A 113,969-nucleotide genomic window follows, 5' to 3' on the forward strand; every position below is an offset into this window, starting at 1 on the left:
CGGAAGGAAAAGACGCGCTCCTTGGCGCGGGACTTTTCCTCGTCCCGGCGCGCACCGCCGAAGGCCGCGTCAAAGCCGTATTTGTCGAGCGCCTGCTTCAGCGCTTCGGTCTTCATGATGTGCGTGTGAACGGACGACCCGTGATCAAACGGATTGATGTTCTTCTGAACACCTTCCGGATTGGTGTAGACGAGCAGGTCCAGTCCGAGACGCTTCGCGGTCTCATCGCGAAACCGTATCATGTCCTGAAACTTCCAGGTCGTATCCACATGAAGCAATGGAAACGGTGGCTTGGAGGGATAAAAGGCCTTCATCGCAAGGTGCAGCATGACGCCGGAGTCCTTGCCGATGGAATACAGCATCACCGGGTTCGAAAACTCCGCTGCCACTTCCCGGATAATGTGGATGCTTTCCGCTTCAAGGCGCTTCAGATTGCTCAGGCGCTCCGGCGTGATCCCGTGAGATTGCATGTTCATGTTCGCTTTTCCGTTCTGACCGGCGAACCGGCTTTATCTGGATATGTCCTGTCTTTTTTGTGGCAGAAAGTCTTCAGGCCGCGGTCGGTTCCGGCAAAAGTTCCCTGGAAGTCACGGCGATGAAGTGGGGATTGCGCAAATCGTCCTTGGTGGCATTTTCCGGCACCGAATACACGAAGTCGGTCCCGTCCGCGGCAAGGACCACGGCACCGCCTGCGGCGCGCACAACAGCGTCCCCGGCGGCGATATCCCACTGCATGGTCGGGGCAAGACGCGGATAGAGGTCCGCCCTCCCGGCAGCAACCCAGCACAGTTTCAGCGACGACCCCACCGATAGACGTTCTGCAACATTCAGCCGATCGATAAGCGCCGATGTTTCTTCCGAAAGATGAGAGCGGCTTGCGAGCACGCTCAATCCGCCAGCCGGCGGCGTTCTGACCTTGACGGACTCAATCTGCGCAATACTCCCGTCCGCGATGCTTGCCTTGAAGGCGCGTTGTCCACCGGCTTGCGCAGCCGAACCGGGGTTTCCCCAGTAGATTTCGCCAAGTGCAGGCGCGGACACGACGCCAAATACAGGAACACCCTTTTCGATCAGCGCGATGTTGACGGTAAATTCACCGTTCTTCTTGAGGAACTCTTTCGTTCCATCAAGCGGGTCTACCAGAAAGTAGATATCGCCGACGTCCGGCAGATTGCCGGCTTCGACGGATTCCTCGGCGACCACAGGTATATCCGGGAAAGCCTCTTTCAGTCCCGCCAGGATGATCCGTTCGGCGGCAGCATCCGCCTTGGTTACCGGCGACCCGTCCGCCTTGTTCTCCACCTCGAACGGCTCTGCATAAATTTTCAGGATCTCCTCGCCGGCCCGCACGGCCAACTGACACAATAAGGATATCTGCTCTTCTGTCATCAACGCCTCGAATAGACCAAAACCAGTCTGTTTCGGTCGGGTTTCACCGGTCTTCCCGTCCGGTAGATAAAGGAAACACATGCATCAATTCAAGAAATGGCGTTCCACGGATTCACCCGTTGGAGGAATGCCTCAACCTGCCATTCGTGACTTGTGGGTGTTTATTGCGCGCACGGTATCCGCTTTCCAATTCGCCCTGAAACCCGCCTGATATGTCCGTTGTTCAGGCCCGCCTCAAGTTGATTGATGATCGGTCCCAAGATTGTCGCACTGCAAAACACTCTGCGCCGGCACTGTAAATTCGCCGCATCCATTGCGCAACAAATCTCTTCAATAAATTGCAACGGGACACGCCAATTCAACTGAAAATTACAATCAATTTAAATACATTTTTATGTTTTTACGTTAATTTCGCATTCTTTTCGCATTCTTTACATCCAAGAATTGCAGCAACTTATTATTTGAACTTAAAAAATACCGATTTTGGTCGTTTTGTTTTGTTTATCTGTTCAAATTCACTTCTTGGAAACAGCTTTAAACTAGGCTTAAAATTCAATAGGGGCTGACCCTTTGCGAGCCTATGCGAGATGACCATGTCGAATGTCAATCCTGCACCGCAGCAAGACGCGGACAACAATGAGACCGAAGACTTCACGCCGCGTGCGCGCCGAGCGCGCGTTTACAAGAAAGGCAAGATGGTCTTTCAGAACGGCCTGAGGTCCATTCCCTGCGTCGTCCGGAACATCTCGGACGGCGGCGCGATGCTCGAATTCGACCAGCCCTACATCCTGCCCAAGGACTTCGAACTCTATATCGACCTGGAAGATTACGAGGTTTCCTGCGAGCGAAGGTGGGAGACCGGATTGAAATGCGGCGTGATGTTCACAAGCGATAGACGCCACGTGCCGCAGAAACGCTATCAGACCCTGAGCCCGTCCGACGCTGTCCTGCAAAGCGGATTCGATGCCTTCCACACGGATCCGGACGCATCCGAAGAGGAAGCCGAAAGCGAAGACCAGGCCGGATCGGCAAATGCCTCGGACAACGTCCCGAACGGCGGCAAACCTTCCTTCGGCCGGCGGCGTTGACATTCGCGCTCCGATTCACGGAATGACAAGGACTTTCTGGTAAAACGGGCATGTTTCAGGGTGTTTTGCACACCCTTCCGAACACGAGAAGCGAAGAAACATGCCCGACACCGAAAACGCAGCCCAATCGCCCTCCGACGACATTGACACCGAGCAGAACGAGCGTGCCCGCAGGGCACGTGCCCTCAAGAAGGGAAAGCTGATTTTCAACAGGGGCCTGCGATCGGTTCCGTGTATCGTGCGCAATCTGTCGGAAACCGGCGCAAAGCTGGAATTCGAACAGGCGTATCTTCTGCCCCAGGAATTCGTGCTTCAGATCGATCTGGAGGACTTCGAGGTGACCTGCCAAAGACGGTGGGAAGACGGGCTGCGCTGCGGCGTTGAATTCATTTCCGGGAAGCGCCCGGTCGGCCAGTTGCGTTCCCAGACGCTGAAATCATCGGACGACGCACTGACGGAAGAAATCGACGAACTCCGGGATTCACCGGACAATTTCTTTTCGCGCAAACGGGTCCAGGACGACAAGCGCCGGAATGAGCCTGAACAACCGTCACGAAGCGCGCGTCAATCGGCAGACGCTGCCAAGGGTTTCGGCCGCCGCCGCTGACACAACAAGTCGTCGTGGTTCTTGCCGGCTTTCGATGCTGACTGCAGTTTTGGAAAACTGGCTGGGGTGGCTGGATTCGAACCAGCGCATGGCGGTACCAAAAACCGCTGCCTTACCGCTTGGCTACACCCCAAGGCCGTGGGAACGCTGTATAGCGAGGAGATTTCGGAAGCGCAAGCCTCCCGGCCGCCTATCTTTCCCGTCCGGGACCGGGTTTTCCCCAAGCTCTTGAATTCAGGTCCCTTCCCGACGAAAGAACGCCTGATCCGGAGCCTGGACCGCTGTCACCGGATACCCGTATTCTTTGTTTCGCCCGCACCGGTCCAAGGCCCGACGCTACAGCGACAAAAAAAGCATCCGAACCTATGCAAATCGCTTGCGGGATCAGCCGAGCTTTGCTAAACGACCCTCCACGCAGCGGGACCTTGTCTCGCTGTTCCCGACGGGTTTATCCTGAACCCGAAAAAGTGTCGGAGTGTAGCGCAGCCTGGTAGCGCACCTCGTTCGGGACGAGGGGGTCGGAGGTTCGAATCCTCTCACTCCGACCATTTTTTCTCTTGATCAGCCGATTTTAACTCACTTTCCGGGTGGCCGGATTTGCAGCGGATGACCGATGCCGTCGGGCAAACGTTTGGAGGTGCTTAGGTGCCTACAGGCGATGACCTGTTGCCCGGGCTCTATCTGCCCTGTCACCGCGTCGCCTTCATTCCGGTTGTTCGCGGAATTACGGTTTCATCTCCAATGCGGCCCGTTTGCTGCGGCCACAAGAGACGCCGACGAGGCAGCCATCGAAAACCGAAAGACCGATGGCCACAACACTCAAAGTGCCCGAATCCGATTGTTTCTTGCGTTGTGTTCGAGCTCTGCCAGCCCCAATAACTCCAACGTCGGGCCGACATAGTTGGCGAAGCGTCCCCTGTACCCCTTGCGCAGGCCGTAATACCCGCCGACCGGGTTTCCTTCCGATCGCGCCCAGTCCTCCAGTGTACCCGGCTTCGTCGGTTTGCCCTCGTCTGCATTGCCAAGCGGCATCCAGTCGCCATGGGCCTTCAGCATTGCGTGGGCATCCTCTATGGCGCGCAGTTGGTAGGACAATCGTGTCTTGCCCACTTGAACAACCAATGCAGGTGGGTCATTTGCAACGTCCTTCCAAACTTGAAACTCAGAGGTCAGCGGCGGGGTCTTCAAAAGCCAGGGATCTTCTTCAATGCCAGAGCCATAGACAACATCATTCATTTCCTTCCGCCCTTTCTTTCAATGCATTTGCAAACTTTTCAAAACTTGGTGTCAGGTCGGGGATAGTCTTCACGATCAAGTTTGACAGGACACCGCTATAGACCTCTTCCATATCAAACGCAGTCTTGTCGCCGATCGCAGAAAGCGAGAATGTCCGCGTACCTGTAAACAACCCCAATGGCATTCCACCTTGCCAGATCATCTTTCCAGGTGCTTGAAACGCCTTAACGCGCAGTATGAAGGCCCGTTTGGGATCGACCTCCGACCAAAGCTTGATCCGGCTGTTCAACGAAAGCGTGCCCTCAATCTTCAAAATGCCAAATGGGACAGGATCGTGTTGCAAATCCCGGGTCAAAGCGGACCAAACCTTGTCGGCCGTGGCCGAGATTTCGATGGATGTGCTGCAGATCTTCATTTCCGTCCCTTCCTTGTACAGGTAGGGATAAATCAAGTAACATGACATCTTCTGTCATGTTTGGTTGAGCCTTATGCGTGCAGCGCGCCTGCTTCAAATTCTCCTTCTTCTACAAAATCGCGGCCGCCAGACCTCTGTCCAGCTCTCTCAAGAACTGGAGGTTTCAACCCGTACAATCCTTCGCGATGTCGACGCCATGACGGAGGCCGGGCTGCCGATCATTGTTCATCAGGGAAACGGTGGCGGGATTGAGCTGGGGTTCAACTACCGGACACGGTTGACCGGCCTTGCGCGAGACGAGGCTGCTGCTCTAGCGCTCATCCTTTCGGCAGATAACCCGATGGTGTCTGCTCTGGGTCTGGAGAACGCCGCCAAACGCGCGCAGGCAAAGCTGATTGAAAGTCTTCCAGACAAGACGAGACTGGAGACGAAAACAACGGCAGCAAGGTTCATTCTGAATGAACGTGAACCTGTCCATGACAAACGGATCCGCGCAATGGCGCGGGCGGTTCAAGCAGAAACGATCGTGCGCGTTCGTTTCGCAACAAAGACCGAACAATTGATCTATCCAATCCGCTTGGAAAAGGACGCTATGACGTGGCGCGTGCATGACAGCTTCTCCGAAACCACCCTGCCGATTGAGAATTGGGGAAGATTGAACGTTTCGTCGATGCGTATTCCCGCGGCCAAAAGAGGCGGATACCCCGTAATCGAAGAAAAATAGCGCACAGGCGGGCAAACGGCGGCATTGGGACATTTGAACGCGTTTCCGTCGTTCTCGTGGCGCTATTGCGATCCCCAAGTTTGTCCACGAGCAAGCTCTCGGCTGCTTTGCGAACACAACAATGGCGCCCGGCAAATGCGGCCTTCTACCTGACCTCGATTGCCTCCAGTATCAGCGGCAGACGCTGGCCCTGCAGCATCATGTGGTCCCGCATCAGCTGGTCAGCGTGAAGTCCGTCATTGGCGATAATCGCCTCCAGAATCCGGGTGTGCTCCTCGGTCGATTTTTCCAGGCGGCCGCGCATGCTGTACGGCAGGGCACGATATGGGTTGATGTGCCCGGAAAGCTGTTCAATCTGTTCGATGAGACGATTGTTGCCCGCGGCCTGATGGATGGCGTCGTGGAATGCCAGGTTTGCTCTCGCGTAGGCGTTCGGATCGTTCGCTTTGGCCGCTTCTTCGCATTCGGCCAGTCTGTCCTGCATCGTGTCCGCCTTTTGCGACGTCAGGCGATCGGCAGCCAGTCTGCAGGCCATGCCCTCCAACTCCGCTGCGACTTCAAACAGGTCAATGATTTCCTTGGCGGTTAGCGTGCGAACCAATGCCCCCTTGCGCGGCCGTGTCTCCAGGAGACCGCTGTCGACAAGTGAACGAACGGCCTCCCGAACAGGGGTGCGCGACACGCCGAACCGCTCCGCCAGGGCCGCTTCTTCCAGCTGGTCGCCGGGACGCAAGGCACCGGACCGAATGTCGTTTCGCAAAGTCTCGATCAGTTGGTCAGCAACACGAGCCATCTTCAATCCCCTGATTTGACACTTCTTTTACTCCGCAACACGGGCTTTGTCGATACACATGTTGACAAATGTAAATTTTTATAACTCTTATATGTATACATATAGATTGCATATGTACCCACTGGAGGAAACCGACATGAAAAACACTCTGCTGACATTCGCGGCCGCAGCCGCTCTGCTATCGGCGCAAGCAGCCCAGGCCACCGAGCTGCGGTTGTCGCATCAATGGTCCACAAAAGATGTCAGACACGCAGTCGCCGAGATTGTCGCCAACGAGGTCGCAGCCGCTGACGTCGACCTGAACATCAAGATTTTTCCGTCAAAGTCGCTGTTCAAGCCGCGCGAACAATACCGCCCGTTGAGTCGCGGCCAGCTCGACATGACCGTGTTTCCGCTCAGCTATGCCGGTGGACAGCAACCGGCCTTCAACCTCACCTTGATGCCTGGACTTGTGAAGAACCATGACCATGCGTCGCGGCTCTCCAAATCGCCGTTCATGGACGCGCTGGAAGCCAAGATGGCCGAGGATGACGTCATGGTGCTTGTCCACGGCTACCTGGCAGGCGGCTTTGTCGGCAAGAACAAGTGCATCACCAAGCCGGCGGACGTGGAAGGTCTGCAGACGCGGGCAGCCGGCAAGTCCTTTGAAGAAATGCTCGTTGGTGCCGGGGCCTCCATTGCGTCCATGGCCTCGTCGGAGATCTATAGCGCGATGCAAACCGGCGTGCTCGACGCGGCGAACACCTCGTCATCGTCCTTCGTCTCCTACCGCATCTTCGAACAGGTCGCGTGCTACACGCCTGCCGGCGACGTTGCGCTCTGGTTCCTGTACCAGCCACTGCTGATGAACAAGACCACCTTCGAACGCCTGTCGGAGACACAACAGTCGGCACTGCTGGCGGCGGCTGCCAAGGCTGAAGCTTTTTATCTGGAAGAAGCGAAGAAGCAGGACGCGCTTTCCGTCAATGTCTTCAAGGAAGCCGGCGTCGAAATTGCCGAGATGTCGCCCGAAGACTTCGCCGCCTGGCAGGCCCTTGCAAAGGAAACCTCCTACAAGTCCTTCGTCGACAGCGTTCCAAACGGACAGGACCTCCTCGATATGGCGCTCTCCGTGGAGTGATGACCAGTGCGGGCGCGCGTCCTGCACCGCGCCCGCATCACATTCGAAACTATCGGAGACAAAACCAATGGAAACCACCATGCCCGCCCACCCGGACAAGCCGCGCGTCTTCCAGCAAGCAGTCGGCTGGGTCTCGGAAGTCTCAGGCTGGGTCGCGGCCGCAATGATCCTCGGCGCCGTGCTCCTGACGTGCCAGATGATCTTTGTCAGGTTTGTGCTTAACGCTTCAACCGTCTGGCAAACCGAGGTCGTTGTTTACCTGATGGTTGGTGCCACACTTGTCGGACTGGCCTTCGTGCAGAAACACAAGGGACACGTCAATGTGGACCTGCTGAAGCTGTGGTTGAGCCCGAATGCCGGCCGGACGCTCGAGATTGTCACCCATTCGGCTGCGATCATCGTGATCGGTGTCTGCCTTTTCTACGGCTACGAGTTCTGGCATCTGGCGCAGTCGCGCGGCTGGACATCCGACACCGTTACCGCCGTCCCTCTCTGGATCCCGTATCTGGCGCTGCCTGTCGGACTGGGACTCATGCTGCTGCAGCTGATTGCAGATCTTTTGGACGTTCTGTCCACCTCACATACCAGGGAGGACGCGTGATGGATCCGCTTGTTCTTGGCATGATCATCGGGCTAGCAACGATCTTCGTTCTTTTTTCGGGAATATCCGTCGCCGTCGGCCTGCTGCTGGTGTCTGCCGTGTTTCTTCTCACATTCGACGGCCTGCGCTCGCTGGAGCTCATGCCCGAGATCTTATTTGGAAAGCTCGACAGTTTCGCACTTCTTTCCATTCCCATGTTCATCATCATGGGGGCATCGATCGCCTCGACCCGGGCGGGTGCCGATCTCTACGAAGCGCTCGAGCGATGGCTGACCCGGGTGCCCGGCGGTCTGGTGGTCTCCAATCTTGGAGCCTGCGCCCTGTTCTCGGCGATGTCCGGATCGAGCCCCGCTACCTGTGCGGCCATCGGCAAGATGGGCATTCCGGAAATGCGCAAACGCGGCTATTCGGAGGAAATCGCCACGGGTTCCATTGCTGCCGGCGGAACCCTCGGGATCCTGATCCCGCCATCCATAACCATGATCGTTTATGGCATCTCCACCGAGACCTCGATCGGCCGCCTGTTCCTGGCGGGCGTCGTACCCGGGTTGCTGCTGGTCGGGCTCTTCATGGCCTGGTCGATCTACGCCACATGGGCTTCCGGGGAGCGTGCGAGCCTCGGCCGCGTGACCTATAGCTGGCGCCAGCGGTTTGAAATCATGCCGAGGGTTCTGCCCTTCATCGCGATCATCGTCGGCGTGCTCTATGCCATGTATGGCGGTGTCGCAACGCCATCGGAAACCGCGGCCGTCGGCGCTCTGCTCTGCCTTGTCGTTGCAATGATCGTCTACAAGCTTGTTCGGCCCTCGGCACTCTGGTCGGTCCTGCGCGACAGCACCAAGGAAAGCGTGATGATCCTGTTCATCATCGCGGCGGCCGGTGTGTTTTCCTACATGCTGTCGAGCCTGTTCATCACCCAGGCGATCGCCGCGTGGATCAGCGAACTGGACGTCAACCGCTGGGTCCTGCTCGGCGCAATCAACGTGTTCCTGATCGTTGCAGGCTTTTTTCTTCCGCCCGTCGCCGTGATCCTGATGACGGCACCAATCCTGCTACCGGTCATCACCGGTGCCGGGTTCGACCCGATCTGGTTCGCGGTTGTCCTGACCATCAACATGGAGATCGGCCTGATCTCTCCACCGGTGGGCCTCAATCTTTACGTGATCAACGGCATCGCGCCGGACATCTCGCTTCGCAAGATCCTGCTGGGCTCCCTGCCTTTCGTCGGATGCATGCTGATCGCCATCCTGATTTTGTGTCTGTTTCCCGGTCTGGCCACCTGGTTACCCAACTTCGTAATGGGGCTCGCGCTCTGAGCGCCGGCTCCCGAAACAGGAGATAACTTATGTCCCAAGCTTCCCGTTTTCGCCGTATCGGCCTTATCGTCCCGAGTTCCAACGTCACAATGGAAACGGAAATCCCCGCGCTCTTGAAAGCGAGAGAGTCGATCCTGCCCGACCGGTTCACATTCCACTCCTCACGTATGCGCATGAAGGCCGTGGTAAAGGAAGAGCTGGAGGCGATGGATGCCGACAGCCTCCGCTGCGCGACCGAACTCTCCGACGCGGCCGTCGAGGTCCAGGCCTATGCTTGCCTTGTTGCGATCATGTCCATGGGTCTTGGCTACCACCGCACATCGTCAGAAAAACTCCATCAGGCAACCGCAGAAAACGGCTGTCCGACCCCGGTTCTGAACTCCGCCGGGGCCCTGGTGGACAGCCTGAAGGAAATGGGTGTCAAGAAGGTCTCAATCATATGCCCCTACATGAAGCCGTTGACGAAGCTGGTTGTCGATTACATCGAGCACGAAGGCGTCGAGGTTCAGGATTTTCTCGCCCTCGAGATACCGGACAATCTGGATGTCGCTTCCCAGGACCCGTCGGCTCCGGCTGAGTTGTGGCGCAAACTGGACGTGAAAGGCGTTGACGCCATCGTCGCGTCCGCCTGCGTTCAAATGCCGTCGCTTCCGGCGATTGAAATGATTGAGCGAGCCTCAGGCTTGCCGACGGTCTCTGCGGCTGTCGCAACGACCCGCAAGATCCTTCAAAGTCTCGGCCTGACCGAAGTTGCGCCGGGTGGAGGTGCTCTTTTGTCGGGTGGCCAGCTTGCAAGATTGCCAAAGGTTGCCTGATAGTTTCCCAATGGCAGCAACACCTTCAGAACCGGACAGGGTCGCGATCTACCAGATCACGCAGGCAACGACCGCGACCTTCACCGACCTCTATCTCCGTCAGACGTTCCTGTTCTTTGTCGAAAGCGGGTCGAAACGTGTCGTCACCCCCACACAGGATGTGGTTGGGAACGAGGGTGATCTGCTGGTTTTTCCTGCTGGCTCCGTCGTCACCATGGAAAACCGGCCGGTGCTGGACCGCACCTACCGCGCTTTGGGTGTCGCGTTTCCGGACACAGCGATTGCGCGTGTATTCGACCGCCAGTCGGCGGCAAGAGGCGATGATCGCGTCCAGGTCCTGAAGGCTGATCCGTTTCGCCCGCTGGATCTCTTGCCGATCCTTCGTGAAACGCTCGGTCACCCCTCCTTGCCGAGCGGTATCCGAGAACACAGGCTGCTGGAACCGCTCATATGGCTGCGGGAAAACGGTGTCCGGCTCGCTCCGGGGCAGGAGGAGACGCCAATGGGCAAGGTCCGCCGCTTGATCGAACAGGACCTCAGCCATCCCTGGCGGGCTGCCGAAGCAGCCCGGCATCTGGCAATGAGCGAGGCCACATTGCGGCGATGGCTCGGCTCGTCCGGTCAGGGGTTCTCCAAAATTCTGATGAACACGAGGCTGGAGCACGGCCTGAGCCTGCTTCAGACCACGGATCGCCCGATCTCGACCATCGCGCTTGAATGCGGTTTCAAAACGCCGTCACACTTCTCCGACGCCTTCCGCAGACGCTTCGCCATCAGTCCCAAACAGATCCGTGTTTCAACGACGGAGTGAGCGGTAGCCGACAGTCTTTGAGCGACATCCGGAAGCAGACTCACCTGCGCACCGATATGTTCAGAGCATCAAGGTTACACACGAAAGGAATGCCAGATGCTTCTGAAAACGCTCACCTCTTCAGCGCTTGTCCTCGGCGTGCTCGCATCGCCTGTTGCTGCTGAAACTTTCCGGCTGACAAGCACATCGATCGCGGAAGGGCAACAAATGGAGTCAACGCACGTCTTCCAGGGCTTTGGCTGCGAAGGCGGCAATCAAGCACCGGACTTGGCCTGGTCAGGCGCTCCTGACGGCACCCGGAGTTTTGCCGTAACTGTCTACGATCCAGATGCGCCGACCGGTTCCGGCTGGTGGCACTGGTTTGCCTTTAATATTCCTTCAGACGTCACCGAACTGCCCTCAAACGAGACCGTTCCGCATGGCGCCGTGGAGCTCAAGAACGATTACGGATCAATCGGCTTTGGTGGCGCCTGCCCCCCTCCCGGTGAAGTGCACCGCTATCAGTTCACGGTTCACGCACTCGGAACAGTATTGGAAATAGACGACAGCGTCAGCAATGCCCTGGCTGGTTACATGGTCAATGCAAACAGCCTTGCCAGCGCGTCTATCACCGCAGTTTACACGCGGTAACGCGCCAAGTCCCCGGACAATCCCTGTCCTTGCGGTCCCGGTCGCCCGAAAAGCACGAAAGCAAACGGCGACCGGACCTGATCGTGACAGACCTATGAGGTCGCAAACAGGGCCGCTGCCAGAGATGGCACAGCAAAGCCGGACCCTGCTGTTTCACCCTCACCTACTGATTGCTCATGGCCTTGAGCGGCGGAGATACGTCGTCCGGGATCGGGCAGGCATATGGGTCTCGTCCAAGCTTTGCGTTGTGGGCATCAATGGCACTTTGAAGGACGTCCTGATCCTCGAAAAGATCGATGGCCGTGCCGGCCATGATTTTCGCGGCGTGGGTCATGCCCTTGTGCGCGGCAGGCGCCTTGCCCTGGGCCGTCAGCTGCCAGGTGTGAAACGGCGTTCCCACGGCACAGGTTGCAACACGTGCCTGAACGGTCGGCACCGCCCAGCTGACATCGCCGACATCGGTGGACCCTTCGCCGCCCTCGCTGTGCCTGTCGAGCGGTGCCACGAAATCACACAAAGGCAGATCCGGATTGACCTCCGCGCCGATTCGGCGGAACGAGACGGTGATGTTGTCCTTGCTGAGGGTGGCGCGGATCTTCTCGGCGAATTCGCGGTCCTGTTCGTCAAAGTCGGGCGCGCCGAGCCGGTCCATGTTCCGCTGCATGGTCTCTTCCAGCGGCCGGTTGCCGATCAGGTTGGATACTCCGCTGACGACGCTGGCCTCGACCCGGGTTTCCGTCATGAGGGCAGCGCCCTCGGCGATCTTGCGCACGCGCTCGATCAGACCGCGCAGTTCCGACAGATCGCGCGCCCTGACAAGCTGACGCACAGTCGCCTTGGACTGCACGACGTTCGGGGCGATACCGCCTGCATCCAGATAGGCGTAGTGTACCCGCGCCTCGTCCGGCATGTGTTCGCGCATATAGTTGACGCCCACGTTCATCAGTTCGATCGCATCGAGAGCGCTGCGGCCAAGTTCGGGCGCTCCCGCGGCGTGTGCAGCCCGGCCGTGAAACGTGAAATCGATGCGCGTATTGGCCAGGGACCGGGCTTCGTTCACGGCAGTGAAGGTTGCCGGATGCCAGGAGATCGCAGCGTCGACATCGTCAAACAGACCTTCGCGAACCATGAAGGTCTTGGCGGCGCCGCCCTCTTCCGCCGGACAGCCATAGTAACGCACACGTCCCTTGATGCCGCGCTCGTCGAGGTAGTCCTTGACGGCCGATGCGGCCATCAGCGCCGCCGAACCGAGCAGGTTGTGGCCGCATCCGTGTCCCGGTCCACCGGTTTCCACCGGCTGATGTTCCGCAACACCGGCCACCTGTCCAAGCTCGGGCAGCGCATCGAACTCGCCCAGAATGGCGATGACGGGTCCCTCGTCGCCCGCCTCCCCGACAATGGCGGTTGGTATACCGGCAATGCCCTCGGTAATCCGGAAGCCTTCCTGTTCCAGCATTTTCCTGTGTTCGGCGACCGACTTGAACTCGGTATAGGCTATCTCCGGCTGATCGAAGACACGGTCGGACAACCCGACATAGTCATCGCGGCGCGCATCAACCAAATCCCAGACCCGATCCGTGTTTTTCATTCTTTCCTCCAAAACATGCCGATGCCGGCTGTACCGGTCTCAGGCGGTTCGAACGCCTCAATGCCAGGCGGTTCGAACGCCGTTCATTCGTTTTTCTAGCGTTGTTCAAACGCAAAACAGGACTGATGCCCGGTCGCAAAAGCAGACGCGCTGCCCGGCGTGCTCATGTGTCTTGCCAGTAGTGGCAAGCGACCGTATGACCCGGACCGATGGTTTCAAGTTTCGGCTGATCGGCACGACAAAGGTCTTGCGCATGCGGGCAGCGCGGGTTGAAGAAGCATCCGTCCGGCGGGTTCAGCGGTGACGGGATCTCCCCCTCGATGGGAGCAAAGTCCCGCTTGCGCTGATCGAGGCGCGGCGCTTCGGCAAGGAGCGCCTTTGTGTAAGGGTGCCTGGGCGCGCTGAAGATCTCCTCGGTCGAGGCACTTTCCACGATGCGGCCGAGATACATGATCGCCACCCGGTCGGCGATGTGCTCCACCACGCTCAGATCGTGGCTGATGAAGAGATAGGTGAGACCAAATTCCTCGCGAAGATCCATGAAGAGGTTGATGACTTGCGCCTGGATCGAGACGTCCAGTGCGGCAATCGCCTCGTCGCACACGAGAAACTTCGGCTTCACGGCAAGCGCCCTGGCAATCCCGATACGCTGCCGCTGCCCGCCGGAAAACTGGTGCGCATAGCGGCGCTTCAGCGATGGATCCAGCCCGACCTTGCGCATGATGTCGTCGACATAATCCGAGGCTTCAGACCTGGAGACGATGCCATGCACCCGTGGGGCTTCACCGATAATGTCCTCCACGCGCATCCTCGGGTTCAGGCTCGCAAACGGATCCTGGAAGATCATCTGAATGGCAAGGGTTGCGGCCCGGCGGTCGGTGCCCGACATGGACGCCACATCATTCCCCTGGAAAAGCAGTTGCCCGGACGTCGGCGCGTGAATCCCAGCCACGACGCGCCCGAGCGTGGACTTGCCGCAACCGGATTCCCCCACGAGGCCAAGAACCTCACCCTCGTTGACTTCCAGATTGACTTCGTCAACCGCGTGGACCACTTCCTCGCGCGCACCTGCACCGAGTTTCTGGGCAATCTTGCCGGCAACATCGAGCCGCTTTGCAAAACGTTTGGAGACGTCGCGGATTTCTACCAAAGGCGCTGTCATTCAGCTGCCACCTGTGACTGGGGGTGATAACAACGAAGCTCCCGGTTCGCCACGTGCTCGACGGCGGGCGGGACCTGACAGGCCTCGCTGGCGAACCCGCAGCGTGGTGAGAAAGCGCATCCTTCTGGCAAGGACAGCATGTTCGGTGTCATGCCCTCGATCTGGAACAGGCGCTCTCCCCGCTTGTTGGCGGTCGGAACGGACCCGAGCAATCCGACGGTATAGGGATGCAGCGGGTGATCGATCACATCATCGGTCAGGCCCTGCTCGACGATACGGCCGGCATACATCACAGAAATCCGGTCGGCGAGACCGGCGACAACCGCGAGATCGTGGGTAATCCAGATCATGGCGGTGCCGGTTTGACTGGTCAGCTTCTGGGCCTCATGGATGATCTGCGCCTGAATGGTCACATCAAGCGCCGTTGTCGGTTCGTCAGCGATGATCAGGTCCGGCTTGTTCAAGAACGCGATGGCGATGGAAACGCGCTGCCGCATGCCCCCGGACAACTGGTGCGGATAAGCCTGCAGGCGTTCCTCCGGAGACGGGATACCGACAAGACCAAGCGCGTCCCGGCACCTTTCCCAGGCTTGCCTTTTGGGCACTGCTTCATGGGCAAGGATCGCTTCCATCATCTGGGAATCGATGCGCAAAACCGGGTTCAGCGTCATCATCGGGTCCTGGAAGATCATGGAGATCCGGTTTCCGCGGATCGACTTGAGCGTTTCCTCGGACGCATTGGCGATGTTTTCGCCGTTGAACCGGATTTCGCCTTCAACAATACGCCCGGGCGGATCGATCAGTCCCAGGATGGAAAAGCCGGTAATGGACTTGCCCGAGCCCGATTCCCCGACAAGGCCCATGACCTCGCCCTTGTTCACGGCGAAGTCGACCCCGTCCACAGCCTTGACGACACCGGCATGCGTGAAGAAATGCGTTTTCAGTCCGCTGACTTCCAGAACGGGGCTCATTTTTTCAGCCTCGGATTGAGCACGTCGCGCAGCTGGTCGCCGACCAGATTGATCGAGGCGACGGTCAGGAGCAGCGCAATCCCGGGAAAAACCGAGATCCAGTATCTGCCGGAGAGCATGTATTCAAAGCCGTTGGCAATCAGAACGCCGAGAGACGGTTCGGTTTGCGGCAAGCCGACCCCGAGGAACGACAAGGTCGCTTCGAGGGACACCGCGTGCGCCGTCTGCACGGTGCCGACGACTATCAGCGGCGCCAGGCAATTGGGCAGAATGTGCCGGAAAACCACCCGGGAACGTGACAAGCCAAGACATTGCGCCGCCTCGACATATTCCTTGCCGCGTTCCACGAGCGCGGTCGCGCGGACGGTGCGCGCATAATAGGCCCATTGCGCAACCACGAGTGCCAGGATGATCTTGTCGACCCCCTTGCCCAGTGCAGCGACCAGCATGAGGGCCACGAGCGATGCCGGGAAGGACAGTTGCAGGTCGACGACGCGCATGATAATCGCCTCGGTGCGGCCGCCCGCATAGGCAGCGATCAGACCGACCGTCATGCCGATGATAAGCGCAATGACGCCCGACGCGAGCCCGACCGAAATTGAGATCCTGAGACCGTAGAGAATGGCTGAATAGAGATCGCGCCCCGCGCCGTCGGAACCGAGCCACATGGTGTAACCCGCAAAAGCTTCCGACCCAGGCGGCAATCGGCCATCCAGGACATCGACCTGCGCCAGATCATAGGGGTTCTGCGGCGTGATCCACGGGGCAAGGATTGCCAGAAGGACAATGATGACCAGCACCACGAAGGCGGTCGCGGCGATGCGGCTTTCGAAAAACTCGGCGCGAAAACGCTGGAAAGGCGTTTCGACCTTGGCAGCGGCAGGCGCCGAAGACGGGAGTGCTGTGTCGGTCATGCGCCCTGGTCCTGAATGCGGACCCGCGGGTCCAGAATGGAATAGAGAATGTCGACGATCAGATTGATCAGGACAAAGAACAGCACCATGATCATCAGGTAGGCCACCACGACGGGGCGGTCGAGCTGCAGGATCGCGTCGATCAGAAGCTTGCCCATACCCGGCCAGGCAAAGATCGTTTCCGTAACCACCGAGAACCCGATAAGGCTGCCGAACTCCAGACCCATCACGGTGATCACCGGGATCATGATGTTCTTCATGACGTGGACAAAAATGATGCGTCTGGTCGAAATACCCTTGGCACGTGCATATTTGACGTAGTCCTGCCCCATGGCTTCACGCACGCCCGCACGCGTCAGGCGGATTGCAAGCGATATCTTCAGTAGCGACAGGTTCAGCGCCGGCAGGAAGATGTGCCGGATGCCGTCCCAGGTCGCCAGACTGGTCTCAATACCGAATATGGTCGCCGTATCCCCGCGCCCCGTGGACGGCAGCCAGCCAAGTTCGACTGCAAACAGCAGGATCAGCATCAGACCAACCCAGAAGGTCGGCAGCGAAAAGCCCAGAATGGACCCTGCCATGATGCCTTTCGACACCGGGTTGTCAGGATAAAGGCCGGAAAACAGACCCAGGGGAATACCGAGAACGACCGACAGGAACAACGCACTGAATGCGAGTTCGAGCGTTGCTGGCATGTGATGCAGGATCAGCTTCAACGCGGGTTCACCGAAAACGAAGCTGTCGCCCAGATTGCCCTGAGCTGCGCCCTTCAGAAACAGCAGATACTGTTCCCATATGGGCCGGTCGAGCCCGAGGCGGCGGATGGCGGCTTCGATATCGGCCTGATCGGCATCGGGGCTGACCAGCATGTAGACCGGATCGCCGACGATGTTTACGCCGAAGAAGACAATCACCGACATCAGAAAGACGACAAAGAATGCCTGCATCAGCCGCCGGATGACGAAAACAGTCATGGGGTTTTCTCGACTTGAAGAAGAACCGGGCCGCCGATGACGGCGACCCGGCAGGGAGGGATCATTCCTTCACGACACCCATGGCGAGGGTGTATTCGTCAGTCCTTGGGGTGTATTTCAGGCCTTTCTTGGCCGCCCAAGTATTGACCTGGAAGTGCGTCGGGATAATCGCGACGTTCTCGATCGCCATCTCCGTCGATTGCGCAAGCAGATCCTGGCGTTTCTCATCGTCGACGGTCCGCAGCGCTTCCTCGATCAGGGCGTCGATCTCGGCATTGGAGTGACGGCCACGGTTCGAGGACCCGAAACCCTTGTCCTTGTCATAGGTGTGGATCAGGGATTTCAGCGGAGACGATGCCTCGCCGGACCCGGCACCCCAGCCGACCAGGATGAAGCTGAACTCGGGAAGGCCGTCGGCACCGCCACGCGACGCACGTCCGAAATAGACCGATCTCGGCATTGTCTCGACCGCGGTTTTGATGCCGATGCGGGTCAGCATCTGACCGATTGCCTCGGCAATCTTGGCATCGTTGATGTAACGGTCATTCGGGCCGTGAATGGTCATCTGGAAGCCGTCCGGGTAGCCGGCTTCGGCAAGCAGTGCCTTGGCAGCTTCCGGGTCGTAGCCCTCAGGCTGCAACTTGTCGGATACACCGAAGAAACCTTCCGGCAGAAGCTGACCGGCCGGGATCGCAACACCCTCCATGACACGCTCGACGATGGCATCGCGATTGATGGCCTTGGAGATCGCCAGCCGGACACGCTGATCCATCAGCGGGTTCTTGATGTCGCTGCCGTCATTGCCTTTGACAAATGGCGAATTCTCGCGGAACTGGTCCATGTGAAGGTAGATGACACGGTTCGACACGCCCTGGCTGAGCTGGATGTCATCCTTGCCTTCAAGCGTGGAAATATCGGTTGTCGGAACGCCGGCGATCATGTCGACATCACCGGCCAGCAGCGCAGCAACACGGCTCGGGCCGGACTTGATCGGACGGAATTCGACTTCGCTCCAGGTTGGTGCATCGCCCCAGTAGTCGTCGTTGCGCACGAACGTGATGCTCTCGCCGGGCTTGTAGCTGGAAAACTTGAACGGACCCGTTCCGACGGCGGCCGTTCCGGCGTTGAAATCCTCCGTCGCAGCGCCACACCCGGCACTGTCGGAAATGACCGGGATCGTGGAAATATCGTTCGCCATCAGCGGGTAAGGCGCTTCGGTGATCGCATGCACAGTGTAGTCATCGATCTTCTTGAAGGTCTTGCCCTTCAGATAGGTGCCGTAGCCTGACGGGGAGTTGGGGACGTCGGGTGCGCGCTCCATCGTGCAGATGACATCGTCCGCGTTGAAATCGCTGCCGTCGTGAAACTTCACGCCTTCGCGCAACTTGAATTCCCAGGTCAGATCGTCGATCGGCTTCCAGGAAACGGCAAGTCCGGGCGACAGACGTTGTTTTTCATCCTGGGCGATCAGCCGATCAAACATGTGGACCGACATGGCATTGTTCGGCCCGAGATTATGAAAGTGGGGGTCCATCGACGTCGGCTCCGAGGCCAGGCCGATGGTCAGTTTCTCTGCATGGGCTGCTCCGGTCACGAGCGCCAGAGCGCTTACCGTAGCGGCAGCTAAAATCTTGAATCTTCTCATGATTTCCTAACTCCCTCGGAAAGTGCGGTGTCCTTTTCCGGATGTTATGCCGCACAATGAAAAAGATGTTATCTTGCGAAAAACTCATTGCCAATATTAAAATATATCCATTTTTGCATAGGGTAATTCAACTTTAGGACCTCCAGCATCCGGAACAGCAATTCATGGCAGGACATCGTCACAGACTGCGCGAAATGGAAGCCTTGCGCGCCCTGGTAACGACAGGCACCACACTTGCCGCCGCTCGCAGGCTTGGCGTCTCTCAATCCTCCGTCAGCCGCGCACTCGGCCAGCTGGAACAGCGGGTCGGCCGAAAACTGTTCCTGCGTACCTCCGGGCGGATTGAACCCCTGGCGGCGGCTCTCCGGCTGAATGCACAACTCGATCCTCTCTTTGAGACGCTTGCGCGGATCGAGGGCGCTGAATGGGCAGCCGCAGACGAAGAACCGCTGCGATTGATCGTCCCGCCGACGCTTGCCCACAACTTCGTCATTCAAAGGGTGGCTGCCTTCCTCAAGCAGAACCCGGGCAAGAGCCTGCAACTCGATATTCAGGCCACCGACGTGCTGGTCTCGGGCATTCTCGACCTGCGCTACGATCTTGGTCTTACCAGCGCGATGATCCAGCGCTCCGGTGTGACGCTCGTGCCCTGGCGTCGTTCGCATGTCGTCTGCGCGATGCCGAGCGGGCACCCCCTTGCCAAGAAGGACATCATCAGACCGTCGGATCTTGAGGATGTGGAACTGATCGAGTTCCTGCGCCGCCTGGGCACCCGGGCGATCACCGAGCAGGTTTTTGCGCGCGCCGGCGTGCGCCCGCGCACTGTCGCGGAAACCGCGACCAACATGGCGGCGATCGAACTCGTCCGCGAAGGTCTCGGCGTCACCCTTCTGAACCCGTTTCCGGTTCTGTCGGGCGGCATGCCCAACATCACCGTCAGGCCCTTCGACGCCCCGATCACGTACAACACCAGCTTCGTGCTGCCTTCGGGCCGTCAGCCATCCGAACTCGCGCGGCAATTCATGGAATATGTCAAGGTCACCACGCCTCCGGATGAATATTCGGAGATCGTTTAGTGTACGTATTCATTCATACGGCCGGAGCCTAGCCTTGGCCGGTATCCTTCCACAGCGCATCAGGATCCAGCGGAAAGCTCGGCCGGGGTATGAATTCAAAGGTCCAGCGCTCCAGCACGGGGCTCGTCAGTCCCCCCGTGTCGATTTCGAAGACCTGCTCTGGTGCGAACCACCGGGAAAAACCTGCGCGAAAGTGTCCACGGGACTTCACGACGACACACCGGGCGCTCTCGATTTGAAGACCCAGCATATGGAAGAAAACCGGGTCGGCCGTCTGCGCCCGGTCGGAAATCACAACAACGCGAATGCCGTTGAGCTCAAGCGCCGCACAAGGCCCGAGCTGCATCTGCCGCCCGCTGGTCATGCCGCGTTCGCCGACAACATCGCCGTCATGCAGCGCGAGAACCCTGGCTGGTGCGTCGAACTTCCTGTCCCAGTTTTCCCAGGCAGCGCTACCTTTGTGGCGGTTGAAAACCGCCGTGAATTCGGCCCCCACACCCAGGCGATGAGCTTCTGCCGCAAGGTCCGGATCGAAGAACGATCCGTAGAGGACATCTTGAGCTCCGGACGCATGCAGGGCTGCGAGCAATTCGGTGGTCTTGCCCGACCCTCCTCCCCCCGGATTGTCGCCTGCGTCCGAATAAATGACCGGAGGGCCGGCCGGATCGCGTGCCATCGCAACGGCCTGATCCACAGTGCTCAAGGTGCGGACGAAGCTTTCGCGCTCGGACCAGGCGCGCTGCGCGATCTCGGCAGCCAGCTGTTGCGCTGTCTCCAGATCGCTCCGCGCCGTCACGACCACGCTCACGCCGTTGTCGGGCGTGTCGGAGAAAATGAAATTGCCGAACACGGAGACATTCAAGATGGCTCCCCCAAGCTCGGCCTGACGTCGCTGACCGTAATCGATCAGTTCGCCATAGGGTGCTTCGGCCGTCAGAAGGGAAACAGACGCCGGCACGATCGGCGGCTTTGCGAGCGCGAGCTGCGGGCGCGTGCCGGACGCAAGGCAACGCCTCAGGCAAAACGCGGCCTCTTCGCCGCGCTCGATCATGTCGACGTGGGGGTTTGTCCGGTAACCGACAATCAGGTCACACGCATCGACCATCTTCGGCGAGATGTTGCCGTGGAGATCCAGCGTGCTGACGATCAGGGCCTCTGGGCCAACGGCGGCCCGAACCCGCGCCATCAGATCGCCGTCGGGATCATGCGTGTGCTCGGCCACCATGGCCCCATGATTGCAGATATAGACCGCGTCGAGAGGTCCGGCAGCGGCAAGCTGGTTTTCGATGGTGCCCGCAATCGTCTCAAAGACACTCCGCTCGACAGGCCCTGCCGGGTGGCTCGCCGCCAGGGTACAGGGAACCGGGTGCCACGGACCGGTGGCGTCCATCGCGCGAACGAATGCGGCGAACTCCGTGGCGAGAGACGGCGTTGCGGCGCGGGCTTCGTCGAGAAGCGCTTCTTTCTCAAGCCAGGTCAGGGACCGGAAATCATTCTCATCTGCCGGGCGCGAGAACCTGTTCGATTCCAGTATCATGCCCAACAGCGCAACCTTGGGTTCCCTCACCGAAACTCCTCCGTACCTAGATAGTCCTGCAACAGGAGCACGATCTCATGGCCGAAATCAACATTCCGAACGAATACCAGGTTGAACTGACACCGCCGGACCTGTCGGCTTACCGGACAGGCAATACCGGTATCCCCTATGTCTGGCGTTTCGACAGTGGCGAACCCGGCCCGAATGTCATGCTCAGCGCGATCGTCCACGGCAACGAACCTTGTGGTGCGATCGCACTCGACTGGTTGCTTCAGCGGGACACCCGGCCCGCTATGGGGTCCCTGACGATTGCCTTCATGAATATTGCCGCCTACGAAGCGTTCGATCCGGCTGACCCGAATGCCACGCGGTGGATCGACGAGGATTTCAACCGGGTATGGGACATCGACGTGCTTGAAGGGGACCGTGACAGCGTCGAACTAAGCCGTGCCAGAGAGGTCCGCCCGGCCCTTGAGGGAATGGATTACCTGTTGGACATCCACAGCATGCAGCATCTTGCGCCTCCCCTGATGATGTCGGGGCGGCATGCACGCGCCAAGGCACTGGCGGCATCGGTCGGTGTTCCGGAGCGGGTCGTCGGCGATGCCGGGCATGCAGCAGGACGCCGAATGCGCGACTACGGCGCTTTCGATGATCCAAATGCGCCGAACACCGCCCTGCTCATCGAATGCGGTCAGCACTGGGAAGCCGAGGCCGGGCTTCTTGCCAGAGAATCGGCTGCCCGGTTCCTGGTGGCGACCGGCACGCTTTCCAAGGACATTCTGGCTGAATTTACCGAGACACCAAAACCGCAAGAGGCCTTTACGGTGATCGAAGCCGTTACCATCAGGAACGAGGCATTTGTGTTTGAAAAACCCTTCACGGGCGGTGAAATCATAGCCGAGAAAGGAACTCTTCTTGGCCACGACGGCGAGGAACCCGTGTTGACGAAAGAAGACAATCTCATGCTGATCATGCCTTCGAAGCGTCTCTGGCGCGGACAGACGGCGGTCAGACTTGCGCGGCGCGACCCGTGATTCCATAGTCTCACGGACTTCAGATTCACCTCCCCTTCGATACCTGCCCGCAGGACCATTCCGACACACACGACACCACAAGGGATCAGACGATGTCTACGCGCGAGACCGCGATCAAAGCAGCGGCGACCTATTTCAACGACGGCCGCTTTCTCAGCGATCTGGCCGAGCAGGTCGCGATCCGGACTTCAAGCCGCGAAGAAGAGTACGAGGACGATCTGAAAAACTACCTGGATCACCTGATGCGCGCGCGGTTCGAGTCCATGGGATTCGAGATCGAGATCCATCCCAACAAGATGCTTGAACGCGCGCCGTTTCTGGTGGCAAAGCGCATTGAAGACCCGTCGCTGCCGACCCTTTTCAGCTACGGCCACGGCGACACCGTGCCCGGGGAAGAAGGCCGCTGGCGCGACGGATTTGATCCCTGGTCGCTGGAGACGGTGCAGTTGCCTTCCGGCGAACGCTGGTACGGACGCGGAACCGCGGATAACAAATCCCAGCACGCCATCAACATGGAAGCGATGCGCCATGTCATCGAGACACGCGGACATCTTGGATACAACGTCACCTTCCTGATCGAAATGGCTGAGGAAATGGGATCACCCGGGCTGGCCGAGTTCTGCCGGACAAACCGGGACATGCTGGCGGCCGATCTCCTGATTGCCTCCGACGGCCCCCGGTTTTCAACGGACGGGCCCGACATCAAGCTAGGCACGCGCGGTGCCTTGAATATCCGGTTCCGCCTGGACTATCGCGACGGCGGCCACCATTCCGGCAACTGGGGCGGCCTGCTCGCCAACCCGGCGATCGTGCTCATGCATGCTCTCACCACCCTGGTCAGCCGGACCGGCGAAGTGCGGCATCCCGGCCTGAAACCGGAGCGTATCAAGAATTCGGTGCGCGATGCGCTCGGCAAGATAACGGTCACCTCCGGTCCCGGGGATCCTCAAATCGATCCCTGGTGGGGAGAAGCCGGGCTCACCAGCGCGGAGAAGGTCTTCGGCTGGAATACGTTCGAGGTCCTCTCCTTCATCACCGGCGATCCGGAAAAGCCGCAAAACGCCGTGCCGCCCTTTGCGGAAGCCATCTGCCAGATACGTTTTGTCGTCGATACCGATCCCGATACGTTCATACCGCTGATCCGCAAGCACCTTGCGGATGAAGGTTTCGAAGGCATCACGGTCGAGCCGGCACGAATGTCGATGCTGCGTGCCTCGCGCCTTGACCCGGAACACCCGGCCGTGGACTGGGCGGTGCAGTCGATCGAACGGACGACCGGAAAAACAGTGACCGTGATCCCGAATGCCGGCGGTTCTCTTCCGAACGACATCTTTCTCAACATCATCGGCATGCCGACGCTCTGGGTGCCGCACAGCTATACCGGATGCTCCCAGCATGCCCCGGACGAGCATGTCCTGCCGCCCCTTTTGAAAGAAGGCCTGGAGATGATGACCGGCCTGTTCTGGGATCTTGGCGACGGTTTTCCCTGACCGCGCGGTGACACGAACAGCCTGCGCTCAGGCTTTTTCCTGTGTTCTTTTCAAACGGAGCGGCAAAAGCCTGAGGTCGGCAACAACCTTGAGGAATGCGATCACGGCGACACCGCACAGGACGACCTTGCTCGTGGTTTCCATGGTCCCCTCGATCAGCAGGGCGTGGATCACCGTGCCCGCAACAATCACGAGCGCAAATGCCGTGTGGGCAAGCCGCCATGTGCGCGGCCGCAACCTCAGTTTCCTGCGAAACAGCGCGAGCAACGCGCTCAGGAACACTGCCCACATCGCAAGCACCCCCCAAACGGAGAACGGTGTCGGCGAACGGAACAGCAGGGCGTCGATGACATCCGGCGGGCTGGTGACCCAAAGACCGGCGACATGGACAATCACAACGAGGACCAGAACGGTGCCCGTCCAACGGTGAAGGACGCGGCCGCGCATGGCAGAGAGCCCGGGCAGGTACCCGCCAGCCAGCAGCGGCTGGACCACAAGAAGAACCAGCGCGAGAATTCCGGCAAAACCGGCTGCTATGTAGACCGGCTGACGCCACTGGAGCAGCGGGCTTTGCGCCGCCGCCACAATCGGCACAAGCACAATAGCTGCCAGGGCAACCCAGATCAGGATCGCGCGCAACCGCATCGAAATTCGATATCCCCGGCGATCAGGCAGGCTGAAGCACGAAATGCGCTTCGAGGCTGGTGTCCTTTGCGCTCGGCATGACCGGCCTCAAAAAGACGGTCTCAAATTCGTCGCTGTCATAGGCCAGATGCGCATGCGGCTGTCCGAAAGCCGGAACGATCTGGGGCATTTCGAGACGGAAGACGCCGTTTTCGTCCGTCAGGGTCGCTCCGTGACTGCGCGCGTCGCGCTCATGCCCCTCGGTCGTGTGCGCCCAGATCTGGATGCGCTGACCGGCGAGCGGGACACCGTCACCGGCACGGCGCACGGTTCCGGACATCCAGAAGCCACCGCCACCAATCCGGTCGACAATGGGCGCGCCCGGCCGGTAGTTGTTGGACCCGCCGCGCATCGAGCGCGTCGGTGAGAGGCCCTGGGCGCGGGCGGGCACAATCAGGCCGGACATCCCGGTCACCGCAACAGCGCTCCCTGCGGCGAGCAGCTTCCGGCGGGTGAACAGGTCGTTGGTCATCTGCGGTCTCCTATCGGAAAGGGCGTGTGCCGCCCGGTCTTTCTCGGCGGCTCATTTCTGCCGAGATATAGGGCGATTGTGTCGATTTCCGAGACCGTGCGGCCAGGACCAGCTGCAAACAGGCTCACGGTTTCGTGAATGCGCTGCAAAAGCCCCCGCCACGACCCGGTTTTCCGACCCGGTCCTCGTGCCGGCAACCTGCACAGGCAAAGTTTCACGACGACAGAGACAGGTCCTTGATGACCGATTGAACCGCAAGCATGAGAATCTGCACTTCCGGCGATTGCGGTGCATTGGGCCGCGTCATCAACCCGACCGGCCCCTTCGTGATATCGCTGTCAAAAGGCAGGCGAACGAGCGAGCCGTCTTCGGTTTCTGTCTGGACCACGCCGGACGAGATGATCCAGACGGCATCTGTCTGGCGGGTATAAAGACGCCCGAATGCGCCCGAGACGCTCTCGATGCGGTGGGGAATTTCGCCCACCCCGTTCGCGATCATGAAGCGTTCGACCAGCGGGCGGATCGCAGCGCCTTCAGGCGGATAGATCACTGGCCAATCAACGATGCGCTTCACGTCGGGATTGGCGAGCAGCGGGTGACCCTTGCGCACGACCAGATCGACCCGCTCAGAGTAAAGCTGCGTGAAGGATACGCCTTCCATGGAGTCGGGGCGGCCCAGACGCCCGATCACGAGGTCCAGCTCACCGAGTTTCAGCCTCTCGATGAGAAAACCGTGGGGACCGTCCATGATCTTGACCAGAACGTTCGGTGCCAGGTCGGAGAATTCTCGGATAAGCGGCGGTATGAAACTCGCGGCAACGCTCGGCAACGCGCCCACCTTCAAGGTGGCACGCGCGTGTTCACCCTCCTTTTCCACGCCGTCCAGTCCCTGCTGCAGGCTCGCGAGCGAGATCTGGGCGAAATGCAGAAACACCTTGCCCTGCTTCGTAAGGGCAATACCCGCCCTGTTCCGCGTCATCAGGGATGCGCCGATGATTTCCTCAAGTTCCTTCAACGTCTTGGAAATCGCCGGTTGCGTGAGCGACAGCTTGTCGGCGGCCAGCTTCAGGCTGCGCTCATGTGCGATCTCCACAAAACACTGGATGTGACGGAACTTGATACGCCGGTCGATCATTTAGTTTCCAATTCCAGAAACAAAAAGGCTTGTTATCTCATTTTACTTCTCAATTTCGGACATTCAATATGGAGGCAACAGAGGAGGAATGCATGCGAACTCAGGTTGTCATTGTAGGCGGCGGACCCTCGGGTCTGCTGCTCGGACAGCTGCTCCACAAACACGGCATCGAGACGGTCATTCTCGAACGTAAGACGCGGGATTATGTCCTCGCGCGCATTCGGGCAGGCATCCTGGAAACCGGCCTTGTCAACATGATGCGCGAAGCCGGCGTGGCGGAGCGCATGGACCGCGAGTGTTTCGTGCACCACGGAACCTGCATTTCCTACGAAAACGAGATGTTCGACATCAACTTTCAGGAACTGATCGGACAGAACGTCATCGTGTATGGCCAGACGGAAGTCACGCACGACCTCTACGATGCGCGAGCCGCCGTCGGTGCGAAGACGATGTTCGAAGTTGAAAACGTCGAGATCCACGACGCGGACCGGGATGCGCCCTGCGTCACGTTTCATGCGGAAGGCAGCACTCAGCGGCTCGATTGCGACTTCGTCGCCGGTTGCGACGGCTTTCACGGGATCAGCCGCAAGACGATCCCGGAAACGGTGCGCAGGGAATATGAAAAGGTCTTCCCGTTCGGCTGGCTCGGCATCCTGTCCGAAACACCGCCGGTCCACGAGGAGCTGATTTACGCCAATTCGACCCGCGGATTTGCCCTGTGCTCGATGCGAAACGAGAACCTGTCGCGCTACTACGTGCAGTGCGACCTGTCCGACAAAGTCGGGAACTGGAGTGATGACGCCTTCTGGGACGAGTTGAAACGGCGTCTGCCGGACGCAATCGCTGAAAAGCTGGTCACCGGACCTTCCATTGAAAAATCGATCGCACCGTTGCGTTCCTTTGTTACCGAACCGATGCGCTGGGGCCGTCTGTTCCTGTGCGGCGATGCCGCCCATATCGTGCCGCCGACGGGTGCGAAGGGATTGAATACGGCAGCGTCGGACGTGCACTACCTTTACGAAGCCCTGGTTCAGCACTACCGGGACAATGACAGCGAAGGCATCGAGCGCTACTCGGAAAGAGCTCTCGCGCGGGTCTGGAAGGCGGAGCGCTTCAGTTGGTCAACGACCAATCTGCTACATCGCTTCCCGGATCAGACACCGTTTGACCTCAAGATGCAGAGGGCGGAAATCGAGTCTCTTCACTACAATGAAACCGCGCAGAGGTGGTTTGCGCAGAACTATGTGGGACTGCCCTACTGATGAGGATCGCACGGCTCAAATCTGTAGACCTGCACTGGCGGGAGGATGGTGATCCGGATGGAATTCCGGTCGTTTTTGCCAACTCGCTCGGCACGGATCTCCGCCTCTGGGACAAAGTGATCGCCCTGTTGCCCTCGTCTGGCGTTCGCCTGATCCGTTTCGACAAAAGAGGTCACGGTCTGTCCTCCTGCCCGAAACCGCCCTATTCGATGGAAGCACTTTGTGAAGATACTGAAGAGTTTCTGCAGGAGATCGGCGTAACCGGTTGTATTTTCGTCGGTCTTTCCATAGGCGGCTGTATCGGGCAACTCCTCGCCAGCCGCCGCCCCGGGCTGGTTAAGGGCCTCGTTCTTTCCAACAGCGCGGCCAAGATGGGAACCGCACAGATGTGGGAAGAGCGGATCGAGCGCATCCGGGCTGGCGGAATTGACTCGATGGCGGACGCAATTCTCGAACGCTGGTTCGGAGAAACGTTCCGCACCTCGGACGAAGCTGTCCTGTGGCGAAACATGCTGACCCGGACGCCCGCGGACGGTTACATCGGCTGCAGCGCCGCATTGGCGGCGAGCGACCTTACGGCCTCCACATCCGGCCTCGCTCTCCCGGTTCTCGGTATCGGCGGCGAACATGACCTCGCCAGCCCGTCCGGTGTCGTGAAGGCCACGACGGAACTCGTGCCGGGCAGCCGGTTCGTCGAGATTGCCACGGCAGGTCACCTGCCCTGCGTGGAGTGTCCCGAGATCTATGCGGGCCATCTCATGACTTTCCTGAAGGAGGATCTCCATGTCGGAACGGTATGAACGCGGCATGGACGTGCGCCGCGCTGTCCTCGGCGATGACCATGTCGACAAGGCGGAAAGCTGCAAGACGGATCTGGACCAGCCTTTCCAGACGCTGATTACCGAGGGGGCCTGGGGAACAGTGTGGTCGTCCGAAGGCATCAGCGCGCGTGAACGCTCCATGCTCACGCTTGCGCTGCTGGCCGCACTCGGTAACTTCGAGGAAATCCCGATGCACATCCGGGCGACGCAGCGCACGGGAGCAAGCAAGCAGGATGTTCTGGAGGCCTTTCAGCACGTGGCCATCTACGCCGGCGTGCCACGCGCCAACCAGGCCCTGAAACTTGCCAAACAGACATATGCCGAGATGGAAGCCGAATAAGGCTTTGGCGGCACCTTAGGAGAGGAACCGATGCTCAAACCGGGTGAATATCATCAGCGCGACCGCGACCGTCAGCCGCCTGCGCTGACGCCGGACTACAAGACGTCCGTTTCGCGTTCACCGCAATATGCCCTGATCAGCCTGGAGAACACGGTCTCGGAGATTACCGGCCCGGTATTCGGCCAGACCGACATCGACCCGCTCGATAAGGACCTTTTGCACAACTATGCCAAGCCCGGCGAAAGCGCGATCGGGGAACGCATCATCCTGCACGGCCGCGTGCTCGACGAGAATGCCAGACCGGTTCCCAATACGCTTATCGAAATCTGGCAGGCCAATGCCGGTGGTCGCTACCGGCACAGGAAGGACACTTACCTGGCTCCGATCGACCCGAATTTCGGCGGCTGTGGCCGGACACTGACCGACGAAGAGGGCTACTACCACTTCCGGACGGTGAAACCGGGGGCTTATCCCTGGCGGAACCGGGTGAACAATTGGAGGCCGGCGCATGTACACGTGTCGATTTTCGGCTCCGCTTTCTGTCAGCGGCTCATCACCCAGTGCTACTTCGAGGGCGATCCGCTAATACCGATCTGTCCGATCGTCAACACCATTCCCGACCCTGACGCGATCGCGCAGCTGACGGCGAAACTGGATCTCAACGCCACCATCCCGCTGGACACGATCGCCTACAGGTTCGACATCGTTCTGCGCGGACGCCGCTCGACCCTGTTCGAGAACCGGCTGGAAGGGAACTGAAACATGCCGCAGGAACTTTCCTATCTGAAGGAATCGGCCTCGCAAACGGCGGGGCCATACGTTCATATCGGCCTGGCCCCGGGCGCGGCCGGGTTCGATATCTATGAGCACGAACTCGGTTGGGACATTGCCGGGCCGAATGCCAAAGGCGAACGCATCCGCATCGAGGGTGCCGTGACCGACGGCATGGGATCACCGATCAAGGATGTGCTGCTGGAAGTCTGGCAGGCAAATGCGGACGGAAACTTCGCACATCCGGAAGGCGGCGGGCCGGTTGAAGACGGGTTCCGTGGCTGGGGGCGTGTCATTACCGATTTCGAGACCGGCGAATGGGGCTTCGACACAATCAAACCGGGCCCCTGCCCCGGCCGCAACGGAGGCGTCCAGGCGCCGCACCTGAGCCTTTGGCTGGTGTCCCGCGGCATCAATATCGGCCTGAACACGCGCATGTATTTCGACGACGAGACAGACGCAAACGCCAAGGACCCGGTGCTGAACCTCATCGAATGGGAACGCCGCCGGGCCACGCTGATTGCGAAAAGACGTGAACGGGACGGCAAAATCGTTTACCGGTTTGACATCAAACTCCAGGGAGAGGGCGAGACGGTCTTCTTCGACATCTGAGTTAAGAACAATGACAAAGCCCTGCATCATCTGTGTTGCCATCACCGGATCGGTGGCGAGAAAAGAAAACAATCCCGCCGTGCCGATCACGGTCGCCGAGCAGCTTGAAAGCACGCACGAGGCCTTCGAGGCCGGTGCCGCCATCGTTCACGCGCATGTGCGCAACGACGATCAGTCGCCGACCTCGGACCCGGAAAAGTTCGCCCGGCTGAAAGAAGGCCTGGAAAAGCACTGCCCCGGCATGATCATCCAGTTTTCGACCGGAGGCCGCTCAGGTGCGGGAGAAGCCCGTGGCGGCATGCTGCCTCTCAAACCGGACATGGCTTCGCTGTCGGTGGGGTCCAACAATTTTCCGACGCGCGTCTACGAGAACCCGCCGGATCTGGTTGACTGGCTAGCGAGCGAGATGCGGACCAACACGGTCAAACCCGAGATCGAGGCCTTCGACCTCAGCCATATCCACCAGGCGGCGGCCATGAACAAGGACGGCAGGATCCCCGGGCGGCTTTACGTGCAATTCGTGATGGGCGTGAAGAATGCCATGCCGGTCGACCGAGATGTCTTCGACTACTACATCAAGACTGTGGAACGTCTGGTTCCGGATGCGGACTGGTGCGCAGCGGGTATCGGGCGGAACCAGCTGACCGTCAATGAATGGAGCATTGCTGCCGGTGGACACACCCGGACCGGGCTTGAGGACAATGTCCGTTTCGACCGGGAAACACTCGCGCCGTCGAACGCCGCGCTGGTAAAACGGACAGCGGATCTTTGCGAAAAATACGAGCGCCCGGTCGCGACCTGGCAGCAGGCCCGCGAAATCCTGGACCTGCCGCCAAAGGCCGCGGCTTGACCTCGGGGTACGGACCCCGGTAGTTGAGAGCCATGCCCCTTTCCCTGTTTACCAGCCAAATCCATTCCGGGCTCTTTTCCGACGAGGACCTTGCACTCCTGTTTGGCGATGACGGCGACATCGCCCAGATGATCCGTTTCGAACAGGCTCTTGCCGTGGTTCAGGGGCGGCTTGGCCTCATTCCCTCTGACGCGGCCAAGGTGATCGACGACCGCCTTCGCAATGCCTCTCTTGATCCGGCCAGCTTGCGTGCTGGCACCATGGCTGCAGGCGTTCCAGTGCCCGCTCTCGTCACCGAATTGCGCGGGATCGCGGGCGAAGAAGCCGGGACCTGGCTGCACTGGGGCGCAACCAGTCAGGACGTCATGGACACGGCGCAGATGCTCCAGTTCAAGGCCGCACTCGATACATTGCAAGACCGGCTCGACCACCTTATCGACACCCTCGAAACCCAGAGCGACACCCACGCGGATCTGCTTCTGGCGGGGCGCACCCGCAGCCAGGTGTCAACGCCCGTGACATTGGGATACCGGATCGCGCAGTGGGCGCATCCGCTGATCGATGCCCGCAACGAAATGGCCGCACTCCGCCAGAATGCCCTCAAGGTCCAGTTCGGCGGCGCATCAGGCGTCAACAGCGCGATCGCGCCCGACGGAACCCGCGTCGCAGAGGCCCTGGCCTCGGAACTCGGGCTTTCGGATGCCCCCTCCTGGCACACAAACAGAACACCGATCCTGCTTCTGTCCGGCTGGCTGCAACGCATTTGCGCCGCGCTCTCCAAGCTGGCGAGCGACCTGATCATGATGGGCCGCTCGGATACCGGCGAACTTGCCAGCGGAACCGGTGGCGGGTCATCGACAATGCCGCAGAAATCGAACCCGGTTCAGGCAGAAACCATACAGGTGCTCACGCAAATCGCACATCATGCGCACAGCGCTCTTAGCGCCGCTGCCGATCCTCTGGAGGAGCGTGACGGCACGAAATGGCCTCTTGAATGGATGATGCTGCCACAGATGTTTCTGGCGACGGGCTCAGCGCTCAATCATGCGCAAGCACTCTGTGAAAGCCTGAGGCCAGACGAGGCGCAGTTGCGTGCGACACTCGCCGCCAACCCCGAAATCATGGCCGAGACGGCGAGCTTTGCGCTCGCCAAGGCAGGCGTTTCGCGGAACGAGGCGAAGAACCTGGTCGCACAGGCGGCAGCCGCCGATGGCCCCTTCCCTGCCGAACTGGCCAGGCTGTGTTCCGTCCAGATCGACTGGAGCGCGGTGCTTGATCCGGCCGCTGCCATTGCACCCTGCAGGGAAATGTCTCGCAGGATCTTTGCGAAACGTTCAGACGGCTAACGCGGTTATCTCAGGACCTGCGGCAGCCACAGGGTGATCGCAGGAAAACTGACCAGCAGGATAACCCGGACAACTTCTGCTCCGAAGAACGGCACGACGCCCTTGAAGGTCTCGATCATCGGCGTATCCCTCGCGAGCGAGGAAATCACGAAAACATTCATGCCGACCGGCGGCGTGATCAGGCCAAGTTCCACCACGATAAGGGCAAGGATACCGAACCAGATCTTCAGATCCTCTGTGCTCATGCCGAAGCCGGCACCGTCCGCTCCCTGATAGATGCCTCCGTTGATCTCGACCAGGACCGGCCAGAAGAACGGGATCACCAGAAGGATCATCGAGAGGCTGTCCATCAGGCAGCCGAGAACGATCAGGGCAACGAGCAGAATGATCAGGACCGTCATCGGTTCCAGCCCGGAACCGGCGATCCAGGCCGCCGTTTCCTGTGGAAGTCCAACGCGGGACATGAAGATCTTCAAGAGTTCCGCGCCGAGGATGATCAGGTAGATCATGCCCGAGGTTCCGGCCGTTTCCTTGAGTGCTGCAACAAAGTCCGGCCGGGACAGCTTTCGCTGCACGAGACCGAAGAAAAGAACGAGAAACACGCCGACCGCCGCCGCCGGAGTCGGATTGAAGAAACCGAAATAGATGCCGCCGATCACCAGCCCGAAAATCACCAGAACCGGGATCATGCCCACGGTTGCCTCGACAAACTCGGTGCTGCTGGCAACACCGCCCTTCGGGCCCGACGCCGGTTTGATGGCGACATAGACCGCGATTGTGAGCAAGAACAGAACAACGGCCAGAATGCCCGGCAGGAAGGCCGCCATGAACATGGTGACGATATTCGCCTCGACGATCACCGCGTAGATGATCAGAACCACGGACGGAGGAATGAGAATGCCGAGAACACCGCCGGCCGCCAGCGTTCCTGTCGCGAGCGCGCCGGAATAGTTGTAGCGGCGGAGTTCAGGCAGCGCGACCTTGCCCATGGTGGAGGCAGTTGCGAGCGAAGACCCGCAGACGGCCCCGAAACCGGCACATCCGGCAATCGCGGCCATCGCCGTGCCGCCGCGCATCCAGCCGAGCCAGGCATTCGCTCCCCTGAAAAGAGCCTGGCTCAGACCGATCTTCGAGGCGATCGCTCCCATCAGGACGAACATCGGCACAACCGACAGGTCGTAAATGGAGAACTGACCGTAGGCCAGGGTCTTGAGCTGACTGAGGACAAGAGCCGGACCGTTCAGCATCATTGTGCCGACGCCGCCAACCAGGATCATCGCGTAGGCGATCGGAATCCGGATCGCAATCAGGAAGACGAGTACGGCCAGCGCACCGAGGCCGAGGACAAGTGCGTCCGTCATGCTGTGATTATCCTTTCGCCAGAGCGCTGGCGTCGCGCAGCAACGTCACGATGGCCGCCACGGCCAACAACGTGAGGGAGACGAGGATTGGAATGAAAGCGATCCAGTGCGGGATCTGCAAAATGGTCGTCGTGTAGTCGTATTCCTTCTGGTCGAGCATGCCGAAATACATGCGCCAGATCAGCAGGCTTGCAAAGCCGAGCGCGACAAGTGATCCGAGCAGAGTGAAGAACGCGATTGTTCTTTTCGATGCCCCCGAGGTGAAGATATCCGCGGACACGTTTGCCCCGACGAGCTGGCAATAGGGCAAGAAAGCGAAGACCGCAACCGCCACCCCCATCTCGGTGAGTTCAAAGTCTCCGGGAAACGGCTTGCCGAAAACCGATCCGATAATCGAGACCATGTTCACGCCAACCACGGCCAGGAGCAGCAAACCACCCAGTAAGGCCCATGCCGTGATCAACCGGCTGGCAGCCCCGACAAGTCCGGAGCTGCCCTGTTGTGTGTCATCCGTCATCAGTTGGACGCGTTGTTGGCGACAGCCGCCCTGGCCTTTTCAACCAGCGCAGAACCATCGATTCCCTTCTCGCCGACTTCCGCCACCCAGCGGTCCACGACCGGCGCCAGAACCTCGTTGAAGGCAGCGGTTTCTTCCGGCGACAGGGTAATGTGCGTGTTGCCGGCCTTGGTTGCGAGCCCGATGCCGAAATCGTCAGCTCCGGCCCAGATGTCGCCGACTTCCTTGGCCCAGACCTCGTCGGAGGCATCGCGGAAGGCCTGTTTCACATCATCGGGCAGCGCGTCCCAGCGGGCCTTGTTCATGGATACCTGGAACACCGTCGTGCCGAAGCGCTCCTTGTCCGCACCCTCGATCTGATATTCCGTCTGCTCCTGAATCTTGAGCGGCGGAATGATCTCCCACGGGATCATCGCCCCGTCGATGACGCCTTTCTGAAGGGCTGTAGGCAATTCGGGCACCGGCATGGCGACCGGCGACGCGCCCAGCGCCTCGATCACCCAGGCCCCGGTGCGGGTCGGAATGCGGATTTTCTTGCCTTCCAGGTCCGACGGTTTGCGGACCTCGCTGTCGGTCATGTGAATGCCCTGGCCGGCATGGACATGCAGGAACATGACCTCAACACCCTTGTAGTCGTCCTTCAGATCACTTTCGAAGAGTTCCTTCAAGGCAAGGTTCGTCGCGGCCGTGTCGTTCTTGTGAACGCCAGGCAATTCGAACACTTCCGAGCGCGGAAACAAACCGGGCGTATAGCCGTTCACCGTCCAGACAAGATCAACGACCCCGTCACGGACCTGGTTGATCAGTTCAGGCGGACGTCCGCCAAGCGTCATGGCCGGGTAGATCTCGATCGAGACCTTGCCGCCGGAGTTCTCCTCCACACGCTTCGCCCATGGCACCAGCATCTGCGCGTGTGCGGGTGCCTTTTCGCCGATGAAGTGATGCAGCTTGAATTCGTGGTCCGCTGCCGCACCGGGCGTCGCGCCAAGTGCCAGCAGAGCGGCCCCCAGAACCAGGTTCTTCAGATGTCTCATGTTTCCTCCTCCATGCGGGACCCGCTTAAGGATCCGAAATCTCATTCCAGCGTGTTTCGTGCGGCAGACCCTCGCTTGACTCTGCCCCATCGTGCAACCGGACATCTTGTCCTTTTGTTCCGGTCCGCGCTTCCCATTCGCGGGTGTCACGTTTCCATTTGTGTGACGTATCAACCAGACGGGAAGCATCACGGTCGCCCCCGACCGCGTTCGCATTTCAGAGCATTCTCACTAATTGATTTCGGAATGTAAATTAAGATCTAAGCCCATATAGTTTCCGTTTTTGGAAACAAATGAGGGCAGTGAACTGATGACGCCTTGACTTGTTCAAACGATCGTTTGAGACGGCCACCGGCCTCTCCGATGACCATCTCAAAGATCGATCTTTCGGGACAAGACACCAGTCAGGACATGCGCCAGTGTCAGCTTGCGTTCGCGCCCCGGTCGACGACATCGTTTTCCAGCCACTTGTCGAAAATTTCGAGTGCTGTTTCGTTGAATGCGTCATCGTTGATGTGTGCATCGATCTCGACAACCCGAACCCGCTCCGGCAAGACGGTACGCGCTTCCTCGATGAAGGCTCCCAGCCCCTCAGGATCGTGGGCTTCCTGGCCGGGACGGTCCCATTCCTCGATACCGCCAAGTGGCAGAATAAACTGCGTTTCTCCGCTGGCATTGCCGAGCCGCTCAGCCAATTCATGAACCCAGCGGCGGCGCTCATCGGCATTGAAGACAGAACTCTTGATCAGCCGGTTGTGTTCGTGAAAAGGCCGATCCGAATAGTCCGGCGGGATCTCCTGCCAGCCGGCAAAGTCGACAAGATCGAGCGCGCCGGGCGCAACGATCTGGGGCGTGCCGCTCCGCCCCGCATTTGTCAGCCGGTCCGAGCCGCTGCTGACAAGCGACCCGGCCAGGAGATTGCCGAATTCCTGCAGGCAAAAATCCATCACGCAGCAGAAAGCACCTTCCTTCGCAAGCTTTTCGAACGCCATGCCACCCATGCCGGTTGAGTGAAACACCGCGACCTCAAAGCCTCTCTGCTCGAGCGCAGGTTTCAGCGTCTTCATGTATTTCAAACAGCTTGAGCCGAGTGAGGTCATGCCGACAAGCGGCCTGGAATTGTCCGGTGGCTGCGCTGCCTTCGCGGCTCCAAGAACAGCCCCTGCTGCCTGGGCGAGCGACGACTTGCAGATCGAGTTCAGACCGTAAAGCCCACCGGCCCAGAGGATCATCTGAATGTCGGGCGCGAGCCGATCCGGCGGGATCAGCGGCGAAAAGCTGACGGTTGAGACAATGAACTTTGGCACGCCCAGCGGCAGTGCCTGCGCGCAATCCAGGGCAAGGTCGGTTCCCATTGTTCCGCCGAGTGCGATCATGCCGTCGATCCGGCCCTCCCGCCAGGCCTGCGCAACAAGATCGGCAGCACCCTGAGACATGACGCGGAACGCCTTGTTCTCGTCACCCTGCGCAATCACCTGTTCGATCGTCATGCCACCGGCACGCGCGACGTCGTGCTTGGAAATATCCGTCGGTTTTTCAGGATCTCCCAGAACACTCACATCCATCGTGAGAACCCTGCCGCCCTGCTCCTCGATACAGGATTGAATGAACTCAAGCTCCGCATTCTTGGTATCGTAGGTGCCGATCGACAGGATGGTTTTGGTCATGCTGACACCTCCATTTGGGGACATGATGTGTGGGGAAGAAGATGCAGGCCGCTGCTGCGGTAAGCTTCCAGCCATGGTCTCAACATCCCTCACAGCTGGATCCAGGCCGTCTTGAGGTCGTGATACTTGTCGAGCGCGTGCAGCGACTTGTCGTGACCATTGCCGGATTGCTTGACGCCACCGAGCGGCACGGTCAGGTCCGCGCCGCCATAGGTGTTGACATGGACGACGCCGGCGCGAATGGCCGAGATCATGCGGTGGGCGCGGCCAAGGTTCTGCGTCCATAAGCCGGCAGCCAGACCGAACTCTGTCCCGTTGGCGAGCCGGATGGCGTCCTCTTCATCCCTGAAAGGTGTGACTGCGAGAACCGGGCCGAAGACTTCTTTCGTGGCAAGCGTATCTGTCGGCCTGACGCTGGTCATCACGGTCGGCTGCATGTAATAGCCGCCGGTTTCCTGCAGGATCCTGGCCCCGCCCGTGCGCCGGTCAGCGCCCTCTTCTTCCGCCGTTGCGACAAACCGAAGATCCGCTTCCAGCTGCGGCAGGCTGTGTACGGCCCCAATCTGTGACGACAGATCGAGCGGATCGCCGACACGGAAAGCCTCGGCATGTTTGCAAATCTCGCTCACAAAGTCGTCGTGAATGTCTTCCTGCACAAGCAGCCTGGAACCGGCGACACACACCTGACCTGAATTGCGGAAGATCCCGGCGGCGGACACTTTTGCCGCCTCTGCAAGGTCCGGCGCGTCATTGAAGACGATGTTCGGGGATTTTCCTCCCAGTTCCAGATAGCAACGTTTCAGGTTGGACTGTGCCGAGTAGGTCAAAAGGCGGCGTCCCGTTGCCCCGGACCCGGTAAACGCCAGCACATCGACCTCCATCGACAGTGCGAGTGCTTCGCCTGCCGCAACACCAGTGCCGGTTACCACATTAAAGATACCCTCAGGAACACCCGCTTCGAGCGCCAGTTCCGCAATCCTGAGCAACGAGAGCGACGCGGTTTCGGCCGGTTTCAGCACCACTGCGTTTCCGGCTGCAAGCGCCGGGGCGATTTTCCAGGCCCCGATCATCAGCGGGAAATTCCAGGGAACGATGGCCCCGACCACGCCCACCGGCGCGCGATGCACAAGTCCGAGAACGTTACTCCCAGTCGGCGCAATCTCGCCATAGACCTTGTCGACGAGTTCGGCGTAGTAGCGGAACGTTGCGGCCGCGGACAGCGCCTCGGCCTTGTAGGCCATGTTGATCTCCGTGCCGTTGTCCCGGACACCGAGCACGGTCAGTGCGAGCGCGTCCCTCTCGATCAGACCGGCAAGCTTATGAAGGACTTTCTTGCGGTGCACCGGCGCCGTCTTCGACCAGCGCCCGTCCTCGAAAGCGGCCCGGGCGGAGCTGATGGCGCGCTCCATGTCGGCAGCCGAACCTGCGGCAATGCTACATAGGCGCCTGCCGTCAATCGGCGAAACGACATCCAGCGTCTCACCGGTCTGAGCGGCTTCCGTGCGGCCGTCAATCACGTGACCCTGATCGGGGATAGCCGCACTCCGCAGGGTGTCGATGGCGCTCTGATCCAGCATTGAACCTATCCTTGCTGCGTGGATGCTTCTGAATTCTTTGACGTTTCCTGTTCGCGCCGCGACTTGTGTTCCCTGATCACTGTCCTGACGTGCAGGATCAGGATGAGCAGGATCACCGCAAACAGGATGGCGGCGATCGGCCGGTCGACGAAATCGAGCGGAGACTTAACGCGTGCCATGGCGCTGCGCAGTTTCACCTCCATGATGCTGCCGAGCACCATGCCGAGGATGATCGGCACGATCGGCAGATTGAGCCGTTTCAGGATGAGGCCGAAGATGCCGAAGGCAGAGGCTACCGCGCAGTCGGTGATGGAGTTGCGAAGCGAATACACACCGACAAAGGACAGCGTCAGGATCATCACGCCCAGGAAACGGGTCGGGATCTGGATGATCTTCAGGAGCAGGTTCGTCGATGACAGCAGGAATGCCAGCACGATCACGTTGAGGAGGATCAGGGCGATGTAGATCGCGATCACGAAGTCGAGTTGTCCCTGAAACAGCTGGGGTCCCGGAATGACATTGTGGACGTAGAAGACCGACAGCATCATCGCGGTCAGGGCTTCGCCCGGAATACCAAGCGCCAGCAGCGGAATCATGGCCGCGCCCGGCACGGCATTGTTGGCAGCCTCGGAGGCAACCAGCCCTTCGGGCGACCCGTTGCCGAAATCATCCGGTTTCTTCGATGTCTTCTGCGCGTAGGTATAGGACAGGAACTGTGCCGTGAATTCGCCGACGCCGGGGATCATGCCCATGAGCACCCCAAGACTGGACGAGACGGACGCGATCCGCTTGAAACGGAGCAGTTCGCTGAGCCCGGAAAAGAGGTTGCCATCGACATGGGCCTTGCCGGGCTTGTGATCCTTGTCGACCAGGAGCAGCAGCGCCTGGGAAATCGCAAACAGACCAAGCACGACGACGATCAGGTTGATGCCGGAGGTCAGCCAGGTCATGTCGAAGGTGAAGCGCTTGGTGTATTTCACCGGCTCCAGCCCGATGGTGCTCAGGAAAATGCCGAAGGAGGCGAGCATCCCGGCGGCAAAGACCTGACCGCGATGGGCCAGCACCACAAGGATGATCCCGAGAAGGGCTGCCAGGAAAATCTCGCGGCTGCCGAAATGCGGCGCGATCATCGCCAGAAGCGGCGACAGCAGGATCAGGCAGACAACCGAAAAGATTCCGCCGAAGAAGGAAGCGGAATAGGCGAGCGAGAGCGCGCGGTGCCCTTCCCCGCGCTTGGTCATCGGGTAACCGTCATAGGTCGTCAACGCATTGACGGCGGTGCCGGGCGTGTTGATCAGGATCGCCGGAATGGCCCCGCCATACATGGACGATCCGTAGACGCCGAGCATCAGCGTCAGTCCGACGATCGGCTCAAAGGCGAAAGTCGCCGGCAGAAGAATGGCGATGGCAACCGCCGCACCGACGCCGGGAAGCGCACCGATGATGACCCCTCCGATCGAACCCAGAAGCAGGGCGACCAGAACCTGCCACTGAGACAGGATGGCGAGGCTTGAAAGGAACGTTTCCATCGTCACCTCACAGGTAGGTCAGCGCGAAGGCTTTGAGTGGATCGGGAAAAGCCTCGTAGAGCTGTCCGGCGGGAATCTTGACCTGCAGAAACGCCCGGAAAATCACGGCGACGCAGATGGCAAACACGCTTGACGCCAGCAGAAAGCGGGGCGTTGCCAGTCCGACCCGCACGGTCAGAAAGCAGGTGAACAGGACCGTCGACGGCAGATAGCCGAGCAAGGGCACGATCGCGACATACAGAAGAAAATAGAGAACGAACTCCAGCGACCGCAGCCAGAAGACGACCTCCATCCATCGCCCCAGGATGCGCGGCGAACACAACGAGCCGACAAAGTGGAGCAGCGCAAAGAAGGTCATGAAAATCAGTGATACGGCCGGCCAGAAACGCGGCTGCGCGAACCACTTCGTGCGCTTGACCCAGGACGTCTCGCCATAGACCTGCGACAGCAGAAAGATGGAAAACGCCAGAAACAGGAGTGCAAAGACAATGTCCCCGGGACGCCTGTGCCGCCGGAACAGTTCCTGAAGTGTCTTGATATGCGCCATCGACCCCAACCCTTGCCTTGCAATTGCCGGGCGGCGGCAACATGCGCCGCCCGGACGGAGGAGTGGCTTATTCGCCGAGCAGTTCGGCGATCTTGCCGTTGACCTCTTTGTCGGAGGCAATCTGGGCGTTGGACGCGTCCGCGTCCTGCCAGTAGATCAGCACGCCGGTCTCACCGATCAGCTTCTGGGCTTCCGGCTTCTCAAGCGCTGCCTTGGCCGCAGTTTCGATTTTTGCACGTGCGTCGGCCGGTACGTCCTTGTGCACGAACAGACCGTTCCAGAGCGCGACATCAAGATCCGGGTTGAGTTCGGAGACCCTTGGCACATCCGGAATGATCGAGATCCTTTCCGTGCCGATGCTTGCCAGGATCTTCAGATCATCCTTGCACGGCAGGACCTGCTGCAAGGTGGTGTTGATCACGTCGACATCGCCGGAAGCCAGCGTGTTGCAGTTCAGCTCATCGAAGGCCGCGTCGCTGCCGAAGTCAAAGTCCGAGGAAGCGGCAAGCGCCAGGGTAATGCGCGAAGGCGGCAGGACCGAACCGAAATGACCCAGAGCGACATCGTTTTCCTTGGCGTAGGCGACCAGCTCTTCCCAGGTGGAATAAGGCGCGTCGCTGCCTGCAGCAATGACGAAGGGGTAGGTCATGAAAATGCCGACCGGCTCAAACGGGTTGGGCGTCAGTTCCGGAATTCCGATCAGCTCACCGGCAATCGGAACGGCAGGAACAAAGGAGCCGATGGTGTAGCCATCTGCCGGTGCCGTCGCGACCTCGACTGCGCCCGGGAACGGGCCACCGCCGCCGCCCGGCTTGTTCACGACCGCTGCCGGAACGCCGTACATTTCCTGAAACTCGTCTGCGATCAGCCGGGTCAGGACGTCCTCCAGATCACCTGGAGGCCACGGAACAATGAAAGAAACGGGCTTTTCCGGATAGTCGGCCAAAGCAACGGTGACGCTCATCAGGCTTGCCGCAGTCAGGGCAATTGCATGCTTTCTCATTTGCTGGTCCCTCATCTGGTTTTTTCCGCCGGTCTTGCCGACCGGTCTCGATGATTTTTTATTTGCTTTGTTAAAAGTTGTCATATTAAATAAATATATGTCAACCTCTAATCACACGGCAACAGGGATATTCTCGCTCCGACCATTGGTTCAAATAATGAACCTCTGGTCGCAAAATAATTATTGTTTCATTTGTAACTATCTGTCAAGATAAATGCATCACCTCACCGTCGGCGACGCTGAAATGCTTGCCAAACAGGACAGGAAGCAGGCCGGAAAACCGATGGGCACCATCACCAAAGCACTCAACCTTCTGAACCACTTCTGCCCGGGCCGGGCGGAGATCGGGCTGACCGAGTTCAGGACCCTGAGCGGACAGGACAAGGCAACCGTCCACCGGCATCTGATCGAGCTGGCGGCCAACGGTTTCCTGGAGCAGAACCCGGTCACGCGCGGCTACAGGCTGGGCCCGGCAATCCTCCGGCTGGCTGCCGTGCGCGAACGGCTTTTCCCCGCACGGACCATCGTCGCTCCCATCGTGGAAAGACTGGCATCGGAGCTCGGTGAACTGGTGCATGTCTCACTGAGAGAAGGGCTGCATCTCTCACCGCTCATCCACCACGATGCCCTGATCCACGGCACAAGGGTTTATTTCGACGAGGCAGAGCTGCTCCCGCTTCACGCAACCGCGTCCGGTCATGCCATGCTGGCCTTCGGCCCGGAGCACCTGCTGCCCGACGTGCTGAAAGATGATCTGCCGGCAAACACCGCTTACACGATCACAGACCCTGCGCGGCTCAGCGAGATTGTTGATGACGTGCGCGGTCGCGGCATCGCGTTTGTCGACCAGGGCTTTGAGACGGACGTGTCCTCCTTCGCGGCACCGCTGTTTGGAGATCAGCAGGAGGCAATTGGAACGATCGCGGTCGCGGTGCCGACCCTCCGGATGACGGACGACATGAAACGCAGGATAAGGGACGCATTGCCCGAAACCGCAGCGGAGGTGACCGACAAGCTCGGCGGATTGGTTCCGGCGCACTTGAAGAGGATCTGGACCGATGCTGCCTGAAGCCGAAGCCCTCGTTCTCGATTTCGGCGGCGTTGTGACGCGGACGCTGTTCGAGACCCATGATCTGACCGAAAAGGCACTTGGGTTGCCGGGCGGAACGCTCACCTGGAAAGGGCCTTTCGATCCCCAGACCGATCCGCTCTGGCAATCGATGCAGGCGGACGACATTTCCGAGCGTGACTACTGGAGCAAACGTACCGAAGACGTGGCAAGGCTGACGGGACGGCCCTGGACCGAAATGTCGGATTTCGTCAAGGCGGCCCGAGGAGCAGAGCCGGAGGCCGTCATGCGCCCGGAAGCTCTGGCGGCAATAGACTGTGCCCGGAAAGCCGGCAAGAAACTCGCTATCCTGTCCAATGAACTTGACCTGTTCTATGGCGCGGACTTCCGAGAAAAACTGCCCTTTCTGAAAGACTTCGACGTGATCGTGGATGCCACCTACACCAAGATCCTGAAGCCCGATCCGCGCGCTTACGCGCTCTGCCTGAAGGAACTGGACCTGCCTGCACCCGCCTGTGTCTTCGTCGACGATCAGTTGCGCAACATCGCCGGAGCCGATGCCGCCGGTATGCAGACCGTGCATTTCGACGTGCTTGATCCCGCCGCCTCTTTCGCAGACGCCCTGCGCCTGCTCGCCCTGTCATCCAGCTAAAGGAGTTCCGCAATGAAGGAAGCCAATTTCCTGAAGGAAAACAACGCCCGCCACCTGTGGCATCCGATGGCACATCCGGCTGACAGCCTGGCGAACCCGCCCGACATCATTGTCGGCGGCGACGGCGTGGAAATTGTGGATGTCGACGGCAGAAAAGTGGTCGACGCGGTCGGCGGGCTCTGGAACGTCAATCTCGGTTATTCCTGCGAACCGGTAAAACGGGCCATATCCGAGCAGTTGGACAAGCTGCCCTATTACTCGATCTTCCGCGGCACGACCAATGACGCGGTGATTGAACTGAGCATGATGCTGAAGGATTTCTTCGAGCCCGACGGGTTGAGCCGGGCCTTTTTCACATCGGGCGGATCGGACAGTGTCGAGGTCTCGCTGCGGCTGGCGCGCCAGTACCACAAGCTTCGCGGCGAAGCCGGCCGCGTCAAGTTTCTCAGCCTCAAGAAAGGCTATCACGGCACCCACACGATGGGCGCTTCGGTCAACGGGAATGCCAATTTCCGCACCGCCTACGAGCCGCTGATGCCCGGCTGCTACCACATCCCCTCGCCCTATGCCTACCGCAATCCCTTCAACGAAACGGATCCGGAAAAGCTCGCCCAGCTTTGCCTCTCCGCCCTTGAAGACGAAATCAGGTTCCAGGACCCGGGCACGATTGCCGCCTTCATCATGGAGCCGATTCTCGGGGCGGGCGGGGTCATCCCGCCGCATGAAAGTTTCATGCCCGGCGTCCGCGAGATCTGTTCGAAACACGGCATTTTGCTGATATCCGACGAAGTCATCACCGCTTTCGGGCGCACGGGAAGCTGGACCGGCGCGCGGCACTGGGGCGTCCAGCCGGATCTTCTGTGCTGCGCCAAGGCGATCACCAACGGCTATTTCCCGTTCGGTGCCGTCATGGTTTCGGACAGCGTGGCCGAAGCATTCGAAAACGATGCCTCAGGCAAAGGCGCGATCGGGTCCGGCTACACCTATTCCGGCCACCCGGTTGGCGCGGCCGCAGCGATAGCCTGCCTGAAGGAAACCGAACGGCTCAACGTCAAGGACAATGCCGCAGCGCGCGGCAAGCAGCTGTTCGAGGGTTTGAGAAAGCTGTACATGAAACACGAGCTGATCGGCGACGTTCGCGGCGGCCACGGGCTGATGTGCGCGCTTGAACTCGTTTCCGACCGGGCGAGCAAGGCTCCGATCGACAAGGCCACGATCGGCAAGGTTCACCGCACCGCTTACGACAACGGCGCCATGATCCGCGTTTCGGGCAATAACATCATCCTGTCGCCTCCCCTCGTTCTGAGCGAAGCGCATGTGGAGACGATCCTCACGGCGCTCGACAGGGGACTGGCGGCGGCTGGCTGATGCAAATCACAGCTTCTGGAAGTCGTCCAGGATATCCAATAGCTCGGACAGGCGCTTCTTGCCGATGACGTCCTCGATCCGGGCGGCAATCGCCTGCGCTTCGTCCAGCTTGTCGAGGATGATCTTCCGGCCGGCCTCGGTGATGGCGACGGTCTGTTTGCGCCTGTCCTTCTCGTCCGCCTGCCGGGTGACGAAACCCTTTTCCAGCAGGGTCTGCACGATCCGCGTCTGGCTTGGAAGCAACAGGCAGGCACGTTCGGCCAGTGAAGAGGCGTCCTGCGGACCGAACTCCTCCAGAACGCGCAAGATGCGCCACTGCTGCTCGGTGATGCCTGAATCGGACAGCATCTCGCGAATGGGACCCATGACCTTTTCGCGCGCGCGAATGAGTGCGATCGGAACGGAGCGTTTTGTCGACGGCAGCGCGCGGCCGCCCATTTTGTCCATGTCGTCGGTCATGTCCGGCTCATAACGATTCTTGACCCAAGTAGACACAAAAAGTTTGACATTTTCGACTTTATATATTTAACATCGCAAATATTATCTTGTTAAGGAAATCCGATGCCGCACATCACCATCGAGTATTCCGCCAACCTGGACGAAAGGACGGACATCCAGGCCTTGTGCGAGGCCCTGCGCGCGGAGGCCGCCGGTATCGAGGCCTTTCCGGCTCCGGGGATCCGGGTTCGCGCATTGAGGGCCGATCATTTCAGCATCGCGGACGGCGACCCGAAACATGCCTTTATCGACATTTCGGTCCGTCTGCGCGCCGGAAGGCCGCAAGAGGTAAAGGAAGATGCGGTGAAGCGCCTGTTCCAAGCCGCGCAGGATTTTCTGAAGCCGGTTCTTGAAACAAGTTCTCTCGCGCTTTCCCTGGAAATGCGCGACATCGATCCGGACCTGTCGCCCAAGACGGGCACCATACGCGAACATATGGGGACTGCGTGAACCATGTCTGACCTGCAGAAAAACATCGAAAAGCTGGACGGATATCTTGCCCGTTTCAAGGAGACAGGGATCCTCAACCAGATCAACGGAAGCGCATGTGCCAGCCTTTCAGGTGAGACATTCGAAACCCGTTCACCTGTTGATGAAAGCCTGATCTGCAGTGTGGCCAGGGGCGGAGTTGCCGATATTGATGCTGCTGCCAAGGCGGCCAAGGCAGCCTTCCCTGCCTGGCGGGACATGGCGGCCGGAGAACGCAGGAAAATCCTTCACAGGATCGCAGACAAGATAGTTGAGCGGGCAGAAGAAATCGCGCTCTGCGAATGCTGGGACACCGGCCAGGCCCTGCGTTTCATGTCGAAAGCGGCCCTGCGCGGTGCGGAAAACTTCCGGTTCTTCGCGGACAAGGCCCCGGCTGCACGGGATGGGCAGTCCCTGCCCTCGCCGACCCTCATGAATGTCACGACACGTGTCCCCATCGGGCCGGTCGGGGTGATCACGCCCTGGAACACGCCGTTCATGCTGTCGACATGGAAGATCGCACCTGCGCTCGCCGCCGGATGCACCGTCGTTCACAAACCGGCGGAGTTTTCTCCCCTGACCGCCCGCATTCTCATGGAAATCGCGGAAGAGGCCGGATTGCCCAAGGGTGTCTGGAACCTCGTCAACGGGTTGGGAGAAGAGGCCGGAAAGGCCCTGACCGAGCATCCTGATATCAAGGCCATCGCCTTTGTCGGCGAGAGCCGCACCGGGTCAATGATCATGAAGCAGGGCGCGGACACCCTGAAGCGCGTTCATTTCGAACTCGGCGGCAAGAACCCTGTCGTCGTTTTCGACGACGCCGATCTGGACCGCGCGCTCGATGCGGTGATTTTCATGATCTATTCGCTCAACGGCGAACGCTGCACGTCGTCGTCCCGTCTTCTCGTGCAGGAGAGCATCGCAGACGCCTTCGAAGCCAGACTGATCGAGCGGGTCGATGCCATCCGGGTCGGTCATCCGCTTGATCCGCAAACGGAAGTTGGCCCGCTGATCCACAAGACCCATTTCGACAAGGTCACCGGTTTTTTCGAGATTGCGCAAAAGAACGGGGCAACCGTTGCCGCCGGCGGATCAAGGGTTGGCGGCACCGGCTATTTCGTGCGGCCGACGCTTTTTACACATGCGAACAACGCAATGGACATCGCCCAGCAGGAGATCTTCGGGCCTGTGCTCACTAGCATTCGCTTCAAGGACGAGGACGATGCGCTCAGCCTTGCCAATGATGTGCAATACGGCCTGACGGGCTATGTGTGGACCAACGACCTGACCCGCGCACTCCGCTTCACCGACGCGCTTGAAGCGGGCATGATCTGGGTAAACTCGGAAAATGTCCGCCACCTGCCGACCCCGTTCGGCGGCGTCAAGGCAAGCGGCATCGGCCGCGACGGAGGGGACTGGTCGTTCGAGTTCTACATGGAACAGAAAAACGTCGCCTTTGCCACCGGCCACCACAAGATACCGCGTCTTGGCGCTTGAAGCATCAATTCGCAAACCAACAAACCCTGTGCCCCACAACCGATACCCGACAGGACAGGAACATGCCGATCCCAGCCCCCAACCTTTATCCGCCCTTCAACATCGTGCGCCTCAGCCACGTTGAGCTGGCGGTCACGGATCTCGCCAAGAGCCGGGCTTTTTATGTCGATACGCTTGGATTGCAGGTGACCGATGAGAGCGCCGATGCCATCTATCTGCGCGCGATGGAGGAACGTGGCCACCACTGCATCGTTTTGCGAAAGTCCTCCGAAGCCTGCGCCCGCGATCTGGGGTTCAAGGTCTACGATGAAGACAGTCTCGACAAGGCGGCGCATTTCTTTCAAGACAAGGGCCTGCCCGTTGAGTGGGTGGAGCGGCCCTATCAGTCACGGACGTTCAGGACCCGCGATCCGCACGGCGTTCCGCTGGAGTTCTACGCAAAGATGGACCGCCTGCCCCCGATCCATCAGCAATATGCACTTTATCGCGGCGTGAAGCCGCTGCGGATCGATCACTTCAACTGCTTTTCGCCGAATGTGGACGAGTCCGTCGCCTTCTACAACGAACTCGGTTTCCGCGTGACCGAGTACACCGAAGACGAGGAGACCGGCCGGCTCTGGGCGGCCTGGACGCACCGCAAGGGCGGTGTGCACGACATTGCCTTTACCAACGGCAAGGGACCGCGCCTGCACCACACGGCATTCTGGGTGCCGACGCCACTCAACATCATCGATCTCCTGGATCTCATGTCGACCACCGGCTGGGTAGACAACATCGAGCGTGGCCCTGGTCGGCACGGCATTTCAAACGCTTTCTTTCTCTATATTCGCGACCCGGACGGGCACAGGATCGAAATCTACTGCTCCGACTATCAGACCGTCGATCCGGATCTGGAACCGATCAAATGGGACCTCAAGGATCCGCAGCGCCAGACGCTCTGGGGGGCGCCGGCACCGAAAAGCTGGTTCGAGGAAGGCTCCGTTTTCGAGGGAGCGGAGACTCAGGCGTCCAGCCTTGCCGCCCAGCCGATTGTCGCGCCCTGATATCCGGTCATAATCGACCGATCGATTCACAGGCCCTTGAGGAGGAATTCATGGACTGGGACGCGTTCGCCCACTGGGGCAAACATATCTCGGACTGGGCAGCGGACTATCACAAGACCCTGCCGGAGCGCCCGGTTCGTGCGCAGACGTCCCCGGGTGAAATCGCAGCCCAACTGCCCCCGAAACCGCCAGAGACCGCCGAGGCGATGGAAGACGTTCTGTCCGATTTCGAGCGCATCGTCATGCCGGGCATCACCCACTGGCAACACCCGCGCTTTTTCGCCTATTTCTCCGCGAATGCCGCGCCTCCATCCATGCTCGCGGAGATGCTGGTCACAACGATAGCGGCACAATGCATGCTCTGGCAGACATCGCCCGCGGCAACGGAAATGGAAGGTGTCATGGTCGACTGGCTGCGGCAGGCTCTTGGACTGCCGGAGGGCTATACCGGCGTCATCCAGGACAGCGCATCCTCCGCGACGCTGTCTGCGGTCCTGTCGATGCGCGAGCGCGCGACGGGTTACACCGGCAACCGGGACGGCCTGTGCGCGAAGGGAAACCTGCGCATCTACTGCTCCGACCAGGTGCACAGCTCCATCGACCGGGCCTGCTGGGTTGCCGGCATCGGCCAGGAAAACCTGGTTAAACTGCCCACGACCGGCCCGCGCTATGCACTTGACGTGGATGCATTGCGAAAAGTAATCGCCGACGATCTCGACGCCGGTCACACACCGGCAGGCATCATCGCGATCACCGGCGGCACCGGGGTCGGCGCGTCGGATGAGCTCGGTCCGGTTCTCGACGTCGCGCGCGAACACGATCTCTACACGCATCTCGACGCGGCCTGGGCCGGTGCCGCCATGATCTGCCCGGAGCTGCGCGCAGAGTTCTGGCAGGGCGTGGACGGATATGACAGCATCGTCTTCAATCCGCACAAGTGGCTCGGCGCCCAGTTCGACTGCTCGATCCAGTTCCTGGCCGACCCTCAGCCGCAGCTCAACACGCTCAAGATCGAGCCCGAATACCTCAAGACGTCGGGCGATGCGGTCACCAACTACTCCGAATGGACCATTCCTCTCGGGCGAAGGTTCCGGGCGTTGAAGATCTGGTTTCTGATCCGGTCCTACGGTCTTGAGGGTCTGCGTCAGCGCATCCGCAATCACGTCAGTTGGTCTTGCGAGCTCTGCGAACACATTCGGGGCATGGAGGGGTTTGAGATCGTGACGGAGCCCATCCTGAGCCTGTTTTCATTCCGGTGCCCCGGAGATGACAGCAACCAGCAACGCCTCGTGGATGCCCTCAACGATGACGGCCGCATCTACATCACCCAGGGTGCCTTTGACGGCCGCAAGGTCATTCGGTTTCAGGTCGGTCAATTCGATACGACGCGGGAAGATGTCATGATGGCCGGAGACGTCATTGAAGATGTCTGGAGGAAGACAGCGTGAATTTTGCGACCTTTTCATCAGGCGGCCAAACCTACTACGGGGCCGTCGCGTCCTCGGGCATGATTGCGCTCTCGCCGCACTTCCCGCAGTGGCCGACGCTCTATGACGCCGTTGCAGCCGGTGGGCTGGCGTCCCTTAAGGAAGCGGCGAAGGTGCACGACATCACCCATACCGACTACGCTTATGAAATGGTCCTGCCGAACGCTCCGCGGATCCTTTGCGTCGGCGTCAACTTTCCAGACCGGAATGCCGAATACAAGGATGGCAGCGCGCAGCCGAGATACATGTCTTTATTTCCACGTTTCGCGAGCGGCTTCACCGGGCACGACCGCCCGCTTATCAGGCCACCGGAAAACCACACGCTCGACTACGAGGGCGAAGTCGCGATCGTGATCGGGAAAGCGGGCAGACGGATCAGGGCCGAGGATGCCTACGATCACATTGCAGCGCTGACGCTGTGCAACGAGGGCACCATCCGCGACTGGGTGCGCCACGCCAAGTTCAACGTCACCCAGGGCAAGAACTGGGACCGGTCCGGTGCAATGGGGCCCTGGCTGGTCCCGTTTTCGGACGCGGCCCAACTGGACGAGGCGCGGATTGTCACCCGGGTCAACGGCGAAGTCCGCCAGGATGACTATCTCAAGCGCATGATGTTCCCGATCCGCGAGGAAATCGCCTACATCTCGACGTTCATGACGCTGCAACCCGGAGACATCATCGTGACGGGAACACCGACTGGAGCCGGTGCGCGCTTCGATCCGCCCCGCTATCTGAAGCCGGGCGACACAGTTGAAATCGAGGTTGAGGGCATCGGTATCTTGCGGAACGGCGTCGAGGACGAGACATGACACCTGAAGACCATGCCCGCGCGGCCGCAGATCTCCTGGAAGCGGAAAGATCAGGACGGCAGATCGGCCTCCTGTCCCTGCGCCATCCTGACATCGGCATGGACGACGCCTACGCGATCCAGAATGCGATCCATGCGCAAAAACTCGCCGAAGGCCGGCATGTCATCGGCTGGAAGATCGGCCTGACTTCGAAAGCGATGCAGTCAGCATTGAAAATCGATATCCCGGACAGCGGCATCCTGTTCGACGACATGGCGTTCGAGAACGGTACGACCGTGCCGGAAGGGCGGTTCATCCAGCCGCGCATCGAGACCGAGATCGCGTTCGTGATGAAATCGGAGCTCGGCGGGGAAAGCGTGACCCGCGACGATGTCCTGACGGCGACAGGACATGTCGTCCCGGCCATAGAGATCCTCGATACGCGTATTCTGCGCGCGGACCCCGAAACAGGGAAAGTCCGAACGGTCCATGACACGATCAGCGACAACGCGGCAAATGCGGGTGTTGTTCTTGGAAGGGAACGCCACGCCCCTGATGCGTTTGATCTTCGCTGGGTTGGAGCGCTTGTGTTCCGCAACGGCGAGATCGAGGAAACCGGTCTTGGCGCGGGCGTGTTGAACGATCCGGCTGAAAGTGTCGCCTGGCTTGCCCGGCGCATGGCCGGATACGGGCAGAAAATCGAACCCGGTCACGTGATCCTGTCCGGCAGTTTTGTCAGGCCTGTCGAGTGCCCCGCTGGATCTGAGATCCACGCCGATTTCGGCGCCTTCGGCTCCGTGGACATCCGCTTCGACTGAACAAAAAAGGCGGCCCGAAAGCCGCCTTGAGTTGATTTGGAGGCCCGCGTCACGCGGAGGCGACGCGTTCCAGGAAGGTTTCGATGCCCTTCTTCAGATCGTTGCTGCGATTGCTGAGATCGCCGGAGGCGGCCAGAACATTTCCGGACACCTGTCTTGTCTCCTGGACCGCCTCTGAAAGGCGGGAGATATTGCTTCTCACGGCAAGCGTGCTTTCGGCAGCGCGTTGAACGTTGCCCGAAATCTCGTTGGTTGCGGCTCCCTGCTGGGAAACGGAAGACGAGATGCCCTGTGTGTAGCCGTTGACCTCTTCCATCGTGTCGGAGATGGACGCGATCGCCGACGCGGCATCCGTCGTGGACTCCTGAATGGTCTGGATCTGAGACGAGATTTCCTCGGTCGCCCTGGATGTCTGCGTTGCCAGTTCCTTGACCTCGGCCGCCACGACCGCAAAGCCCTTGCCGGCCTCGCCGGCCCTGGCGGCTTCGATCGTCGCATTGAGTGCAAGCAGGTTGGTTTGTTCGGCAATCGCCTGAATGAGGCTGACCACCTCCCCGATCTTCGTCGCAGCTTCCGCAAGGTTCTGCACCTTGCCGTTGGTCTCGTGCACCGCGCCGGTCGCCTTGGTGACAATTTCGGATGAGCGGGTGACCTGATCGCCGATTTCCGCAATCGAGGCGGACAATTCCTCAGCCGCACTGGCAACGTTTTCGACGCTGTTGGAGGCATCATCGCTGATGCGCGACGTGTCGCTTGCCTGTTCGGCACTGCTCTCGGCAATCCCGCCGAGCGCTTCGGCTGTTTCGGACATGCCTGCGGCTGTCTTGTCCATTGCGCCGAGAAGCTCCTGCACTTCCTGACGGAAACCCTCGATCAGGTTCTCGATTTCCGACTGGCGTGCGCTTTGGTCCTGCTGATGCGCCTTGGTCTCTTGTTCCAGCCGCACACGGTCCCGCGCATTTTCCTGGAAAATCTGCACGGTCCTGCTCATGTCGCCGATTTCATCGCGCTGGTCGGATGCAGGAATGACGACATCAGTGTCGCCATCGGCGAGTTGTGCCATGGCAGAGGTCAAGGCGCGCGTCGGCCTGGTAATGACCAGAGACACGACATAGGCCAACAGCCCGCCGACAATCACGGCCGTGACAAGCGCAAAGGCGATGAGCCAGAGTGCGGTGTTCGCCCTGGTATAAGCGCCAGAGGACTGGGCTTCAGTCAATCCGGTGATAACGTCTCGGACATCGCCGGACGTTGCAATCAGAGCCTCGCGTTTCAGATCAAAATTTTCCTTCGCCGCGACCATACCGGCAAATTCGGTTTCGAACGCGACGACTTCCTGGTCGATCCTGGCAACCGTGTCCGCGATTTCGGGAAAGGCTGCACTGTCAGCTTTCAGCGTATTGGCGAGGTTTGTGATGATGCCGATCCGCGTGACGACCTCGTCGGCACTCATCGAACCAAAACCGGCGAAGAACTCCATGGTTGCGGATCGGATTTCCAGAGAAGCGCTCAGGAATTTCGACGCATTTACATTCACGAGATCGACGATGCCGAGCTTCGACTGAGCGGTCGCAGCTGTTTTCTTGGCCTCGTCAGCAGCATTGTACACGGCTTTTCTGAGCTCTGCGGCCTGAAGGTGAAGCGCCGTTAGATCTGCGGCAACCTTCTTCGCGGTGTCCTTTGCGAGGGCACCGGTCGCTCCGTCTGAACCTTCCGCTGCGGGCAACTGCTCCGAGATTGCGACCGTGGCCGCAGACAGTTCCTTCAGGCTGGCGGGATCAACACCGTCCACCTTGAGCTTGGCCGACTTTTTCGCTGTCTTGACGAGCGTTGCGATTTGCTTGCGTGCAGTTTCGGCGTCTGTTTCCGGAAGGTCACCAAACAGGGCGGCCTTCTTGATCGACGCACTCAGATCCGAAGATGTGTCTTCTATGTGCGACAGCATGCGGCCGACCTTGTCAGCCCGGTTGCGCGTTCCGGACGCCTTCTTGGCCGCGGCCCCCGCCTCGCGCCTGATCTTTGACATCTGCCCGGAAATGTCGACGGCCAGTGTTTCAAGACCGAGGGCCGAGTGCAGCAGCTTGTCGATCTGCACCTGCCGGCTGTCAACGGCGGAGACGACAGCCTCGAATTCCGTTCCCAGGCGGCCCACCAATGAAATGGCCTGCGTTGTCGGGTTCTGCGCCGCGCCGTCGCCGTGGGTGTCGTTCAGAACCTGCAACGAGGTTTCGAGATTTGCGATCTGGCCTTTGGCCGCTTCCGCCAATTCCGAGCTGCCGCTGGAAAGATAAGCTTCCTGCGCCTGGGCCACCTGCTGCAACCCGGCCATTGAGGCAGTCGCCTTCGCGCTGATGTCAGACTGGGTGCGCAAACCCAGGATCGCAGCCGTACCGACGGCCCCGACCGCGGCAGCTACAAGTATCATGGTGACGAACCCGCCGCCGACCTTGGTCGCAAAGCGTGCGTTCTTGAGTGGCGTAAGTAACCTGGACATCGTATCCCCCAACACTTTCAACGAGTAAGTGCCGGACCGGATAAACAATTGATGAAGAAAACAAATCCTTGGGACTGAGCTTCAAGGTAAAATAAATCGAGGCTGAAAATCCATTTTGTTGCAAGCGGATACTCGGAAAAATTGTCAGAAGCCTCCATCCCTAAAATAAATAGAAATGCCCGATGAGGGAATTGAATTGATCAATTGCACAACCCCTGATTTTAGATGCGCATAGAGACCTGCGATTCGATGGCGGCAAACCGGGCCTGTAGATTGAGACAACCGGATTGGCGTGTTACCGCCTCTTTGCAGCGTCCAACAGCTCCCGCAAAACCTCGTTGTCCGCAATATGATTGGCCATCAGGAGGATGAGACGCGCATTGCAGGCATCGCTCTCCGCCTTCGTAAGGCCTTCGTGCGCTGCAAGCAGGTCCGCATAAAACGCATCCGGTGTTTCCAGTTTCGGTGCGGTTAAGTCAGGTGTCATTTTCTTACCATCCCATCGCGGTTTTCAGGGCTGCCACGAGCTCTTCTTCGGCATAATCGAGCCACCGTGCGGCAATGTGCTGATCAGGACGGATCAGATAGAACGCCTTGCCGGATGTCCCCAGATAGCGTTCCTTCAGTTCCATACTGACCGCATCGCCCGGGATCGAAACGCCTTTGACGACAATCCCGCCCATTTCAATTTCTTCAGGAACATTTGCACCGATGCCCAGCAGAGTGAAAGAACCGCCGAGCCTTTGCAGAAGCCAGTCATCGCCCATCGGCGCATCGACGGCGGGACTTCCGGGCCGGGTACGGTTTGGAAGCGTTTCAGCATCGGGACCGTTCAGCGGGGACCCGTCATAAACGCAAGGCACGGACAGCCGTCCGGAATTGACCAGCGGACGCGCGAACTCGTAGTGCTCGGAGAGATCGAGAACCGCATCCCGGAAGATCCTGCTCATTTCCGATTTCGGCGTGATGAAATCCGTCGAGCGGGAACTTTGCAGGATGTTCTCGTCCGCGCCGTGCTCGCGTTCGAAGGTATAGCTGTCGAGCAATGTTTCCGGTGCCTTGCCGTCAAGTACCAGTTTGAGCTTCCAGCCGAGATTATCGGCGTCCTGAAAACCGGAATTGGCACCGCGCGCGCCGAAAGGCGAGACCTGATGCGCACTGTCACCGGCGAAGACAACCCGGCCATGCCGGAACTGCTCCATGCGGCGGCACTGGAACGTGTAGATCGACACCCACTCCAGATCGAATTCCACTTCCTCGCCGAGCATCTGCTTCAGGCGGGGAATGACGTTTTCTGGCTTCTTTTCCTTTTCCTTGTCGATGTCCCAGCCGAGCTGGAGATCGATGCGCCAGACCCCGTCGGGCTGTTTGTGGAGCAGCGCGGACTGGTCCTTGTTGAAAGGCGGATCGAACCAGAACCAGCGCTCGGTCGGAAAATCCGCCTTCATGACGACATCGGCAATCAGGAAATTGTCCTCGAAGACACGGCCGACGAAATCGAGATCGAGCATCCGGCGCGCCGGGGAATTCGCACCGTCGCAGGCAATCAGCCAGTCGGCTTCCAGATTGTAGGCGCCCTCCGCCGTTTCGATCGTGACAAGTGTGTGGTCGTCATACTGGTGCAGGTTTTCAACCCGGTTGCCGCCACGGATCTCGACCGGCTTTCCCTCCGCCTGCAGCGCCCTGATGCGTTCGACGAGATAAAGCTCGCAGTAATATTGCTGAAGATTGATGAAGGCCGGCCGCTTGTGACCGGCTTCGGGCAACAGGTCGAAATTATAGACCTGCCGGTCACCGAAATAGACCTTGCCGAGGTTCCAGACGACGCCCTTTTCAACCATCTGGTCGCCGCAGCCGAGCCGGTCGAAAATCTCCAGTGACCGTTTGGCGAAACAGATCGCGCGCGAGCCGACGCTCACCTTGTCGTTGTCGTCCAGGACAAGAACCGGGACATCCGCCTGCGCCAGATCGATCGCCATGGCCAGACCGACCGGCCCCGCGCCGATGATGACGACCGGATGACGGACGGGCGCAGGCGCATCCTGATCCGGGCTGTGCCTGTAGGGGTAAAGCGGCACTTCGAAAAGCTTCGTCACAGATGAACCTCCCAGCTCACGCGTCACATATGTTTTTCCGCCACCGGATGGCGGCCAAACTCAAGAAAGAAGTCGTCCAGCTGCGGCGGTTTCAAGCCGGTTCCGGCCAGCATGGCATGCACCTGGCCGCGATGATGGACCTGATGCTGGAAAAGGTGCAGAAGCGTCGCGCCGATCGTTTCCTGGTGTGCACCGTTCGCGCCTCTTTCATGCAGAACGGTTCTTTCCAGATCCGATTCCTTCAATCCGTCGCAGAACCGGATGAGCCTTTGATCTTCCATTGCCTGCGCCGCCTTGAGCTCGTCCGCCGTTTCAAGATGCGGGGTCTCGTATACGGTCAGTCCCTTGCCTTGCTCGCACAGCGCATCGAGATAGTAACGATCGACCTCCCAGATATGGTTGAGGGTCTCGCGAAGGGACGGAAAGAAGTTTGTCCTCTCCGCCTCGAATGCGCTTTGCGAGAGAGTGCAACAGGCCTCATGGAGCCGTTCATTGGCGTAGGCATTGTTGCGGGCCATCAGGCTGAGATGTTCAAGAAATGCAGTCACGGGTCAGCCCTGCAGGTCCGCCCACATCTTCGCATCCCGCTCCGCTGTCCAGATGCGCGGCGTGTCGATGTCCTGCGCCTCGTCATAGGCACGGGCAACGTTGAACGGCAGGCAGTGCTCGTAGATGGCGTAGTCCTTGAACTTGGCATCGCAGGCAGCGCGGCACGCTTCCCAGGCTTCCTTGAGTGATCCGCCCCGTTTGGCAACCTTCGCCACCGGCTCATATGTGGACCGGACAAAATCCGCCGTGGAATCCAGCGCCGCGTTGACCATGTCGGAGCCGACAAGCGCATCACCCCGGCCCGGCGCGATGGCATCGAGATCGAACTTCCGGATCTGTTCCAGCGTGCCGGGCCAGTCGCCAAAATGGCCGTCACCGCAATAGCAGGCCGAGTGATATTCGACGATGTCACCGGTAAACATCACATTGGCGTCGGGCACATAGGCGACGATATCTCCCGCCGTGTGCGCACGGCCAAGAAACATCAGGTCGACCCGGCGCTTGCCGAGATAGACCGTCATGCGATCGTTGAAAGTCGTGGTCGGCCATGTCAGGCCCGGAATGCTCTCATGGCCCTGGAAGAGACGCGGGAAGCGCTCGAATTCGCTCGCCCAGTCCTCCTTGCCGCGTTCGGCGACCATGGAGCGGGCCTTTTCGCTCATGATGATGTTCTGTGCGCCATAGGCGGACGCGCCCAGAACGCGCACGGCGTGATAGTGGGTCAGAACCAGATGCGTGATCGGTTTGTCGGTGACGGAGCGCACCTTCTCGATCACCTTCTCGGCGAGGCGCGGTGTTGCCTGCGCCTCGATGATCATGACGCTGTCATCACCGATGATGACACCGGAATTCGGGTCGCCCTCCGCGGTGAAGGCCCAGAGATCCCTGCCGATTTCAGTAAAGGAGATTTCCTTTTCCGCCATGTCTCCGGCGGATGCGAATTGCTTGCTCATGTGACCTCCCGGGGCCAGTTTCCGTTTGCGTCTATCGCGGCACTCAGCCGGCGTTCCAGATGAAATCCAACAGCAGCATGCCTGCTTCAGACTTTCTCGACTGTCTGCTCGATCGCGCCGAAGATGGAGTGTCCGTCCGCATCCAGCATCTCGATTCGGACCGTGTCGCCAAATTTCATGAAGGGGGTCTTCGCCTGGCCCTCCTTGATGGTCTCGATCATGCGGATCTCGGCAATGCAGGAATAGCCGACACCGCCCTCAGACACCGGCTTGCCCGGGCCTCCGTCGAGCTTGTTGGAAACGGTTCCGGACCCGATGATCGTACCGGCACCAAGATTGCGCGACTTGGCGGCGTGCGCGATCAACTGGCCGAAATCGAAAGTCATGTCGACACCGGCCTGGGCCCGGCCGAACGGTGCGCCGTTCAGATCAACGCTTAACGGCAGATGCAGCTTGCCGTCCTGCCAGGCATCGCCAAGTTCGTCAGGCGTGACGGCCACCGGCGAAAACGCGGAAGACGGTTTCGACTGGAAGAAGCCGAAACCCTTGCCGAGTTCGGCCGGGATGAGCCCGCGCAGCGACACGTCGTTGACGATCATCACCAGCTGGATCGCCTCCAATGCCTCTTCGGGGCTGACGCCCATCGGCACGTCACCGGTCACAACGGCGATCTCGCCTTCCATGTCGATGCCCCAGGCCTCGTCGCGCATCCTGATCGGATCGCGCGGTGCGAGAAACGTGTCGGATCCACCCTGATACATCAGCGGGTCGGTCCAGAAACTGTCCGGCATCTGCGCGCCTCTGGCCTTGCGCACCAGTTCAACGTGATTGACATAGGCGGAGCCGTCCGCCCACTGATAGGCGCGTGGCAGGGGCGACAGGGCGTCATGCTCGTGAAACCGGATGGTCGGCACGGCTTCATGAGACAGGCTTTCGGCCAGAAGAGCCAGCTTGGGCGCAACGGCAGCCCAGTCATCCAGTGCGGCCTGCAGTGTCGGTGCGATATGGCTTGCGTCCGTGCAATAGGTCAGCCTCTCGTTGACCACCACCAGCTTGCCGTCCCGGCTGCCATCCTTGAGCGTCGCCAGTTTCATGAATTTCTGCTCCTTGTACGTGTCGGCCCCCTCCGGCCGACAGAATATTCGCCTTCAAAGACCCCGGCGGCTCGGCGCCGCTTGCGTGTGTCGGGGCCGTCTTTCCGGCCAAAACGCCGGTCTGTCCCTTCAGCCCTTGTTCCAGGTCCCTTCCTGGGTCCCGTCGAATTTTTTCTCCAGGCTGTCCCAGCAGTCAATGTAATCATCCTGAAGCGGTGCTTCGCTTGCGGCGAATTCCGTCAGATGTTGCGGGAACCGGGTTTCGAACATGAACGACATGGTGTTGTCGAGCTTTTCGGCCTTGAGATCGGCATTGGACGCACCTTCAAAGGCATTCTTGTCCGGACCGTGCGGCAGCATCATGTTGTGCAGGCTCATGCCGCCGGGCACGAACCCCTGTGGCTTGGCATCGTATTGCCCGTAAATGTTGCCCATCAGCTCGGACATGATGTTCTTGTGATACCAGGGCGGACGGAAGGTGTCTTCCATCACCATCCAGCGCTCACGGAACAGGACGAAATCGATATTCGCCGTGCCGGGAACACCCGACGGTGCCGTCAGTACGGTGAAGATCGAAGGGTCCGGGTGGTCGAACAGGATCGCGCCGATCGGGCAGTAATTCCTGAGATCATATTTGCAGGGCGCGTAATTACCGTGCCAGGCAACGACATCGAGCGGCGAATGCCCGATCTTGGTCTGATGAAACTGGCCGCACCACTTTACTGTCAGGATGGAGGGAACCTCGCGATCCTCGAAACAGGCGACCGGCGTCTTGAAGTCCCGGCGGTTCGCCATGCAGTTCGCCCCGATCGGCCCCCTGCCCGGCAGCTCGAATTTCTGACCGTAGTTCTCGCAGACGAAACCGCGCGCCGGGCCTTTGACAACCTCGACCCTGTAGACCAGACCGCGCGGGATAACGGCGATTTCCTTCGGCTCCAGCTCAATCACGCCGAGCTCCGTACAGAAGCGCAGGACACCTTCCTGCGGCACAACCAGAAGCTCGCTGTCGGCGGAGAAGAAGTACTCGTCTTCCATCGACTTCGTCACGAGATAGATGTGGCTCGCCATGCCGACCTGGGTGTTGACGTCACCGGCCGTCGTCATGGTGCGCATACCCGTCAGCCAGGACAGCTCTTCCTCGGCATGCGGGACCGGATCCCAGCGATACTGGCCGAGCGAGATGACATCCTCGTTGATGTTCGGCGCGCTTTTCCAGTAGGGCAGATCGATCTTTTCAAAGCGGCTGGTGTGCTTAACCGACGGGCGAATGCGGTAGCACCAGGTTCTTTCGTTCTGATGGCTTGGGGCCGTGAACGCGGTTCCCGAAAGCTGTTCGCCGTAGAGCCCGTAGGCGCATTTTTGCGGGCTGTTCATGCCCTGCGGCAAGGAGCCCGGCAATGCTTCGGTTTCAAAGTCGTTGCCAAAGCCCGGCATATAGTCGAAGGCCCCGGAATTGTGCCCGTTTGCGGTCAAATTCCGAGTGCTGTCCGTTCTCTGATCCATGATGTCCTCCCTGTCCGGGGCTGAATTAGTTACATATGTAACCAATTTGATTTGCAAGTTCAAGGACCATCACGAGTGATTTTTCAGAGCGCTGATATTGCAGCCATTTCCGGCCCTCCAACGCTTTCGACGACCTTGGACGCGGCGGAATCTTGTGCGGACCGCTTGATCATAATTCTCATTTGAGTTAAGTAGAACAAATAGAGAACATTTGAGGTCCGCGATGCAGTTTGTCAGCCCTTTGCAAGGTCAGTATTCCGCTATCCTGCGATCAGAGGCAGCCAGCCATGAACTGCCGCCGACAACCGATGTCACCCGGTCGGACGTCACCCAGATGATCTCATACCTAGGCAAGGCGAAGGACCGGGCGGTTGAAATCCGCGACCGCGCACCGGCGGGCAGTTACATGGAAAACGTTCTGACCCGGACAATCGACGGCATAGCGCTTGAACTGTCTCAACTGGAATATCTGCTTGCGCTCAAACCCGTCGAAGCGGTTCCGGCAGCCGATGCCAAGCGCCGGATGAGGCCAGCCATCTGAAGCGCAGCCCATGGGCCTGCACGCTCGCCGGACAGAGCACCGTTTCAGCGGTATTTGGCGGCGGTGATGAATTCGCCAAACGCCTCGCACCAGACAAGCACGGTCGTATAGTCGTCGATGCTTACGTCCGCCGGTACATCGACGATGAACCCGTCGAAGGTCTTGACGTCGCCGAGTTGGACAGCCGTGTCCTTTACGGAGAGAAATCCGGCCTCGTCCTCAACGAACTCCTTGACGAGATAGAGCTTGTAGTCGGGACCGGGAGACAGCTCGCCCTTGTGCACGATCTGGTCGGGAGAAATGCTGACCGTGCCCTCGCCCCAATGCAGGAAATCGCTGCCTGCAAGGTCCCTTGTCAGGCTGGCCTGATACTGTGCGCCCGCGGCTGCCTCAGCGAGAACAGCTTCGTCCGGCCCCTGCGGTTCCGTCAGGATCGGCAGGAAATACACCCCGAGAGCGAACCCGACAGCCAGAACGGCGCCATGGGAGCACAAAAGCAATATCAGCCGGATCATCTTGGGTTTCCTCGATCAAATTCTCTAGCTGGGAAATAAGCCCGCACGTTCAACACAATGTGGCATGACACTTTCGTGGCTGCGAGTTTTTCGCCGGCCAACCGAACAGAAGGTCCGCCTAAGCAGCCGCCTCGTCGCCCGGTGCCGTCTGCCAGCCGAGATCAGTCAGCGTCACGATCCGGTTGCCTCGCAGGTCCGTCGCGCAGACCAGAAAGCCGCGTTCCTCCATATGGCTCAGGAGCCAGCGGGCCCGGCCCGGGGACCGGGTTCCATAGGCGGTCGCGATTTCGATGTTGCCCGGGCACGGTGTTTTCGCCAGGGCGGCCTTGGCAAGGAGCAGATAGACGCCGCGCATGTCATCGGGCAGTTCGGCGGCGATGAGTTCGGCCTGCGACCACGCGCCATCGTCCATCTCGCCTTTTTCAATGCCCGCACGGGCGACCGATAGCTTTTCCCGGAAAGACTGGAGGTCCGGCGGACCACCTGCCAGCTTGGCGATCCGGCAGCGGACCTGAAAGTCCTGGTAGAGGGTTGCGATCGGCTGGAATGCCGCATCCTCGTCTTCCAGGATACCGGCGATGATCTCGGCGATCTTTTCTTCCCGCTCGCCGAACTCCAGCAGACTGTCCGCCTGCGGTTCGGCGTCATCGTTCGCCTGTTCCGCGCTGGAAAGCCGGTCCAGAACGTCACCGGTGGAGCTGACAGGTTCCTGGAAGCGCGGACGCGCAGCCGGTATCTCGCCCGCCGCAGGCGTGAAGATCAGATCCTTGGCCTCTTCCTTCGGCTGCTCCGGCAACGGCATCAGCTTCGGGCTGCCGCCGCGGCCCATGGTCTCGACCGGCCCGATCCTGATCGGTACGGGCCGCCGCGACAGGGCCGGGCCGAGAGCAATGAAATTGCCCCGGTCAAGATTGCGGAAGCTTTCCGCCTGCCGGCGCTCCATGCCGAGCAAATCGGCCGCGCGCGCCATGTCAATGTCGAGAAAGGTTCTGCCCATCAGGAAGTTGGACGCCTCGGCGGCAACGTTCTTGGCAAGCTTGGCGAGGCGCTGCGTTGCGATGATCCCGGCCAAACCGCGCTTGCGGCCACGGCACATGAGGTTTGTCATGGCCCCAAGCGAACGGCGGCGCGCTTCTTCCGTCACCTCTCCGGCGGCTGCCGGGGCGAACAGTTGCGCCTCGTCCACAACGACGACCATCGGGTACCACAAGTCCCGGTCAGCATCGAACAAGCCGTCCAGAAAGGTCGCGGCCGCCTTCATCTGGCGGTCTGCATCGAGGCCTTCCAGGTTGAGAACGACAGAGACCCGGTGCTGGCGCACCCTGCCCGCGATCATCTGGAGGTCCTTTTCGGTGCCGACCGCGTCGACGACAACGTGACCGAACTTCTCGGCCAGCGACACGAAATCGCCTTCCGGATCGATGATGGCCTGCTGGACCCAGCTCGCCGACTGTTCGAGGAGACGGCGAAGCAGATGCGATTTACCGGAGCCGGAATTGCCCTGCACGAGAAGACGCGTTGCCAGCAACTCTTCCAGATCGAGCCCGGCGCGCGCGCCGCTCGTCATTTCCCCGATATCGATCTCGACCGTCATACACTCATGATCAGCGCACTGAAGCGCCGCAATCACTCCGATCCTGCTCAGTTCCTGACTGCGAGTCAGCACGATTCCGAAATCAATGCAAAGACCGCGGGAGCGAAATCCGGCGTTTTCCCAGACTTCCTCAATCCGGCATTTAAGGATGGCGCTCTGTCACCCTGCGCCCGTTTTCAAGCCGCCTGCGACAATTCCTGACGCACTGCATGGTCCAGAACCGAGGAAGCGATTTTCTTGTGAAACGGCAGGATCAGGGCAAGGTAGGCATGACCGAAGAAATTGTGCCGCTTGCAGCAGGTCGAGGCATAGACGCGCGGCGTCGGCCACTCGCTGCGGAAGATCGACAGCCTGAAGTCCTGGTGCCAGTCATCCTCGCCGAGAACAACCTCGTTGTCGCTCACCTGGTAGATCTTGAAAAACCCGATGCGGTCACCCGGCTCCCGCTCCGTCAAGGGCTTTCCGGACTGCTCCTGCGCGAGCGTTGCCGTCGTTTTCAGCCCGAGCGGCTTCACGAGCGTGTCGCGGAGAGAAAGCAGCGCGTTCATCCAGCCGATGTCGGCCATCAGCATATGATCGGCCAGAACGCGCATGTCGGCACTGATGAGATCTTCACGCCCTTTGAGCGACACGGAAAAGACGTCCATGAAATCACGCGACGAATAATAGGTGTTCAGGCTGCTTTCCGCCGGCAGCTTGTCGGACATGCTCATGACGAATACCCCACTTCTTTCAATGGACTGGGTCTAGCAGATCCGTCACCCGATTTCGCCGCGCCGATTGACACACCCTTAAATGCGGCGGAAGCCGTCGCGACTGCGCGCACGGGCAGCTTCAACCCGGCACAGCTTCAAATTGTGGATCACGCCAGTACCGTGTGTGGAATAGGCCTTATTTCAATCGCCTCGCTGCGCTTTCCGGTTATGATGCCTTCAAATTGCAAACGAAAAGACTTCGGCAGGAGGCGTCATGAAAGCCGCGAAGGTGATGTTGGGTTTGGCTGTTGTGCTGGCTGGAGGGCTTCCCGCCGCTGCGCAGGAGAGCGGTTCGTCTGCACAGAAAGTCACGGTGGCAAAGGTCCAGATGATCACGCCTAACAACAAGTCGCGCTATGTCGGGCGGGTCGAGGCAACCAAGACCGTCGATATCGTCGCGCGGGTGGAAGGCTACCTGACGGAGCGCAAGTTCACCGAAGGCGGTTTTGTCAAACAGGGAGACCTGCTCTACGTCATCGAGAAAGATCTCTATCAGGCAAGCGTCGACCAGTCCAAGGCGACGCTTGAAGGCGCACAGGCAACGCTGAAAAACTCCCAGATAGAGCTGGAACGCCAGCGCCAGCTGCTGGCCAAGGGCGATGTTTCCCAGGCCACCTATGACAGCGCCAAGGCAACCATGGATGTCGATCAGGCCAATGTCGACGAAGCACAGGCCAACCTTGAAACCGCGGACATCAATCTCAGCTACACCGACATCAACAGCCCGATCGATGGCCGTATCAGCAAGACCAACGTGAATGTCGGAAATCTGGTGGATTCCAACACCGGAACGCTTGCAACGGTCACAAGCGTCGACCCGATCTATGTCAGCTTCTACATGGGTGAAAAGGACCTGATCAAGGACCGCGAGGCCGGCCTTATCGGCAATGATTCCTCGACCCTTCAGGTCAGCCTGACCCTGACCGACGGCACCAAATATCCCAGCGACGGAAAGATTACATATGTGGGGACTTCGGTCGAGGAAGGCAGCGATTCCGTCGAGCTGCGCGCCACGTTCGACAATCCGAAAAACGTCCTCATCCCCGGTCAGTTCGTCAATGTCACGGTCGATAGCGAAAACCAGACGCAGGTTGCGGCGATCCCGCAGCCCGCGATACAGCTCGATTCAAAAGGCCACTACGTCTACGTCGTCGGCGCGGACAACAAGGTGGAGCGGCGTGACGTGGTCCTGGGCCGCCAGTCCGGCACGCTCTGGGAAGTCACGTCCGGGCTCAAGGACGGTGAACAGGTCATCGTCCAGGGTCTGCAGCGGATCGGTCCGGACATGACCGTCGATCCCGTCGAAGCCAAAAGCTAAAAGAGACGATCGATCATGCTGTCCAGATTCTTCATCGACCGTCCGAATTTCGCACTGGTTCTCTCCCTGATCGCCTCACTCGTCGGGGTGATCGCCATCATCCTGATCCCGATTGCGGAATACCCCGATGTCACACCGCCCCAGGTGGTGGTGAACGCGCAATATCCGGGAGCCGACTCAGAACTGATCGAGAAGTCGGTGGCGATCCCGATCGAGGAACAGGTCAACGGTGTCGATGACATGATCTACATGTCCTCGACAAGCTCCAATGCCGGCACCTACCAGCTCACGATCACGTTCGAGGTCGGGACCGACCCGGATATCGCCGCGGTGAATGTCCAGAACCGTGTCGCGCTGGCAGAGCCGACATTGCCCACAGCGGTCAAGACACTCGGCGTTGCCACCCAGAAGCAGTCCGCCAACATGCTTCAGGTGATCAACCTCGTCTCCCCGGACGAAAGCCGCGACGCCATCTTCCTGAGCAACTACGCCACGATCAACCTGCAGGATCGCCTGTCGCGCCTGCCCGGCGTCGGCAGCGTCTCCCAGTTCGGTCCGCTGGATTACAGCATGCGGGTGTGGATGAACCCGGACCAGATGTCCGCCCTCAACCTCACCGCCGCCGACCTTTCCAACGCGATCCAGGCGCAGAATACCGAGGCGACGGCGGGCCAGATCGGCGGAGCACCGTTCGCTGGCCCGACCGACCTCCAGTTCACGCTGAAATCGCAGGGGCTTCTGGAAACGACCGAACAGTTCGGCGACATCGTCGTTTCCGGTGACGCCTCCGGACAGCTGGTGCGGCTGCGCGACGTCGCCCGCGTCGAACTCGGCTCCAGCTCCTATTCGGCCTATTCGGCGCTCAACAACAAACCGGCAACCTCCATCGCGATCTACCAGAGCCCGGGCGCAAACGCGCTGGACGTGGCAAGTGCGGTTTCCGCCGAGCTGGAAAAGATGAAGGCGAGCTTCCCGGAAGGCGTCGACTACGAGCTCCTCTACGACATCACCAAGGCGGTGAAGGCCTCGATCGAGGAAATCCTGACGACCCTGGCGATGACCACGGCGCTCGTGGTGTTCGTGGTGTTCATGTTCCTGATGAACTGGCGCGCGATCATCATTCCGGCCGTCGCCATTCCCGTGTCGCTGCTGGGAACGCTTGCGATCCTCTACCTGATCGGGTTTTCGGCCAACCTCATCACCCTGTTCGGCATCGTCCTGGCGATCACGCTGGTGGTGGACGACGCGATCGTCATCATCGAAAACACCGAACGCATCATGAGCGAAGAGGGGCTCGCGCCGCGCGAGGCGACGCTGAAGGCCATGAGCCAGGTCACCAGCCCTATCATAGCAACCACATTCGTGCTTCTGGCCGTGTTCGTGCCGGTGTGTTTCTTTCCCGGCATTACCGGGCAGATCTACCTGCAGTTCGCACTGACAATCACCGTTGCGTTCTGCCTGTCTGCGGTCAACGCGCTGACGCTGTCACCCGTCCTGTGTTCCATGCTGCTGCGCCGTTCGGACGCCAAACCGCCACGCTTCCTGGGCTTCTTCGGCACATTCGTCGACAAGGTGCGCGACGGCTATGTCTGGCTTGTCCGGCGGATGATCCGGCATGCCTTCCTTTCGCTGCTCATTCTGATTGCCGCTGCCGCCGCAACGGTGTTCATGTTCCGCGAAACGGCGACCGGCTTCATTCCGCTTGAGGACAAGGGCGTGCTCTTTGCCAATGTCCAGCTGCCGGACGGGGCGTCCCTGCAGCGCTCCGATGCGCTGGCCAAGGAAATGACCAAGGTCATGCTCGAGGTTGAGGGCGTCACGGACGTGATCTCGGTCACCGGCTTCAGCATCATTGCCGGCGAAGGATCGAACTACGTCACCCTGATCCCCATTCTCGCCCCCTGGGACGAACGCAAGACCAAGGCAACGCTCTGGTACAACATCCTGGGCACGCTGAACGAAAAACTGTCGGCGTTCGAAGGCGCCATCTCCTTCGTCTTCCCGCTGCCGCCGATTGACGGCCTCGGTATCTCCGGCGGCATCGCCGCTCAGATCCAGGATGATGCAGGGGCAAGTGTCGTCGATCTCGGCGCGGTGACGAATTCGGTTCTGTCCGCTGCCAACCGGGAGCCGGTCTTCCGGCAGGTGTTCAGCTCGCTCTCGGCCAGCACACCGCAATACGAGGTCGATCTTGATCGGGACAAGGCCGAGGCTCTCGGTGTCAATATCAGCGATATCTTCACCGCGCTGCAGGCCAATCTCGGCTCCTACTACGTCAACAACTTCATCCTGGACAGCAAGATCTTCTGGGTGATCCTTGCCTCTGATTCCGAGTACCGTCAGACGCTGGACGATGTCGGCAACATCTATGTGCGCGGGTCCTCGGGCGACATGATCCCGCTCAGCACGCTGGTCAGCCTGACGCCGGTTGTCGGACCTCAGAGCGTAACCCGCTACGACATGGCCCGGTCGGCCGCCGTGCAGGGCCTGACCAGCACGGGACACAGCACCGGCGACGGCATCAAGGCGTTCGAGAAGGTCGCCGAGGAGGTTCTGCCGAAGGGATATTCCATCGAGTGGACCGGCATGTCGCTTCAGGAAATCGAGGCAGGCTCCTACGTCATCTACATTTTCCTGCTGGCCTTCCTGTTCGCCTATCTCTGCCTGGTGGCCCAGTATGAAAGCTGGCTCCTGCCGATTGCCGTGATGCTGTCCGCCGTCTTCGCGGTCTGCGGGGCAATGATCCCGCTCTACCTGATCGACGTGCTCGACAACAACATCTATGCCCAGATCGGCATGGTTCTGCTGATCGGCCTCGCCGCCAAGAAGGCCATCATGCTGGTCGAGTTCTCGCGCAACTGCCGCGACGAGGGCATGAGCATCGTTGATGCCGCGATCAGTGCCGCCCATACCCGGTTCCGCCCGGTAACGATGACAGGCCTCTGCTTCATCGTCGGCGTGTTGCCGCTGGTGTTCGCCTCCGGCGCCGGCTCCGCCAGCCGCATCTCCATCGGCCTGCCGGTCTTCACCGGCATGATCCTCGACAGCACCATCGGTCTCCTGATGATCCCGGTGCTCTACGTCGTGGTTCAGCGGATAAGGGAGAAGTTCAGCAGCAAATCGGCGGAAAAGGGCGAAGAGGTGCAGGCTGGTTCGGGGGCTTGAATGGGACCATAGTGTCGCGTGCCAAATGATTGACAAAAGAAAAAAGGGCAAGAACCGGACTGCCGGTTTTGCCCTTTAACTTCTCAGTCATGCAACTTCCCGCGCTACCCCCACGCCCCCTCAAACGCGATCTCATCAACCGGCTTGCGTGCACTCGGCGTCTCGCGGGCGCGGAGATCTTCCGGCAGGTCCTCAATTTTGCTGCGCTTGCCGATGGCGATGGCGATTTCCGCCTTGAAACGTGCCGGCACGCCGAGCGCCTCGTGGATGTCGTCGCGCAGGATCCCGGCCATGGCGTGGGTGTGGTAGCCCATCTCCGTTGCCTGTAGGGCGGCGTTTGCCCAGGCAGCGCCTGCATCGAAAGAGTGCGTGCCGCTTTTACGGCCGGGTTTGCCGTCCTTGCCGTCGACTTCCATGTCCGAGAACAGGAACAAGAGCGCCGAGGCATGCTGCGCCCAGTCGCGATTGAACGGGTTCAGGAGATTGACGAGCGTATCCCAGCCCTCCGCGCCGCGCCGGGCATAGACAAAGCGCCACGGCTGGATGTTGAAGGCGGACGGGGCCCAGCGGGACGCTTCCAGAATTGTCTTCAGGTCCGCTTCCGGCATCTCGGACCGGTCGAAGGAGCGGGGCGACCAGCGGTTGACGATGAGGTCGTGAACGGGGTGGTCGGGATTGCGGGCAGTCATCAGTCTTTTCTCCAAAACGCTCCCGGGCTTTTGTCGCAATTCGGGAAGAGCGCCGCCTTTTCTGCCTCGCGGCTTTGCCACGAACGCGAAGGACAACGCCTGTTGCAGGGTTCTCGAACCGCTTTACCTGCCCGGTTGCGCTGGAGATAGTCGCTTTTTATCTTAATATCAAGATACTTTTTATAAAGATAGTTATCCTGTCTGCATCGCGGGCCGGTCCTCGGCCGGATGGGAAGCCTGAGAAGGCGTGGGCGCAGGCGCCGGTGCAACCAGGATGGCGGAAAGCACCAGCACCGCACAGACGATTTCCAGGGCCCCGAAGGCTTCTCCAAAGACCAGCCAGCCGATCAGGAACATGGTCGGCAGTTCGAAACTGCCCGCCGCCGCTGTTCTCATAGGCCCGATCTTCTGACACGCGATCGTATACATGATCTGCGGTATCAGCGCGGTGACAAGACCCATCAGCACGATCAGCCAGACTTCATTGAAAGAGGACGGCAGAACCGAGCCGCCGCCTTCAAACAGCGCAAGCGGCAGCAGGCCTGCAATGGCACCGATCAGGGTGCAGACGGCGCGCTCAAGCGGATTGAGATCGCCGCCCATGCCGCTGAGAACAACGATCAAAAACCCGAAGGCAATCGGTGCCGGAATGGCCCAGACAAGCGCTGCAAGCGCTTCGGGTGAGAGCGTGGCAGGGTCCAGGAGAAGCGCCGCTGCGCCAAGCACAAGGCCGATGGCCGCAAAGGTGCGCCAGTTCAGCGCCTGCTTCAGAAGAACCAGTGCGAAAAGGGCTGCAAAGGCCGGATAGGACATGTAGACGACACCGACGGCAGCAAGCGGTGCCTGGCTGATGGCCTCCAGATAGCCGATCACGCTCAGGCCGACGATCGCCCCGGCGCCGGCAAGCAGCAGGGCCTTGCCGCGCTTGTGCCGCTCACGCGGCAAGAACGGCAGCAGGACCAGCACCGAAATGACGTATCTGTAAAGGGCTATCGTCGCCGGACCGGTGCCCAGACCCTGCAGTTCGCGGACAAAAACAGGTACCAGACCGAAGCCGACCGCCGTCACGACGATGACAAGCGTGGCGGCAGCGGGCGTAAGATTGAAACGGGGCAAGGTGAAGCGTGACATGACGTTTCGATAGCCCGCTTTACCGCACAAATAAAATTCTTAGTTTTCATTCTCTTCATGAAATGATTTCATGGAACGATGATACCGAAACTTGCCGTTCATCACCTGACGCTCCTTTCCGCCCTCAGCGAAACCGGAAGCATGACCGTTTCCGCCTCGCGGCTCGGCATCACCCAGTCCGCGGCCTCCCACAGGCTGCGCGAGGCAGAGCGCCGGATCGGCGTGTCCCTCGTTCAGCGTGGCGATACCGGTCTTCAGCTGACACCGGAAGGCGAACGTCTCAGGCGTCTCGGGGAGAGCTTCCTTGCCGAGCTTTTCCGGCTGGAACAGGACATCGAAGCTTCCGCGCAGGAAAAGCGCCTGCTGGTCCGGCTGGGACAGGCAACTTACAGCCGATACCACTGGTTCCCGGCCTTCCTCGATTATCTTGAAGAACAGGACGCGCGCCTTGCGGTCGACCTTTCGGGAAGCGCAACGGCGCGGCCGCTCGCCTCGCTCATCGATGGTTCGGTCGATGTCTCGCTTGTCTTCGGGCGCGCGCCCGCGCCTGGCCAGTTCACATCCCTCAAGCTGGGCTCGGACCCGATCGTTGCAGTCATGTCGGCCAGTCATCCGCTCGCAGAGCAGCCTGTGGTCAACAGCATCAACATGGGCGATGAACGCTTCTTCGTTTATCCGCTGACCGCGGAACCGGGCTTTGACTGGACCGCCCTGCTCGGCGCGCCTGTCGAACCGTTCCGGCGGATGACCGCGATGCCGACGCCGGAGGCCGTGATCGATCTTGTCCGCGCCAGCTTTGGCGTTGCCATCTTCAGCCGGTGGGCCATCGAACCGGAACTGGCCGACGGCACGCTGGTCGCGCGCCCGATTGCAGAGGAAGGCATCAGCCTGGACTGGTGGTGCGTCAGGCGCAGCTCCGACCCGGACGATGGCCCGGCCGCCCGTCTGTCAGCAGCGCTCCAGTCCTGGAGCAGACGGTCCGACCGGGCGCTTTCGACGCTTGCCTTCAACTCCGCATCACCGTGACCGGCAGCAAGAAAGCGGCGGCAGGACGCTCCCCTCAGGAACCGTTTGCGGAGCGGACTTGTTGCCCGGTCAAGCAAGCTGACGCCGAGTGGTGAAGCCATTTCCCGCGCTTGCCCTCCTTGAGGAGAAGCAAGCCGCCTCAAACCCTTCCGGTCTCATTTATGAGCCCGTCACCTTAGCTCCGCTTGTTCGGCAAGTGCTGCGATCTGGTCCCTCATTGGATTGTTTTCCATGTCGTTGAAAAGCGGACGAAGGACCTCCCGGGCCTGCTCCATGCGTCCGGCCTCTATCGACACTTGCGCGAAATGCAGCGTGATCTCCGGAGACTGCCCCTGATCGACGTCGACCGCCTGTTGCAGCTTCGCCAGCGCTGTCTCCAGATCGCCTCGCTTGTAGGCAACCCAGCCGAGCGTATCCAGGATGGCCGCGTTGCCAGGCCTCAGCTTGAGGGCCTTGGTCGCCAGAGCCTCTCCCTCGTCCAGTGCAGCGTCGTCGCCGCGCTGGTTGACAAGGAACCAGGCAAGCTGGTTCAGGGCGACAAAATTGTCCGGTGCCAGGTCGGCAAAGCGCCTGAGCGCGGTCTCGGCGACATCATACTCACCGAGTTGCTCGGCAAGAACGCCTGTCCACATGTGCGTTTGCGGATCGGAAGAGATCTTCGAAGCAGCCTTGAAGGAGTTCAGTGCCGATTTGAAATCGCCGCTTCTGAAGGCGAGCTCGGCACGCATCAAGTGAGCTGCAAGAAAATTCTCCGATTGCGCAAGCGCTGTATCCAGGGCCTTGTAGGCAGCTTCGATGCTGCCTCTTTCGACCACGATTGCCTGTGCCAGAAGGAGGTGCAGTATCGCAGAGGATGGATGCGCTTCAGAAAGCTCCGTCAACATCTCAACGGCGCGGCCGTTTGTTTTCGTCATCATCAGGAACAAGGGCACTGCAAGGCCCTTCGCGGCCTCCGGCGGCATGTCGGCAACAAGATCGTCCGGTGTCAAGCCATCCACGCGAAATCCCGTTATCGCTCCCTGGCCATCGGAAAACGCCTTGCTGATCGCGGCCGTGTCGGTTTCACCCTGTGCCAGGAGGTCGAGAGCGTTGAATATCGCATCGACATCCCGGAACTGTCCGCCGGTTGCGGGACCGGCCGAAGCCTCTCCCTGGGCCAGTGAGATTGCCTTCAGTCCTGTTGCAGCTACGGCTGCCCGGGAAGAAAGCTCCAGGGCTCTTTCGAAAGCCTCGCGCGCAGTCCGTTCATCGCCCAGAGCCAAATTCAACCGTCCCCTGACGACCTGGACCTCCGCGCTGTCCTGCTGCGGAATAATCCCGAAGTCTTGTTTTGCTCGCGTCAGGTCACCAACACGCAGAAACATCTCGACATTCAACGTGTCGGAATTATTGATTTGCCCGCGGTACTGACGGAAGGTTTCACGGGCTTTCTCGTGTTCCCCGTTCTGCAAATATGCGGTGACAAGGCCGGTCGCCGCATCTGCCCTGTCCGGTTCTGCCTGCAGGCACCCCGCAAATCGTTCAGCTGCGGAACGATGGTTGCCTTCTTCCGTTTCAATATTCGCCAGCGCAAGCAGGGTTGAGCAGGTATCCGGACTCAAAGAGACAGCATGCGCAAGAGCCCTGCGGCCGGTGTCACGCTGCCCTGTTTCAAATAGCACCGCAGCAAGATTTGCCCAGAACGTGGCACCGTTCGGGCCAGCTTGCGCCGCTTTGGTAAAGTGAGGAAGCGCGGCATCCGGACCATCGACACGGAATGAGATCGTTCCCCGCAGATTATGGGCATAGGCGTTTTTTGGGTCCTTGATCAGCAATTCGTCGAGCAGCCTGACTGCATTGTCGAAGTGCCCCTGGCCGCGAAGGATCAGCGCTTGCGCGATCTCGCGCTCCCCATCCGGCAACTCGGTGTCTCCTGCCGCGGCAAGAGCTGCCTGGGCACCGGAAACATCGCCTTCAATGGCGCGCTTGACCGCCACAAGAACCGCTGCAAGTACGCCGTCTTCAACCTTCAGGCCTGCCAGAGTGGAAATCTCTGCCTGTTCGCGCAAAAGCTTGCTTGCAATGGCTGCATTGACACCGGCAGATCCGGGGCGGCCGGTATCCCCCAGTTGCGGCATCCAGTTTACGTCCGGCGAGCCGAATGGCGCTGCCTGAACCGGTCCCGTAACCAACAAAAGTGAAAAAACAACTCCAGGCAGCCCAAACTGCCGCAAACCGAAATAGTTCCCAAACATGATGGACAAATTCCCAATCTCAAAAAAACAAGTGCCCGGGGGTGGCCCCCGAGCACTCTATCTGAATTACCGCAAAACTGGCAATTCTAGCTTACTTGCGGAAACGGCGTACAACCCCGAAGCCGCCGATAGCCGCGATGAGCAGCAGGCCGGAAGCCGGGAGCGGCACAGGCGTAGTGCCACCACCGCCGGTCGTTGTTCCGAACAGCGTCAGGCTGGCAGAAGCCTGTGTCTGGTCGGTAAAGGTCGCCAGAGCGGTCCAGGTGTTGGCACCCGGGTTCAGAGCGAAGCCCGGAACCGTGAAGTTTCCGAGAGCATCGACGATTGCTGCAAAGACATTTCCGTCCGGATCGGTGATCTGAACGTTGTCAACGCCGACCAGAACGCCGCCGCCGGCGCCGCTGAAGATGTTGACGATGTCCTGCGGGTTGTTCGAGAAGTTGACGAACGTTCCGTTACCCGCCGTGGCAACCGCCTGCATGGTCGATGTCGAGCTACCCGGGAAGCTGACGGTGTTCACGATGTAACCATCATTAGCTGCATCGGTTGCCGCAGCAACTGCTTGCGCTTGGTTGGAGCCGCCGTCGGAGATCACCAGGATCTGCTTGGACGTGCCGGAACGGCCACGTGCGTCCAACTCGTTGTCCGCTGCCACAATACCATCACGGATATCTGTGCCACCGAAAGCATCGATGTTGTTGATTGCGGTTTGAACATTGCCAAGTCCGCCAGGGAGCGTGGTCAATTGCTGGGTGACCGAAGCGTTGCTGTCAAAGTCCACGATGCTGACCGCGGATCCGGCGGGCAGATTGTTCACCAGAGCCGTGGCAGCCTGTGCCTGCACCTGGTTGCGTGTCGGGCTGCCCGCGATCGGAACAGTGGCCCCCATGGAGCCGGACGAATCCATCACGATGACAAGATCCAGACCGCCACCGATTGTGCCCGTGGCGCTGGCTGCACCGTTTGGCGCAACGACCGTGCCAGCAGGGAAGGAACTGTTGTTTGCCGGGTTGAGCCAACCAACCGAGCCAGCGGCATGCGCAACCGAAGCCCAGACGAGCGTTCCGGCAGCAATCATGCCTAGTTTTGCGACTTTCGAAATACTTAACATGGAATTAACCCCTTAACTAAGTTAATGCGCATTAACATGCAGCTTCCTGTGGATAAATCAACGTTTATTTTTAACATTCAGAAACAATTAACTTTTTTGCCGCACCCCTCAGCTCTTTAGTGTTAATTTTGCGTTAAAATTGAAAAACACCCCTCAACAAAACAGCACTTTATGCGTGCTTTTTTCAATTTCAAGTTATTTTTGGTTGCATATTAAGCAATTCAAAACTCAAGTGTTTTTTTGACACGCCCAAAAGACTGCCACTTTTTTGCCGAAAAACTAAACAAAATTTAATGAGGCCAAAGAAATTGCGCAACAGTCGGACGCTGCAAAGTTTACTTAACGGTGTTACGCAGTATATTTTTGAAAGTATACATGACATTTCTATTCGCGCGGGCAAAACAAAGACGCTACTCTACGGCAATCGTCGACCCATTTTCCTGGTAGCGAGACCGCATGAAGGTCTGCAAAAACTGCTTTGCGCACATGGCGATGCTGACCTAAGCTACCAGAAACGTTTTTGAAAAAGACGATTTCTGAAGATACGGAGAGCATTGCTGCATGGCTCTGGCTGAAAAAGAACGCAAGCGCGGCCTGGTGCTCGCGGTCGGCTGCCTGGGCGGTCTGGTGATGCTGGACGAAACCGTGCTCGGTGTCTCTCTTCCCGCCATTCGGGAACACTTTCATCTCTCGGCGACCACAACCCACTGGATCATCAACGCCTACATGCTGGCCTTCACGTGCTTTGCCGCGGTCGGCGGCAAGGCAATCGATCTCTTCGGGTTCCGGCCCACGCTGATCGTGTGCAGTGTCATCTTCGCGATCACCAGTCTTGTTGCCGGTTTCTCGGACAGCATAGCGATGCTGATTACGATGCGCGTCCTGCAGGGTCTGTGCGCTGCCGTGATGTTCCCCATGACGCTTGCCGCCGCGACGCTGACATTCGACGAGAACGAACGCGGCAGAGCCATCGGCACGCTGGCAGCCATGGCAACCATATTCCTCGCCGCCGGTCCGCTGGTCGGCGGCATCCTGACGGATTTTCTGTCGTGGAGATGGGTCTTCTGGATCAACGTGCCGATCGTTGCGGTGGGGAGTACCCTCGCCTGCGTGTTGTGGCGCAATCCTGAAAAGCCGCGGCCAAGACCGGTGGTCGACCCGATCGGCCTGGTGCTGCTGCTCATCGGCCTGACAGCGCTGATATTCGGATTGATGGAAGGCCCGGATTTCGGCTGGATCTCTCCCGTCATCATCGCGACCATCCTGGGCGGTGTCGTCGGTCTTGGCATCTTCATCTTTTACGAAGCAAGGGACGACAAGCCGCTTATCGATGTACGGCTGTTCAAACTGCCACCGTTTCACGCCAGTACGCTTATCATCCTGCTGACACAGATGAGCAAGATCGTGGTTGCGATCTACGTGCCGCATTTTCTGCAGCTTGAAATGTCCTACAGCGCGCTTTGGGCCGGCATCGGAACCGTGATTGCTGTACTGCCCATGCCGATCCTCGCGGCGCCCGCCGGGAAGTTTTCAGACAAATACGGGTCCCGAAAACCGGTTCTTGTTGCCATGGCGCTGCTTGCGGTTTCTACCATTCTCATCGGTCTCATGATGCTTCTGGAAAACTACTGGCTGCTCGCGCCGGCACTGCTCCTTTGGGGTATATTCCTGCCGGTCGCGATGATCCCGACCGGTCGCATCACGGCGAATTCCGTACCGCGCGACAAGCAGGGCGAGGTGAGCGGGCTGATCATCACCGCACGACTCGTCGGCGGAACGCTCGGGGTCACGCTTGGCAGCGTTCTTTTGGCCATGGGCGCGGATTTCACGTCGATCTTCGTGACCATGGGAGTGCTGCTCGCCCTCTCCTGCGCCTACAGCGCGATTGCGCTTGAACATGATGAAGCCGAGTGACGGGAGACTGCCCGAATGACGGAGTTCAGAGCGCAAAGCCTCGCAGAACTGATCGCAGATGGCGCGATTCACGTCATCGGCATCTGCCTCGGTCTGACGGCCTCGGTGATTCTTGCTGTCACGCTCTGGAACAACGACGACCCGACCCGCCAGGTCACGGTGATGATCTATGCTGCCTGCCTGATGGCGATGCTGATCTGTTCCGCGCTCTACAACATGCTCGCCAAGGACCACAAGTCCGGCATCTTGCGGCGGCTCGACCATGCCGCGATCTTTCTGATGATTGCAGGCACCTACACGCCGCTGGCCGCCGTCATCATCGGCGGCTGGACCGGTGGCATCCTGCTGGCGACGGTCTGGACGGGCGCATTGGCGGGAGCGGTCATCAAACTCGTCCGCCTTTCAAAGGCGGAAAAACTCTCCGTACCGATCTATCTCGGGCTCGGCTGGGTGGTTGTCTTTGCGGCCAATCCCCTGATCGAACGCGCATCGATGTTCGGCCTTTGCATGATCCTCGCCGGCGGGCTGCTCTACACGGTCGGAACGGTGTTCTACGCCTGGAAGCGCCTGCCGTTCCAGAACGCGATCTGGCACGCCTTCGTGCTCGCCGCAGCGGTCTGCCACTTCGGCGCCGTTCTGCACGATGTCGCGCTCACCTAGGCTGCGTCCGCATTCGGGTCCTCGCTCAGGACAACCACCTTCGTCCTGAGAGGCACGCGATTGAACAGATCGATCACATCCTGCTGCCACATGCGGATACACCCCGACGACACGCTCTTGCCGATTGACGACGGCTGATTGGTGCCGTGGATGCGATACAGCGTATCGACCGGTCCCTGCCAGAGATCCATCGCGCGTGCGCCGAGCGGGTTCTTCAACCCCGGCGGATAGCCCTTTTCCCAGTAGCGTTCGAGCGACGGCTTGCGGGCGATCATTTCGCGCGGAGGACGCCAGATGGGGTGCTCACGCTTGACGCGGACCAGCGCCTCGCCGGACCAGTCGAAGCCGGCACGTCCGACACCGATCCCGTAGCGCAGCGCCTTCTTGTTGCCGAGTGTCCAGTAGAGGTAGTTGTTGTAAGGATCGACGATGATGGTTCCCGGCATTTCACGGGTCTTGTATTCCACGACCTGGCGCAGGTACTGCTCATCGAAATTCTTGTAGTTGATCGCAGGCCACGTGAAGTCGCCGTCGGGAAGCGCCGCATAGGCGGATGCGTAATCGAAGTCCTCGTCGGGGAGTTCGGCCTGATCCGGCAAACCGACCACCGTCTGACAGCCGGCAAGCGCACCACCGGCCAGGATCAGGCTGCCCGTCAGAATCGAGCGGCGCGAAAACACCTGTCTTTCCACCAATTCCGTATCCCCGTGCAACGGCAACGACGCGTGCGTCATGTGACCGATAAATCCGGCCCCTTTCTTGGGCCAGCTTTCAGCGAGTTTCAAGTCACATTCGCTCCAGTTTCAAGACTCATTCATTCGGTTGCATTGGCGCAACAAACGGCGATGTACCGAAAGGAAAGGCGAGAAAAGCGGACGTCCGGCCCGGTCGAGCGGTTTGACGGAGCGGCTCGACGCCGTTTTTTCCTCCCAGCGGGACAGGGCTCGTACCCTGGAGTGAATTTGCACGGCAACGTCGTTGCAAACCTCTGGAAACCTGGCGGTTTTCTGCGGCCTTTCGCCTCGTATCCGAACAATTCCATCCCCAACAGGTCATCCAAATGGACGGGTCTTGCCCCTGAAGCCTTACAATCTGCGTATCATTGACTAGATTGAGTTCAGTACCTTCCATTTCCCCCGCTCTGCGGCGTTCCAGATACTTCAAGGACACTTCGTGCAAAACGACACATCACCGCGCCGGTTCCCGGTTTTCGACGGCCACAACGACACGTTGCTCAAACTGGAGATAGACGCGATCAAGGGAACTGAGCGCAGTTTCTTCGACCGCTCGGAAAAGGGGCACATGGACGCCGTGCGCGCAAAAGAGTCCGGATTTTCCGGCGGATTGTTTGCCATGTTCGTTCCCTCGAACCCGGATCAGGACTTTTCAAAGGCCTTCAACCCCAACGATCCGGTCAACTTCCAGGAGGTTCCGCAGAAGCAGGCGCTGGACTTTACCCACAGAATGCTGGTGCGCGCCGAACAGATCGAGGCTGCCTCCGGCGGAGAAGTTGTGATCTGCAGGACCGCAGAAGAAAACCGGGCAACCGTCGAAGCAGGCAAGATGGCCATCAGCCTGCATATAGAAGGCGCTGAAGCCATCGACACGGATTTTCAGGCTCTTGGGGACCTCTACAATCGCGGTCTCCGATCGCTCGGGCTGGTCTGGAGCCGCGAAAATGCCTACGGTTCCGGCGTTCCGATGGCTTTTCCCGCATCACCCGACACCGGTCCCGGTCTGACGGCTGCCGGGCGCGCGCTTGTTCAGGAATGCAACAGGCTCGGGGTCCTGCTGGATGTTTCCCACCTCAATGAGAAAGGGTTCTGGGATCTGGCCGGGATCACGGACAGGCCGATCGTCGCAAGCCATTCAAACGCCCATGCGATCTGCGAAAGCAGCCGCAACCTGACCGACAAGCAACTGGATGCCATCCGGGAAAGCGGGGGGCTTGTCGGTGTCAATTTTCACGTCGCCTTCCTGCGCCCGGACGGGAAACACCAGAAGGACACTCCGCTGGAGGTCGTTGCTGATCACGTCGCCCATCTTGTCGAACACCTCGGCGAAGATCATGTCGGGCTCGGCTCCGATTTCGACGGTTGTCTGCCGCCTCAGGACCTGAGCGACGTGACCGGCTTACCCTCCCTTTTCAACGTTCTGCGTGAACGCGGTTTTGATGAGGCGGCACTGGACAAGCTTGCCTACCGAAACTGGATTTCCATGCTGGAAAAATCGGCGGCTTAGGCAAAAGCGCACTGCCCAAGCCTGCGGCCCGCTCCCCAATCCGGTCATAGCGGATGCGAGCCTCAGCGGCTGCTGCGCAATTTTCATCAGTATTTTTACCGCTCGCGAAATTGTCAGTTGAGATCGGCAGTATTGTCTCGACATGAGCGCCAACGACTGACAAACAGGTGCGCAACAAACAAAATTGACGACGTTCGTCTCACTAATCGGCAAATTTGACCACCGAGGCCCATTGACCATGCGCGCAAAGGTGGCAGACACTCTGCTAACGGGAGACCAGTCAACAAAAGATCCCGGCTTGGGCTTCGAGACAATGCAAAAGAACAAATCGACGCCGGTGTGGGGGCAACGACGTGACCATTCGAAGTGCTGCGAACAACGCTTCGCACGACAAAGACGCATTTGGCGAGAAACGCGCCCGCAAATCTGAATCCGTATATCAAGACCTGATGGGCCGCATTCTGACCGGTGAACTCAAGTCGGACAGCGCCATGACAGAACAATCACTGGCGCAGGAATATGCCTGTTCGCAAAGCACCATCCGGGAAGCCCTGATGCTTCTGCAGGAATGCGGACTGGTCATTCGAAAAGGATATCAGGGCACCTTCGTGACGGACCCCTCCCTCGCCGAAGCAACTTTGCTTTTGCGGCTGAGGATCAATACCGAGGTCGCCGGCCTCACGGAAGCAGCCAAGACGATCACACCGGCCCAGATCGCGGAGTTGCGGGATCTTGACCGTCAGTTCCTGGAAGCCCGCAGGCAAAGGGATGTCTATGCCTGTGCAGAAATCGACCGGGAATTCCATTTGCAGATTTTCAGGTGCGCCGGAATGTCAGCTTTGGAACCCCTGCTGGTCAGAACCCTGGTGATGCTCCAGAGGATCACGCTTGCAACGCCGAGACCGGACTACTCCTGGACCCATCCGAAAATCGTCCAGCACGAGAGCATTCTCGACGCACTCGAGGCCGGTGACAGCGATGCTGCGGTGAGCGCTCTCAAATCCCACGTCTTTTCAAGCGTCACTTTGCTTGCACCGCAGTTTTACGGGCAGGATACGGCAAGGCTTCGTGCGCAGCACGAACCAGATCTCAGCCCGATATCCCTTTAAGCTTCTGCCCACACAATGGGCCACCGCACTAGGGTACGGACCCATAAATGAAGCCGATTTGGCGGCAGAAATGGCAAAGTCTCGCGAGGAAGCGTGAGTAGAGCGGGCTTTAGGCCCGGTCAAACGCGGTGACGCTGCGAGGCGAGGCCATTTTGCCGTCCTTCGGATTTGGCCGTTTCAGCCACCTGCAGCGTCGCGAAAGGCTTGAAAATGAAGCACATTTCCTGCGCTTTCGCTCCTTGCAGTTGGTCAAAACGATCCAAACCAAATTGACTTCATTTATGAGTCCGTACCCTAGGCCGTCTCCATCATGTGTTGTTGGGTCAGCATCGCGGCGCCGACCAGTTCTTTCGTGTAGTCCTGTTTCGGATCCTCAAAGATCGCGTCCGCAGGACCGGCCTCGACCACCTTGCCGCCTTGCATCACCATGACCGTGTCCGACAACGCTCTGACGACAGCGAGGTCGTGGGAAATGAAGAGATAAGTCAGCTCGTGTGCTTTCTGCAGATCCCGCAGAAGTTCGACAACCTGTTTCTGGATCGTTCGGTCGAGGGCGGAGGTCGGCTCATCCAGCACCACGAATTCCGGTTTCAGAACCATCGTGCGCGCGATGGCAATGCGTTGGCGCTGACCGCCCGAAAACTCGTGCGGATACCGGTTTCGCATCACCGGATCGAGCGAGACTTCCTCCAATGCCTGACACGCGCGTGCATCCCGGTCCTGTGCGCTGAGAGACGGCTCGTGGACCAGCAGGCCTTCGGATATGATCTGTCCAACGGTCATCCTGGGACTGAGCGAACCGAACGGGTCCTGGAATATGAGCTGCATGTCCTTGCGCAGCGCACGCATCGCGTTCCGGTCCAGTCCCGAGATCTGCTTGCCGTGAAAGACAACACGCCCGCCGGCGGGTAACAGGTTCAGGATCGCGCGCCCGAGTGTCGACTTGCCCGAGCCGCTTTCACCGACGATCCCGAGGGTCTGTCCCTTGCGCAGGGAGAAACTGATGTTGTCGACTGCCCGCAGAACATGCTTGGGCTGCAGGAAACCGGTGTCCAGTTCAAACTCGACCTCGACCTTCTGCGCCTCGAGCAGAACCGGCGCGCTTTCAGGCACCGGCGGCTTGTGTCCGGTCGGTTCCGCATCCAGCAGCATCTTCGTGTAGGGATGCTCGGGCTGCGTGAAGATCTTCTGCGTGTCGCCGCTTTCAACGACGTCGCCGGTTTTCATTACGTAAACCCTGTCAGAGATGCGGCGGACGATGCCCAGATCGTGCGTGATGAAGATGACCGCCATCCCCAACCGTTTCTGAAGGTCACGGAGCAGATCGAGGATCTGCGCCTGGGTCGTCACATCAAGTGCGGTGGTCGGTTCGTCGGCAATCAGAACGTCCGGGTCGTTGGCAAGCGCCATGGCGATCATGACACGCTGGCGCTGACCACCCGACATTTCATACGGGTACGCCTTGATCTTGCGCTCCGGCTCCGGAATGTTCACCAGCCTGAGAAGATCCAGCGCCTTCGCCCTTGCCGCTTTCCACGAGAGCCCGCCGTGCACGACCATGGGTTCCGCCAGCTGACGGCCAATGGTGTAAAGCGGATCAAGCGATGTCATCGGCTCCTGGAAGATCATCGTGATCTTCTCACCGCGTACCTTGTTCAACTGTCCGACCGGCAGACCAAGGATGTTGCGGTCTTCGTAGATCACCTCGCCCTGCGTCCGGCCATTCGAGGCGAGAAGCCCCATGGCAGCCATCATGGTCTGGCTCTTGCCCGAGCCGCTCTCGCCCACAATCGCGACCGTCTCGCCGGCCTCGACGTGAATATTGACGCCGCGCACGGCGTTCACGGTCCCGGTTGCCGTCTCGAAGTCGACTTTCAGATCCTTGATGGAGAGGACGGTTTTGTTGTTTTCGTTGCTCATGCCGCTCTCCTCACCGGTCTTTCGGGTCCAGCGCATCGCGCAGACCGTCGCCGATGAAATTCAGCGCGAACAGTGTCGATGTCAGGAAGATGGACGGGAAGATGAGCATCCAGGCCGCGCCCTGAAGGTTGCGGGCGCCCTCGGAGATCAGAACACCCCAACTCGTCATCGGCTCCTGGATGCCAAGCCCCAGGAAGGACAGAAAGCTCTCCAGGAGAATGACCTTGGGCACGAGCAGCGTCATGTAAACCACCACCGGGCCAAGGGTGTTCGGAATGATATGCCGGCGCAATATGCCGCCGTCGTCAATGCCCATCGCTTCTGCTGCCTGAACATATTCCTGGCGCTTGATCGTCAATGTCTGGCCCCGCACGATGCGGGCCATGTCAAGCCATTCGACCGCCCCCACGGCAATGAACATCAGGATGAAGTTCCGGCCGAAAAAGACCACCAGCATGATGACGAAGAAGATGAAGGGCAACGAGTAGAGAATGTCGACCACGCGCATCATCATCTGGTCGACACGCCCGCCCATATAGCCCGATGTGGCGCCGTAGATGACACCGATCGAGATCGCAACCACGGTGGCCAGCAATCCGATCGTCAGGGAAACGCGTCCGGCGATGAACGTTCTCGTCATCATGTCGCGCCCATTGGCATCCGTACCGAAGTAAAAATGCAGGTAGTTGATCTCGGCCCGCACTGTTGCCGACAGGCCATCGCTTGCGAGATCGGTCAGCTGCGTATCCTTGAACAGGTTGCTTCGATCGAAATAGCGCGTGGCGCGCGGGTCGATCTCGCGTTTGGAGGTCACAGTCGCAATGACAGTGTCCCCATCGCGTTCGTAGCTTTCAACGGTCATGCGGGCCCGCTTGGCCACCGACATGAAGGCCGGCTCGACCTGTTCCGGTCTCGGGTAGGCCTCAAGGCTCGCAGGAACCTTCACGTAATCCCGGTAGACCGTGTCGAACTTGTGCGGCGAAAGCGCCGGACCGAGGATCGACAAGAGTGCAATAGCTGCGAGCACGATCATGCTCACGACGGCTGCCCGGTTCGCCAGCAGGCGGTCGCGGGCATCGTCCCACAAGGAACGGCCTTTTTCGGGTACAGCGTTGTTGTCTGCCGTAATCGTCATGGTCAGCCCCCTCAGTCGTAGCGCACGCGCGGATCAAGCAGTGCGTAAAGCAGATCCACGATGAGGTTGAAGAGGATAACGAAGCAGGCAACGACAACGACCGTTCCCATCACGAGCGTGTAGTCGCGGTTGAGCGCGCCCTGAACGAAATACCGACCGATGCCCGGAATTCCGAAGATGGTCTCGATGACAACGGAGCCGGTCAGCAGCGCCGCGGCGGCCGGTCCGAGATAGGAGACCACGGGAAGAATGGCCCCGCGCAGCGCGTGCACCACGATCACCATGTATCCCGTCAAGCCGTAGGCCCGTGCGGTGCGGACGTGATTGGACCGGAGCGCTTCGATCATCGAGCCCCGGGTCAGACGTGCGACCACGGCCACCTGGGGCAAGGCCAGCGTGACGACCGGCAGGATGACGTTCACGAAAGCGCCTCCGTTCCATCCGCCCACCGGCAACCAGCCAAGCCAAACACCCAGGATCAGCGTCAGGATCGGTGCCACGACGAAGTTGGGAATGGTGACGCCCAGGGTGGCTGCGGCCATAACGGTGTAGTCGGTCGCCTGGTTCTGACGCAGGGCAGCAATCACGCCGAGCGTTCCGCCGACGAACAGTGCCAGGCACAAGGCCGACAGGCCAAGCTGGATCGAGATCGGCAGGCTTTGCGCGAACAGTTCGTTGATCGAGAAATCCCGGAAGTAGAAGCTCGGTCCGAAATCCAGCTGCGCAATGCTCTTGAGGTAGAGCAGGTACTGGTTCCAGAGCGGCTCGTCGAGGTGATAGATCTTGTTCAGGTTCTCCATCACTTTCGCCTCAAGCGGACGCTCAAGATCGAAAGGGCCGCCCGGCGCGATCCGGATCAGGAAGAAGGAGATTGTGACGATCAGAAAGAGGGTCGGGATTGCGCTGAGCAATCGACCGAGCACGTAACGGTGCATAGGCTCTGCCCCTGTTGTTCTGCCGGCGGTCTTCTGGTGCCGCCTTTGCAAAAAAACCGGCAGGAAATCTCCTGCCGGTTCGGTTGTTGCGGTTACTCGGAAATGCTCATGAAGCGTGTCGGGTGAACATTGAGGAGATTGTCCTCAAAGCCGGACACCTTGTCGGACACCATGTTCATGGAGCCGTAATACATCAGCGGAATGAAGGGCAGATCCCGCATGAACATTTCTTCGGCCTGCTTGAGGATACCCGCGCGCTTCTCAAGATCGATCGTCGCAGCTGCCTCGTCCATCAGCGCGTCGTATTCAGGGTTCTCGTAGCGCGCATAGTTGAAGCCGGTGTTGTCGCTCTCGACCATGAACAGGAAGTTCTGCGGATCGGAATAGTCACCGATCCAGCCGGCACGGGCAATGTCGAAATCCTGACGGTCGCGCAGCATCGCATAGTGCGTCTTGGTGTCCGTGTTCACCATGGAGACCTCAACACCCAGAGGCTTCCACATGTCGGCAATCGCAACCGCCGTGTTCTTGTGGTTCTCGGACGTGTTGTAGTTGATCGTGAGTTTCACCGGATTGTCCGGTCCGAAACCGGCTTTCTCCAGAAGCTCCATCGCCTTTTCTTCGCGATCGATCTGGGACATGTCCATATAGTCCGCAAAGGCAGGATCACCGTAGTTGCCGATGCCCGGCGGCACGAAGGAGTAGCCGGCAACCATCGTGGAACCCCAGATTTCGTCTGCCAGGAACTCACGGTCGACCGCCATTGACAGCGCCTGACGAACTTCGGGGTTTTTCAGCGTCTCGTCTTCATGGTTGAGCGCGTAGTAGTAGGTGCCGAGATAGGGAGCAACGCGGAACTGGTCGCCCAGGTTTTCCTTCATGAAGGCAACCTGTTCGGTGGGTGCGTCGTTGTTTGTATGCAGTTCACCTGCCTGGAACCGGCGCAGCGCAGCACCGCGATCTTCCGTCGGATAGAAGAAAACCGTGTCGATCTGGACGTTGTCCGCATCGTGGAAATTCGGGTTCTTGACGGCCTTCACATGCGCGTTCGGAATGAATTCCGCAAGAACATAGGCGCCGTTGGTGACAATGTTCTCCGGCTTCACAAAGTCCGTGCCATGCGCTTCAACGGTTGCCGGATGGACGGGCAGCCCGGTCTGGTGAGTCAGCTGCTCGATGAAGTAAGGTGTCGGCGCTTCAAGCGAAATCTCAAGGGTCTTGTCATCCAGAGCCTTCACACCGATTTCTTCCGGCGCGAGTTCGCCCTTGTTGACCTTTTCCGCGTTCTTGATCGGGTAGAGGATATTGGCGTATTTCGCGCCTGTCTCCGGCGTCATGATGCGCTGCAGGGAAAAGACGAAGTCGCCTGCAACCACCGGGTCGCCGTTGGACCACTTGGCGTCGTCGCGCAGCGTGAAGGTGTAGACCGTGCCGTCGTCGGAGATTGTCCAGTCGGTCGCAACGCCCGGAATGACCTTGCCGGCTGCATCATATGCCACCAGGCCTTCATAAAGATCACGCAGGATATGCGCTTCGTAGGTTGTGGACGTCTTGTGCTGATCCAGTGTTTCCGGATCGGCCGTGTTGCCGCGATGGTAGACCACCTCTGCAAATGCTGTCAGAGACGTGGCTGCCATCAATGCAGCCGCAAGCGCCGTCACACGCATGGACTTGAACATATCGCTCTCCCCTCTTGGGTTTTTGTTGAAGCTTGGAAACGATAGCCGACAAGATTCCACGCTCTTTGCGCGCAATCAAGCGTACCCCGACGGCATATTTCAACTACCGGGAAAGAAAGGCGATGTTTTTGCAGTTTTCGCGAAGATGCAGGAAAAATTTTCTCCACCTTCACGAGATCGTTATATCAACCGCTAAACGGGTACGAAATTAAATTACAATTCTAGCGGCAAAAACGATATTTTCCACTATAGGCCAGATAGGTGCCCGTGTTCGGATTGAAGGATTTGAATTTCCGCGAACAATAAGCGACCCATTGGGGCGTGAACGGAGCGAGGCCCGTCTTTGTATAAGGCACGCGCCGGGGCTGGCCGACATAACCTCCGCGCGGGGCGACATAGACCCCTCTCGGCGCAAGATAGAGCGGCGGCCTGTAGCGAGGCGCGACATAGCGCCGGGAGCGATACGGATAGGCGCGCCGGTCATAAGGATGGTAATAGTAAGGCGGGCCATAGGGACGGAATGGCGGGCCGGCAAATCCGCCGCGATAGCCACCGTAAAAGACGCCGCCGCGATAGCCGCCGGTTCCAAACGCAAAGCCGACGCCGCCGGTACCGATATAGAATGAGTCGGCCTTGGCAGCGCCTGGCTGGACAGCGGCCGTCAGGCCGGCTCCTGCAAAAGACAGCGCCAACGCAAGACCGAGCGACCTCAGTTTGCGCGTGAAGTCCCCGGACGTTGCGGGACCCTTGATCAGACAAAACATCTTCAATCTCCTTCCGGCATTTCAGCCGGCAAATGGACGATAGGCCCCTGACCACACGGCAGCTTAACCCATTTCCCGGCAAAAATCCGACAGAAAGCCATCAAAATTCACCGAAGACCTTTTCAAGCTTGCGTGCAGGCCGGTTTGACGCTTGCGCGGCCGGAGCATGACCAGTGATACCAGCCTTCTTAGACAGAAAACCATTTCATGGCATCAAACCGGTCTACTCGGTCAGGCGTGGTGCGCAGCGCGATGCCGGCGCATCGGGCAAGCGCCGCAACGCAGCCGATGGCCGGTTTCATGCCAGCGGAGGACGGGTTCTTTTGCCCCAAAGTCGCGTTGCGATTTGCTTGAAGTGCCGGCACTAGCGCGCAAACCGCGCCTTGCCTTGAGCCAAAATAATACCGGTGAAATGGGTTTCTATCTATGACGGTTGGTATATACCAAGCGCCGGTCTTCAAAGCCCAAAGGATCCCATGGCCCCGCCTCTCCTGATACTGCGCGACGTTCAACTGACCTTCGGCGGCACGCCGCTTCTGACCGGCGCAGAGCTGTCCGTATCCGAAGGCGAGCGCATCTGCCTTGTCGGCCGGAACGGGTCTGGCAAATCAACGCTCCTAAAGATAGCGGCGGGCCAGGTCGAAATGGACAAGGGCGAACGCTTCTTCCAGCCGGGGCGCACGGTCCGTTATCTGCCGCAGGACCCGGATCTGTCCGCCTATGCCTCGACACTCGACTATGTCAACGAAGGTCTGACCGAGGGCGATGATCCCTATCGCGGAGCTTATCTTCTGGAGGTCCTCGGACTGAGCGGAAACGAGGACCCGAATTCTCTTTCAGGTGGAGAGGCGCGGCGTGCCGCGCTCGCGCGCACACTCGCACCGGAACCCGATATCCTGCTCCTTGACGAACCCACCAACCACCTTGACCTGCCTGCAATCGAGTGGCTTGAGACGGAGCTGAAAAGCCTGAAATCAGCGCTCGTGCTGATATCGCACGACCGCCGCTTCCTGGAAAATCTCTCGCGTGCAACGGTCTGGATCGACCGGGGTGTGTCCCGGCGCATGGACAGGGGTTTTGCCCATTTCGAAGCCTGGCGCGACGAGGTATTCGAGCAGGAGGAGATCGATCAGCAGAAGCTGGCACAGAAGATCAAGCGCGAAGAACACTGGATGACCTATGGCGTCACGGCCCGGCGGAAGCGGAACATGCGCCGGGTACGCGAACTGGCCGAACTCAGAAAACAGAAACGCGAACATCGCGGTCCGCAAGGCACAGCCAAGCTCAGTGCCAGCGATGCCGATGTCTCCGGCAAGCTTGTGATCGAGGCGAAGAACCTCTCCAAGTCCTATGGCGACCGCAATATCGTCAAGGACTTCTCGGCCCGCATTCAGCGTGGTGACCGGATCGGGTTCGTCGGCCCGAACGGGGCCGGCAAGACGACTCTTCTGAAGATGCTGACCGGCGAGCTTGAGCCGGATGCCGGCACGAACCGGCTTGGCACCAACCTGGAGATGGTCACGCTCGATCAGAAGCGCGAAAAGCTGGACCTCACCGATACGCTCTCTTCGGTTCTGACCGGAGGACGCGGGGACATGGTTGTTGTCGGCGAGGAGACCAAGCACGTGATGTCCTACATGAAGGACTTTCTGTTTTCTCCCGAACAGGCCAGAACGCCGGTCGGTGTTCTTTCGGGTGGCGAGCGGGCCCGGGCCATGCTGGCGCGCGCGCTCGCGAACAAGTCCAACATGATGGTGCTTGACGAGCCGACCAACGATCTCGACCTCGAAACGCTCGACCTGCTGCAGGAACTGCTTGCCGATTACAGCGGCACGGCCCTGATCGTGTCTCACGACAGGGACTTCCTCGACCGGGTGGCCACCTCCGTGATCGTCTCGGAAGGAAACGGTGTCTGGCGCGAATATGCAGGCGGATACACCGACATGCTCGCCCAGCGCGGCGAAGGCGTGACCGCCCGCAAGGTAGAGAAAGCCTCCCCGGCCAGGAAGGAAAAACAGAATCCTTCAAACGGTTCGGCCGAGAAACCTAAAGTCAAATCGAAGCTCACCTTCACCCAGCAGCATCTTCTGAAAACGCTGCCGGATGCGATCGAGCAGCTTGAAGCAAAGCTTGAAAAGCTTCAGGGCGAAATGAACGATCCGCAGCTTTACGCAAAGAATCCGGAGAAGTTTGCCAGGCTCTCGCAGCAAATCACTGATCTAGCAGCAGAAAAAGACGCTGCGGAAGAGCAATGGCTCGAGCTGGAAATGCTGAACGAGTGAGCGGGTGCGCCTGTTGCCGTCACCTAGGACGTACAGTGTTTTAGCCGCCGTCGCGGCTCAGGCCGCCGGGACTGACTATCGGACTTCCTCACGAAGAAGATCCTGCGATAGGAAGGCTGCAACCGGGTCGCATACGCTTCACTCGTCATTGCCGGACCTGATCCGGAAACCCCGCCGTTCCGTTTCCCCGATTTGTCATCCCGGTTTGCCGCGCAAGCGGCAAGACCGGGAACAAGTACTCCAAGTGGCTGGACGTTACAAAAAGAGAGAGAAACAAGTGGTTACTGGGTTCAGGCCTTTCGCTGCGCTTCAGCCGGAATGACAAGATCATTGACCGGTGATCGCCTCACACGATCAAATCCGGGTTAAACCGGACAGCAGCGGGTCAAGCCATGGCATGACCACGCAAAGAGAAGTCCCGTCTCGAGTCCGGTTTGGGTATCTTGGACTTCACTGCGTCAGTCCTTACCCCCTCACCTCAGATCCTTGTAAAACACCGTCGTCGCATCAAGCGTGCCGTGGCTGCCATAGGCGTAGTCGGGGATGCTGCCGACTTTCTGATAGCCGCAAGTCGGGTAGAGTTTCTCGGCCCGGTCACCTGTGACAGTGTCGAGCACGAGCAGCCAACGGTCGAGCGACAGGGCAAGGCCGTCGATCGCCGCCATCAGCTTGCGCGCCAAGCCCTTGCGGCGGTGATGCGGGTGAACCATCAGTTTGGCGACCTCGGCCCGGTGGCCGCCATTGTCCTGCGGAGCCAGTGCCAGCATGACGACACCGGCAATCGTTTCGTTTTCGCGGGCGACCAGGAGAAAGGCGCTGCCATTCTCCACAGAAGCAACCTGTTTCTGCCAGAAGGCCTCGGCCTTTTCCTGGCCGAGCGGCAGGATGAAACCGATGCCGGCCCCGTCTTCGACACAGGCCTTGAGCAGCGTCCCGAGAGCGCCTACGGACGTTCGCATCTCGGCGGATGTCAGAAGAAAAACAGGCGGGTCGGGCTGATATCCGGTCATGGCGTGATCACAGTCAGAAGGTAACGCGCGGGCTTCGGGCCCGGGGCATGGTAGGCATTGGGGGCATTCAGGCGGAAACGCAGGCAATCGCCGGGAGAAAGGTCGTGACGCTCGTCGCCGATTGTCATCACAAGTGCCCCCTCTAACAGGACGAGGTGATGCTCCAGATCCGGCAGCGGAGGGACAGAATAGGAAATCGTCGCACCCGGAGGGAGTTCGCCCTCGACCACACTGCCACGGAAGCCGCCTGAGGCCGGCGACACGCTGCGGCGGCGGAAGCCGGTTGCCGGGTCTTCCCAGAGAGGCTGGTCGGAGCGCGCAATCCGGGCGTCACCGACCGGTGCGCCAAACCCGAACAGCTCCGCCATCGTGATGCCGAAGGCACGCGCGAGCTGCCCCAGCACAACGGCGGTCGGACTTGTGTCGCCGCGCTCGATCCGCGAGAGCGTCGCCCGGCTCACACCGGACCGTTCCGCAAGTTCCTCCAACCGCCAGTCCCGCGCTTTCCGCAGAGCGGCGAGACGACCACTGATATCCGGTTCTGTTTCAGGCATGATCTTTCCCGTTAACGAGAATTATCTCATATATGGGATTTTGATCTGTTTCAACTCATCAAGCCCACCCACCAATACTAATGTGCCGTCCCGGACTTGATCCGGGACCTGAGCCCGTCGGAATAAGGCCCCGGCTCAAGGCCGGGGCAGCACAGTTCATACCCCGGTCAAGCAGGTCGAATTGGTATCGGTGAGTCTTCCGGACACTCAGTGCAGAGTTGCTGGAATTATCGCAATCGTCTCAACCCAATCGTGAACCCGCGAGATGGCGCTGCTGTTTGCACCGCGAAATCTCAAACCCTCGAAAACACCGCGCTGGCATTGACGCCACCGAAGCCGAACCCGTTGGTGAGAACGTGATCGACCTGCCGGTCGATTGCGCTGCCGGGCACCATCTCAAACCGGGTCATGGCTTCATCCGGCATTTCCAGGTTGCGCGAGGGCGGAAGCTGGCCGGACGTGAGCGCCTTTACGCAGGCAACTGCCTCGACCGCTCCGGCGGCCCCCAGCAAATGACCGAACATGGACTTGGACGAGGACACCGCCAGATCCTTGCCCCGTCCCTCAAAGAGGGTCGTCAAGGCGGCGATCTCTGCCGCATCGCCAACGGGGGTGGAGGTCGAGTGCGCGTTGACATAGCCGATGTCGGCAGGTGTCAGCCCGGCTGTGGCAAGCGCCTTTCGCATCGCGCGCAATCCGCCCTCGCCGTCCGGCGAGGACGCGGTGACGTGATAGGCATCGGCGGTGGTGCCATAACCCTTCAGTTCGACAAGGATGTTCGCACCGCGCGCTGTCGCGTGTTCCATTTCTTCCAGGATCAGGATGCCTGCGCCTTCACCCATAATGAAACCGTCCCGGTCCTGATCGAACGGCCGCGAGGCGTGGGCCGGATCATCGTTGCGCTTGGAAGACATCGCCTTGGCGGCGCAGAACCCGGCATAGGACACCTTGTCGATGCACGCCTCGGTTCCACCGGCAACCATGACATCCGCTTCGCCGGACCGAATCAGACGTGCGGCATCACCAAGTGCCTGCAGGCTCGCCGCGCAGGCGGTGACAGGCGCTCCGATCGGTCCCTTGAGACCGTAGCGTATGGAAACCTGTCCGGCGGCAAGGTTGGCAAGAAATGAAGGGACCAGAAAGGGAGAGGCCCGGCGCGGTCCCTTTTCATCGACCAGCCGGGTTCCGGCAGTCATTGCCGGGAAGCCGCCGACGCCGGTGGCTATGATCGTGCCGGTGCGTTCTTTTTCCTCTGCCGTTTCCGGCTGCCAGCCTGAATTCGCAAGCGCTTCCTGGGCCGCACCCATGGCGAAGTGGATGAACCGGTCTGAGCGTCTTTGCTCGCGCGCATCAAGAACCGAATCGACATCAAACCCGAATTCGTCCTCGTCCTTCGAAGGAACCTCGCCGGCGACCTGACAGGCAAGATCGCCCGGGTCAAAGTGGCTGATCCTGCGAATCCCGTTTGCACCGGAGGTCACGCGCTGCCAGAAACCGTCCAGCCCGGTTCCGAGCGGCGACACAATTCCCATACCTGTTACGACTACCCGACGCATTACCACCTCGTCCTATCTGGTGCTGTTGGCGCTCAGTGCCCTCCTTCGGGCTCAAGCGCTTTAAATGGCTCTTCAGAAACTGATTCAAAGAGCCGGTTTCATAGTTGCGAAAGTCTTTGCAACGCATTGATTGTTTTCAGGAACTCATCTGCTCCCAGATGCTCTTCGACGTCTTTTTGGGCTTTCCGCCACAGTGGCAGGGCTTCCTGCAACAACGCTTCTCCCCGGTCCGTGACGCTGTAGCGCTTGGCCTTGCCATCGCCTGCCAGCGCCGAAACGACCAGACCGTCACGCTCCAGCAGGGCAACGTTGCGCACAAGGGTCGTGCGATCCATCGACAACCTGTCGGCGAGTTCCGCTGTGGTCCGCGCCCTGACCTGCCTGATCGCGACGAGCACCGAAAACTGGCCCGCCGTCATGCCGACCTGACGGGCCAGCCTGTCATAGTGGCGGCTGACGGCCCGTGCCGCCTTGCGCGCATTGTCCAGAACGCAAAGAGAGAAGTCGTCTTCTTGCATGCCTCCTTGTGTGCATATACACACCAATTGTCAAGCTTGGTAATCCCCAACGCTAACCACCCGGAATGTCATCAAGATTTTGTGATTTGCTGCGAAGCGGTTACGGTGCGGGAGCAACCGGAACGTGAGGAGGTCAAAATGGCAGATGCGGTTCAGGCTGTTGAAGACATGAAAGCGAAAATCCAGGAGAATTGGGGCTGGTTCCTGGCCCTCGGCGTAGCGCTGGTCATTGGTGGAATCATTCTGATCGCAGCGCCGCTCGCAACGTCCATAGCCGTGACGATCCTGATTGCGGCGGTGCTGTTCGTCGGCGGGCTCGTGCAGATCTACAATGCCTTCAAGACGCAAGGCACGACCAGTTTCATCTGGAACCTGATCACGGGCATCATTGCGGTGATCGGCGGTGTCGTGATCTATCTGAACCCCCTGGCCGGCACCTTTGCGCTGACGCTTGTGATCGCCGCCATCTTCGTCGCGCAGGGCGTGAGCCAGATCCTCCTGGCGTTCAAACTGAAGCCGCATGACGGGTGGGTCTGGGTTCTTGTGGCCGGGATCGTCTCGCTGCTGGCGGGCATCATGATCTGGATGGACCTGCCGGGTTCTGCTGCATGGGCGCTTGGACTGATCGCAGGCATCTCCGTTCTGGTGAACGGCTGGAGCTACATAGCCATTGCGCTCGCGGCCAAGGCGTCCAAGGGCTGAATTTACCCGGCCAGTGCAATAACTTAAAACTTATCCGCGCCCGGCAAATTTCTGTTGCCGGGCGTTTTTATCAATGTCATCTTGCCGCCGAAAGTTCCCAGAAGGCGGTGCCTTCCAACCGGCCGGTTTCGGATGTTGTCAATCCTCGGGCGCAGTCCCGGAAATCCGCATAACAAAGCCTACTGGTGGTGGCCGCCTCCCGCCCGCCGTTGATGGACTGCATCCTCAGGATGCGCTGATCTTTCTCACGAACATCGACGGATTTTTTTCATGACAACTGCACTTTTGCGCGGTGAAGACCGCGTGCTCAATGTCGTCTGGCCGAATGGCACCAGCGCCGACTTTCCCTTTTTGTGGCTGCGCGACAACTGCCCGAGCGGCTTTCACCCTGACACCCAGGAACGTCAGTTCGACCTGACCAGCATCTCTCCCGATCTCACGGCCAGCGACGTTGCCATGGACGACGGGAACATCGTCATCACCTGGGAAGGTGAAACGCATACCAGCTGTTTCGACCCGGAGTGGCTCTTCCATCACCGGCCGGGCATTGGTCTTAAAGACCCCGCACGAGTGGAGCCGACTCACTGGCACGGCGACTTCCCTCAGGAAGACCTGCCACGCGCCGATGCCCGTGCGCTCATGTCAGACGACACGGCCCTGCTCGACTTCCTGATCGAAACAAAAAAGACCGGCCTTGCCTTTGTCGACGGCATGTCCGGCGACGTGGATGCCGGCATGGCCATGGCGCGGCGGATCGGGTTCTTGCGGGAAACGAATTTCGGAACAACGTTCGAGGTGATGTCCAAGCCGAACCCGAACAATCTCGCCTACACGTCCCACGCCCTGCCGCTGCACACCGACCTTGCCAACCAGGAGCTGCCGCCAGGCTTCCAGTTTCTGCATTGCCTTGCCAATGAAGCGGAAGGCGGCGGCTCAACCTTCTGCGACGGCTTTGCGATTGCCGCCGATCTGCGTGCGGAGGACCCGGATGCATTCCGGCTTCTTTCGGAAACGCCGGTTCCGTTCCGTTTCCACGATCAGGACTATGACATCCGGCGCCATCACACGGTGATCGATCTGGACCCGTTCGGGAACATGCAGGAACTGCACTTCAACGCGCATCTTGCCGGGATTTTCGATCTGCCGGTCTCGCTCATGGAGCCCTATTACCGCGCCTATCGGAAAGTCATGCAGATGACACGGTCAAACACCTACGTTCTGACAACGCGTCTCAAGGGCGGGGAGATGGTGATCTTCGACAACCGTCGCGTGATGCACGGCCGCGCTGCCTTCAACCCCAACACAGGCTTCCGCCACCTGCGTGGCTGCTACGTGGACCGCGGCGAATTCGACAGCCGCATTCGTGTTCTCAGCAGAGACAAACGCTGAGCGTGGCAACGCTATGCCCCGGATATCCTGCTGGAAATCCGGGGCAAGCATGACGTCGTTTCGGTTTGGGATGCGCGGGGCTTCTGTGCCTCGTCGTGCCGCACTCGGCTGCGGTTCAGCGAGTAGGCCCCGGATCTGCGCTACGCTTGTCCGGGGTGACACATTTTGAACGACAAGGTATTCATATCTCAACCATGAGGTGTGCCTTTGCCTTACCACGTCTATATTCTTGCAAGCAGAATGAACGGAACCCTGTACGTCGGCGTAACCAACGATTTATCGCGCCGCGTTTACGAGCACAGGTCAGGCATCGCAAGCAGCTTTACGCGCAAAAATAGTGTTCACAGGCTAGTTTTTGCAGAGGGTTTTGACAACGTCGAAGAAGCGATTGCGATGGAAAAACGCTTGAAGAGATGGCGACGAAACTGGAAAATCCAGTTGATAGAAAAAGGCAATCCTTACTGGCTGGATCTCTATAGAAATGACTAAGACATTGGGCGAAAAGGGCTTTTTGCTTTTTGAACGAATGCGGCTTGATAAACCGGTGTCACCCCGGACAAGCAGAGCGCAGATCCGGGGCCTACTCGCCTTTTTGCTTGCGCCGGGCAAATGACGGTGCACCGAAGCCAGCCTGCGGGCATATGCAAAACATCACGCAAAGATGAGCGATTTTTCCGTGTCGGAGAGCACCTTCCAGTTGCCTTCGTCCACGCCGTCCAGCCCGAGAGAACCGACCCTGCTGCGCCGGAGCGCAGTGACATGGTTGCCGGTGGCGGCGAACATGCGGCGGACCTGGTGATAGCGGCCCTCATGCAGGGTGAGACGTCCGTTGGTTTCGTCGATGACGTCCAGTTCAGCCGGTTTCAGGGGCTTTTCCTCGCTTTCCAGCATCATTTCCCCGGATGCGAACAGGTCAGCTTCGGTCCCGTTCATCGGCCGGTCCAGCGTGACGTCGTAGACTTTCGGCACCTCGGATTTCGGCGAAATCACCTTGTGCAGAAATGTCCCGTCATCGGTGAAAAGCAAAAGGCCGGACGTTTCCTTGTCGAGACGCCCGATCGTTGAAAGCGCCGGTTTGCGCACACGAAACCTGTCGGGAAGCAGATCGTAGACAAGACGCCCCTGATCCTTGGCCGAACAGGTGTAACCGACCGGCTTGTTCATGAGGATCACGACGCCCTGGGCCGGGTCGAGAGGCTCATCATCGAACAGAATGTCGTCATGGGCAGCCTTGCTGTCCGCCTTGAGGCGATTGCCGGCCGTGTCCGTGACCCAGCCGTTTCGGATCGCAAGCTGCATTTCCTTGCGGCTGCCATAGCCGAGATTGGCGAGAAGCTTCACCAGCCGCATGTCACCGACCTCCCTTTGCCTTGACGGCCCTGATGACCTTGTAGCCGCCCTCATCCGCCAGCTGGATGACGTCCGCGAAGACCGAGGAGAGTGTCTTTTCGTATGGCAAATGACGGTTTGCGACCAAATAGAATTCGCCGCCGGGACGAAGCCCTGCAGCAGCGACCCTGATAAAGCCCTGACCGACATCGATGCGGTCGGCCTTGCCTGTCTGGTGAAACGGCGGATTGGAGACAATGAAATCGTAGGGTCCATCGATGCCCTGCGTGACATCGCACCAGACACCGTTCATCGCTCTCTTGCCCTTGAATGCCGACAGATTTTCTTCCGCGAGATCGAGCGCCCGCTTTTCGGCTTCGTAAAGATCCATCGCGGCCACCTTGGGAGCCTTTTCAAGGACCGTTCTGGCCAGGTAGCCGAAACCGGCACCAAGGTCGGCACCGCGTCCCTTGAGCGTGTCGGGAATCAACCCGGACAGCAGTTTCGACGCCGGATCGATGCGGTCCCAGGCAAAAAGGCCAGGCCTGCTGAGATAAGCCCCGTCCAGAACCTGTCTTGGCGCATCGAGCGCACGCCATTCCTCCAGCAGGGACTGATCGACCGCGTCTTCGCGCACCTGACCCCAGACGGCCCGGCACTTGTTCTTGGTAACCTTGTCGACACCGCCCAGAAGGTCCGACAGGTCCTTCTCGACCGTTTTCGCGCCTTCCGTGTTGGGTGCGCAGGCAACGACAATTCCGCCTTCTTTTGCGCTGGCAACGGCCTCGGCAAGTTGCGCACGCGCCTCCTGTCTCTGCCGTGTGGGCAGAACGAGGACGGCGTCATGGTGTCCATCCGGCGCTTCGGCGGCAACCTTGAAACCGGACCTTTCCAGTGCGTCCCGGTCCGGCGCGAAGCTTTGCACGCATGTCAGATCCATGCCTGCGAGCGCTTCCAAGGCACGGCCTGCCCGCGCCCGCAGGAACAGGACGCGCGCTCCCTGATCGATGTCGACACCCCCCGTCTCCAGGGGCAGCATCAGCGTGTCTAACGCGGGATCGGACATGACGGACTTTCAGAGCTGTTTCGGACCAATGCTGGCTCTTACAACCAGCTTTGCCTGCCGTCAAAAACTACTGTCGGATTTGAAGGCCTTGCCATCGACCAGCAGGTTCAGCGGCAGGGAGCGGCCATCCCCGGCAATCGCCACTTCCAGCAGGACCCGGCTTGTGTCGAGCCGCTCAATCTCGCGGCCTTCGCCTTCCGGCAGAAAAAACGCGTCGATGCCGTAGTCGATCCAGACTGTCTCGGCGGAACTGGATCTGACAGTGCCGGCGATCACCAGCTTGCCTGATTGCGGCTGGTCCAGCGAGACGGAGACCGGGCGCACGGGCTCCTCACCATTCCGTTCAAGTTCAAGAAAGACCGCTTGCCCCGCCTTGAGGTTTTCAGCACCTTCCAAAGCCCTCGGAATCCGTCCGATTGCCAGGTTGATGATGACATAGTCCCCTCTGAGGAGATCTCTCGGATCGACGGGAACCAGTTCCAGGGAAACGACGGTTCCCGTCATTTGCACCTGAAGCCTGTCCACCAGCGGAATGGAGATCAGGGCTAGCTGGAAAAGCGCCAGGAGGCCCCACTTCAGATAGGTGATCGGCTTGTTTGGTTGCCTTGCCGCGCCTGTCTCGACCGAAACGTCACTCATGACACGGCCTCCTTTTCGCCGGTCCTGACAGAAGGAGCCGGCCTGCCGGATCTGAAGATACGCGCAAGCCACAAAGCGACGCCAAGCAGGAGCACGCCAGCGACGAGGAAAAAGACGGATTGTCCGAGGAGCGTTCCGATCGTCACCTGCAGGAGCCAGAGCGCAACCGCGGTCAGGCCGATATAGGAACACAGCATCCAGTAGCGATTGTTGAACCATGTTGCGAGTGAACACAGTCCAACCAGCGCCGCCATGGATGCGGCCGCCAGAACAAGCGTACTGGACGTGAAGACCGGCATCATGACGGCGACAAAGGCCAAACCGGTCGCACCGAACAACGCCTGTGCCTTGGCGGTCTTGTAGGACAGCAAAAGCCCGGCGCCGAGAAGAACACAGGCAACGGCAAGGGGAGCAAGGGCCGGCACCGTCCAGAGAGCGGCGGCGTCGATATCAGACGCGATTTCGGGCACAACGATAAGCGCGGTGACCACAAGACCGTTGAGCACCAGAAACCCGGCATCCTGCAGGGAACGGCTCATCAGCCAGCGCCCGTGCGAGCGGGCCGGCAAGCTGCTGTTCCATTTCACGCAAAGATCGGCGATCGGATCGATCAGCACCATGATCACCGCCAGTCCGCCTGCCCCCGCAAGCGACATGGCTAGAACAAAACCGTCATCTGCTGAGTGGAGATCGGCAATCTCGCCCAGCCATCTGCCGAATGTCATCCAGAGCAGCGCGATGGCGAGCCAGCGCGACAACCGTGCAGGTGCCACGATGGCATGCGCAAAAACTGCGATCAGAATCGCAACACCAACCAGGTCCTGCCAGGCTGTCGCTTCCCCAAGATCCGCGCGGCTGACCTGCCAGGTGAGCGCGGCAATTGCTGCGACGGTCAACGATGCCCTGGAGCCGGTGAGCCAGGCAGCGGCCAGACCGCCCATACAGACCAGAAATGCACCGCCCGCCCAGTCTTCCGGCAAATGAAAAATCTGACCGACCAGCGCCATGCCGCCGACAAAAACGAGGGTCGCAAAGCCGGTGAGAAGATCCGCAATACCCTTTCGGCCACTTGCTGCGGCGCGTGCCGCAAGCAGGTGACTGACAACGAGAAGGGCCGCGATCCCGACAAGCTTTGCGATTTTGGGAATGGCGGCCCAGTTGGCGGCGATGAACGCGAACAAGGCCAGGGCAACGCAGATCATGCCTATTCCGGCGAGCGCCATCGGCAGGCGCGAGCGTCCGTCCTCCTGTTCCTGTTCGCGCAGGATCGACGCCGCGCCCGATGAGCTGACCCACCCCTTGGCGACCCAGTCTTCCAGGTCCTCTTTCAGTCTCTTCCTGTACGCCCAGTCGAACATAGGTTTGTGCCGAAATGTTTCTTGTTGTTCAGGTGATCGCTGCAGTGATAGCAGACCTTGCAGGTTCAATAAGGCCAAACTCGGCGGAGAATTCGGCATAAAGGGAAGAAAATGTTGCGGTGTCTGGCTGCAAACAGGTTTTTCCTGCTGGATCCCTTCCCCTTCGAAAGCTGAATACAGTCGCCTGACAGGGTCGATTTTCCAGCAGAAAGGTCAACTGTTTCCCGCTTTTTCAATCCATCAATGGATGGGCTTTCTCCGTTGTCCTCATGGCAAATTGCAACACGCGATTGACTAGATTGAAGGCAGACAAATATCGTGCTTGATTTTTGTGCACGCAGCTTTCACACTTCGCCGGAAAAATTGAAAACACAGGGGAACAATATGCGTCTTTTGAAAAGCGCCGCGCTTGCATTGATGATCAGTGGAGGCAGCGCGTATGCCGAGACCGATATCAAATTCACACTGGACTGGAAGTTCGAAGGCCCGTCGGCACCTTTCTTCATTGCTCTCGACAAGGGCTACTTCAAGGATGAAGGGCTGAACGTGACCATCGACAGCGGCGCTGGATCGCGCGAATCGCTGCCGCGCGTCGCGACCGGAACCTATGATATGGGATTCGGTGACATCAATGCCCTCATCAAGCTGATGGACGAACAGCCGGACCTCAAGGTCAAGGCCGTCATGATGGCCTACGAAACGCCGCCCTTCGCCGTGATCGGGCGCAAAAGCCAGGGCGTGACGGAAGATCCCAAGTCGCTTGAAGGCAAGACCCTTGGCGCACCGCCGCCTGATGCTGCCTTCGGACAATGGCCAGCCTTTGTCGATGTCGCCGGCCTCGATACCAGCGGCATCACGATCGAGAATGTCGGTTTCCCGGTTCGCGAGCCCATGCTGGCCCAGGGTCAGGTGGACGCGATTTTCGGTTTCTCCTTCTCCTCCGTCCTGAACCTGAAGGCACAGGGCGTTCCGGAAGACGACATTTCGCTGATCCTGATGGGTGAGAACGGTCTCGACCTTTACGGCAACGTTGTCATTGCCAACACCGACTTCGCCGCCGAAAACCCGGATGCCGTCAAGGGCTTCGTCAAGGCCCTGACCAAGGGCTATCTCGACGCGATCGCAGATCCGGCCGCCGCCATTCCCTATGTCATGAAGCGCAATGAAGTGCTTGATGAAGCCGTCGAAGTGGACCGTCTGACCATGGCCGTGGAAGGCTCCATCGCAACGCCTGCCGTGAAGGAAAACGGCTTTGGCGGTGCCGACATGGAGAAACTGGCGAAATCCATGGAATATCTCCAGACTTCCATGGGCGTGAGCGACACACCGCCGGCCCCGGAAAAGGTGTTCGACAGCAGCTATCTTCCTCCCAAGGAAGACCGGATGGTCAAGTAATCCTTCCGCTTCACCCTTGATCAATTGCTCCTGCGGCCTGCGAATGGCCGCGGGAGCCCTGTTTCGGACCAGACCTTGACCGGATTTGTAGACCTTAGAAACGTACGTCTGTCTTACGGACAGGCAGACGATGCGACCCTTGCCCTCGACGGACTGGACATGAGTATCCAGGAAGGCGAGTTCGCAGCCGTCGTCGGCCCCTCGGGCTGCGGAAAATCAACGCTGATGAAGCTCGCGACCGGGCTGATCAACCCGCAGGAGGGAACCGTAGAGGTTGCCCACCAGGAAGTTTCGGGACCTGTCTCCATTGCGGGTATGGCGTTTCAGAACCCGTCGATGCTGCCGTGGCGCAGTACGCTGTCCAACGTGATGCTGCCGCTGGAAATCGTCCAGCCACACCGCGCCAACCTCCGGCGCGAAAAGGCCGCCTATACGCAAAAGGCGGAAGAATTGCTCAAGCTCGTCGGCCTCGGCGGTTTCGGGGAGAAGTATCCCTGGCAACTCTCAGGCGGCATGCAGCAGCGTGCGAACCTGTGCCGGGCACTCATTCATGACCCGGCGCTGTTGATGCTCGACGAGCCTTTTGGTGCGCTGGACGCCTTCACACGCGAGGAACTGTGGCAGGTCATGCGCGACCTTCATGCGGAAAAGAGCTTCACGGTCATCCTGGTGACCCATGACCTTCGGGAGGCCGTCTATCTTGCAGATACCGTTTTCGTCATGAGCGCGCGTCCTGGCAAAATCATCGAACGGCGGGAAGTCTCTTTCCCCCGCCCCAGATCCATCGACCTGATCTACGAGGCCGAGTTCAACGACATTGTTCATGACCTCAGGGCCCTGATCGCGGAAGCGAGGGTGGCGGCATGACAACGTCCCGCTGGATCACTCTCGCCCCGTGGCTCTGGACCATCGGCCTGTTCCTGATCTGGGAACTGGCCGTCAAGATTTTCGATCTCCCGGTCTTCATCCTGCCCGCCCCGACGGATATCTGGGCCGCGATCGTCAAATACTGGTCGCCGATCTGGAAGAACTCGGTGCAGACGCTGTTCACGACCGTCGCCGGCTTTCTGCTTGCCGTCGTCGGCGGACTGGCGCTCGGCCTTGCCATCGGCTGGAGCCGGGCGATCTATGCCGGTCTTTATCCGCTGATGATCGGCTTCAACTCTATACCGAAGGTCGCGGTTGTTCCGATCCTGGTAATCTGGTTTGGCATCGGAACCATCCCTGCCGTGCTGACAGCGTTCCTGATTGCATTCTTCCCGATCGTGGTGAACGTCGCCACGGGGCTTGCGACCATCGAACCCGAAATGGAAGACGTCTTGCGTGCGCTGGGCGCGAAGAAGCTGGATATCATGCTGAAAGTCGGCATCCCCCGGTCGATGCCCTACTTCTTCGGCTCCCTGAAGGTTGCCATTACGCTCGCCTTTGTCGGCTCGGTGATTTCGGAAACGGTGGCGGCCAATTCCGGCATCGGCCACATGATGCTCGCGGCACAATCGCAGTTCAACGTTCCGCTCGTCTGGGCGGGACTGGTCGCCCTCGCGGTGCTCGGCATTGTGATGTACGCCATCATGGCCTGGCTGGAGATCCGGATGACGGGCTGGGCGCACCGCAGCAGCCGGTCTTAGGCAACCACCTGACACGACCAGCGTTTTTGCGATTGCCGCGCAGCGGAAGTCATTGTTTGAGAAAAACCAGGGGCGTCCGGGTGATCCGGACGCCCCTTCTATTATCCCTATTCGGCAGGTTCTTCGGATTTGGGTGAAGATGTGCGCGGTTTGCGGTCTTTGGTGGGTTTGGCAACGGTGGGTTTGCGCGACGCAGACTTGCGCGCAGCCGGTTTGCCGGGCGAGGCTTTTTGGGTCGGCCTTGCCTTTGCCGCCACCGCCGTCGTCTTCTTCACCGGCGCTTTTACAGCTGCCGGCTCCGGGGCCTTGTCCGGCTCTGCCGAAGCCGCGCTCTCCCCCAGTGGATCTTCTTCGATGTTTCCGGTTGCCGGCGGCAGGCCCAGCACCTTGTGGAAACTTTGAAGCGTCTCCAGCGTGTGCGGCGTCATCTCGTCGATGTCACCGGGAATATAGCGGACGACCCTGGTGGCCAGTTCGCGTTCTTCCCTGGTCTTGAGCAGTTTCGGCAAGGAAGACAGCGCGCGCTCTGGAGCGAATTCGACAATCAGTGTCTGTTCCTGAAGCATGAAGCTGCGCTCGTCGGGAGTGAGCGACTTGAAAGGTTCGTCCTGGGTAAGCACGCGCGAGGACCGCTCGAGCCGGTCGCGCCGCACATTGCCCCGGCTTTCGGCGAGCAGGATCAGCATCCGGACAACCGCTTCCCGGAAGCCGCCTTCCTCGATATGCATAAGGGCAGCCTGGACCGGAGGCAGACTGCGCAACTCGTCCGCGTTCTTGAGTGTGCGGCCCGGCTGCCTGGATCGCCCGAACCAGCGCATGTAGGGCGTCCCCCACATGGTGTAGAAGAGGTTCTCATACATGGTGTCGCGCAGATCGCGGAAGAGGTCCATGGACTGCTCGATCATCGCCGCCTGGACCCGTTCCAGTTCCACGAACGGGTTGTCAGGCGCAACCGGGTGACGCTCGGCTTTGGTCTTCTCGGCCCAGCCCGGAAGAGTGCTCAGGAACGGGTTCATGCTCGAAAAGAGCTCGTGCTGAAGCCGCAGGGGATGGGTGCGCCGCCGCAGGTCCGCGCTCTGCTCGGTGACGCCGGCCTGAACAAACGGGCGCACACAAACGTCGTAAAACTCGGCCTGCTGCTCGGACGCCCTTGCGACCGCGGCAAACGGGATCTCGTCGTCACGGCCGTCATCCAGCGCTTTGAGGTCATCCGTGCTGCGCTCGTGGAAGCTGACGGTAAACTGGCGGTCGAGCAACTCGCCTTCGTAATCGTCGATCGTCATCTCGTATAGACCCGGCGGCAGCGCCTCGATGGTCTTCAGCGTCGAGGTTACCTCCGTATGCTCCTTCTTGGCGATCTTGGAGGAGACGAAAATCCCGAGGTGTCCGACCTGGTCGTGAACCATGTAGATGATCCGCTGTCCGCGGATCGCAATCTCCCGCTCATCCGCGTAGGTGTCGAGTATCCAGTTGAGCGCCTGCTGCGGCGGGGTAATGTTGTCGCCGAAGCTGGCAAAAACGATGATCGGCGCGCGGACCTGCTTGATATCGACATTCCGTCCCGGTTCGAGTTGCGCTTCATTCTTGGACAGACGGTTGCCGACAAAGAGCTGTTCGACGATCCACTTCATTTCCGCTTCGTTCAAAAGGAAGTAACCGCCCCACCAACGCTCGAATTCCAGAAAGCGCTGCGGCTCGGTGTCGACCTTGGAATAAAGGTCGTAATACTTGCCGAAATAGTTCCTGGCAGGATTGAGAAGCTCGAAGTTCTGGACAATGTCCGCACCGTCAAAGACGCCGTGGCCAAGGTCGGAGTAGAACATGGCGTTGTAGGTTCCGCCCAGAATTCCGCCATTGTAGCGCATCGGGTTTTCACCCACGCGCCCAGCCCATGTCGACACCGGCGCGCCGTTGAGAATGATCGGGCCCGTGAGGTCGGGGTTCGTCGCCGCAAGCAGCAAGGTTGCCCAGCCTCCCTGGCAATTGCCGGTGACCACCGGATTGGGCGCCTCGGGATGCAGTTCCTTCACCTTGCGCACGAACGCGGCTTCCGCACGGGTGACATCGGCCAGCGTCTGGCCTTTTTCGGGCATGCGCTTGAAGGCCACGAAATAGACGGGATGGCCGTCGCGAAGTGCGACACCCACCTGGCTGTCCGGCTTGAACCCGCCGATGCCCGCGCCGTGTCCCGCACGCGGATCAATGATGATATACGGGCGTTTCCAGGGCTTGGGTTCACGGCACGGGGTATCTTCCGGATGCCTGATCTTCAGGAGCATGTAGCAGCAGGGATGCGGCAGGTCCGCACCGTCCAGAACCAGGTCGTAGTCATAGATGAGGACAGGCGGACAGCCCGCCTCTTCATGCTCGATGAAATTGTCGCCCCGCTGGCGCAGCGTATCCATCGTGAGCACGATACGCTGAGCCGCGTCTTTCCAGTAACTCTCAAAGGCGCCGTAAAGCGCGCCTTTCGCCTGCGCCTGTGTCAGATCTTCGAACGCCTTGCCATACGCTGACAGGCTGTCCTGCCAGCGCTGCTTGTGCACATCGGTGATGTTCGTCAGATGCTTTGTGAGCCCGCGAGCCATAAGCTCCGCCATGTTCGAGATTTCCGCCGCCTGGGCCTGCCACGCGGTGAAGCGCTGCGACGGTGACCACGCCGTCGCGTCTTCCAAAGACTGCAGGAATTCGTTGTGGCCCTTCTCGAGCGCGTCGAAAATGTCCTTCATCAGGACCTCCTATCCAACAATGCTGTAACCGCCATCGATGAAATGAATGCCGCCCGTGACATTGAAGGCTTCGCGGCTGGCAAGGAACGCGGCATAGGCGCCGACGTCATCGATCGTGGCAAGGTGATGTGTGGGTGCGCGCTCGGCCGCGTCGTTCAGCAATTCATCGAATTCCGCGATACCTGACGCCGCGCGCGTGCGCAATGGTCCGGGAGAGAGAGCATGCACCGATATGCCCTTGGGTCCCATCTCGGCCGCCGCGTAGCGGGTCGCTGCCTCAAGCGCAGCCTTGACCGGTCCCATGACACCATAATTCTCGACAACCTTCTGAGCGCCCATAAACGAAACCGTCATGCAGGTGCCCCCCTTCGGCATCAAGGGTTCGGCCTTGCGGATGAGACGCAGGAAGGAGTGAACCGAGATATCCATCGCCAGCGAAAACCCGTCCGCGGAGCAATCGACGACACGGCCATGCAGATCATCCTTCTTCGAAAAGGCAATGGAATGCAGCAACGTGTCGAGCTTGCCCCACTTTTCCGTAATCATGGCGAAAAGCGCGTCCAGCTCGCCCTCGTCCCGCACGTCGAGCGGTGCGATAATCTCCGCGCCAAGTTCTTCGGCCAGCGGACGAACAAAGGGCTCTGCCTTTTCATTGAGATAAGTGATCGCCAGATCAGCGCCCTGCTCGCGAAAGGCCTTCGCACAGCCATACGCGATGGACTGGTCGTTGGCGACACCGACCACAAGGGCCTTGAACCCCGTCAAATCAAACATGACTGTCAGCTCCCTGACGTTGAAACAGACTGGAACCGGCGTAACGCCGGGAACGATCTCCCGTCGTTTCAGACGCAGCCTGAAACTCTTCGCAGTGCAACATGATCAGTGTGACGACACAATGACTTTTGTGAGACGTAGGTGGTTGTGCGGATCAGCTTCCATTGCCACAACTACTTACTTTAGGTCAGTTAAAATAATACAACCGGGCCACAACCTGTATTTGAAAATAAACATCATCTTGTTATTTGCCAAAAACATATTATTTTCAAATATGTTTATGTTATGATTTCAAACCAATCTTTGTTTTTTTGAACAGAAAATAAAATTACACTTGAGGGCCGCGTCATGAAGAAAGTTTTGATTGTCCTTCTGTTACTCTCCGGCAGTTCCGCACCTGGTTTTGCACAAACGGCGTGTAACCCGGCTACACAGTATTGCCGGTAACAACACACATTTAGGCAGGCACCAGACATGCCCGACCTCGTCGCCCTGCTTTTTGGCGCGCTGATCATCGGCGTTTTTTCCTATGAGCGTTTCAACAAGGCGACCTATGGCAGCCGCAGGCAACTTGAGCGCCTTGTCGACCTCCTGACGCCCGACAAGCTGCGGGCCCGCAAGACCGTCTTCCACGCGTACACCTTCTATGCCCTGACGATGTTGCTGATTTACTTCTTCCTGTGCGCCTATGCGGAGGTCATTCCCTATCTGGGCGGTCCGGACATCCTTGCAGAAACAGTGGGCGCCAGCCAGTTGCCGACCGCGCCGACGGACGAGGCGGACGGCTCTACCGTCGGCTTCGTGCCCCTCAACAACAGCGAGAGCGTTTTCTGGGCTCAGCCGCTTTCAAGCGAAACGGGACCGGTTGAAAAACGAAACTTTCTCGACATCGGCATAGACCCGTCCATCTCGCTGACGATCGCGCTGATCATCGTCGGTCTCGCGCCGACCTTCCCGGTCCTGCAGCGTTTTGAAGACTGGATGCGCAGCGCGGCACACCGGCTCGCCGGCATTCCGACACGGGTCATCGGTGCAGGTGAGGATCTGCAGCGCAATTCGATCCAGCTGCGCGACGAAGACGAACTTGATGTCGAAATTCCGAAAAACAGCCTTCTCATTCCGCGCGGCCACTGGGAGCGCATCCCGCACTATACCAAGGCGGCTGAAGGTCAACTCGCCGACCCTCAGGACTTTCACGAGGATCTCGACCTCATCTTCTCGATTTCGTCCTGGATATTGGACCGGAAACTGAAACTGGCGAATGCGAGCCAGCGCGAGGAATTCGACAATCTGGAAGCCGCCCTCACCCGGCGCAGGGATGTTCTCCTTCTGGAGCTGGATGAAAAATCTGGCTACCAGGCCGGCGAACCCGTCGTAACCGCGGAGAACACCGAAGCAACACCGGAGACCGAAGCGCCGCACGAGGGGAACGGCTCCGGTGTCAATTCAGCGGCAAATGAAAAAAAGCGTGCCAGCTGGGAACGGCTGGCCGAAGAGGCGGACCACCTGGCGGACGATCTTTGCATCCTGCTGGCACTCTATGTTGAACACGAAATCATCATCCCGGACAGCGGCAGTCAGCGGCCCGAGAAGAACGCGTCCAGCTCCGTCCGCCAGCAACTTCTCGCCAAGAAGAAACTCGAAGCGTTCTTGAGCGACCTCTTCAACGAACACGCCGGGCCCGTCCATGCCCGTTCGCACGCCATGCTGACAATCCTCTGGTCAGCCGGGATCACGATCGCACTGGCGCTCGCATGGAGCGTTTTTCCCGGCCCCTACGAGACCGCGCTTCAAAGCGGCAGCGCCGGAAGCCCCTACTGGCGCGCGCTTGGATATGCCACCACCTCGTTCAACAGCTTCTGCGTCCCGATAATCATTGCGCTGGCGCTGCGTGACGGAGCACGCCAGACGCACCGGTGGCGGAACATGTCACAGGCGCACTGGACGAAGCGACTGCCGCAGGCGGCTGTGCTGATGTTCGTGTCCTGGGCCGTCGCGACACTCTTCATCATCGGGCTGGTTCTGTGGCGGTCAGCCATAGAATCGGGCGGCTGGGAAGAAAACCAGCGCACGGTCTGGGCCACGCTACAGGCGTCGTTCGAATACAACGCCCCCACCCCCTTGAGAGGTGCTGTCCTCGCGCTGCTGCTTGTTGTCCTGCTGGATTCCGCGTCCGCGCTTTCCAGAGCTGAAGTATCACAGAAAACAATGGCCTGGAGCCGAGGCTGGGCGATCCGCGCAGCGATCGTGATGGGGCTTTGTGGCGGGGTTACGCGTTTTCTCACCTCCTGGGCATCCGCACTCAACCGCTCTGCCGAACAACCGCAACTCGATGCCATCGACCACGGCCTGATCGCCTATGCGGCCATCTACTCCGCGATACTCGGGTTCCTGGTGGTCTTCTGTGTCGCCGAAGCGCTGCAGAACCAGCGGCGGCGGCAAACCGGATCCACCGCAAAATCAGCGCCCCTCGTCGGCCAGACATCAACTAAATCCCGAACGGCGGCATCATGATGAAGTGGCTTGTTTCCCTTTGCCTGGTTTTCGCGAACGCATGTACGACGGCGAATACTGCCGGTGCGGATGAGCACGCTGCGCCGATCAAGATGGCGGTCCGGACGGACACCCGTCCCTTCATCTGGATGAACAATGCCTCGGGCGAGTTTCTTGGCTTCTACTGGGACATCTGCACGGAAGCGATCTACCGTGCCGGCTATCAGCTCGAGACGGTTGAAATCGGGTCAGCCGAGCGGAAGTCCATCCTTGGCACCGGCCGGATCGGCGAGCAAGGCGTGCAGCAACAACCGGCAAAGGTCGCGTCCCTGACCGGCGCGCCACCAGCCGCCAACGCGCCGCAGGAGAAGGTCACGGAAATCGATTTTCTGTGCGACCCGACCACGATCACGCTGCAACGCATGCGCAGCTTTCCCGTTGAAGCCGGCACGCCGGTTCTTCATTTTTCGCAAATCGTCTTTGTGGCCAACAGCTCCTTCGTGAAATCCAAACCCGGAAAAGACATCACCAGGAACGAAGGCAAGCTTCCCGAAGACGGTCCGGAACCAACCTGCGACTGCATCCTGCCCTGGATTGATCACCTTGGCGCTGTCGCGCGCGGTGAGCCGTCACCGTCTCATTCCTGCCAGACTGCCTGGTGGCCGAAGAAAGAGACTGTGCCGACAGAAAGTGCGGAAGACGGCGAGAACTCCGGCGAAGAGGGGCTCCTTGAGAACCGGCAGGCAAGTTTCTGGGACAGGTTCAAGATCGAATTCCAATTCGTCCCGGCAACACCGCAGCAGGCCAAAACCGAGGCTCCCAAGGATTATGAAATCTGGGGTTATGTGGAAGGATCGACGATCGGTGACGCCCTGAACGCGCTTTTGAGCAAGCCGCCTGAAAACCGGATCGGCGCGAAGATTGTCTGCTCGCGCAGCTACACCTCACATACGGCAGCCGCGCGCGCCTTCTGCGACGGAGAATTGTCCCGCTACTATGGCGATCTTGATATTGTGCAGGCGTCGCTCGCAGATCAGCGGAACCAGACCCGGACGGAATGTGCGATGGACCCGGCGCCTGCCGGTGCCGGACGATATGAGCCTTACGCCTTCGTCATTTCATCGCGGACGCACCCTGGCCTGCCGGAAAAAATCGATCTTGCGCTCTACAGCATGTTTCAGGACGGCACGATCGAACGCCTGTTCGCCGGTCATTTCCCCGATACCAAGATGTCGGACTTTCTGAACACGCTTTTCAGGATCAACAGCATCCCGGCGGGGACGGTGCTGGTGACCGAGTCCGAGGCCGACCCATCAGTCGAGACGGCGGAGGATTGAAAAAGCCGGCCCCGCGATTGCGGGGCCGGCCTTGGTGTCTCTCCCTCAGTGAGGACTGGCTTACGCCAGATCGAAACGGTCCGCGTTCATGACCTTGGTCCAGGCGGCAACGAAATCCTTGACGAACTTGGCCTGGTTGTCGTCCTGGGCGTATACCTCGGCGTAGGCGCGCAGGATCGAGTTGGAACCGAAGACGAGATCCGCACTGGTCGCCGTCCATTTCAGCGTATTGAGCTGTCGGTCGCGGATTTCATAGGTTCCGTCGGAAGCCGGCAGCCAGCTGTTGGACATGTCGGTCAGGTTGACGAAGAAGTCCGTCGTCAGCGCGCCTTCGCGGTCGGTGAAGACACCGTGCTTGGAGCCGCCGTGATTGGCGCCGATAACGCGCAAACCACCGACCAGAACCGTCATTTCCTGTGCTGTCAGGCCGAGAAGCTGCGCCTTGTCGAGCATCATCTCTTCGGGGCTGACTGCGTAGTCCTTCTTTTCCCAGTTGCGGAAGCCGTCCGCAAGTGGCTCCAGAACCTCGAAGCTTTCCGCATCGGTCTGTGCGTCGGTCGCATCACCACGGCCCGCGCTGAACGGAACGGCGGTGTCGAAACCGGCAGCCTTGATGGCCTGCTCGACGCCAACGTTACCGGCAAGTACGATGACATCGGCAAGCGATGCACCGCTTTCGGCCGCGATCGGCTCAAGGGCAGCGAGAACCTTGCCCAGACGTGCCGGTTCGTTGCCTTCCCAGTCTTTCTGCGGGGCAAGCCGGATACGGGCACCGTTGGCACCGCCACGCTTGTCGGAGCCGCGGAACGTACGTGCACTGTCCCAGGCGGTCGCAATCATCTCAGCAGCGGAGAGACCGCTGGCAGCAATCTTGGCCTTGACCGCATCGACGTCATAAGAGGTCGACCCTGCCGGGATCGGGTCCTGCCAGATCAGGTCTTCGGCAGGCACGTCCGGTCCGAGATAGTTGGCGCGCGGGCCCATGTCGCGGTGGGTCAATTTAAACCAGGCGCGGGCAAACGTGTCACGGAAGTAGGCTTCGTCTTCCATGAACTTGCGGCAGATCCCGTTGTAGACAGGGTCCATTTTCATGGCCATGTCGGCATCGGTCATCATCGGGTCGTGACGGATGGACGGATCGGTCGCATCGACGGGCTTTTCGGCATCCGGCATGTCGACCGGCTTCCACTGCCATGCGCCAGCCGGCGACTTGGTCAGTTCCCATTCATAGTTGAAGAGGTAGTCGAAATAGCCCATGTCGAACTTGGTCGGCTCTTTGGTCCATGCTCCTTCGATACCGGAGGTGAAGGCATTGGTTGCCTTGCCGTCCTGGCCAGGGTTGGACCAGCCGAGACCCTGTGCCTCGACGCCGGTTGCTTCCGGCTCGACACCGATCTTGTCGACGGCACCACGGCCATGCGCCTTGCCGACCGTGTGACCGCCGCAGGTCAGGGCAGCGGTTTCCTCGTCGTTCATGGCCATCCGCTTGAAGGTTTCGCGGATATGCGCACCGGTCTTGACCGGGTCCGGGTTGCCGTTCACCCCTTCCGGGTTCACGTAGATCAGACCCATGTGCACGGCTGCGAGCGGGTTTTCCAGCGTCGATGCGTCGTCAAGGTTGTCGTAACGGTTTTCGGAGGGGGCGAGCCACTCCTGCTCGGAGCCCCAATAGACGTCGGTCTCCGGACCCCAGATGTCCTCGCGGCCAAAGCCGAAACCAAAGGTTTTGAAGCCCATGGTTTCATAGGCCATGTTGCCTGCCAGTATGATGAGGTCGGCCCAGGACAGGGCGTTGCCGTATTTCTTCTTGACCGGCCACAGCAGACGGCGCGCCTTGTCGAGGCTGGCATTGTCCGGCCAGGAGTTGAGCGGCGCGAAACGGATGTTGCCAGACCCGGCACCGCCGCGGCCGTCCTGCATGCGGTAGGAGCCTGCCGAGTGCCATGCCAGACGGATCATCAGTCCGCCGTAATGACCCCAGTCGGCCGGCCACCAGTCCTGGCTGTCGGTCATCAGCGCACGGACATCAGCCTTGACGGCTTCGTGATCCAGGCCCTTTGCGGCTTCGCGGAAGTTGAAGTCCGGGTCCATCGGGTTTGTCCGGGCACCGTGCTGGTGCAGAATGTCGAGGTTGAGCGCATTTGGCCACCATTTCGTAACCGGCTTGTCCATCGACGTGTTACCGCCGTGCATGACCGGGCATCCGCCCGCTTTGTCGACTTTTGCGTCCATATTCCTCTCCATTTCGAGTCGCGGTGCGACGCACCGCGCTTACAAAACCCCGGCCCGGTGACAGCATTTTGACAGGGCACGCGCTTTCACAAACGCGTTGACAGTCCCGATGCTGGCAGTTGGCCGGAGAACTCCGTGATTTGGTCCCAAACCCGGTCCGTGTGACTACATTTAAGATGCCGATCGCACGTTTCCAGTCTGGTGTGATTCCAAACTAGCAGAGCACGATCATCAGAAGAAGTTGAATTTCCTGATCGCTTTGATAGTTTTTACTTATGATAAACATCACGCTGAAACAACTTCGATATTTCGAGGCTCTCGCCCGTCACGGCCACTTCGGCAAGGCGGCAGATGCCTGCGCGATTTCGCAGCCGGCCCTGTCGATGCAGATCAAGGAAATGGAGGAAGCGCTCGGTGCTTCGCTAATCGAACGCGGGCCTCGGCAGGTCAGACTGACGCATTTCGGCGAGGTGGCCGTGGAGCGTGCCCGGGACATTCTGCGCGCCGCGGAAGAACTCGGGGACCTGGCCCGTGCCTCGCGCGACCGGCTTGTCGGACGGCTGCGCATCGGGGTCATCCCCACGATCGCGCCTTACCTGCTTCCGCGGGTCATCGGGGCCTTGTCCGAAAAGCATCCGGAGCTTGAGATCCATGTGCGCGAGACGGTCACGCCGAAGCTCATTCAGGAACTCGGCGAAGGCAAGCTGGATACCGCGATCGTCGCCCTGCCGGTTTCCGAGGGATCGCTTGCCGAAACACCATTGTTCGACGAAACCTTTATGCTCGTGCGCTCGGCCAGCGAGGCGAACGCCCCTATGCCCAGCGCCGACCGGTTGCGCGAAATGCGGCTTCTGCTTCTTGAGGAAGGTCATTGCTTCCGCGATCAGGCCTTGTCCTTCTGCAACCTGCCCTCCGGCCCGCCGCGCGAAGTGCTCGATGCCAGTTCGCTGTCGACACTGGTTCAGATGGTCAGCGCCGGAATGGGCGTGACACTCATTCCGGAAATGGCAGTGCCCGTCGAAACCCGGTCCGCCTCTGTGTCCGTTTGCCGCTTCGAGGATCCCGAGCCCACGCGGACCGTCGGCATGGTCTGGCGCAAGTCCAGCCCCCTCGCCGGTCAGCTTGGCGAAATCGCGGAGATCGTCAGAACCTGTTCGTGAGCGAAATCAGTCGTCTGATTGCCGATGCCCGCCTAGATCTTCCGGGCGACGACAAACCGGCTGCGCGGCTCCGGGTAGGTGCCCGTTTCGATGATGTCGAAACCGGCCTTGCCGATCAGCGCTTCGACATCGGCGAACGTATATGCCCGTACGAACGGGGCCTTGCCGAAGAGCTGCATCACCTTGATCATCGGCACGAACAGCCAGGCCTTGTCGCCGAGGCAGACCGTTTTCGAAATGAAGAGACCGCCGGGCTTCAAAAGACCGTGGACACGGGCAAGCAGGTCTTCGGGATTTTCGACAAGATGCAGGAAGTTGAAGCCAAGGATGGCATCGTAACCGGTGCCACTGTCGACCGCCTCGCTGAAGACGTCGGCAACGGCAAAGCGAAGCCCGGCGGGAACCGTGTTCTCCGCTTTTGCCGCGACAAGCTTTTCATCAGCAATGCGGATCATGCCCGGTGCGAAATCCGTCGCCAGATAAGATGACACGTTGCCCGCAAGAAGCAGTGCGGTCGAACCGGTCCCGCAGCCGAGTTCCAAGACGTCATCGGTCGGCCCCAGATGTTCAACAGTGCGGGCCAGCGTCTTTTTATAAGCGCTCTGATCCTTGATCGGCGAAGCTGCATATTTATCCGCGATCTTGTCCCAGAACCGTGTCGAGGGTGTCATGTCTTCAGTCCAGGTGATGGTCATTGTTTGTCATTCCTTATCATGTCGCGCGTCAGGCCGCGTGTTCCACGTCGCCTGACGCTCCAATTTCATGGATTGCGGGCTTTCGGCCAACGACGGCCGTGCTCCAGAACCGGGTCCAGCGCCCTGACCCGACCTGCAAAGCCGTCAGCTCCTCAAGGCCCTGGTGCTGCAATTGCCGGTGCACCATCGCCGCATCGAACCGATGCGTTCGCCACTTCAACTGCACAAAGGCTCCGAAGACCGACTTGCGGGTCGTCACCAACAGAAACCTGCCGCCGGGTTTCAGTACCCGGCACATGTCCGCCAGCGCCGTTTCGGGGTCCGCAAGGTGCTCAAGCGCGTGCGCGCACATCACGAAATCGAAACTTTCGCTCGCGTAGGGCAAGGCCGAGATGTCGGCGAGATCCGCCCGGCAACCGATCCCGGCACGCCGGAGATTTGCGGATGCCTCTTCCAGCATGACCGGCGATATGTCGACCGCCGACAGGTCAAACGCCTCGGACATTTCACCTGCCAGGGCCAATGACATTGCACCGGTGCCAACGCCGCAATCCAGCACCCTCACCGGCGTTTCATCCTCGGCCGTCAGGCCGAGTGCGGCGTGTCGCACAACCTCGCGATACGCCACAGGAAAACCAAGCCTTCCGATCTTGCGGTCCCAGCGCGGGGCACATGCGTCGTAAGCGGCGCGCAACTGTTCGGTGCCGTAACCGTCCCGGCTGACAGCGATCTGCCAGGAGCCGAGCCGGCGTTCGAAAACCGGGATTTGCGGCGCGTGTTGTTCAAGTGTCATGGTCACTCCCCACGCCCGCGCAGACCGATCCGGCTGAGAATGCCGCGGCC

General features: G+C 59.6%; 104 protein-coding genes and 2 tRNA genes (2 of these 106 running past the window's edge). 47 read left to right on the forward strand and 59 right to left on the reverse strand.

Annotation, left to right across the window (positions count from 1 at the left end; genetic code table 11):
• On the reverse strand, positions 1-476 hold the 5' portion of the coding sequence (gene cysD, locus RBB49_RS13145; protein WP_306143263.1) for a sulfate adenylyltransferase subunit CysD. 454 nt of this gene lie to the left of the window's left edge; 476 of the gene's 930 nt are visible here — the first part of the coding sequence; it begins with the start codon at positions 474-476; its stop codon lies off the left edge, out of view.
• Positions 477-549: 73 nt separating this feature from the next.
• Positions 550-1,389: a 3'(2'),5'-bisphosphate nucleotidase CysQ gene (cysQ, locus tag RBB49_RS13150; protein WP_306143265.1), complete on the reverse strand. Its 840-nt coding sequence runs from the start codon at positions 1,387-1,389 to the stop codon at positions 550-552.
• Positions 1,390-1,982: 593 nt separating this feature from the next.
• Between cysQ and RBB49_RS13155 the strand changes: the two genes are divergently transcribed.
• The gene (locus RBB49_RS13155; protein ID WP_306143266.1) at positions 1,983-2,477 is read left to right on the forward strand and encodes a PilZ domain-containing protein; all 495 of its coding nucleotides are present in this window, start codon (positions 1,983-1,985) and stop codon (positions 2,475-2,477) included.
• A gap of 100 nt (positions 2,478-2,577) precedes the next feature.
• Positions 2,578-3,084, forward strand: coding sequence for a PilZ domain-containing protein (locus tag RBB49_RS13160; protein WP_306143267.1), 507 nt, complete (start codon positions 2,578-2,580; stop codon positions 3,082-3,084).
• A 58-nt stretch (positions 3,085-3,142) separates the two neighbouring features.
• On the opposite strand, the gene RBB49_RS13165 is transcribed toward RBB49_RS13160, so the two are convergent.
• Positions 3,143-3,217: transfer RNA gene (locus RBB49_RS13165), tRNA-Gln, on the reverse strand.
• A 338-nt stretch (positions 3,218-3,555) separates the two neighbouring features.
• Here RBB49_RS13165 and RBB49_RS13170 point away from each other — a divergent pair.
• Positions 3,556-3,632: transfer RNA gene (locus tag RBB49_RS13170), tRNA-Pro, on the forward strand.
• 271 nt (positions 3,633-3,903) lie between these two features.
• On the opposite strand, the gene RBB49_RS13175 is transcribed toward RBB49_RS13170, so the two are convergent.
• Together RBB49_RS13175 and RBB49_RS13180 are read right to left on the reverse strand one after the other, a co-directional pair.
• A complete protein-coding gene (locus RBB49_RS13175; protein WP_306143268.1) occupies positions 3,904-4,320 on the reverse strand; it encodes a DUF6855 family protein in 417 nt (138 codons plus the stop codon).
• A complete protein-coding gene (locus RBB49_RS13180) occupies positions 4,313-4,735 on the reverse strand; it encodes an SRPBCC domain-containing protein (RefSeq protein ID WP_306143269.1) in 423 nt (140 codons plus the stop codon). Before RBB49_RS13180 ends, RBB49_RS13175 begins: the two co-directional genes overlap by 8 nt.
• A gap of 73 nt (positions 4,736-4,808) precedes the next feature.
• Between RBB49_RS13180 and RBB49_RS13185 the strand changes: the two genes are divergently transcribed.
• Complete coding sequence (locus tag RBB49_RS13185; RefSeq protein ID WP_306143270.1) at positions 4,809-5,459, forward strand: YafY family protein; 651 nt, start codon at positions 4,809-4,811, stop codon at positions 5,457-5,459.
• Positions 5,460-5,604: 145 nt separating this feature from the next.
• On the opposite strand, the gene RBB49_RS13190 is transcribed toward RBB49_RS13185, so the two are convergent.
• A complete protein-coding gene (locus RBB49_RS13190; protein ID WP_306143271.1) occupies positions 5,605-6,252 on the reverse strand; it encodes a GntR family transcriptional regulator in 648 nt (215 codons plus the stop codon).
• Between the two features lie 136 nt (positions 6,253-6,388).
• Between RBB49_RS13190 and dctP the strand changes: the two genes are divergently transcribed.
• The 6 genes from dctP (at position 6,389) to RBB49_RS13220 (ending at position 11,545) form a co-directional block, all read left to right on the forward strand.
• Positions 6,389-7,372, forward strand: coding sequence for a TRAP transporter substrate-binding protein DctP (gene dctP / locus RBB49_RS13195; protein ID WP_306143272.1), 984 nt, complete (start codon positions 6,389-6,391; stop codon positions 7,370-7,372).
• A gap of 67 nt (positions 7,373-7,439) precedes the next feature.
• A complete protein-coding gene (locus RBB49_RS13200; RefSeq protein WP_306143273.1) occupies positions 7,440-7,973 on the forward strand; it encodes a TRAP transporter small permease in 534 nt (177 codons plus the stop codon).
• The gene (locus RBB49_RS13205) at positions 7,973-9,289 is read left to right on the forward strand and encodes a TRAP transporter large permease (RefSeq protein WP_306143274.1); all 1,317 of its coding nucleotides are present in this window, start codon (positions 7,973-7,975) and stop codon (positions 9,287-9,289) included. The genes RBB49_RS13200 and RBB49_RS13205 overlap by 1 nt, the downstream gene beginning before the upstream one ends.
• Before the next feature lie 29 nt (positions 9,290-9,318).
• Entirely contained in the window at positions 9,319-10,104 is a 786-nt protein-coding gene (locus RBB49_RS13210) for an Asp/Glu racemase (RefSeq protein ID WP_306143275.1), read from the forward strand.
• 10 nt (positions 10,105-10,114) lie between these two features.
• Complete coding sequence (locus RBB49_RS13215) at positions 10,115-10,915, forward strand: AraC family transcriptional regulator (protein WP_306143277.1); 801 nt, start codon at positions 10,115-10,117, stop codon at positions 10,913-10,915.
• A 96-nt stretch (positions 10,916-11,011) separates the two neighbouring features.
• Entirely contained in the window at positions 11,012-11,545 is a 534-nt protein-coding gene (locus RBB49_RS13220; protein ID WP_306143278.1) for a YbhB/YbcL family Raf kinase inhibitor-like protein, read from the forward strand.
• A gap of 163 nt (positions 11,546-11,708) precedes the next feature.
• Here RBB49_RS13220 and RBB49_RS13225 read toward each other — a convergent pair whose 3' ends face one another.
• From RBB49_RS13225 to RBB49_RS13250, 6 genes are all read right to left on the reverse strand, one after another.
• Complete coding sequence (locus RBB49_RS13225; protein ID WP_306143279.1) at positions 11,709-13,133, reverse strand: M20 family metallopeptidase; 1,425 nt, start codon at positions 13,131-13,133, stop codon at positions 11,709-11,711.
• A 163-nt stretch (positions 13,134-13,296) separates the two neighbouring features.
• Complete coding sequence (locus RBB49_RS13230) at positions 13,297-14,295, reverse strand: ABC transporter ATP-binding protein (protein WP_306143280.1); 999 nt, start codon at positions 14,293-14,295, stop codon at positions 13,297-13,299.
• A complete protein-coding gene (locus RBB49_RS13235) occupies positions 14,292-15,266 on the reverse strand; it encodes an ABC transporter ATP-binding protein (protein WP_306143282.1) in 975 nt (324 codons plus the stop codon). Before RBB49_RS13235 ends, RBB49_RS13230 begins: the two co-directional genes overlap by 4 nt.
• On the reverse strand, positions 15,263-16,180 hold the full coding sequence (locus RBB49_RS13240) for an ABC transporter permease (protein ID WP_306143283.1): 918 nt from the start codon (positions 16,178-16,180) through the stop codon (positions 15,263-15,265). The genes RBB49_RS13235 and RBB49_RS13240 overlap by 4 nt, the downstream gene beginning before the upstream one ends.
• Positions 16,177-17,154 (reverse strand): ABC transporter permease, encoded by a 978-nt coding sequence (locus tag RBB49_RS13245; protein WP_306143284.1) that lies wholly within the window; start codon positions 17,152-17,154, stop codon positions 16,177-16,179. Before RBB49_RS13245 ends, RBB49_RS13240 begins: the two co-directional genes overlap by 4 nt.
• A 61-nt stretch (positions 17,155-17,215) precedes the next feature.
• Complete coding sequence (locus RBB49_RS13250; protein WP_306143285.1) at positions 17,216-18,799, reverse strand: ABC transporter substrate-binding protein; 1,584 nt, start codon at positions 18,797-18,799, stop codon at positions 17,216-17,218.
• Positions 18,800-18,963: 164 nt separating this feature from the next.
• Between RBB49_RS13250 and RBB49_RS13255 the strand changes: the two genes are divergently transcribed.
• Positions 18,964-19,875, forward strand: a complete 912-nt coding sequence (locus RBB49_RS13255) for a LysR family transcriptional regulator (RefSeq protein ID WP_306143286.1) — start codon at positions 18,964-18,966, stop codon at positions 19,873-19,875.
• A 28-nt stretch (positions 19,876-19,903) separates the two neighbouring features.
• Here the strand turns inward: RBB49_RS13255 and RBB49_RS13260 are convergent, their stop codons facing one another.
• Positions 19,904-21,442, reverse strand: coding sequence for a M81 family metallopeptidase (locus RBB49_RS13260; RefSeq protein ID WP_306143287.1), 1,539 nt, complete (start codon positions 21,440-21,442; stop codon positions 19,904-19,906).
• 47 nt (positions 21,443-21,489) lie between these two features.
• Here RBB49_RS13260 and RBB49_RS13265 point away from each other — a divergent pair, with 47 nt between their 5' ends.
• A complete protein-coding gene (locus tag RBB49_RS13265; protein ID WP_306143288.1) occupies positions 21,490-22,449 on the forward strand; it encodes a succinylglutamate desuccinylase/aspartoacylase family protein in 960 nt (319 codons plus the stop codon).
• 92 nt (positions 22,450-22,541) lie between these two features.
• Positions 22,542-23,939 carry a M20 family metallopeptidase gene (locus RBB49_RS13270; protein WP_306143289.1) on the forward strand — a complete coding sequence of 466 codons (1,398 nt, stop codon included), beginning with the start codon at positions 22,542-22,544 and terminating at the stop codon, positions 23,937-23,939.
• A gap of 27 nt (positions 23,940-23,966) precedes the next feature.
• On the opposite strand, the gene RBB49_RS13275 is transcribed toward RBB49_RS13270, so the two are convergent.
• The 3 genes from RBB49_RS13275 to pcaQ form a co-directional block, all read right to left on the reverse strand.
• A complete protein-coding gene (locus tag RBB49_RS13275; protein ID WP_306143290.1) occupies positions 23,967-24,584 on the reverse strand; it encodes a ferric reductase-like transmembrane domain-containing protein in 618 nt (205 codons plus the stop codon).
• Between the two features lie 22 nt (positions 24,585-24,606).
• The gene (locus tag RBB49_RS13280; RefSeq protein ID WP_306143291.1) at positions 24,607-25,095 is read right to left on the reverse strand and encodes a twin-arginine translocation pathway signal; all 489 of its coding nucleotides are present in this window, start codon (positions 25,093-25,095) and stop codon (positions 24,607-24,609) included.
• A 214-nt stretch (positions 25,096-25,309) separates the two neighbouring features.
• Positions 25,310-26,230, reverse strand: a complete 921-nt coding sequence (gene pcaQ, locus RBB49_RS13285) for a pca operon transcription factor PcaQ (RefSeq protein ID WP_306143292.1) — start codon at positions 26,228-26,230, stop codon at positions 25,310-25,312.
• A 92-nt stretch (positions 26,231-26,322) separates the two neighbouring features.
• Here pcaQ and pobA point away from each other — a divergent pair, with 92 nt between their 5' ends.
• The 7 genes from pobA to RBB49_RS13320 are packed head-to-tail and all read left to right on the forward strand — an operon-like array spanning position 26,323 to position 32,232.
• Positions 26,323-27,492 (forward strand): 4-hydroxybenzoate 3-monooxygenase, encoded by a 1,170-nt coding sequence (gene pobA / locus RBB49_RS13290; protein WP_306143293.1) that lies wholly within the window; start codon positions 26,323-26,325, stop codon positions 27,490-27,492.
• The gene (pcaD, locus tag RBB49_RS13295) at positions 27,492-28,292 is read left to right on the forward strand and encodes a 3-oxoadipate enol-lactonase (protein WP_306143294.1); all 801 of its coding nucleotides are present in this window, start codon (positions 27,492-27,494) and stop codon (positions 28,290-28,292) included. The genes pobA and pcaD overlap by 1 nt, the downstream gene beginning before the upstream one ends.
• Positions 28,276-28,653, forward strand: coding sequence for a 4-carboxymuconolactone decarboxylase (gene pcaC / locus RBB49_RS13300; RefSeq protein WP_306143295.1), 378 nt, complete (start codon positions 28,276-28,278; stop codon positions 28,651-28,653). Before pcaD ends, pcaC begins: the two co-directional genes overlap by 17 nt.
• Positions 28,654-28,683: 30 nt before the next feature.
• Entirely contained in the window at positions 28,684-29,412 is a 729-nt protein-coding gene (pcaH, locus tag RBB49_RS13305) for a protocatechuate 3,4-dioxygenase subunit beta (protein ID WP_306143296.1), read from the forward strand.
• A gap of 3 nt (positions 29,413-29,415) precedes the next feature.
• The gene (gene pcaG, locus RBB49_RS13310) at positions 29,416-30,036 is read left to right on the forward strand and encodes a protocatechuate 3,4-dioxygenase subunit alpha (RefSeq protein WP_306143297.1); all 621 of its coding nucleotides are present in this window, start codon (positions 29,416-29,418) and stop codon (positions 30,034-30,036) included.
• Between the two features lie 10 nt (positions 30,037-30,046).
• Positions 30,047-30,886 (forward strand): 3-keto-5-aminohexanoate cleavage protein, encoded by an 840-nt coding sequence (locus RBB49_RS13315; RefSeq protein WP_306143298.1) that lies wholly within the window; start codon positions 30,047-30,049, stop codon positions 30,884-30,886.
• 32 nt (positions 30,887-30,918) lie between these two features.
• On the forward strand, positions 30,919-32,232 hold the full coding sequence (locus RBB49_RS13320; protein ID WP_306143299.1) for a lyase family protein: 1,314 nt from the start codon (positions 30,919-30,921) through the stop codon (positions 32,230-32,232).
• A 5-nt stretch (positions 32,233-32,237) separates the two neighbouring features.
• Here the strand turns inward: RBB49_RS13320 and RBB49_RS13325 are convergent, their stop codons facing one another.
• The 8 genes from RBB49_RS13325 to RBB49_RS13360 all read right to left on the reverse strand — a co-directional run bounded on the left by RBB49_RS13325 (position 32,238) and on the right by RBB49_RS13360 (position 41,467).
• Positions 32,238-33,593: a TRAP transporter large permease gene (locus RBB49_RS13325; RefSeq protein WP_306143300.1), complete on the reverse strand. Its 1,356-nt coding sequence runs from the start codon at positions 33,591-33,593 to the stop codon at positions 32,238-32,240.
• A 7-nt stretch (positions 33,594-33,600) separates the two neighbouring features.
• Entirely contained in the window at positions 33,601-34,110 is a 510-nt protein-coding gene (locus tag RBB49_RS13330) for a TRAP transporter small permease (protein WP_306143301.1), read from the reverse strand.
• Positions 34,110-35,144 (reverse strand): TRAP transporter substrate-binding protein, encoded by a 1,035-nt coding sequence (locus RBB49_RS13335; protein WP_306143302.1) that lies wholly within the window; start codon positions 35,142-35,144, stop codon positions 34,110-34,112. Before RBB49_RS13335 ends, RBB49_RS13330 begins: the two co-directional genes overlap by 1 nt.
• A gap of 422 nt (positions 35,145-35,566) precedes the next feature.
• Positions 35,567-36,811 (reverse strand): Tm-1-like ATP-binding domain-containing protein, encoded by a 1,245-nt coding sequence (locus tag RBB49_RS13340; protein ID WP_306143303.1) that lies wholly within the window; start codon positions 36,809-36,811, stop codon positions 35,567-35,569.
• An 89-nt stretch (positions 36,812-36,900) separates the two neighbouring features.
• Positions 36,901-38,388: an aldehyde dehydrogenase gene (locus RBB49_RS13345; protein WP_306143304.1), complete on the reverse strand. Its 1,488-nt coding sequence runs from the start codon at positions 38,386-38,388 to the stop codon at positions 36,901-36,903.
• Positions 38,389-38,393: 5 nt separating this feature from the next.
• Positions 38,394-39,917, reverse strand: coding sequence for a tripartite tricarboxylate transporter permease (locus RBB49_RS13350; RefSeq protein ID WP_306143305.1), 1,524 nt, complete (start codon positions 39,915-39,917; stop codon positions 38,394-38,396).
• Between the two features lie 7 nt (positions 39,918-39,924).
• Entirely contained in the window at positions 39,925-40,464 is a 540-nt protein-coding gene (locus RBB49_RS13355) for a tripartite tricarboxylate transporter TctB family protein (protein WP_306143306.1), read from the reverse strand.
• A gap of 67 nt (positions 40,465-40,531) precedes the next feature.
• Positions 40,532-41,467, reverse strand: a complete 936-nt coding sequence (locus tag RBB49_RS13360) for a tripartite tricarboxylate transporter substrate binding protein (protein WP_306143307.1) — start codon at positions 41,465-41,467, stop codon at positions 40,532-40,534.
• A gap of 214 nt (positions 41,468-41,681) precedes the next feature.
• Here RBB49_RS13360 and RBB49_RS13365 point away from each other — a divergent pair, with 214 nt between their 5' ends.
• The 3 genes from RBB49_RS13365 to RBB49_RS13375 are packed head-to-tail and all read left to right on the forward strand — an operon-like array spanning position 41,682 to position 44,556.
• The gene (locus RBB49_RS13365) at positions 41,682-42,536 is read left to right on the forward strand and encodes an IclR family transcriptional regulator (RefSeq protein WP_306143308.1); all 855 of its coding nucleotides are present in this window, start codon (positions 41,682-41,684) and stop codon (positions 42,534-42,536) included.
• Entirely contained in the window at positions 42,526-43,188 is a 663-nt protein-coding gene (locus RBB49_RS13370; protein WP_306143309.1) for an HAD-IA family hydrolase, read from the forward strand. The genes RBB49_RS13365 and RBB49_RS13370 overlap by 11 nt, the downstream gene beginning before the upstream one ends.
• A gap of 12 nt (positions 43,189-43,200) precedes the next feature.
• Positions 43,201-44,556, forward strand: a complete 1,356-nt coding sequence (locus RBB49_RS13375; protein WP_306143311.1) for an aspartate aminotransferase family protein — start codon at positions 43,201-43,203, stop codon at positions 44,554-44,556.
• A 6-nt stretch (positions 44,557-44,562) separates the two neighbouring features.
• Here RBB49_RS13375 and hpaR read toward each other — a convergent pair whose 3' ends face one another.
• Positions 44,563-45,015 carry a homoprotocatechuate degradation operon regulator HpaR gene (hpaR, locus tag RBB49_RS13380; protein ID WP_306143312.1) on the reverse strand — a complete coding sequence of 151 codons (453 nt, stop codon included), beginning with the start codon at positions 45,013-45,015 and terminating at the stop codon, positions 44,563-44,565.
• Between the two features lie 102 nt (positions 45,016-45,117).
• On the opposite strand from hpaR, the gene RBB49_RS13385 reads away from it, so the two are divergent.
• From RBB49_RS13385 to hpaH, 6 genes are all read left to right on the forward strand, one after another.
• The gene (locus tag RBB49_RS13385; protein ID WP_306143313.1) at positions 45,118-45,504 is read left to right on the forward strand and encodes a 5-carboxymethyl-2-hydroxymuconate isomerase; all 387 of its coding nucleotides are present in this window, start codon (positions 45,118-45,120) and stop codon (positions 45,502-45,504) included.
• Positions 45,505-45,507: 3 nt separating this feature from the next.
• Positions 45,508-47,019, forward strand: coding sequence for a 5-carboxymethyl-2-hydroxymuconate semialdehyde dehydrogenase (hpaE, locus tag RBB49_RS13390; protein WP_306143314.1), 1,512 nt, complete (start codon positions 45,508-45,510; stop codon positions 47,017-47,019).
• Positions 47,020-47,081: 62 nt separating this feature from the next.
• Positions 47,082-48,062 (forward strand): 3,4-dihydroxyphenylacetate 2,3-dioxygenase, encoded by a 981-nt coding sequence (gene hpaD, locus RBB49_RS13395; RefSeq protein ID WP_306143315.1) that lies wholly within the window; start codon positions 47,082-47,084, stop codon positions 48,060-48,062.
• 50 nt (positions 48,063-48,112) lie between these two features.
• Positions 48,113-49,510 (forward strand): pyridoxal-dependent decarboxylase, encoded by a 1,398-nt coding sequence (locus RBB49_RS13400; RefSeq protein ID WP_306143316.1) that lies wholly within the window; start codon positions 48,113-48,115, stop codon positions 49,508-49,510.
• Positions 49,507-50,358 carry a fumarylacetoacetate hydrolase family protein gene (locus RBB49_RS13405; protein ID WP_306143317.1) on the forward strand — a complete coding sequence of 284 codons (852 nt, stop codon included), beginning with the start codon at positions 49,507-49,509 and terminating at the stop codon, positions 50,356-50,358. The genes RBB49_RS13400 and RBB49_RS13405 overlap by 4 nt, the downstream gene beginning before the upstream one ends.
• Positions 50,355-51,155, forward strand: coding sequence for a 2-oxo-hept-4-ene-1,7-dioate hydratase (gene hpaH, locus RBB49_RS13410; RefSeq protein WP_306143319.1), 801 nt, complete (start codon positions 50,355-50,357; stop codon positions 51,153-51,155). Before RBB49_RS13405 ends, hpaH begins: the two co-directional genes overlap by 4 nt.
• Positions 51,156-51,204: 49 nt before the next feature.
• Here hpaH and RBB49_RS13415 read toward each other — a convergent pair whose 3' ends face one another.
• The 7 genes from RBB49_RS13415 to hmgA form a co-directional block, all read right to left on the reverse strand.
• Positions 51,205-53,649: a methyl-accepting chemotaxis protein gene (locus RBB49_RS13415; protein WP_306143320.1), complete on the reverse strand. Its 2,445-nt coding sequence runs from the start codon at positions 53,647-53,649 to the stop codon at positions 51,205-51,207.
• A 295-nt stretch (positions 53,650-53,944) separates the two neighbouring features.
• A complete protein-coding gene (locus RBB49_RS13420) occupies positions 53,945-54,136 on the reverse strand; it encodes a DUF2783 domain-containing protein (RefSeq protein WP_306143322.1) in 192 nt (63 codons plus the stop codon).
• A 4-nt stretch (positions 54,137-54,140) separates the two neighbouring features.
• Complete coding sequence (locus tag RBB49_RS13425; protein ID WP_306143323.1) at positions 54,141-55,745, reverse strand: FAD-dependent oxidoreductase; 1,605 nt, start codon at positions 55,743-55,745, stop codon at positions 54,141-54,143.
• Positions 55,746-55,768: 23 nt separating this feature from the next.
• Positions 55,769-56,293, reverse strand: a complete 525-nt coding sequence (locus RBB49_RS13430; RefSeq protein ID WP_306143324.1) for a DinB family protein — start codon at positions 56,291-56,293, stop codon at positions 55,769-55,771.
• Between the two features lie 3 nt (positions 56,294-56,296).
• Complete coding sequence (locus RBB49_RS13435) at positions 56,297-57,247, reverse strand: MBL fold metallo-hydrolase (protein ID WP_306143325.1); 951 nt, start codon at positions 57,245-57,247, stop codon at positions 56,297-56,299.
• An 86-nt stretch (positions 57,248-57,333) separates the two neighbouring features.
• Positions 57,334-58,341, reverse strand: a complete 1,008-nt coding sequence (locus RBB49_RS13440) for a fumarylacetoacetate hydrolase family protein (protein ID WP_306143326.1) — start codon at positions 58,339-58,341, stop codon at positions 57,334-57,336.
• A gap of 129 nt (positions 58,342-58,470) precedes the next feature.
• Positions 58,471-59,775: a homogentisate 1,2-dioxygenase gene (gene hmgA, locus RBB49_RS13445; protein ID WP_306143424.1), complete on the reverse strand. Its 1,305-nt coding sequence runs from the start codon at positions 59,773-59,775 to the stop codon at positions 58,471-58,473.
• 292 nt (positions 59,776-60,067) lie between these two features.
• On the opposite strand from hmgA, the gene RBB49_RS13450 reads away from it, so the two are divergent.
• Positions 60,068-60,385 (forward strand): hypothetical protein, encoded by a 318-nt coding sequence (locus tag RBB49_RS13450; RefSeq protein WP_306143327.1) that lies wholly within the window; start codon positions 60,068-60,070, stop codon positions 60,383-60,385.
• A gap of 44 nt (positions 60,386-60,429) precedes the next feature.
• Here RBB49_RS13450 and RBB49_RS13455 read toward each other — a convergent pair whose 3' ends face one another.
• The 3 genes from RBB49_RS13455 to RBB49_RS13465 all read right to left on the reverse strand — a co-directional run bounded on the left by RBB49_RS13455 (position 60,430) and on the right by RBB49_RS13465 (position 63,207).
• Positions 60,430-60,900: a DM13 domain-containing protein gene (locus RBB49_RS13455; protein WP_306143328.1), complete on the reverse strand. Its 471-nt coding sequence runs from the start codon at positions 60,898-60,900 to the stop codon at positions 60,430-60,432.
• A 118-nt stretch (positions 60,901-61,018) separates the two neighbouring features.
• The gene (locus tag RBB49_RS13460) at positions 61,019-62,494 is read right to left on the reverse strand and encodes an ATP-binding protein (protein WP_306143425.1); all 1,476 of its coding nucleotides are present in this window, start codon (positions 62,492-62,494) and stop codon (positions 61,019-61,021) included.
• A 176-nt stretch (positions 62,495-62,670) separates the two neighbouring features.
• A complete protein-coding gene (locus RBB49_RS13465) occupies positions 62,671-63,207 on the reverse strand; it encodes a DUF2867 domain-containing protein (RefSeq protein ID WP_306143329.1) in 537 nt (178 codons plus the stop codon).
• A 256-nt stretch (positions 63,208-63,463) separates the two neighbouring features.
• Between RBB49_RS13465 and RBB49_RS13470 the strand changes: the two genes are divergently transcribed.
• Entirely contained in the window at positions 63,464-64,567 is a 1,104-nt protein-coding gene (locus tag RBB49_RS13470) for an efflux RND transporter periplasmic adaptor subunit (protein ID WP_306143330.1), read from the forward strand.
• Positions 64,568-64,582: 15 nt separating this feature from the next.
• Positions 64,583-67,732: an efflux RND transporter permease subunit gene (locus RBB49_RS13475; protein WP_306143331.1), complete on the forward strand. Its 3,150-nt coding sequence runs from the start codon at positions 64,583-64,585 to the stop codon at positions 67,730-67,732.
• Positions 67,733-67,836: 104 nt separating this feature from the next.
• Here the strand turns inward: RBB49_RS13475 and RBB49_RS13480 are convergent, their stop codons facing one another.
• Together RBB49_RS13480 and RBB49_RS13485 are read right to left on the reverse strand one after the other, a co-directional pair.
• Positions 67,837-68,421 (reverse strand): nitroreductase family protein, encoded by a 585-nt coding sequence (locus RBB49_RS13480; protein WP_306143332.1) that lies wholly within the window; start codon positions 68,419-68,421, stop codon positions 67,837-67,839.
• 192 nt (positions 68,422-68,613) lie between these two features.
• Positions 68,614-69,552 (reverse strand): DMT family transporter, encoded by a 939-nt coding sequence (locus RBB49_RS13485; protein ID WP_306143334.1) that lies wholly within the window; start codon positions 69,550-69,552, stop codon positions 68,614-68,616.
• 78 nt (positions 69,553-69,630) lie between these two features.
• Between RBB49_RS13485 and RBB49_RS13490 the strand changes: the two genes are divergently transcribed.
• Positions 69,631-70,578 carry a LysR family transcriptional regulator gene (locus tag RBB49_RS13490; protein ID WP_306143335.1) on the forward strand — a complete coding sequence of 316 codons (948 nt, stop codon included), beginning with the start codon at positions 69,631-69,633 and terminating at the stop codon, positions 70,576-70,578.
• Between the two features lie 170 nt (positions 70,579-70,748).
• Here the strand turns inward: RBB49_RS13490 and RBB49_RS13495 are convergent, their stop codons facing one another.
• Together RBB49_RS13495 and RBB49_RS13500 are read right to left on the reverse strand one after the other, a co-directional pair.
• Positions 70,749-72,695 carry a tetratricopeptide repeat protein gene (locus tag RBB49_RS13495; protein WP_306143337.1) on the reverse strand — a complete coding sequence of 649 codons (1,947 nt, stop codon included), beginning with the start codon at positions 72,693-72,695 and terminating at the stop codon, positions 70,749-70,751.
• Between the two features lie 208 nt (positions 72,696-72,903).
• Positions 72,904-73,890: a VWA domain-containing protein gene (locus RBB49_RS13500; RefSeq protein ID WP_306143338.1), complete on the reverse strand. Its 987-nt coding sequence runs from the start codon at positions 73,888-73,890 to the stop codon at positions 72,904-72,906.
• Positions 73,891-74,484: 594 nt separating this feature from the next.
• Here RBB49_RS13500 and RBB49_RS13505 point away from each other — a divergent pair.
• Positions 74,485-75,837, forward strand: coding sequence for an MFS transporter (locus tag RBB49_RS13505; RefSeq protein WP_306143339.1), 1,353 nt, complete (start codon positions 74,485-74,487; stop codon positions 75,835-75,837).
• 15 nt (positions 75,838-75,852) lie between these two features.
• On the forward strand, positions 75,853-76,497 hold the full coding sequence (locus RBB49_RS13510) for a hemolysin III family protein (protein WP_306143340.1): 645 nt from the start codon (positions 75,853-75,855) through the stop codon (positions 76,495-76,497).
• On the opposite strand, the gene RBB49_RS13515 is transcribed toward RBB49_RS13510, so the two are convergent.
• Positions 76,494-77,231, reverse strand: coding sequence for a L,D-transpeptidase (locus tag RBB49_RS13515; protein WP_306143426.1), 738 nt, complete (start codon positions 77,229-77,231; stop codon positions 76,494-76,496). The genes RBB49_RS13510 and RBB49_RS13515 overlap by 4 nt on opposite strands.
• Before the next feature lie 439 nt (positions 77,232-77,670).
• Between RBB49_RS13515 and RBB49_RS13520 the strand changes: the two genes are divergently transcribed.
• Both RBB49_RS13520 and RBB49_RS13525 read left to right on the forward strand, forming a co-directional pair.
• Positions 77,671-78,738 (forward strand): dipeptidase, encoded by a 1,068-nt coding sequence (locus RBB49_RS13520; protein WP_306143341.1) that lies wholly within the window; start codon positions 77,671-77,673, stop codon positions 78,736-78,738.
• Between the two features lie 353 nt (positions 78,739-79,091).
• Positions 79,092-79,847 (forward strand): GntR family transcriptional regulator, encoded by a 756-nt coding sequence (locus RBB49_RS13525; RefSeq protein WP_306143342.1) that lies wholly within the window; start codon positions 79,092-79,094, stop codon positions 79,845-79,847.
• A gap of 294 nt (positions 79,848-80,141) precedes the next feature.
• Here the strand turns inward: RBB49_RS13525 and RBB49_RS13530 are convergent, their stop codons facing one another.
• The 5 genes from RBB49_RS13530 to RBB49_RS13550 all read right to left on the reverse strand — a co-directional run bounded on the left by RBB49_RS13530 (position 80,142) and on the right by RBB49_RS13550 (position 86,280).
• Positions 80,142-81,767 (reverse strand): ABC transporter ATP-binding protein, encoded by a 1,626-nt coding sequence (locus RBB49_RS13530; RefSeq protein ID WP_306143343.1) that lies wholly within the window; start codon positions 81,765-81,767, stop codon positions 80,142-80,144.
• A 10-nt stretch (positions 81,768-81,777) separates the two neighbouring features.
• Complete coding sequence (locus RBB49_RS13535; RefSeq protein ID WP_306143344.1) at positions 81,778-82,902, reverse strand: ABC transporter permease subunit; 1,125 nt, start codon at positions 82,900-82,902, stop codon at positions 81,778-81,780.
• Between the two features lie 11 nt (positions 82,903-82,913).
• The gene (gene oppB, locus RBB49_RS13540) at positions 82,914-83,837 is read right to left on the reverse strand and encodes an oligopeptide ABC transporter permease OppB (protein WP_306143345.1); all 924 of its coding nucleotides are present in this window, start codon (positions 83,835-83,837) and stop codon (positions 82,914-82,916) included.
• Between the two features lie 92 nt (positions 83,838-83,929).
• Positions 83,930-85,516 carry a peptide ABC transporter substrate-binding protein gene (locus RBB49_RS13545; RefSeq protein WP_306143346.1) on the reverse strand — a complete coding sequence of 529 codons (1,587 nt, stop codon included), beginning with the start codon at positions 85,514-85,516 and terminating at the stop codon, positions 83,930-83,932.
• Positions 85,517-85,737: 221 nt separating this feature from the next.
• Positions 85,738-86,280, reverse strand: a complete 543-nt coding sequence (locus RBB49_RS13550) for a BA14K family protein (protein ID WP_306143348.1) — start codon at positions 86,278-86,280, stop codon at positions 85,738-85,740.
• A 476-nt stretch (positions 86,281-86,756) separates the two neighbouring features.
• On the opposite strand from RBB49_RS13550, the gene RBB49_RS13555 reads away from it, so the two are divergent.
• A complete protein-coding gene (locus tag RBB49_RS13555; RefSeq protein WP_306143349.1) occupies positions 86,757-88,562 on the forward strand; it encodes an ATP-binding cassette domain-containing protein in 1,806 nt (601 codons plus the stop codon).
• A gap of 473 nt (positions 88,563-89,035) precedes the next feature.
• Here RBB49_RS13555 and RBB49_RS13560 read toward each other — a convergent pair whose 3' ends face one another.
• From RBB49_RS13560 to RBB49_RS13575, 4 genes are all read right to left on the reverse strand, one after another.
• Positions 89,036-89,572: a GNAT family N-acetyltransferase gene (locus tag RBB49_RS13560; protein WP_306143350.1), complete on the reverse strand. Its 537-nt coding sequence runs from the start codon at positions 89,570-89,572 to the stop codon at positions 89,036-89,038.
• Positions 89,569-90,126, reverse strand: a complete 558-nt coding sequence (locus RBB49_RS13565) for a helix-turn-helix domain-containing protein (RefSeq protein ID WP_306143352.1) — start codon at positions 90,124-90,126, stop codon at positions 89,569-89,571. The genes RBB49_RS13560 and RBB49_RS13565 overlap by 4 nt, the downstream gene beginning before the upstream one ends.
• A 293-nt stretch (positions 90,127-90,419) precedes the next feature.
• Entirely contained in the window at positions 90,420-91,682 is a 1,263-nt protein-coding gene (fabF, locus tag RBB49_RS13570) for a beta-ketoacyl-ACP synthase II (protein WP_306143353.1), read from the reverse strand.
• 98 nt (positions 91,683-91,780) lie between these two features.
• A complete protein-coding gene (locus RBB49_RS13575) occupies positions 91,781-92,200 on the reverse strand; it encodes a MarR family winged helix-turn-helix transcriptional regulator (protein WP_306143354.1) in 420 nt (139 codons plus the stop codon).
• Positions 92,201-92,338: 138 nt separating this feature from the next.
• Between RBB49_RS13575 and RBB49_RS13580 the strand changes: the two genes are divergently transcribed.
• The 3 genes from RBB49_RS13580 (at position 92,339) to RBB49_RS13590 (ending at position 94,780) form a co-directional block, all read left to right on the forward strand.
• Positions 92,339-92,902 (forward strand): HdeD family acid-resistance protein, encoded by a 564-nt coding sequence (locus tag RBB49_RS13580; RefSeq protein ID WP_306143356.1) that lies wholly within the window; start codon positions 92,339-92,341, stop codon positions 92,900-92,902.
• A gap of 270 nt (positions 92,903-93,172) precedes the next feature.
• On the forward strand, positions 93,173-94,291 hold the full coding sequence (locus RBB49_RS13585) for a TauD/TfdA family dioxygenase (RefSeq protein WP_306143357.1): 1,119 nt from the start codon (positions 93,173-93,175) through the stop codon (positions 94,289-94,291).
• A gap of 207 nt (positions 94,292-94,498) precedes the next feature.
• Complete coding sequence (locus tag RBB49_RS13590) at positions 94,499-94,780, forward strand: GIY-YIG nuclease family protein (RefSeq protein WP_306143358.1); 282 nt, start codon at positions 94,499-94,501, stop codon at positions 94,778-94,780.
• Positions 94,781-94,942: 162 nt separating this feature from the next.
• Here the strand turns inward: RBB49_RS13590 and RBB49_RS13595 are convergent, their stop codons facing one another.
• Genes RBB49_RS13595 through RBB49_RS13610 form a run of 4 tightly spaced genes read right to left on the reverse strand, consistent with a single transcriptional unit; the run spans position 94,943 to position 98,683 of the window.
• Positions 94,943-95,641, reverse strand: a complete 699-nt coding sequence (locus tag RBB49_RS13595; RefSeq protein ID WP_306143360.1) for a pseudouridine synthase — start codon at positions 95,639-95,641, stop codon at positions 94,943-94,945.
• Position 95,642: 1 nt separating this feature from the next.
• A complete protein-coding gene (locus RBB49_RS13600) occupies positions 95,643-96,686 on the reverse strand; it encodes a class I SAM-dependent methyltransferase (RefSeq protein WP_306143361.1) in 1,044 nt (347 codons plus the stop codon).
• Positions 96,687-96,746: 60 nt separating this feature from the next.
• Positions 96,747-97,325, reverse strand: coding sequence for a GDYXXLXY domain-containing protein (locus RBB49_RS13605; protein ID WP_306143362.1), 579 nt, complete (start codon positions 97,323-97,325; stop codon positions 96,747-96,749).
• Entirely contained in the window at positions 97,322-98,683 is a 1,362-nt protein-coding gene (locus tag RBB49_RS13610) for a DUF2157 domain-containing protein (protein ID WP_306143363.1), read from the reverse strand. Before RBB49_RS13610 ends, RBB49_RS13605 begins: the two co-directional genes overlap by 4 nt.
• Positions 98,684-99,067: 384 nt before the next feature.
• Between RBB49_RS13610 and RBB49_RS13615 the strand changes: the two genes are divergently transcribed.
• The 3 genes from RBB49_RS13615 to RBB49_RS13625 all read left to right on the forward strand — a co-directional run bounded on the left by RBB49_RS13615 (position 99,068) and on the right by RBB49_RS13625 (position 101,706).
• Positions 99,068-100,078 carry an ABC transporter substrate-binding protein gene (locus RBB49_RS13615; protein ID WP_306143364.1) on the forward strand — a complete coding sequence of 337 codons (1,011 nt, stop codon included), beginning with the start codon at positions 99,068-99,070 and terminating at the stop codon, positions 100,076-100,078.
• 75 nt (positions 100,079-100,153) lie between these two features.
• The gene (locus tag RBB49_RS13620; RefSeq protein ID WP_306143365.1) at positions 100,154-100,945 is read left to right on the forward strand and encodes an ABC transporter ATP-binding protein; all 792 of its coding nucleotides are present in this window, start codon (positions 100,154-100,156) and stop codon (positions 100,943-100,945) included.
• Positions 100,942-101,706, forward strand: coding sequence for an ABC transporter permease (locus tag RBB49_RS13625; protein WP_306143366.1), 765 nt, complete (start codon positions 100,942-100,944; stop codon positions 101,704-101,706). Before RBB49_RS13620 ends, RBB49_RS13625 begins: the two co-directional genes overlap by 4 nt.
• 107 nt (positions 101,707-101,813) lie before the next feature.
• On the opposite strand, the gene RBB49_RS13630 is transcribed toward RBB49_RS13625, so the two are convergent.
• A complete protein-coding gene (locus RBB49_RS13630; protein ID WP_306143367.1) occupies positions 101,814-104,435 on the reverse strand; it encodes a DUF3141 domain-containing protein in 2,622 nt (873 codons plus the stop codon).
• A gap of 9 nt (positions 104,436-104,444) precedes the next feature.
• The gene (gene fabI, locus RBB49_RS13635) at positions 104,445-105,209 is read right to left on the reverse strand and encodes an enoyl-ACP reductase FabI (protein ID WP_306143368.1); all 765 of its coding nucleotides are present in this window, start codon (positions 105,207-105,209) and stop codon (positions 104,445-104,447) included.
• Positions 105,210-105,683: 474 nt separating this feature from the next.
• On the opposite strand from fabI, the gene RBB49_RS13640 reads away from it, so the two are divergent.
• Together RBB49_RS13640 and RBB49_RS13645 are read left to right on the forward strand one after the other, a co-directional pair.
• A complete protein-coding gene (locus tag RBB49_RS13640; RefSeq protein ID WP_306143369.1) occupies positions 105,684-107,723 on the forward strand; it encodes a hypothetical protein in 2,040 nt (679 codons plus the stop codon).
• On the forward strand, positions 107,720-109,039 hold the full coding sequence (locus RBB49_RS13645) for a transporter substrate-binding domain-containing protein (protein ID WP_306143370.1): 1,320 nt from the start codon (positions 107,720-107,722) through the stop codon (positions 109,037-109,039). The genes RBB49_RS13640 and RBB49_RS13645 overlap by 4 nt, the downstream gene beginning before the upstream one ends.
• A 60-nt stretch (positions 109,040-109,099) precedes the next feature.
• Here the strand turns inward: RBB49_RS13645 and katG are convergent, their stop codons facing one another.
• Entirely contained in the window at positions 109,100-111,271 is a 2,172-nt protein-coding gene (katG, locus tag RBB49_RS13650) for a catalase/peroxidase HPI (protein WP_306143371.1), read from the reverse strand.
• Positions 111,272-111,546: 275 nt separating this feature from the next.
• Here katG and RBB49_RS13655 point away from each other — a divergent pair, with 275 nt between their 5' ends.
• Positions 111,547-112,431, forward strand: a complete 885-nt coding sequence (locus RBB49_RS13655; RefSeq protein ID WP_306143372.1) for a LysR substrate-binding domain-containing protein — start codon at positions 111,547-111,549, stop codon at positions 112,429-112,431.
• Positions 112,432-112,463: 32 nt separating this feature from the next.
• Here RBB49_RS13655 and RBB49_RS13660 read toward each other — a convergent pair whose 3' ends face one another.
• The 3 genes in view from RBB49_RS13660 to RBB49_RS13670 are tightly spaced (at most 28 nt apart) and all read right to left on the reverse strand, a layout consistent with a single transcriptional unit that may run on beyond the window.
• Positions 112,464-113,126 carry a class I SAM-dependent methyltransferase gene (locus RBB49_RS13660; protein WP_306143373.1) on the reverse strand — a complete coding sequence of 221 codons (663 nt, stop codon included), beginning with the start codon at positions 113,124-113,126 and terminating at the stop codon, positions 112,464-112,466.
• Positions 113,127-113,154: 28 nt separating this feature from the next.
• Entirely contained in the window at positions 113,155-113,919 is a 765-nt protein-coding gene (locus RBB49_RS13665; RefSeq protein ID WP_306143374.1) for a class I SAM-dependent methyltransferase, read from the reverse strand.
• 2 nt (positions 113,920-113,921) lie between these two features.
• Positions 113,922-113,969: the end of a hypothetical protein gene (locus tag RBB49_RS13670; RefSeq protein ID WP_306143375.1), read on the reverse strand. The gene runs 90 nt beyond the window's last position; only the last 48 of its 138 coding nucleotides appear in the window; its start codon lies beyond the right edge, outside the window; its stop codon occupies positions 113,922-113,924.

The sequence above is a fragment of the Roseibium sp. MMSF_3412 genome (assembly GCF_030733265.1).
Lineage (GTDB): Bacteria > Pseudomonadota > Alphaproteobacteria > Rhizobiales > Stappiaceae > Roseibium.

What these genes read in the sequence shown, in the direction of transcription:
- cysQ (WP_306143265.1), bottom strand. Translation starts at nt 1,389, where the DNA reads ATGACAGAAGAGCAGATATCCTTATTGTGTCAGTTGGCCGTGCGGGCC.
- RBB49_RS13155 (WP_306143266.1), top strand. Translation starts at nt 1,983, where the DNA reads ATGTCGAATGTCAATCCTGCACCGCAGCAAGACGCGGACAACAATGAG.
- RBB49_RS13160 (WP_306143267.1), top strand. Translation starts at nt 2,578, where the DNA reads ATGCCCGACACCGAAAACGCAGCCCAATCGCCCTCCGACGACATTGAC.
- RBB49_RS13175 (WP_306143268.1), bottom strand. Translation starts at nt 4,320, where the DNA reads ATGAATGATGTTGTCTATGGCTCTGGCATTGAAGAAGATCCCTGGCTT.
- RBB49_RS13180 (WP_306143269.1), bottom strand. Translation starts at nt 4,735, where the DNA reads ATGAAGATCTGCAGCACATCCATCGAAATCTCGGCCACGGCCGACAAG.
- RBB49_RS13185 (WP_306143270.1), top strand. Translation starts at nt 4,809, where the DNA reads ATGCGTGCAGCGCGCCTGCTTCAAATTCTCCTTCTTCTACAAAATCGC.
- RBB49_RS13190 (WP_306143271.1), bottom strand. Translation starts at nt 6,252, where the DNA reads ATGGCTCGTGTTGCTGACCAACTGATCGAGACTTTGCGAAACGACATT.
- dctP (WP_306143272.1), top strand. Translation starts at nt 6,389, where the DNA reads ATGAAAAACACTCTGCTGACATTCGCGGCCGCAGCCGCTCTGCTATCG.
- RBB49_RS13200 (WP_306143273.1), top strand. Translation starts at nt 7,440, where the DNA reads ATGGAAACCACCATGCCCGCCCACCCGGACAAGCCGCGCGTCTTCCAG.
- RBB49_RS13205 (WP_306143274.1), top strand. Translation starts at nt 7,973, where the DNA reads ATGGATCCGCTTGTTCTTGGCATGATCATCGGGCTAGCAACGATCTTC.
- RBB49_RS13210 (WP_306143275.1), top strand. Translation starts at nt 9,319, where the DNA reads ATGTCCCAAGCTTCCCGTTTTCGCCGTATCGGCCTTATCGTCCCGAGT.
- RBB49_RS13215 (WP_306143277.1), top strand. Translation starts at nt 10,115, where the DNA reads ATGGCAGCAACACCTTCAGAACCGGACAGGGTCGCGATCTACCAGATC.
- RBB49_RS13220 (WP_306143278.1), top strand. Translation starts at nt 11,012, where the DNA reads ATGCTTCTGAAAACGCTCACCTCTTCAGCGCTTGTCCTCGGCGTGCTC.
- RBB49_RS13225 (WP_306143279.1), bottom strand. Translation starts at nt 13,133, where the DNA reads ATGAAAAACACGGATCGGGTCTGGGATTTGGTTGATGCGCGCCGCGAT.
- RBB49_RS13230 (WP_306143280.1), bottom strand. Translation starts at nt 14,295, where the DNA reads ATGACAGCGCCTTTGGTAGAAATCCGCGACGTCTCCAAACGTTTTGCA.
- RBB49_RS13235 (WP_306143282.1), bottom strand. Translation starts at nt 15,266, where the DNA reads ATGAGCCCCGTTCTGGAAGTCAGCGGACTGAAAACGCATTTCTTCACG.
- RBB49_RS13240 (WP_306143283.1), bottom strand. Translation starts at nt 16,180, where the DNA reads ATGACCGACACAGCACTCCCGTCTTCGGCGCCTGCCGCTGCCAAGGTC.
- RBB49_RS13245 (WP_306143284.1), bottom strand. Translation starts at nt 17,154, where the DNA reads ATGACTGTTTTCGTCATCCGGCGGCTGATGCAGGCATTCTTTGTCGTC.
- RBB49_RS13250 (WP_306143285.1), bottom strand. Translation starts at nt 18,799, where the DNA reads ATGAGAAGATTCAAGATTTTAGCTGCCGCTACGGTAAGCGCTCTGGCG.
- RBB49_RS13255 (WP_306143286.1), top strand. Translation starts at nt 18,964, where the DNA reads ATGGCAGGACATCGTCACAGACTGCGCGAAATGGAAGCCTTGCGCGCC.
- RBB49_RS13265 (WP_306143288.1), top strand. Translation starts at nt 21,490, where the DNA reads ATGGCCGAAATCAACATTCCGAACGAATACCAGGTTGAACTGACACCG.
- RBB49_RS13270 (WP_306143289.1), top strand. Translation starts at nt 22,542, where the DNA reads ATGTCTACGCGCGAGACCGCGATCAAAGCAGCGGCGACCTATTTCAAC.
- RBB49_RS13275 (WP_306143290.1), bottom strand. Translation starts at nt 24,584, where the DNA reads ATGCGGTTGCGCGCGATCCTGATCTGGGTTGCCCTGGCAGCTATTGTG.
- RBB49_RS13280 (WP_306143291.1), bottom strand. Translation starts at nt 25,095, where the DNA reads ATGACCAACGACCTGTTCACCCGCCGGAAGCTGCTCGCCGCAGGGAGC.
- pcaQ (WP_306143292.1), bottom strand. Translation starts at nt 26,230, where the DNA reads ATGATCGACCGGCGTATCAAGTTCCGTCACATCCAGTGTTTTGTGGAG.
- pobA (WP_306143293.1), top strand. Translation starts at nt 26,323, where the DNA reads ATGCGAACTCAGGTTGTCATTGTAGGCGGCGGACCCTCGGGTCTGCTG.
- pcaD (WP_306143294.1), top strand. Translation starts at nt 27,492, where the DNA reads ATGAGGATCGCACGGCTCAAATCTGTAGACCTGCACTGGCGGGAGGAT.
- pcaC (WP_306143295.1), top strand. Translation starts at nt 28,276, where the DNA reads ATGTCGGAACGGTATGAACGCGGCATGGACGTGCGCCGCGCTGTCCTC.
- pcaH (WP_306143296.1), top strand. Translation starts at nt 28,684, where the DNA reads ATGCTCAAACCGGGTGAATATCATCAGCGCGACCGCGACCGTCAGCCG.
- pcaG (WP_306143297.1), top strand. Translation starts at nt 29,416, where the DNA reads ATGCCGCAGGAACTTTCCTATCTGAAGGAATCGGCCTCGCAAACGGCG.
- RBB49_RS13315 (WP_306143298.1), top strand. Translation starts at nt 30,047, where the DNA reads ATGACAAAGCCCTGCATCATCTGTGTTGCCATCACCGGATCGGTGGCG.
- RBB49_RS13320 (WP_306143299.1), top strand. Translation starts at nt 30,919, where the DNA reads ATGCCCCTTTCCCTGTTTACCAGCCAAATCCATTCCGGGCTCTTTTCC.
- RBB49_RS13325 (WP_306143300.1), bottom strand. Translation starts at nt 33,593, where the DNA reads ATGACGGACGCACTTGTCCTCGGCCTCGGTGCGCTGGCCGTACTCGTC.
- RBB49_RS13330 (WP_306143301.1), bottom strand. Translation starts at nt 34,110, where the DNA reads ATGACGGATGACACACAACAGGGCAGCTCCGGACTTGTCGGGGCTGCC.
- RBB49_RS13335 (WP_306143302.1), bottom strand. Translation starts at nt 35,144, where the DNA reads ATGAGACATCTGAAGAACCTGGTTCTGGGGGCCGCTCTGCTGGCACTT.
- RBB49_RS13340 (WP_306143303.1), bottom strand. Translation starts at nt 36,811, where the DNA reads ATGACCAAAACCATCCTGTCGATCGGCACCTACGATACCAAGAATGCG.
- RBB49_RS13345 (WP_306143304.1), bottom strand. Translation starts at nt 38,388, where the DNA reads ATGCTGGATCAGAGCGCCATCGACACCCTGCGGAGTGCGGCTATCCCC.
- RBB49_RS13350 (WP_306143305.1), bottom strand. Translation starts at nt 39,917, where the DNA reads ATGGAAACGTTCCTTTCAAGCCTCGCCATCCTGTCTCAGTGGCAGGTT.
- RBB49_RS13355 (WP_306143306.1), bottom strand. Translation starts at nt 40,464, where the DNA reads ATGGCGCATATCAAGACACTTCAGGAACTGTTCCGGCGGCACAGGCGT.
- RBB49_RS13360 (WP_306143307.1), bottom strand. Translation starts at nt 41,467, where the DNA reads ATGAGAAAGCATGCAATTGCCCTGACTGCGGCAAGCCTGATGAGCGTC.
- RBB49_RS13365 (WP_306143308.1), top strand. Translation starts at nt 41,682, where the DNA reads ATGCATCACCTCACCGTCGGCGACGCTGAAATGCTTGCCAAACAGGAC.
- RBB49_RS13370 (WP_306143309.1), top strand. Translation starts at nt 42,526, where the DNA reads ATGCTGCCTGAAGCCGAAGCCCTCGTTCTCGATTTCGGCGGCGTTGTG.
- RBB49_RS13375 (WP_306143311.1), top strand. Translation starts at nt 43,201, where the DNA reads ATGAAGGAAGCCAATTTCCTGAAGGAAAACAACGCCCGCCACCTGTGG.
- hpaR (WP_306143312.1), bottom strand. Translation starts at nt 45,015, where the DNA reads ATGACCGACGACATGGACAAAATGGGCGGCCGCGCGCTGCCGTCGACA.
- RBB49_RS13385 (WP_306143313.1), top strand. Translation starts at nt 45,118, where the DNA reads ATGCCGCACATCACCATCGAGTATTCCGCCAACCTGGACGAAAGGACG.
- hpaE (WP_306143314.1), top strand. Translation starts at nt 45,508, where the DNA reads ATGTCTGACCTGCAGAAAAACATCGAAAAGCTGGACGGATATCTTGCC.
- hpaD (WP_306143315.1), top strand. Translation starts at nt 47,082, where the DNA reads ATGCCGATCCCAGCCCCCAACCTTTATCCGCCCTTCAACATCGTGCGC.
- RBB49_RS13400 (WP_306143316.1), top strand. Translation starts at nt 48,113, where the DNA reads ATGGACTGGGACGCGTTCGCCCACTGGGGCAAACATATCTCGGACTGG.
- hpaH (WP_306143319.1), top strand. Translation starts at nt 50,355, where the DNA reads ATGACACCTGAAGACCATGCCCGCGCGGCCGCAGATCTCCTGGAAGCG.
- RBB49_RS13415 (WP_306143320.1), bottom strand. Translation starts at nt 53,649, where the DNA reads ATGTCCAGGTTACTTACGCCACTCAAGAACGCACGCTTTGCGACCAAG.
- RBB49_RS13420 (WP_306143322.1), bottom strand. Translation starts at nt 54,136, where the DNA reads ATGACACCTGACTTAACCGCACCGAAACTGGAAACACCGGATGCGTTT.
- RBB49_RS13435 (WP_306143325.1), bottom strand. Translation starts at nt 57,247, where the DNA reads ATGAGCAAGCAATTCGCATCCGCCGGAGACATGGCGGAAAAGGAAATC.
- RBB49_RS13440 (WP_306143326.1), bottom strand. Translation starts at nt 58,341, where the DNA reads ATGAAACTGGCGACGCTCAAGGATGGCAGCCGGGACGGCAAGCTGGTG.
- hmgA (WP_306143424.1), bottom strand. Translation starts at nt 59,775, where the DNA reads ATGCCGGGCTTTGGCAACGACTTTGAAACCGAAGCATTGCCGGGCTCC.
- RBB49_RS13450 (WP_306143327.1), top strand. Translation starts at nt 60,068, where the DNA reads ATGCAGTTTGTCAGCCCTTTGCAAGGTCAGTATTCCGCTATCCTGCGA.
- RBB49_RS13455 (WP_306143328.1), bottom strand. Translation starts at nt 60,900, where the DNA reads ATGATCCGGCTGATATTGCTTTTGTGCTCCCATGGCGCCGTTCTGGCT.
- RBB49_RS13460 (WP_306143425.1), bottom strand. Translation starts at nt 62,494, where the DNA reads ATGACGGTCGAGATCGATATCGGGGAAATGACGAGCGGCGCGCGCGCC.
- RBB49_RS13465 (WP_306143329.1), bottom strand. Translation starts at nt 63,207, where the DNA reads ATGAGCATGTCCGACAAGCTGCCGGCGGAAAGCAGCCTGAACACCTAT.
- RBB49_RS13470 (WP_306143330.1), top strand. Translation starts at nt 63,464, where the DNA reads ATGAAAGCCGCGAAGGTGATGTTGGGTTTGGCTGTTGTGCTGGCTGGA.
- RBB49_RS13475 (WP_306143331.1), top strand. Translation starts at nt 64,583, where the DNA reads ATGCTGTCCAGATTCTTCATCGACCGTCCGAATTTCGCACTGGTTCTC.
- RBB49_RS13480 (WP_306143332.1), bottom strand. Translation starts at nt 68,421, where the DNA reads ATGACTGCCCGCAATCCCGACCACCCCGTTCACGACCTCATCGTCAAC.
- RBB49_RS13485 (WP_306143334.1), bottom strand. Translation starts at nt 69,552, where the DNA reads ATGTCACGCTTCACCTTGCCCCGTTTCAATCTTACGCCCGCTGCCGCC.
- RBB49_RS13490 (WP_306143335.1), top strand. Translation starts at nt 69,631, where the DNA reads ATGATACCGAAACTTGCCGTTCATCACCTGACGCTCCTTTCCGCCCTC.
- RBB49_RS13495 (WP_306143337.1), bottom strand. Translation starts at nt 72,695, where the DNA reads ATGCCGCAACTGGGGGATACCGGCCGCCCCGGATCTGCCGGTGTCAAT.
- RBB49_RS13500 (WP_306143338.1), bottom strand. Translation starts at nt 73,890, where the DNA reads ATGATTGCTGCCGGAACGCTCGTCTGGGCTTCGGTTGCGCATGCCGCT.
- RBB49_RS13505 (WP_306143339.1), top strand. Translation starts at nt 74,485, where the DNA reads ATGGCTCTGGCTGAAAAAGAACGCAAGCGCGGCCTGGTGCTCGCGGTC.
- RBB49_RS13510 (WP_306143340.1), top strand. Translation starts at nt 75,853, where the DNA reads ATGACGGAGTTCAGAGCGCAAAGCCTCGCAGAACTGATCGCAGATGGC.
- RBB49_RS13515 (WP_306143426.1), bottom strand. Translation starts at nt 77,231, where the DNA reads ATGACGCACGCGTCGTTGCCGTTGCACGGGGATACGGAATTGGTGGAA.
- RBB49_RS13530 (WP_306143343.1), bottom strand. Translation starts at nt 81,767, where the DNA reads ATGAGCAACGAAAACAACAAAACCGTCCTCTCCATCAAGGATCTGAAA.
- RBB49_RS13535 (WP_306143344.1), bottom strand. Translation starts at nt 82,902, where the DNA reads ATGACGATTACGGCAGACAACAACGCTGTACCCGAAAAAGGCCGTTCC.
- oppB (WP_306143345.1), bottom strand. Translation starts at nt 83,837, where the DNA reads ATGCACCGTTACGTGCTCGGTCGATTGCTCAGCGCAATCCCGACCCTC.
- RBB49_RS13545 (WP_306143346.1), bottom strand. Translation starts at nt 85,516, where the DNA reads ATGTTCAAGTCCATGCGTGTGACGGCGCTTGCGGCTGCATTGATGGCA.
- RBB49_RS13550 (WP_306143348.1), bottom strand. Translation starts at nt 86,280, where the DNA reads ATGTTTTGTCTGATCAAGGGTCCCGCAACGTCCGGGGACTTCACGCGC.
- RBB49_RS13555 (WP_306143349.1), top strand. Translation starts at nt 86,757, where the DNA reads ATGGCCCCGCCTCTCCTGATACTGCGCGACGTTCAACTGACCTTCGGC.
- RBB49_RS13560 (WP_306143350.1), bottom strand. Translation starts at nt 89,572, where the DNA reads ATGACCGGATATCAGCCCGACCCGCCTGTTTTTCTTCTGACATCCGCC.
- RBB49_RS13565 (WP_306143352.1), bottom strand. Translation starts at nt 90,126, where the DNA reads ATGCCTGAAACAGAACCGGATATCAGTGGTCGTCTCGCCGCTCTGCGG.
- fabF (WP_306143353.1), bottom strand. Translation starts at nt 91,682, where the DNA reads ATGCGTCGGGTAGTCGTAACAGGTATGGGAATTGTGTCGCCGCTCGGA.
- RBB49_RS13575 (WP_306143354.1), bottom strand. Translation starts at nt 92,200, where the DNA reads ATGCAAGAAGACGACTTCTCTCTTTGCGTTCTGGACAATGCGCGCAAG.
- RBB49_RS13580 (WP_306143356.1), top strand. Translation starts at nt 92,339, where the DNA reads ATGGCAGATGCGGTTCAGGCTGTTGAAGACATGAAAGCGAAAATCCAG.
- RBB49_RS13585 (WP_306143357.1), top strand. Translation starts at nt 93,173, where the DNA reads ATGACAACTGCACTTTTGCGCGGTGAAGACCGCGTGCTCAATGTCGTC.
- RBB49_RS13595 (WP_306143360.1), bottom strand. Translation starts at nt 95,641, where the DNA reads ATGCGGCTGGTGAAGCTTCTCGCCAATCTCGGCTATGGCAGCCGCAAG.
- RBB49_RS13600 (WP_306143361.1), bottom strand. Translation starts at nt 96,686, where the DNA reads ATGTCCGATCCCGCGTTAGACACGCTGATGCTGCCCCTGGAGACGGGG.
- RBB49_RS13605 (WP_306143362.1), bottom strand. Translation starts at nt 97,325, where the DNA reads ATGAGTGACGTTTCGGTCGAGACAGGCGCGGCAAGGCAACCAAACAAG.
- RBB49_RS13610 (WP_306143363.1), bottom strand. Translation starts at nt 98,683, where the DNA reads ATGTTCGACTGGGCGTACAGGAAGAGACTGAAAGAGGACCTGGAAGAC.
- RBB49_RS13615 (WP_306143364.1), top strand. Translation starts at nt 99,068, where the DNA reads ATGCGTCTTTTGAAAAGCGCCGCGCTTGCATTGATGATCAGTGGAGGC.
- RBB49_RS13625 (WP_306143366.1), top strand. Translation starts at nt 100,942, where the DNA reads ATGACAACGTCCCGCTGGATCACTCTCGCCCCGTGGCTCTGGACCATC.
- RBB49_RS13630 (WP_306143367.1), bottom strand. Translation starts at nt 104,435, where the DNA reads ATGAAGGACATTTTCGACGCGCTCGAGAAGGGCCACAACGAATTCCTG.
- fabI (WP_306143368.1), bottom strand. Translation starts at nt 105,209, where the DNA reads ATGTTTGATTTGACGGGGTTCAAGGCCCTTGTGGTCGGTGTCGCCAAC.
- RBB49_RS13640 (WP_306143369.1), top strand. Translation starts at nt 105,684, where the DNA reads ATGCCCGACCTCGTCGCCCTGCTTTTTGGCGCGCTGATCATCGGCGTT.
- RBB49_RS13645 (WP_306143370.1), top strand. Translation starts at nt 107,720, where the DNA reads ATGATGAAGTGGCTTGTTTCCCTTTGCCTGGTTTTCGCGAACGCATGT.
- katG (WP_306143371.1), bottom strand. Translation starts at nt 111,271, where the DNA reads ATGGACGCAAAAGTCGACAAAGCGGGCGGATGCCCGGTCATGCACGGC.
- RBB49_RS13655 (WP_306143372.1), top strand. Translation starts at nt 111,547, where the DNA reads ATGATAAACATCACGCTGAAACAACTTCGATATTTCGAGGCTCTCGCC.
- RBB49_RS13660 (WP_306143373.1), bottom strand. Translation starts at nt 113,126, where the DNA reads ATGACCATCACCTGGACTGAAGACATGACACCCTCGACACGGTTCTGG.
- RBB49_RS13665 (WP_306143374.1), bottom strand. Translation starts at nt 113,919, where the DNA reads ATGACACTTGAACAACACGCGCCGCAAATCCCGGTTTTCGAACGCCGG.